Source organism: Amycolatopsis umgeniensis (genome assembly GCF_014205155.1).
GTDB lineage: Bacteria > Actinomycetota > Actinomycetes > Mycobacteriales > Pseudonocardiaceae > Amycolatopsis > Amycolatopsis umgeniensis.
Genome location: NZ_JACHMX010000001.1, coordinates 3,258,077 through 3,368,640, shown reverse-complemented (window position 1 = coordinate 3,368,640; position 110,564 = coordinate 3,258,077). Strand labels below are relative to the sequence as shown.

The window sequence follows — 110,564 nt, the reverse complement described above, 5'->3', positions numbered from 1 at the left end:
GTGATTGGAGACGGATCTCGCGTGATCAGAAGGCGAACTCCGTGAAACGTCGCCGATCACGCGTGATCCGGCTCCAATCACGCGTGATCGCCGCTCGATCACGAGTGATCCGGCCATCCCGCTCCACTCGGGTCTGAACCTTCAGCCCCGACCAGGAACGGCGTCACCTGTCACAACACGAGCACGCCACGTAAGCCCGAAAAAGGGTCGCAGAATGGGATAAGACGGGGCCCATACGACGGTGCGAAGCTAGCAGGGCAGACGGATATCGGTCTGGGTTCCGCCGCGTGGCGTGGAAAAGCTCGAGCGCGGTTCACCCCATAGCTTTTGGGAGAAAGGACGCACAAATGAGCGTTACCACAACGCGGAAAGGCGGGCCGCCCGCAGCCGCGGAAAAGCCCGCCAAACAACGCTATCTCGCCGTCGACGGCTTGCGCGGGGTTTGCGCGCTGGCACTGCTCTTCACGCACGTCGCGATGATCGCGGGAGTGCTGGGCACCAAGGAACTCGGCGGCACGATCGCTTCGACCAGCGCGGTCGGCGGATTCTTCACCGGCGGTCTGCAGATCTTCGCGGGCGTTTTCTTCGTGCTCACGGGCATGTTCGTCTATCAGGGGTTCGCGAAGTCGATCATCAACGGCACCCCGCGCAAACGCGAAGGCACGGTCATCCGCCGTGTGCTGCGCCTGCTCCCCGCGTACTACGTGATGTACTTCGTGGTGCTGGTCGCGCTGAACCTCCAGCAGATCGACAACCTGTGGGACGTCCTCCGTCCGATGCTGCTCCTGCACATCTACGACTGGGACGGCTGGAGCAACGGCATGGAGATCACGTGGACCGTGCCGGACATGGCGCAGTTCTACCTCCTGCTTCCGCTGCTCGCCTGGGCGACCTTCAAGTTCGCCTCCCGCGGCCAGACCGCGCGGGCACGCGCGTACCGGATGATGCTGCCCGTGCCGGTGCTGTTCGCGGCCGGTATCGCCTGGCTGCTGTACTCGCAGATGAACGGCCTCGGCACCCGCGCGCTGTTCTGGTACCCGATGGGCCTGATGCCGGAGGTCGCGATCGGCATGGTCATCGCGATCTGGCTGGAGCTGCAGAAAGCGTCGCCGAAGGAGGCGCCCAAGCTGCTCGCCTTCGCCGGCCGCCACCGCGTTCTGTTCCTGGGCATCGCGCTGACCTGCCTGCTGATCAACTGTGCCCGTCCCGGCAGTGAAATCGGCATGGACGATTACTACAGTCTCACCGCGCTCGGGATCTTCTACGGACTCTTGGCGATTCTCTCGGCGACATTGCTGCTGGCGATGGTCGCGCCCGGACCCGAATCGCGCCTGATCCGCGCGGTGTTCACCAACCGGGTGATCCTGTTCATCGGCAAGATCTCCTACGGGGTCTACCTGTGGCAGTTCGCGGTGATGCACTTCTACCTGCAGAAGCCGAACGCCTATTTCAACGGGGAACCGATGCCGTTGATGTTGATCCGCGCCGGCACCGGGTTCTGGGAACTGCAACTGGTCACCCTGGTCGGCACGATCATCCTTTCGACGATCTCGTACTACCTGCTCGAAAGGCCGCTGATGAACTGGGGTGAGCGGCTCATCAAGCGCCGCGCCGCCCGTAAGGCGGCCACGCTGCCGCGGCCGCGTGAGGAATCGGTCCCGGTGTAGTCCTTCGCCATCGGACCCTCCGGCCTGGCGTCCGCCGCCCGCGGACGCCAGGCCGTTTCCGTAGTCGTACCCGGAGGTACACCGTGTCCTTTTCCTCTCCTCTGAACGGGTTCCGCGTCCTGAGCGCCGGATCCGGCTCGGCCGTCGAGACGGCTCTCGACAGGCTGCGGATGCTGGACGCCGACGTCGGTGCCGCGCGCCCCGGCGTCTTGAGCCTGAGCGGGCCGGGTGTCTCGGTCGAGGCCGGCCTGCTCGGACCGTTCCCGGAGAACCTCCTGCAGGCCGACTTCGGGATCATGGCACTGCACGGCCGGTCCGAAGCGCAGCCGCGGCCGCTGGGTGTCGACTACGTTTCGGTGCTCACGGGAATGGCCGCCGTCCAAGGTGTGCTGGCCGCGACTTTGGCTCAGCTGCGTGGAAACCCGGTGTCGCGGATCGAGATGAGCGCGGACCGTGTCGCGATGATGGCGGTCGCGCAGTACATCGCCGCCGCCACCGCGGACGAGGATCCCGAGGGTCCTGACGGTATTCCGTCGACAGCACGGCCGCCGTTCGTTTCGGCCGACGGGGTCGCCTTCGAGGTCGAGGCCTTCAGCAGCGAGGCCTGGCAGGGATTCTGGGCTTCGCTGGGAGCGCCGGAACGCGCGGTCGGACAAGGATGGCGGCCGTTCCTGCTCCGCTACGAACGCGCGTCGGTGTCGCTTCCGCGCGAACTGCACGAGGCTGCCGAGTCTCGCTCGTTCGAGGAGATCCGCTCGATCGCCGAGTCGACGTCGATGCACATCTGTCCGGTTAGGACAGTGGAAGAGCGGCGCGCCGATCCCGACGCGGGTTCGCCACCGTGGTCGTTCCGGGCAGGCCGGGCAGCGCCGCCCGGACCCGGCGCCGACGCAGGACTGCCGCTCGCCGGGATCCGCATCGTCGAGTCGACCCGCCGGGTGCAGGGCCCGATGGCCACCCGGCTGCTGTCATTGCTCGGCGCGACCGTCACCCGGATCGAGCCGCCGGGCGGTGATCCCTTGCGGGGCATGCCGCCGATGGCGGGTGACTGCTCGGCGAAGTTCCGCGTGCTCAACGACGGCAAGCGCATCGCCGAGATCGACTTCAAACAGCCGTCCGGGCGCGCCGAGGTGCTGGACCTGGTCCGTGACGCCGATGTCTTCCTGCACAACTGGGCGCCGGGCAAGGACGTCGAGCTCGGCCTGGACGCGGCCACGATGCACGCGGTGAACCCCGGGCTGGTGTACGCGACCGCGTCCGGCTGGGGCGACGCGCTGGGGGAGAACCCGCCCGCGGGCACGGACTACATGGTCCAGGCGTATTCCGGGCTCGCGGACGCACTGACCCCGGCAGGCGCTCCGCCGCGGCCGACGTTGATGATCATGGTGGACATCGCGGGCGGATTCGTTTCGGCGGAAGGGATCCTGGCCGCACTGGTGGCACGGCAGCGCTTCGGCCGGGGCGGCGAGGTCACAACGTCGCTGCTCGGCGCGGCGGACGCGCTGCTGCGCGAGCCGTCGCCCGTCGCCGTCGACGGTGTCTTCACGGCGGCCGACGGCCTGCTCGCGATCGTGACCGAGTACGTCGCCGCGCTGTGCTCGCTCCTGGACATTCCCGTTCCTTCGCAAGAAGAACTGCCGGACGCGATCACCAAGGCGCTGGGCACGCGGCCGGTGGCGGACTGGGAACGCAGGCTGGGTCCGGTCGCGATGCCCGTCCGGCGCGATCTGCGCACGCTCGTCTCGCGCCGTCCCTCGCGGTTCGAGCAGAACGGATGCGCGATCGCTACTTCACCATGGACTTTTTCGTAGTCCGTGGCAGCGCAGGAGATGTTCGCCCCGTGAAAGCACTGCGATCATGGGTGGAAGCAGATGGTCCGGTCGGCGGAGGAGCTTCGTGATGGGTGGGAACACGCTGGGCGTGCTGGGCTCTGACGTCAAGGTGGGATTGTCCGACGGGACGAAGATCGCCTACGCCAACCTGGACTACGCGGCGAGCGCGCCGTGCCTGCGCGAGGTGGCCGACGTGGTGGGGGAGCTGCTCCCGTACTACGCGAGCGTGCATCGGGGCGCGGGCGCGCTTTCCCAGCTGTGCACGGAAAAGTACGAGCGGGCCCGCGAGTCCGTCACCACGTTCCTCGGCTGCCGCCCGGACGACGAAGTGGTGTTCACCCGCAACACCACCGACGCTCTGAACCTGCTCGCGCATGTCGTGCCGCAGGACACCGTCGCCATCACGTTCGAAGGCGAACACCACGCGAACCTCTTGCCCTGGAACGAAGTCGTCCGGCTTCCGGCACCTTCGTCGCCGCAGGAGGCGGTTTCGGCCGTCGCGGAGACGCTCACCGGGCTGGGCACCTGGCGTCCGGCGCTGCTGGCCGTCACCGGGGCGTCCAATGTGACCGGTGAGGTCTGGCCGCTGGCCGAACTCGCCGCCACCGCCCGCCGCTTCGGCGCCCGCATCGCGGTGGACGCCGCCCAGCTCGCACCACACCGGCGGATCGACATCGCCGCCCTCGGCCTCGACTACGTGGCTTTCTCCGGCCACAAGCTGTACGCCCCGTTCGGAACCGGCGTGCTCGCGGGTAGGCCCGACTGGCTGGACGGCGCGCGGCCGTACCTCGCGGGTGGCGGGGCCACCGCGCACGTCGGCGACGCACCCGGCCAGGTCGACTGGGCGACGGGTGCCGCGCGCCACGAGGCGGGCTCCCCGAACGTCATCGGCGCGGTGGCCCTCGCCGCCGCGTGCGACGCCCTCGCGACGGCGGACCTGGACACCATCCAGTCCGAAGAGGTCACTTTGATGACCCGGTTGCACGACGGCTTGGCGGAAATCCCTGCCGTCCGTGTGCTGGGTGCGGGTGGACGCTGGCCGGACAGGCTGGGCATCGTGTCCTTCACAGTCGATGGTGTCGAGACGCGCACCGTGTCCACGAGACTGGCCGCGGAGTTCGGCATCGGCGTCCGCGACGGCCTGTTCTGTGCCCACCCGTTCACCCGGCGGTTGCTCGAGCAGGCGGGCACGACAGCGCCGACGGCGGTGCGCGCGAGTATCGGGATCGGCACGACCGAGGACCACGTCGACCGCCTGATCGCCGGGATCCGGACCATCTCCGGCTCCTGAACGCGTTGGTGCCCCGGCTATCGCCGCTCGGTGAGCCGCTGATCGGCGACACAGCGCGGGTAGTGCCCGTCGTCCGTGGCTTCCGCCGAGCCTGGCCGGTGGACAAATGGAATTTTCTCCGGATGACCAAGTGGTCATCACTTCCGGCGATGAGGACACGGAACCGGTCTACGTCACCTATCCGCATTGGCTGGCCGCCACGGAATCTTCAGTCGAAGCCCACCGTCTCGACGACTTTCGCGAGACCTGAGTTCAAAGGCGAATTCGAGTGACTTGAACCTCCCAAACAGGACAAGTAGCCTCAAATCGAGGGGGAGGGGTTAAATGACGGGGTTCGAAGCTGATCCGAAAGCCCTGCGTGGCGCGGCTGACCAGGCGAAGCGTGCCGCAGGAATCGTGCGCGAACTGGATCTGGAACGGGTGGTGGCGCTTTCCAGTGCCCTGACCGGCTCAGAGTCCGCGAAGACCGCCGCCACGCTCGGTCCACATTGGGAGAGCTCGATCGGCGTATGGGCTGGGAGCATGGATTCCTACGCGGCATCGCTGACCACCGCCGCGTCCGCGTACCGGGCTCAAGATGGCGTGGGCGAGCAGGGATTCGACGGCGCGGGTGGCCGCTGATGGTCACCTGGGCCGATGTCAGCCAATGGAAAGCCGACGGGATAGGGCAGATCGGTGACCACCTGGCCGCGCAGAACCGGCAGGTGCTCGGCCTGCAGGACGAGATCGACGGTGCCAAGCCGGCCGGGTGGGCAGGGGAAGCGGCGGAGGCGGCGGCCGAGAACCTTCGTGCCCGATGCCAGGAACTCGAGGACCTCGCCGCACGGTTGTCCGCAGCCGTGAAGATCATCGATGACACGGAGCAGGCTGTGCGCGATCTGGTGCGCAGTCTCGAAACGACGGAGGACTTCGCCGCCAAGAACGGCTTCCGGATAGACAATGGGAAGGTCATCGAGACGGAGAACTCCACAGGGTTTCTCTCCAGCGTGCTCTTGCAGGTCGAAGTGGAAGCCATCTTGGCCCGTGCCGGCGAGATCGACACCGAACTGAACTCCGTGCTCAAGCGAATCCTGGCCGGCGAGATCGGGGACGCCGGTGCGACGACGCTGGCGGCGGCCGCCGCGGCGGGCGAAGACCGCATCGCCGACGAACAGCGGCACCGCGACCTCCTGGCCAAATACCAGGTCAAAACAGACGGCACGACAGTGTGGCCGAGCGGCTTGACCGGCTGGATCGCGGAACAGGCGGGTTTCAAGAAGGAGAAGATCACCGAGGCCGAGGCGAAGTTGCTCGACGATCTGCAGATGCGCAAGGGATTGCTCGGACTCAAAGAGTTCGCCGACATCCGACAGGACGCCTTGCATGTCGCCGAGGGCAAGTTCGAGGGCAAGGGCGGGACCGACGGGCACGCCGACGCTTTCCGCCATGCCTACTGGAACGCGATGATGACGCAGCGGTACGGAGAAGAATGGGCCCGCGACTTCGCGACCGCGCACGAGCGGAACCCGACCAGCCACCATGTCCCGGTGGCCATGGACCTGCACAACAACGAAGTCGGTCGCTCGATCGCCAAAGCCAACCCGGACGCCAGCCCCGAACAGTTGGCGAACCTGGTCGAACAAGCGGTCAAGGACGGCAAAATGGTGGTCATCGACAAGAACGACACACTGGTATCGTCCAGCGAATCGACTCCTGGCGAGACCCGCGAAACCAAGAACCATCCTTGGCCCACGGACAATCCGGGGCGCGACGACGACCACGACCCCGGTCAACCCTCGGCGACTCCGGACCAATACTGACCATGCGCTTGATAGTGACTCTGCTCGCCCTTCTCGCTCTCGTGGCGGGCTGCGGAACGAGCACCCCAGGAGTGACAGTGGAATTCGACGACGGCCTCGAGAAAGCGATCAGCGACCTCGCCAGGTCAGGCGGCTCGCGGCCCCTCAAGGAACTGGCGTCCGGCGATTGGACGTCAGTGCAGGTCTTCACCGGACCCGCCTCCGGTGCGCGAATCGAGCGAGAACTCGGCAGGCCCGTCACGGTCGAGGGCGATGGCACGCACGGCGGCGACTACGTCCAGGACGGCAACCTGCTGGTGTTCGACCGCGACGGTGCCACCACGCGGATGGTCAGCCTCGGCACTCTCGCCGCCCTGGGCGACGGGAAGTACCGCGCGGACGTCGTACTGAAGGCGCAGGGTGGGGCCATCGTGATGACCGACCCGGACGGCCGCCCCGCGGGTCGTTGATCACGGTTCTGAGCCATCAATGCCCCGCGCGCTGCGGCACACCGTAGATCGTCCGGTGCCAACGCCTTCGTGCTCTAGGAACTCATGCCGAGACGGTGCTTTTGGCAAGCGCGTAGGAATGGTCCTGGCAGGCTTCGCAGAGGCCGGGCCAGGCCCCTCCACCGCGGCGGCGGTCTCACCGTCGTAGCGAGCTCGGATGAAGATGAGCCTTGAACGCATCGTTACTGGGTGCTCAAGCCGATCTCCTTGCGTCGACCGGCATCGGCCGCGACGAGCCTGCGGGATTCGCCTTCGTTGAGATGTGCCCCCGGCAGGATTCGAACCTGCGACACCCGCTTTAGGAGAGCGGTGCTCTATCCCCTGAGCTACGAGGGCATGTACTGCCGGGCACAGCCTACCGGGTGACCGGCCCCGGCAGGGCACGAGGGCACCGTCACCTCGTGAGGGCCCCCGGATCCCCGGAATGCCCCGAACGGCGGTTGCGCTCAAACGAGCGCCGAACGCTGCTCCGATCGGCGGGCCCAAGCTCGCCAGTGGCCGCCCAGTGACACTCGACCTGCGGATCCGTCCCCGAGCACGCACACTCACACCCAGGAAAACAGGGCTGAATCGAAAGCTAGATCGACACAGATGACCCGCACGGGTCACTCGTACGTGTCTGGTTTCGAAACCCTGAACAACAGTAGGTAATCTTCGTTAACGGGACGCGAGACGCCGCTCCCCCGGCTGCCGGAGGGCTTCGTTGATCAAGCTCATGTTCGCCGACGACGAGGAACTGGTCCGTTCGGGCCTGCGTGCCATGATGTCCGGCGCTGCCGACATCGAGATCGTGGGCGAGGCGAGCGACGGGAGATCAGCGGTCGAGGTCGCCCGGCGGTACCACCCCGACGTCGCCTTGCTCGACATCAAGATGAGGGCGCCTGACGACGGCATTCGCGCGCTCAGGGCCATCCTCGCGCTGCCGGATCCGCCGACCGTGGCCATGTTGACCACGTTCGACATCGACGACTACGTCAGTCTCGCGCTCAGGCTCGGGGCCAACGGCTTCCTCCTCAAGGACATCGACCCGGCGGCGCTGCTGCGGGCGGTCCGCGACCTGGCCCGCGGCGGCGCGGTGCTGGACCCGGGGGTCGCGGCGCGCATGGTCCAGTCGCATCGGGACGAGCAGCGGGCCGCGCAGCCGGCGCGCAAACTGCTCGCGTCGTTGTCCGAACGGGAGCGTGAGGTCGTCGGGTTGATCGGCCAGGGGCTGTCCAACGCGGAGATCGGCGGGCGCCTCCATCTGTCCGAGGCCACCGTCAAGGGCTACGTCTCGGCCGTCCTGTCCAAGATCGGCGCGGCGAACCGGGTGCAGGCCGCGCTGCTGGCCTACCGCGGTGGCCTGCTCGACCAGTAATGATCCTCACCGCGCTCGAGTTCCTCGGCTTGATCGCGTTCGCCGCTTCGGGGGCGCTCGCGGCGGTGCGGTCCAGGTTGGACGTCTTCGGGGTGGTCGTCGTCGGGCTCACCACCGCGCTCGGCGGCGGGATCATCCGCGACGTCCTCCTGGGGATCACGCCGCCCACGACCCTGCGGACCTGGCCGTACCTCGCGGTCTGCGGGGCGACGGCGCTGGTCGTGTTCGTCTTCCATCCGCAGATCGCGAAGCTGCGGCGCGGCGTGCTCCTCGCCGACGCGCTCGGGCTCGGGGTGTTCGCGACGGCCGGGACCACCATCGCGTTGAACGCGGGCGCCACTCCCTACGCGGCGTGCCTGATCGGGATGACGACGGGTATCGGCGGCGGTGCGGTGCGTGATCTCCTGCTCCGGGAAATCCCGCTCGTGCTGCGGAAGGAGATCTACGCGGTCGCGGCGCTCGCGGGGGCCGTGCTCGTCGTGATCGGTCACGCTCTGCGACTGCCGCCGGGGCCGGTGACGGTCGTAGCAGCAACCGTCGTCGTGGGGGTTCGGATGCTCGCTTTGTGGCGCAGATGGAACGCACCTGTTGCGAAAGGGCCCGAGACCGGCTGAAACGCCTTGTGGACTGCTGAATTCTCTTTGTTTGTTCTGTGTGTGTTCTTAGGCGAGTCTCAGCACTCTGCGTAAGACTGTCGCCATGCGCATCCTCGTAGTGGACGACGACAGGGCCGTCCGTGAATCACTCAGGCGATCCCTTGAGTTCAACGGGTACCAGGTGGAAATGGCCGGGGACGGCGCGCAGGCCCTGGAAGCGATCATCGCCAACAGACCCGACGCGATGGTCCTCGACGTGATGATGCCGCGGCTCGACGGCCTGGAGGTCGCCCGCCGCCTGCGGAGTACCGGTGACGACCTGCCGATCCTCGTGCTCACCGCGCGGGACACCGTGTCCGATCGAGTGTCCGGTCTCGACGCCGGCGCCGACGATTACCTCCCGAAGCCCTTCGCGCTCGAGGAGCTTCTCGCTCGCCTTCGCGCGCTTCTGCGCCGGGCGATCCCGGATCCGCAGGCGGGGCAGAACGCCGAGATCCTGTCGTTCGCCGACCTCACTTTGGACCCGGGGACGCGCGAAGTGCGCCGGGCGGGGCGGGAGATCAGTCTCACGAGGACCGAATTCGCGCTCCTGGAGCTGTTCCTCTCCTACCCGAAGCACGTCCTGACCCGCAGCCGGATCCTGGAGGAAGTATGGGGATACGACTTCCCGACGTCGGGCAACGCGCTGGAGGTCTACGTCGGTTATTTGCGCCGAAAGACCGAGGCTGGGAGCGAACCGAGGCTGATCCATACGGTGCGGGGAGTGGGGTACGTGCTGAGGGAAACCCCGCCGTGACCGAGCCGGTCCAGGTCGTGGACGTGTCCGAAAAGGATCCGCGCGGCGACCGCTGGGGCACGCGGCGCTTCTCGCTCCGCGGCCGGGTGACGCTGCTCGCGGCCGTTTCGGTGGCGGGCGCGGTGGCGCTGGTGTCGCTCGGCGCGTATCTCGTCGTGAAGGAGAACCTCTACCAGCAGGTGGACGACAACCTGCGCGCCCGCGCGCAGGCCGCGGTCGACTCGCCGCAGGTACAGACCGAGCTGCAGCAGGTGCCCGGCGCCTTCCTGGCCAGCGCGGACCTGCAGATCGGCCAGCTGACGGTCGGGGAGAAGATCCGGCTGACCTATCCGCAGTCCGGAAGCCGCCCGCCGTACGGCGAGGACGAGATCGCGGTCGCCACCGGCGACAAGGCGTTCTCGCTCCGCACCGACCCGAAGACCGACAGCCGGGTCGTCGCCCTCCCGCAGGGGCCGGGGCAGGCGATGGTGCTCGCGCAGTCGCTCGGCCCGACCAAACGCACGCTGAACGAGCTTTCGGTGGTCCTGTTCCTGATCGGCGGCGCCGGGATCCTGGTCGCCGCGGCCGCGGGAACGGCCGTCGCGAGAGCGGGCCTGCGGCCTGTCGACAGATTGACGTCGGCGGCGGAACGCGTCGCCACCACGGGTGACTTGCGGCCGATCCCGGTCAGCGGCGACGACGAACTCGCCCGCCTCACGCAGAGTTTCAACACGATGCTCGGCACGGTCGCCGAATCGCAGGAACGGCAGCGACAGCTCGTCGCCGACGCCGGGCACGAGCTCCGGACGCCGCTGACGTCGCTCCGCACGAACCTGGAGCTGCTCCTGTCCGCGAGCAGGCCGGGCGCGCGCACGCTGTCCGACGAGGACCGCAGCGACATCGAGGCCGACATCCGCGGCCAGCTCGACGAGTTGACCCAGCTGATCGGCGACCTCGTCGAACTCGCGCGCCAGGACGAGCCGCGGATCGAGCACGAACGCGTCGAGATGGTCGACGTCGTCGAGCGCGCGCTCGACAGGGCACGCCGTCGCGCGGGCGAGATCGAGTTCGATGTCTCGCTCCAGCCGTGGGTGCTGACCGGTGACACCAGCGCGCTGGAACGCGCGGTGCTGAACCTCCTCGACAACGCGGTGAAGTTCTCGCCGGAGGGGTCGACGGTCGGGGTCCGGCTGTACCCGGTCGGCGACGGCACCGCGGTGCTCGAAGTCGCGGACGCCGGGCCGGGGATCGCCGACGAGGACCTGCCGAAGGTGTTCGACCGCTTCTACCGCTCTTCCGAGGCGCGGACGCTGCCCGGCTCCGGGCTCGGCCTTGCCATCGTCCAGCACGCGGCGCAGCGGCACGGTGGCGACGTCTACGCGGGACGAGCTCCCGAAGGTGGCGCGCTGATGACCCTGCGGCTCCCGGGAGCCCCTGCCTGATGGGCGATCACGACAAGGGCCTCGAACTGCTCCGGCTTCTCGGCGGTGTCGAGAACCCCGCCGTGCTGGAGCTGTTCGTGGAGTGGCGCCGGAACCGGCCGACGTCCTCCGTGAAGCGCGTGACGCGGGGGAGTTCAGGGCCGCCGTCGAGGCGATCCTGCATCTCGCCGTCTACGTCGGTTTCCCCGCCGCGCTCAACGCGCTCGGCGTCGCCCGTACTCTGACGGGTGATGAGCACCGAGAACGAGCCTGAGACGCCGCCCCGCCGTCTGCTGTGGACATTGCTGGTGGCCGCGGTGCTGCTGGCGGCCGACCAGCTGACCAAATGGTGGGCCGTCGACACCCTCACCGACCGCGCGCCGATCCCGGTGATCGGCGACTTCATCCGTTTCCGGCTGCTCTACAACCCGGGCGCGGCGTTTTCGCTGGGCTCCGGCTCCACCTGGATCTTCGCGATCCTGGCGGCGGTCGCGGTGGTCGCGTTGCTGTGGATCTCGCGCAAGGTCCGTTCGGCGGGCTGGGCGATCTCGCTCGGGCTGCTGCTCGGCGGCGCGACGACGCATCTGGGAGACCGCCTGTTCCGCGAGCCCGGTTTCGCACGCGGCCACGTCGTCGACTTCATCGACTACAACGGCTGGTTCGTCGGGAACGTCGCCGACATCGCGTTGTTCTTCGGCGCGGTCTCCCTTTTCGTGCTCAGTTTCCGCGGCGTCCCGATCGAGGGCGTCAAACAGACCGCGGCGGAGTGACGAGACAGAACTCGTTCCCCTCGGGATCGGCGAGGACGACGACTCCGTCCTCGGGTTGGGCGATCACCTTCGCGCCCAGCCCGACGAGCCGTTCGACGTCGTCGTCCGCCAGGTCCAGATGCACCCGGTTCTTGACGGCCTTCGTTTCCGGGACCTGATTGAAGAACAGTCGCGGACCCCACTCGGTTTCGACGAGCACCGAAGGATCGTCTTCGGGGCCGGAGAAGCCCAGAGAACGAAGGCGCTCGAGCTCTTCTTCGTCATAGGGTGCGACTTCGTAGCCGTCGAGCGCCGCCGCCCAGAAGCGGGCGAGCGAAGCCGGATGGTGGCAGTCGAAGACGACGTCGCGAAGCCTGGCCATCGCCCCATGCTGGCAGGCGGTTCGGCTCGTCGCGCCTTGTTTGATCGTGTAGGATTTTGTGTAGTTGATCCAGGGAGGCTTCGTGCTCGCGCGGCAACGACAGGCGGTCATCCTCGAGGAGGCGCGCCGGACCGGGGCGGTTCGGGTCAGCGACCTCGTCACGAGGCTCGGCGTCTCCGATATGACGGTGCGCCGCGACCTCGACGTGCTCGCCGGCCGGGGCCTGGTCGAGAAGGTCTACGGCGGTGCCACCTCCATCGTCGGCAAGAGCACCGACGAGCCCGGTTTCGAGGCCAAATCCGTGCGCCAGCGCGCGCAGAAGGAGGCCATCGCCGCCGTCGCGGCCGGGCTGGTCCGGCCGGGCACCGCGATCGGCATCTCCGCGGGCACCACCACCTGGACACTGGCGAGGGCCCTCGACGAGATCCCCGGCTTGACGATCGTCACGAACTCCATCCAGGTCGCCGACGTGCTGCGCGGCGCGAACCAGCCGGATCGCACGGTGGTCCTCACCGGCGGCGTGCGCACCCCGTCGGACGCGCTGGTCGGGCCGGTCGCCGTGCAGAGCCTGCGTTCGCTGCATCTGGACGTCGTCTTCCTCGGCGTGCACGGGATGGCCGACGGTCCCGGGTTCACCACGCCGAACCTCACCGAATCCGAGACCGATCGCGCGCTGGTCGAGGCGGGCCGCAAGCTGGTCGTCCTGGCCGACCACACCAAATGGGGTGTCGTCGGCATCTCCACCATCGCCGGGCTCGAAGAGGCCGATGTCGTCCTCTCGGACGACGGTTTGACCGACAACGCAAGGGAAACGCTCACCGAGCAGGCGGGTGAGCTGATGATCGCCGAGACGGCGGAGACGGCTGAGGCTGAAGAAGCGTGAAGCGCACGGTAAGGCACCTGGCCGACGGCCGGGAGATCATCTATTTCGACTCACCCGGCGCGCCGGACCGCACCGCCGAGGACACCCGGGACCTGCCTCAGGTCGCCGCGGCGTCGGAGATCCGTCGCGACCCGCTGACCGGGGAATGGGTGGCGATGGCCGCGCACCGGCAGACGCGGACGTACAAACCGCCCGCCGACCTGTGCCCGCTGTGCCCCACCAAACCCGGGAAGCCCAGTGAGATCCCGGAGCCGGGCTACGACGTCGCCGTCTTCGAGAACCGCTTCCCTTCGTTCGCCCGCAACGTCCTCGGCGACAAGTCCACAGTGGACGGGGCTGGGCTGGTGCCGGTCGCGCCCGGCGTCGGCCGGTGTGAGGTCGTCTGTTTCACCAGCGACCACGACGGTTCTTTCGCGGGGCTGACGGCGAAGCAGGTCCGCGCCGTCGTCGACGCCTGGGCCGACCGCACCGCCGAACTGTCCGCGATGGACGGTGTCGAGCAGGTCTTCCCGTTCGAGAACCGCGGTGAAGAGATCGGCGTGACGCTGCATCACCCGCACGGCCAGATCTACGGCTACCCGTTCGTCACGCCGAAGACCGAACGGATGCTGGAGGTCGCCCGCGCCCACGAGGCCGAGCACGGCCGTCCGGTGATGGGCGACGTCCTGGCCGCCGAGCGGGAATCCGGGGCGAGGGTCGTGGTCGCGGGCGAGCACTGGACGGCTTTCGTGCCGCCCGCCGCGCGCTGGCCGGTACAGGTCCAGATCGTGCCGCATCGCCAGGTGCCCGACATCCCCGCGTTGTCGGACGCCGAGCGCGACGAGTTCGCCGATGTCTACCTAGAGGTCCTTCGCCGTTGCGACGGCCTCTACGAGCGGCCCCTGCCCTACATCGCGGCCTGGAACCAGGCGCCGGCCAAACGGGATCGCGAGCTCGGCTGGCTGTACCTGGAGGTTTTCTCGGTCCTGCGGTCCAAGGACAAGCTGAAGTACCTGGCGGGGTCCGAGTCCGGGATGGCCGTGTGGATCAACGACGCCACGCCCGAGCAGATCGCGGAAAGGCTGCGAGCCACCCGCTGACGGGGCCATACTCATGTGCGATGCACAGCTTTGGCTCAGGAACTTCTCAGGACCATCCCGCAAGGTGAAGACATGACCGAGAACGACCCCAGCGGCCAGAACGCCGAGCAGGCGCGGCCGGCCGGCGCTCAGCCGGACGCGGAGCAGGGCGCGAGCTGGGCCGCACAGCCTGCCCAGCAGCAGTCTGACGCGACCGGCCTCGGCGGCCATGCCACTCCGCAGAGCGGAGCGCAGCAGGCCTACACCCCGGAACAGCAGTACAACCCGTGGTCGCCGCAGGCGCAGACGCAGTCCCAGCAGACCCCGTCCCAGCAAGTGCCCGCCCAGGAGCACCAGACGCAGGGCCAGTACACCCAGGGGCACCAGATCCCCGGGCAGCAGGCGCCGTACGGGCAGCACACCCAGCCGGGCCCGTCGGTTTACGCGGTCCCGCAGCAGCGCCAGGCCGCGAAGTCCACGTCGGGCAAGCTGCTCGCCGGTGTCGCGGCGATCGCGCTGGTGGTCGGCGGTGTCGCGGGCGGCACGGTCGGCTTCCTGACGGCGGATTCCTCCGGCGGGGCCTCCGTGAACGCGCTCGACGCGCCGAAGCCCGCCCAGCAGACGGGCAACCTGCCCGCCGGTTCGGTCGAGTCGGTGGCGCAGAAGCTGTCGCCGAGCGTGGTCGAGTTGCAGGTGTCCGGGCGGTCGGGAGCGGGCGAAGGCTCCGGTTTCGTGCTCAGCACCGACGGCTACGTCCTGACCAACAACCACGTCGTCGAGGTCGCCGCCGGTGGCGGGCAGATCCAGGCGGTGTTCCAGGACGGCAAGAAGGGTACGGCGACCGTCGTCGGCCGCGACCCCACGACGGATATCGCCGTGGTGAAGGTCAGCGGCGTCAGCGGCCTGACCCCGGTGGAGCTCGGCCGGTCCGACGACCTGCGGGTCGGGCAGCCGGTGGTCGCCATCGGTTCGCCGTTCGAGCTGGCGGGCACGGTCACCTCGGGCATCGTCAGCGCGCTGAACCGGCCGGTGAGCGCCGGCGGCAACGGCGACCAGACCACCGTCATGTCGGCGGTGCAGACCGACGCGGCGATCAACCCCGGCAACTCCGGCGGCCCGCTCGCGAACATGGCGGGCCAGGTCATCGGCATCAACTCGGCGATCTACAGCCCGAAGTCCGCGCAGGGACAGGGCGGCGAGAGCGGCGGCAACGTCGGCATCGGCTTCGCGATCCCGATCGACCAGGCACGCCGCACGGCCGACGACATCATCAACACCGGCCAGGCGACGCAGACCTTCATCGGCGCACGCGTGCAGACGGCGCCGACTGGCGGCGCGCAGCTCGGTGAGATCTCGCCGGGCAGCCCCGCGGAGAAGGCGGGCCTCAAATCCGGTGACGTCGTGACCAAGCTGGACGACAGGGCGATCCCCAACGCGGACGCGCTCGTCGCCGCGATCCGCACCCGGGCGCCGAACGACAAGGTCAAGTTCACCCTCACCGGTGACAAGGTGGTCGAGGTGACCCTCGGCGGCCAGCCCGTCACGCCCAACTAGACGCTCGGCCGCAGTGCGCGGCCGAGACCAAACCCCGGCTCGAACCCCCAGCGGGCCGGACCTGAGGCCACGCGCGACCGGCTGCCAATCCCGGTCGCGCGTGGCCCTTTTATCGCGGGTAAGGCAAACGTGTCGTGGTCGCGATCGGGTAGCGCTGAAGGCTCACGCCGCCGCGTGCGATGTGGCTCCGCCGGTACGACAGTGTTGTGAAAGTCGCGTTCGCAACCTTCAACGTTGTCAACGCGACTTTCGCAACACCTGCCCTGGACCGTCACCGAGGGACGGCATGAGGACGCCACAATTGCTTCTCTTGAGGGGTGAGTCAAAGGTGGCGTGTTCGTGAGCGGGGGCCGGTGAGGGGATGAAGGCGCCTTTCGTCACGTCCGATGCCGAGCGGCGATGTCGCGAAAGCCACTTTCGGGACATCAGACGCCCCGAAAGTGGCTTTCGCGACACCCGAAGACGGCACGCGGGTGGCGCGCGGCCCAGCTACCGCGCTTTCCGGGGGAGCAGCGCGGCCACGAGGACGCCCAGCCACACGACGGCGACGGTGACGAGCAGCCCGGTGACGGTGTCGGCATCGTGCAATCCCGGGTTCCGTGCGCCGCCGAAAGGCCGCCACAGCAACGGAACCGCGAGCAGCGTCAGCACCCCGGTGAGGACGGCTCCCGTCCTGACCGGCGTTTTCCAGCGGTCCGGGAGGAACCTGCTCAGCGCGAGCCCCACCCCGCCGACCGCCGGCGCGATCAGCAGATCGTGCGCCAGCGGGCCGCCGAGGAGCCAGCCGAGAGTGCCGAAGACGTCCGGGCGCAGCGGGAACGCGTACTCGGCGAACAGCACCGCGCCCCACGCGAGCGCGCCGAGACCAGGCAGGAACAGCAGCAGCCGCAACGTCTTCACAGCGCCTCCAACCGGGTGACCCATTTCGTCTGCAGGACGCCGGGCCGGTTCGGGGCGATGATCCGGCACGGGAAACCGTGGTCGGCGTCGAGGATTTCGCCGTTGAGTTCCAGCGCCAGCAGGGTGAGCCCGTCGGCGGTGTGTTCGCCGGGCAACTCGCTGATCCCGTAGATCCCGCCCTTCTCCAGCGAGAACACGCGAACCGGCGTGCCCGGCGCGCTTCCGGCGTCCCGCAACAACTCCGGCAACGAAACGCCACTCCAGCGCGCGGACTGGCTCCAGCCTTCGACGCACGCGATCGGCAGTTCGGCCGATGTCCGTGGGAGCGCGCGGAGTTCTTCGAGCGAATAGGTTCTCGTGCCTTTCGGGGTCACCACCGAAAGCCGCCAGCCCGGATCGTTCGCCGCGTCCAGGACACCGGCCGCCGCGGCCGTCCGGTTCACCGGCAAGCCCTGCGGTCCCTTGTCGCTGCGCCACGACAAGCCGGAAACGTTACGCAGCAACGGAACCGTCGCACCCGCCGTCGCGACGACGGCGACTCCGGCGGCCAGCCAGGTCGTGCGGAGGAAGGCTCGTCGCGAGGGTTCGGGCGCCCGCGTGAGCGAACGGCGCACGATCGGGAGTTTCACCGCGATGTGCACCAGGATCGAGCCGATCGCCACCCACGCGACCGCGTAGTGCAGCTGCGGGAAGTAGAAGTTCCACGGATAGTTCTGCGCGACGTTGAACAGTCCGGTGACGAGTTCGAAGAAGGCGGCCGCGGACAGCACCAGGATCGACAGCCGTTCGAGCGCGTGCGGTAGGGAGCGGATCACCGGCCGTTCGAACAGTTTCGGGTAGACGCTCCAGAGTTTGGCCAGCAGCAAGGGAATCGACGCGATCCCGGAGACGACGTGCGTACCTTGCGTCACCCGGTACAGCCAGACCGGACGGCTCGGCCAGCCGAACCACGACGGTGGATGCTGGATGAGATGGCTGATCAGGCCGGTGACGAAGCACAGGGTGAACGTGACGGCGAGCGCGAGCCCGATCCGGGACGTCACCCGTTCCGACGGCGAGTTCATGCTTTCTCCAAGCAGGCGAACCAGCGGTGGCCGCGGCGGGTGGCCCAGCTGACCCGGAACGCGGTGCGGGCGGCGAGTCCGGCGATCGCCTCGGCGCCGACCCACGCCCAGGTGAACCAGCCGACGCCGTCAGGCCCCAGGCGGACCTGGTCCTGACGGACGCCGCGGCCTGGCGGGTCGAGTTCGACGAGTACCGTTCCGCCGTCCGCGACCAGTTCCGCCATCCGGGCCAGCAAGCGCAGGGGGTCGCCGCCGATACCGATGTTCCCGTCGGCCAGCAGGACATGCCGCCAGCGTCCCTCGCCGGGAACGGGATCGAAGACGTCCCGGCGCAGCGCGACGGCGCCCCGGGCGTGGGTGAGGCGTACGGCGGTGGCCGAGATGTCCACGCCGAGCGACGCGACGCCGCGTTCGGACAACGCGGCGGTGAGCCTGCCGGGGCCGCAGCCGACGTCGAGGGTCGGGCCGTCGCAAGCGTCGAGGAGGACCTCGTCGCCGTCGCAGGGAATGGCCGTCCAGCGGTCCACCGGCAGGTCGACGCGTTCGCCGGTCGCCAGTTCCAGCCAGCAGCGGTGGCCGAGCAGGCCGCGGTCGAAAGCGGTCACCGGACTTCAGCGACCGCTCGGGCGAACCGGCTCACCGGCCTGAGAGCCGCGACGAGACGTGCGTCCACGATCGTGTCCACATCGGACAGTGTGGTCAGGATGTCGGGGCTCAGGCCGATGTCGGCCAGTGCCCGCAAGGTCTGGAGGCCGGTGTCGTCGCGAGACATCGGGACACCCGCGAGAGCCTTGGCGTGCAGAGGATCCCTGAGGCCCAGCGCCCACCAGCCGCCGTCCTCCGCGAGTCCGAGTGCGGAATCCTCGGTTTCCAGGGATTGCGCGGCTTCGGCCAAGAGCGCGGGGGTGACCTGCGGGGTGTCCATCCCGATTTGCAGCACCGGTTCCCCGGGACGGCGGGCGTCGGCGTGGGCGTTGACGAGACGGAGGTCGAAACCGTCGCCGCGCTGGGGGATCGTTTCCGTTTTTCGGAGTACGGCGGCTATTTCCTCGCGGCGGCTGGCTTTGCCGAAGTCACCCGTGAGGGCGACGACCACGCGGGCTTCCGGTGTCCGCAGCGCGGCATCGAGGGTGTCGAGCAGTGAGGCGGCCGCGATCTCGGCGGCCTGCTCCGGCGTCGCGGGCGGGCAGAGCCGCGTCTTCGCGAAACCGGGCACGGGCGCCTTGGCGACGATCAGCAGACAGAAGGTCATCGGCTCAGCACCCGCCCGAAATCCCGTGCGGCACGGAGGGTTCCGCGCAGCGACCCGGAGACCTTCGACTTCGTGCCCTTGGCGCGTTCGCCGTAGGAGACGTCGAACTCGGCGACCCGCCAACCCGCGCGCTGGGCCTTGAGCAGCAGTTCGAGCGGGTAGCCGAAGGCGCGATCGGTGACGTCGAGATCCAGGAGCGCCTGGCGCCGGACGGCTCGCAGCGGTGCGATGTCGCGGACCGGCAATCCCTTGCGCCGCAACAGGGACGAGATCAGCGCGTTGCCCGCTTTCGCGTGCCACGGCCAGACGCCGGGCCCGTTCGGCACCCGCCGTCCGACCGCCAGTTCGGCGCCGGCGAGGCCGTCGACCAGCGTCGGCAGTTCGGCGAGGTCCAGGGAACCGTCGGCGTCGGCGAAACAGACGACGTCCGCGGTGGCCGCCTCCAGACCGGTGTGGACCGCGGCGCCGTAGCCGCGCCGGGGTTCGTGGACGACTTTCGCCCCGAGCCCGGCCGCGATTTCGGCGGAACCGTCGCTCGAGCCGTTGTCGACCACGATCGCCCGGTAGCGTGCGGGCAGGGCCGCCAGTACCCCCGGGAGGGCACCGGCCTCGTCGAGACAGGGAAGCACGACGTCAACCTGGTCATCGTTCACCCGTCGCACGTTAGGTCCGTAATGGACGGACGAGAACCCTTGCGGTGCTTACCGAATCCTGACGTCTGTGAAGTTCTTACCGAGTTCTGACGAACCCTGTTCCGGCGGCGCGGCCGCGCGGGAACGCGGTTATGGTGCCGGTGATGCCCACTGTCACCGTCCCCGCTCGTACCGGCCGCCGCGCCGATCTGATCGCCGTCGCGCTGGCGATGCTCGTCGTCGCCGCGGCCATCGCTGTCGGCCTCTACTACAACCGCCCCGGTTCCGGCGTGGTGATCTACGCCTTCGCGCCGCCGCTGTTCGGGTTGTGGCTGCCGCACGTCGGGCCGGGTTCGGTCGCCGCCGTCGTGATCGCGATCCTCGTCGTCACCAAAGGTCCCTCGCTCGCCGCCCGGCTGAGCTGGCGCCCGCTGCTCGCGCTCGGCTACGTGACCGCGCTGGCGTGGACGTTCTCGCTGGCGATGATCGACGGCTGGACACGCGGCTTCACCGGCAGGCTCACCACGGAACACGAGTACCTGCACGAGGTCCCGGGGATCACCGACATCCCGAAGATGCTGAGCGAGTTCTCCTCGCGCATCCTGGACTACCAGCCGGACTCGTGGACGACGCACGTCTCCGGGCATCCGCCGGGCGCGACGCTGGTCTTCGTCTGGCTCGACAGGCTCGGCCTGCACGGTGGTGCCTGGGCCTCGACGCTCGTCGTGCTGGTCGGCTGCCTGGTCGTCGTCGCCGTCCCGGTGACGCTCTCCGCGCTGGGCAGGCAGGACGCGGCGAGGACGGTCCTGCCGTTCGCCGCCCTGACCCCGGGCGCGATCTGGATCGGCGTCTCCGCGGACGGGCTGTTCGCCGGGGTGACCGCGACCGGGATCGCGCTGCTGGCGCTCGCCACACGGCGGCGGATCCTCGCGCTCCCCGCCGGCCTGCTGCTCGGGTTCGGGCTCTTTCTCTCGTACGGTCTCGTGCTGCTGGGCGTGATCGTCCTCGCCGTCGTCGTGCTGACGCGCGACTGGCGGATCCCGCTCCTCGCCCTGGCAGGCGTGGCCGCGGTCGTGGTGGCGTTCGCGCTGACCGGGTTCTGGTGGCTCGACGGCTATCACCTGGTGGTCGAGCGCTACTACCAGGGGATCGCGACGCTGCGCCCGTACTCCTATTGGGTGTGGGCGGATATCGCGGCGGTGCTGATCGCGCTCGGCCCGGCCGTGATCGCCGGGACGCGGCGTGCCGGGGCGGCGTTCCTGAGCGAGCCCAAACGGTCGTTCCGCGAACCGGTCGTCCTGATCGTGCTGGCCGCGGCGCTGACGATCGCGTTCGCCGATCTGTCCGGCCTGTCGAAGGCGGAGGTCGAACGCATCTGGCTACCGTTCGAGGTGTGGCTGCTGCCCGCGGTGGCGCTGCTGCCGTCACTCCGGCGGCGGTGGTGGCTCGCCGCGTCGGCGGCCACGGCGCTGGTGGTGAACCATCTGGTGCTGACGAGCTGGTGAGGTGGGCTTCATGACAGAGCAGGGCCGGGTGCTCGTGGTCGACGACGACGAGACCGTCCGGGACGTCGTCCGGCGGTACCTCGAGGTCGCGGGCTTCGACGTCGACGTCGCCGGGGACGGCACCGAAGGGCTGCGGATGTTCTCCGAGACCGGCCCGGACCTCGTGGTGCTCGACGTCATGATGCCCGGGCTCAACGGGCTCGAGGTGTGCCGGCGGCTGCGGCAGGTGAGCCAGGTGCCGGTGGTGATGCTGACCGCGCTCGGCGAGGAGGAGAACCGGATCGCCGGACTCCAGCTCGGCGCCGACGACTACGTCACGAAACCCTTCAGCCCCAAGGAACTCGCGTTGCGCGTGGCGTCGGTCCTGCGCCGGGCCCGGATGCCGAGGCCGGAACCGGCGGTCCGTCAGGTCACCGACGGCGATCTCTCACTGCAGATGACCGCGCGGCAGGCGACCCTCGGTGGCGCCGAACTTCCCTTGACCAGCAGGGAATTCGATCTGCTCGCGTACTTCCTCGCCCATCCCGGTGTGGCGTTTTCGCGTGCTGATCTGCTGGAGAAGGTCTGGGGCTGGGACTTCGGCGACCAGTCCACCGTGACCGTCCACGTGAGACGGTTGCGGGAGAAGATCGAGAAGGATCCGGCGAAACCCGTCCGCGTCGCGACCGTCTGGGGCGTCGGCTACCGGTACGACCCGGTGCGGCCGTGATCGGCTCCGGGGAGTCGCTCGGCGAGATGCTGGCGCACGCCTGGCACATCCTGCCGTTCGCGCTGATGTTCGCGGTGCCGGTGGTGCTGCTCGGTGGCCTGGCGTTGTACCTGCTCAGACGCGGTTCGCTGGCCAGCACGATGACGATCCTCGTGCTGATCCCGGTGTTCGCGACGCTGATCGCGGTGCTCGGGATCAGCGGGTTCATGTTCACCCCCGCGCTGACCACGATGACGCTGGTCTGCCTGCTGGTCGCGCTGGTGACCGTGCCCGCGGCGCTCGTGCTCGGCCGCGTGATCGCGCGCCGCAGCGTCTGGGAGCGGGAGGCGCGGGAACGGGAGCGCGCGGCCGAGGCGTCGCGGCGTGAACTGGTCGCGTGGATCAGCCACGACCTGCGGAGCCCGCTGGCCGGGATCCAGGCGATGGCCGAGGCCGTCGCGGACGGCGTCGTCGCCGAACCGATCGAGGTCACCGGCTACGCGCGGCGGATCAGCGGCGAGACGACGCGGCTGTCCGGCATGGTCGGCGATCTGTTCGAGCTGTCGCGGATCACCGCGGGCGCGCTGCGACTGACCATGGCCTCCGTGCCGTTGCGGGACGTCGTGAGTGACGCCGTCGCCGCGCAGGTGCCGCTCGCCGAGCAGAAGCGCGTGCGGATGGTCGAGAACGCCGACGTCTGGCCGGTCGTTTCCGGCAGCGATCCGGAGCTGGCGCGGATCGTGCGGAATCTGGTGTCCAACGCCGTGCGGCACACGCCGCCGGACGGGACGGTCGCGGTCCAGATCGGCATCGAAGGCGGCGAGGCGCTGCTGGCGGTCTCCGACGGCTGCGGTGGGATCCCCGACGACGAGATCGGCCGGGTCTTCGACGTCGCGTTCCGGGGGACGACGGCCCGGACGCCCGAGCGTGGCGGGCTGGCGAGCGGCGGCGGGCTCGGGCTGGCGATCGCGAAAGGGCTCGTCGAAGCGCATCGCGGCCGGATCGGCGTCCGCAATCACGGTCCGGGATGCCGGTTCGAGGTCCGGCTGCCGTTGGCCATGCCCTGACCGTGTCAGCGGCGTGTCAACACGGTGTCAGCGCGGACCGCGATCGTTGCCGCCATGACGAACTCAGCGAGCACGGCCAAGAAGATATTCCGGCGGGCGGGGATCACCGCGATGGCGACCGCGCTGCTGGCCGGGATCATGCCGGGAGTGGCCGCCGCCGACTCCGGGCGGGACCGCCCGGACCTGCGGGCGATGGTCCAGGAGATCGCCGGCTCCGGTTTCGCCGGCGCGCAGCTGCGGGTGCACGACGCACGGGGCGGCTGGACCGGTAGCGCCGGGGTGCGGGAGCTGGGCTCGTCCGCCAAGCCGCCGACGAACGGGCGCTTCCGGATCGGCAGCAACACCAAGACCTTCGTGTCCACCGTCGTGTTGCAGCTGGTCGGGGAGGGCAAGGTGGGTCTGGACTCGCCGGTGGCGGGCTACCTGCCCGCGTTCGGCCTCGACGGGCGGATCACCGTGCGGATGCTGTTGCAGCACACCAGCGGAATCGCCGACTACACCGCCTCGATCCCCTTGGCGGGTCAGGAATTCCTGGACAACCGGTTCCACACCTACCGGCCGGAGGAGCTGGTGCGGTTCGGTCTCGCCCTGCCGCCGCTGTTCGCGCCGGGAACGGACTGGACCTACACGAACATCAACTACGTGCTGGCCGGGTTGCTGATCGAGAAGGTCACCGGACGTTCCTACGGTGACGAGCTCCAGCGGCGGATCCTGAAGCCGCTCAAACTGCGCGACACCGAGGTGCCGGGCGCACGACCGGGCATCTCCGGACCGCACGCCCACGGTTACTACCGCTACGAGGTGGCCGGACAGTGGAAGACGGTCGACATCACCCGTCAGAACCCGTCCTGGGCGTCCAGCGCCGGTGACCTGATCTCGACCACCAAGGATCTCCACACGTTCTTCGCCGCGCTGCTGGGCGGAAAGCTCCTGCCCGCCCCGCTGCTCGCCGAGATGCGCAAGCCGCACCCCAAGGGCGGCTACGGCCTCGGGATGTACGTCCAGGAAACGAGCTGCGGCACCGTCCTCAAGGGCATGGGCGGTTTCCACGGCTACGGGACGCTGATGGCGAGCACTCCCGACGGCAGCAGGACCTACGAACTGTCCATGACCTACGGCGACTCCGCCGCGGACCTGGGGCAGGCGTACTTCAAGGCCGACCAGACGCTCACCGACCAGGTGCTCTGCGGCAAGTAGGCCGTGGGCTCAAAGCCGCAGGAAACCCATGTCCGGGAAGTGGGCCGGCGCGATGATCGCGCCGGTCTCTTCCGCTTCGGCGAGGAAACGCTGCCGGGTGCGGAGCGCTAGTTCCGGATCGACGTCGCCGAGGAAGCTCACTCGCGTGTCCGTCAGCTGCGCGGGCGTGTGCAGGACGTCTCCGAGCAGGAGCAGGCGCTCGTCGTCCGCGGTGATGTCGAGGACGTAGTGGCCCGGCGTGTGCCCGGGGGCGTGCCGCGCCACGATCCCGGGCGCGATCTCGACCTCGTCGCCGCTGATCGCCTCGGTCAGGCCCGCGCCGCGGGCGGTCTCCATGCCGACGCGGCTCCATTCGCCCGTCCCGGTGGGCTCGATCAGGGCCTCCCAGTCGAGCTGCCCGAAGACGACCTGAGCGCAGGGGAAGGTCAGATCGCCTTCGGGGGCGATCCAGCCGATGTGGTCGTTGTGGAGGTGGGTGAGGAAGACGGTGTCGATCTCGCCGATCGGGCAGCCTGCCTTGTCCAGCGCCGCCGCGAGGTCGCCGCCGGTGCCCATCGGCGGGGTGGGGTCGCCCTTCGCGGGCGTCATCCCCTTGGGGAAGGCGAACTCGCGCGGGCCGAGACCGGTGTCGACGAGGATCGTGCGGCCGTTGCCGCGGATCAGGTACGCGCCGGTGGGGACGTGCACGGTGCCGTCCTCGTCGAAGACGTCCGGGTGGGCGTCCGGGTCGAGACCGGGGAAGAACGCGAGCGGCAGCCTGATCAGGCCGTCCCCGAGCGCCTCGATCTCGATGTCTCCGACGGTGATGCCCACCAAAACCCCCCAAAAGTCGATTCCGTTGCCGGGAACGACAACCGGCAGGGGGCGCGGTCTGTTCCCGGTTTCAGGAACCGACCGGTTCCCGCAGTTCAGCGGTGGCGAAACCGGCGATGCCCTCGGCGAAACCGGTTCGCGCGGTGAAGCCGAGCAGCCGCCGGGCGCGGGCGGGGTCGGCGACGACGTGCCGGACGTCGGCGGGCCTCGCACCGCCGATGGTCTTCGGAGCCGGGCCGTCGCAGGCCTTCGCGAGCTCCTCGGCGAGCTCGCCGACGGAGTGCGGCTGTCCGGAACAGATGTTCAGCGGCGTCAGGTCGCCTTCGGGGCCGTCGGTTTCCAGTGCCAGGACGTTCGCCCTCGCGACGTCGTGGACGTGCACGAAGTCGCGCTGCTGCTTGCCGTCCTCCAGCACCGTCGGCGCCTCGCCGCGCAGAAGCGAGGACCGGAACAGCGACGCCACACCGGCGTACGGCGTGTTCTGCGGCATCCGAGGCCCGTAGACGTTGTGGTAGCGCATGGCCCAGACCGTTCCGCCGGTCTGCCGGGCCCACGCCGCCGCCAGATGCTCTTGCGCGAGCTTGGTGGCCGCGTAGGAGCTCCGAGGCCGCAGCGGCGCGTCCTCGGGGACCAGCCGCCAGTCGAGTTCGGCGCCGCAGTCCGCGCACGCGGGCTCGAAGCATCCGGCGTCCACATCGGACTGTTTGCGCGAGGACGGCGGGACGATCCCGTGGATAGGACATTCGTAGCGGCCTTCGCCGTAGACGACCATCGACGAGGCGAGCACCAGCTTCCGGACTTTCGCGCGGTGCATCGCGGCGAGCAGCACGGCCGTCCCGTAGTCGTTGTTCAGCGCGTACGACGGCGCGTCGGACGGATCGACGCCGTGCCCGACGACGGCCGCCTGATGACAGACCGCGTCGACACCGTCCAGCAACTCGGCGACCAGCTCCGCGTCGGTGACGTCACCGCGCAGGAACCGGTGGCGGCCGGTGTACCCGGGAGGTCGCGGTGAGCCGTGCGCGGTGCGCAGGAGGTTGTCGAGGACGACGACCTCATGACCCTGATCGGACAGCAGATCGGCGATGTGGGAGCCGATGAACCCGGCCCCGCCGGTTATCAGTGTTCGCACCTTCCCGACGCTAGGGGCGATCTTCTCCGACGGCCCCGGATCCGCGGCTCACGTCAGGGAATCGTCACAACTGGGCCGTGCGACACCACAGGAGCGAAGATCAGCCGAAACCGGATACGGTGTGCCTATGGAACGGAGCGCACAACGGCTGGGCCGCGCACTGGTGGTCATCGTGGACGACCGTGTCGCCCACGGCGAACACGAGGACAACACGGGACCGCTGGTCACGGAGCTGCTCGAAGAGGCGGGGTTCATCGTCGACGGTGTCGTGGTGGTCGAGGCCGAGACGGCCGCGATCCGCAACGCGCTCAACACCGCGGTGATCGGCGGTGCCGACCTGGTGATCACCGTCGGCGGCACCGGGGTCTCCCCGCGCGACCGCACGCCCGACGCGACGGCCGGAGTGCTCGACCGCCCGATCCCGGGCATCGGCGAGGCACTGCGCGCGTCCGGTCTGGCCGCCGGCGCGGTGGACGCGGGTATCTCCCGCGGGCTCGTCGGCGTCTCCGGCAGCACGCTGGTGGTCAACCTCGCGGGTTCGCGCGCGGCGGTCCGCGACGGCATGGCGACGCTCTCGTCGCTGGTGCCGTACGTGATCGACGAGCTTTCCGGGCTCGAAGAGTCCTAACTCTTGGCGGCGGGTCCGGGCTCTGTCCCGGGCTCGCCCTTTTTGTCCTGGTGCAGCACCCCTTCCACCTTCTCGGTGACCTGGCCGATCTTGTCCTCGAACCGGCCGCCGGTGACCTTGTTCGCCCCGGCCGACGCCGCCGTGACGCCCTTGGCCGCGACGTCGCCCGCCTTCTCGGCCAGCGGCCCGGCCTTCTCGCGGACTTCGCCCGCGACCTCTTCCGCTTTGTGGATGGCCTGCGCGGCCAGTCCCTTCGCTTTGTCGACAATGCTCATGCGCTTGATGGTCCCACCGGCAGGCGGACCTCGCGACCGGTGCGAAAATGGACGTCATGCCAGGTGAAGACGAGGACAAGCGCCCAGCCGCGGCCGCCAAACGCCGGGTCGACGAGATCTTCGGCGACGTCCTCCCGGACACGACCTCCGACGAGCGAGAGCCGGGGCAGCGCACCCCGGACTCCGACTCGTGGTACCTGGAGAACCGGCCGCCTCACCACGACCGGTGATCCGGATCAGCCCTGGCGGTTCTGCTGCGCGCGCAGCAGGTCGCGGATTTCGGTGAGCAACTCGACGTCGGTCGGCTCCGCCGGGCCCGCCTCTTCGCCGCGCTTACGCCGCTCCTGGACGTGCTTGACCGGCAGCACGATCACGAAGTAGACGACACCGGCGACCAGCACGAAGTTGATCGCCGCGTTGATCACGCCGCCGAAGTCGAGGAACGTGGCGTCGTTCGCGCTGAGGATGTTGAACCCCAGCCCCTTGGCCGCGTCAGAACCGCCGATGGTGTTGATCAGCGGCTTGATCAGGCCGGTCGTGAACGCCGTGACGATCGATGTGAACGCGGCACCGATGACCACCGCGACAGCGAGGTCGACGACGTTCCCGCGCATCAGGAAGTCCTTGAAACCCTTGAGCAAGACGCTCTCCTCTTCACCTGGGACGGTTCGCCGACCGTCCCTTTTTCCGTACCGGGGGGACGCAGGCGCCCGCCGCCACCGGGGCAGGCGCGAGCTAGCGGAGGGTAACCGTTATGGACCGTTCCAGCGAGGTGGCCGCCACCCGTGTCGCGATCTCGGAGGGCAGGGAGAGCAGCACCAAAGGTCCCTTGCTCCCGGCGCCGGAGGCTCGCGGATCACCGGTGCCCTGCGTGCCGACGGCCGCCACGACGGCCATGCTGGCCAGCACAGACGCCTCTCGCCCGGCCTCGGCGGCCGCGACCACGTCGACCCGCCGGCCCGGCCTGAGCAGCTCCGCGACACCCGCGTCCGCGAGCCTCACCGGGACAGTTGAACTCTCTGGATCACCCGTTCCGGGGATGGCCGTGTCCACCAGGCGGACGTCGGTCAGCGGCTCACCCGCCCGCGCCGCCCCGACGAGCATCCGCCCCTCGACCGCCGAGGGCAGGCCCGTGGCACCGTCGGGGCGGACGTCGTCCGGGAGGTCGGCGAGCTCGAGATCCCCGGCGCGCAGCAGCGTTCCGGCAGGGAGATCACGGGCGGAGACCACGGTCGCGGTGCCGGGCGCGCCTCGGGCGGACGCGGGTAAGAAGAGCGTGACCAGGCCGCCGAGCAGCAGGGACAGGGCGAGCCAGCGGCGGAGCAACCGCGCCGGCCTGCCGTGGAGTCTTCGCAGGACAGGTAGATCGTGGAACACGGGATTCCCCCTCGTCGATCGGTGATGATCTCGACGCTAGGGGCCGGCGCGGTGCCCGGGAAGAACGAAAACCCCCGGCTGTGGACAACCGGGGGCCTGTGGACAACTCGGGACGTCAGGAAGCGGCGGCGGCCGTTTTCGTCGTACCCGTGGAGGAGGATGTCGAGCTCGACTCGCTCTTGGTCTCGGACTTCGACTCGGTCTTGGTCTCCGACTTGGACTCGGTCTTGGCCGAGGTCGAGGTCGAGGTCGTGTTGGCCTTCGAGTCGCGCGAATCGTTGCGGTAGAACCCGCTGCCCTTGAAGACCACTCCGACAGAGCTGAAGACCTTGCGAAGCGGGCCCGAGCACTGCGGGCACACGGTCAAGCTCGCGTCGGAGAACGACTGCACGGCCTCGAAAGCGTGGTCGCATTCCTTGCAGGCGTATTGGTAGGTGGGCACTGCAGCTCCTTCGTGCATTGGCACTCAGCCGACAAGAGTGCTAACACAACACGGTACCGGGGCATTCTGACGCAGGTCAAACAAGGTTTCCCAAGGTCACACGACGGCCTGGTCACACCACTTGTACCGCGTATGCACCGCGCCGGGTCCGGAGCGATCCGGCTCTCCGGGATCCAGTCCCCCTAGATGTTGCCAATCAAGGGGGGCTAGATTATTCTGCGTGGCGAAGGCGATGAAGTACCGAGATGTGCGGCGGGCACTTCTCGACGCGGACTGTGCTCACAAATCGACTCGCGGGAGTCATGAGAAGTGGGCTTGCCCTTGTGGGGGACATCAAGCGATCGTGCCCAAACCACAAGAACGTCTCGCCCGGAGTCGTGGACGACGTCATCAAGAAGCTCACGTGTCTACGGAAGGGGTGGCTGCAATGACCGACACCTACGTCGTCTTGGCCAAGCGCTGGAAGCGCGGGTGGGAACTGCATGTCGAGGGCGTCGGTGTCACGCAGGCGAACACGTTGTCCAAGGCGGAGGCCGTCGCTCGCGAGTACATCGCGTTCGCCCTCGACCTCGAAGACGAAAACTCGTTCGAGGTGGACGTCGTACCCCAGCTCGATGCCAAGCTGGCAGAGCAAGTCAGGTCGGCTCGCGCCGACGTGCGGGACGCGGAGCGTAGACAACGCGAGGCCGCGGCGAAGCAGCGTGAAGTAGCGAAGAAACTTGGAACATCCGGTTTGTCCGGACGGGAGATCGCCGCGGTACTGGGTTTGACGCCCCAGCGTGTGAGTCAGCTGATCGGCGGCTCCGCCAGAAAGTAGGGCCCGGTCGCGCTGATGCCGGTCGGATGGGCGGACTCGAAGCGGAACGGAGGCCACCGTGCCGGAGCGAACCGAAGACCCGTTCGACGGCAGAACCCCGACCAGCCACGAGCGCATGACGGGTCAGTCCTGGGACGCCTCCTACCACGAGGGACCCGCCCCGTGGGACTTCGGCGGACCCCAGCCCGCCATCGTCCGGGCGGCGCCCCGGTTCACCGGCAAGGTGCTCGACGCGGGCTGCGGGTCCGGCGAGAACGCGCTTCACCTAGCGTCACGGGGACTCCAGGTGCTGGGCGTCGACGTCGCCGAGACGGCGCTCCGAACCGCACGCCGGAAGGCGACGGAACGTGGGCTCGATGCCGAGTTCGCGACCGCGGACGCGCTTCACCTGGAGCGGCTCCAGCGCAGGTTCGACACGGTGCTCGACTGCGGCCTCTTCCACGCCTTCGACGCCGACGAGCGCCTGGCCTACGTCAAGAGCCTCGAAGCGGTCACCAAGGGGACGCTGTACATCCTGTGTTTCAGCGAAGGCGAGAACGCCGGGCCCCATCCCGTAAAACGTGAGGCGCTGACAAAGCCCTTCGGTGAAGGATGGCGCGTGAAGACCATCGAGAAGGAGCGCGTCCGGACCAGGTTCCACGACGAGGACGGCGCTCCTGCCTGGTTCGCGACGATCGAAAGAGAGCCGCCGGATGAGTGAGCTGCGAGATCTCCTGTCCGAGGTCGCCGCCCGCGTGGCCGACTACCGCGAAAGTGTGGCCGACGCTCCGGTCTTCCCGGACGACACGTCGGGCGTCCGGGGAAAGCTCGGCGAGCTTCCCGAAAAGCCCACCCCGCCCGCCGACGTGATCCGGCGGCTCGCCGACGCCGTCGAGCCCGCGCTGGTGGCGACCACCGGGCCGAGGTACTTCGGATTCGTGACCGGTGGCGCGCTCGAAGCCGCGACGGCCGCCGACATGCTGACCACCGGTTGGGATCAGGGTGCGTTCAACCAGGTCACCTCGCCGGCCGCCGCGATCGTCGAGGAGGTGGCGGGTGAGTGGCTCAAGGACGTCCTCGGTCTGCCGTCCGGCGCCTCTTTCGGATTCGTGACCGGTGGACAGGGCGCCAACACGGTCTGCCTGGCCGCCGCTCGTCATCACGTACTGGCACGGACCGGATGGGACGTCGAGCGGCGCGGACTGCACGGGGCGCCGCCGCTCACGGTGGTGGCCGGCGAGGAACGCCACGCGACGATCGACCGCTCCCTGCGCCTCCTCGGCCTGGGGACCGACGCCGTCAGGCCGGTGCGCACGGACAGCCAAGGCGCCATCGACATCGCCGACCTCGAGCGGGTCCTCGACGGTCCCGCAATCGTTTGCCTCCAGGCCGGAAACGTGAACACCGGCGCCTTCGACGACTTCGCCGCCGCGACGGCGATCGCCCACGAGCGCGGCGCGTGGGTCCATGTCGACGGCGCGTTCGGGCTCTGGGCGGCCGCCACTCCCACCCTCGAGCACCTGACCGCCGGGGTGGAGACTGTCGACTCCTGGGCGGTCGACGGGCACAAGTGGCTCAATGTCCCTTACGACAGCGGTTACGCCTTCTGCGCCCATCCCGAGTCCCACGCCGCCGCGATGTCGCTCACGGCCGCGTACCTGACCGGCCAGGGCGATGGCGGCGTGAGAGCGCCGAGCGACTTCGTACCGGAGTCGTCCCGCCGGGCGCGCGGGTTCGCCACGTGGGCGGCACTCAGCGAACTGGGTCGCTCGGGGGTCGCCGACCTGGTCGAGCGTTGTTGTGCGCTGGCGCGCAGGTTCGCCGGGCAACTCGCGAAGATCGAGGGTGTCACGGTCGTCAATGACGTCGTGCTGAACCAGGTTCTCGTCGGCTTCGGCGAAGACACGGACAAGATGGTCGAGGCCGTCCAGCGCTCCGGCGAGTGCTGGATGGGCGCGACCACCTGGCGCGGCCGACGTCTGATGCGCATCTCCGTATCCGGCTGGAGTACGACCGAAGCCGACGTCGACCGCGCCGTCGCCGCGATTCAGGCGGCTCGGGAAACCACGACAAGGAAGAACTGAAAAGTATGCCTGACAAGACACCGCAGGAAATCGACGTGACCTTCACGGCCGAGGTCATTCCCGACTCCAACAGCGGCTGGCCGTGTGTGAACATGCCGGACTCCGCGGAGTTCTTCGGCACCGGCAAGGCCGTCAAGGTCAGCGGCACCGTGGACGGCCACGACTACGAGGTGAGCATGCTGCCGATCGGCGGCGGCGTCCACATGATGCCGCTGCGCAAACCGTTCCGGAAGGTGATCCGGAAGGAGATCGGAGACCAGGTCACCGTGCATCTGACCAAGCGGATCTCCTAGCCGGGAATCGCCGACCGATCAGGAATCGAGAAGCGCCGCATACCGGCCTCACCTAGCGTGATCGCCATGGACATCAGCATTCACGGAAGCTTCCTCCCGCAGACCGACCCCGAAGCCGCATTGGCGTTCTACCGCGACATCCTCGGCTTCGAGGTGCGCAACGACGTCGGCTACGACGGCATGCGCTGGCTCACCGTCGGCCCGCCGGGGCAGCCCGTCTCGATCGTGCTGCACCCGCCTGCCGTCGACCCCGGTATCACCGATGACGAACGCCGCGTCATCGGCGAGATGATGGCCAAGGGCACGTACGCGGGCATCCTGTTGTCCTCCGACGATCTCGACGGCCTCTTCAAGCACCTCGCGGAAGCGGGCGCCGAGGTCATCCAGGAGCCGACAGACCAGCCGTACGGCCTGCGCGACGGCGCCGTCCGCGACCCCTCCGGGAACCTGATCCGTATCCAGCAGCGCGTCTGACGTCACCGGGTGCGGGCGCGGACATGGATCCGCTCACCCTGTTTGCCGAAGAGGCTAAGCACCTCTACCCGCCCGCGGCCGGTGGCGCCGAACCAATGCGGCGTCCGGCAGTCGAACTCGGCCGCCTCGCCGGGCTCCAGGACGACGTCTTGATCGCCGAGCACGAGCCGGAGCCTGCCCCGCAGCACGTAGAGCCATTCGCGCCCGGTGTGCGTCCGCGGCCGGGGCTCGTCGTCGCCTGCCGGGATCGTCATCTTGTAGGCGCGGGGCTCCCCTTGGTGCCGGGTGAGCGGGATGAGGACCCGGCCGTCCTGGGGCACTTCGAGCACCCTCGGTGAGTCGACGATCTCGTCGACGCGCAGGCCCAGCGCGGCGATGACCGGCAGGAGCAGCTCGAGGCTCGGCTTGCGCTGACCGGATTCGAGGCGGGACAGGGTGCTGGTGGAGATGCCGGTGGCGCGGCTCAATTCCACCAGCGTCGTGCCCTTCTTCTCCCGTGCGCGGCGCAGCCGGGGCGCGATCAGCTCGATCGCCGCGGTGACCGCTGGTTGGCTCTCCATGCCACGAGCACAGCAGCTCGTCCCGATTCCGGCAAAGTTCTTTGCCGAAACAGCCAGACGCTGCCGATGCTGGCGCCATGATCGAAACCAGACGGCTCCCCACCGGGGTCTACCTCCTCGCTTTCAGCCTGTTCGCGATGGGGAGCGCCGAGTTCCTGATGGCCGGGGTCCTGCCCTCGGCCGCCGCCGACCTCGGTGTCTCCCTGTCGTCCGCGGGAGCGCTCATCACCGCGTTCGCTCTCGGCGTCGTCCTGGGCGGCCCGCCGTTCGCCGTGCTCAGCTTGAAGTGGCCACGGCGTACGGCGCTGATGACCACGCAACTCGTCTTCGCCGCGTCGATCGCGGCGGGCCTGCTCGCCGACGACTACCTCGTCCTGCTGGTCACCAGGTTCGTCGCCGGTCTCGCCTACGCGGGCTTCTTCGCGGTCGCCGCCGTGACCGCGATCAGCCTGGTGACCCCCGACCGCAACGCCCGCGCCTCGGGCGTCGTCGTCGCGGGGCTCAGCGTCGCCATGGTGGCCGGGGGACCGGCGGGCACCCTGCTCAGCAACCTCACCGACTGGACCGGTGGCTTCTGGGGCGTCGTGGCGCTCACCGTCCTGGGCACAGTCGCCTGCGCCGTGGGCCTTCCCGCCACCGCGTCCGCCGTCCCGAACCTTTCGGGCGAACTGCGCGCGATGCGCTCCTGGCGCCTGTGGGGCGTCTACGCCGTCACGATCCTGAGCACCGCCTCGTACATGGTCTCCTTCAACTACCTGGCGGCGATGCTGGAGGACGTCCTTCCCGCGGTCTGGATCCCCGCCGTCCTGGCGCTGTTCGGCATCGGCGCCTTCGCGGGATTGTCGGTCGGCGGCCGGATCTCCGACAAGCGGCCGCGCCACGCGCTTCTCGGCGGTGTCCTCGGCATCGCGGTCTTCTCGGCGCTACTAGCCGTCTTCGCCACGTCGGTCTGGGTTGTCGTGCCCGTGGTGTTCCTGCTGGGAGTCGCCGCCTTCGTGCTCAACCCGGCGCTCTACGGGCGGGTGTTCGCCCTCGCCGGTTCCGCTCCGACGCTCGCCGGCGCCACCACGGTCTCGGCCTTCCAGCTGGGCATCAGCCTCACCCCGGCCTTCGCTGCCGGTGCGCTGAACCTCGGCGCCTCGCTGACCACCATCCCTTGGATCGGCGCGGTCCTGGCGCTGGTCACGGTGCCACTTGTGCTCATTTGCTAGCATGCGAGCATGGCTCAGGTCGAGAAACGGCAATTCAACGTCTACCTGCCGCCCGACCTCATCAAGCGGGTGAAGCACGCGTCCGTCGACGCCGACGAGTCGCTCTCGTCGTTCGTCGAACGGGTGCTGGAGGACTACCTGCGGACCAGTGAGGAACGCGAACGATGAAGGTCATGCCGATCCGCTACACCTCGGACGTCGAGGCCATGACGCGGTTCTACGAGGCACTCGGCCTGCGGGTCGGGCCGGTGTCGCGGCCCGGTGGCTGGGTCGAACTGCCCGCCGACGGCGGAACGCTGGCCATCCATCAGTCGTCCGGCGAGGACGCGGGCCGCTGCGAGCTGGCTTTCGAAGCCGTCGAACCGCTGGAAGACGTCGCGGAACGTCTGCGGGCGGCCGGATTCGAGCCGGGGCCGCCGATGGACGAAGGCTTCGGGTACTCGATGCGTGTCCAGGATCCCGACGGCGTGTGGGTGCAGCTCAACCTGTACGAGCGAGATCTCTACACGTGACAGGGGTCCGGCTGGCGGTCGGCATCGTCGCGCTCGAGTTCGCGGCCGCCGTGACCGGCTTCGTCGCCTCCACCCTGCTGCCCGTCGTCGCCGCTGATCTCGACGCGAAGGACAGTCTCGGACTCCTGATCGCCGGCTCGACGCTGGGCCTGTTCGTCGCGCTTCCCTTGGCGAGCCGGGTCCTCGCCCGCCTGGGCCCGCGAGGCACACTGGCCGCCGGGATGACCGCCTATCTCGGCGGCCTTCTCCTGGCCGCGGTGTCCAGGTCGGCGTGGATGTTCGCCCTCGGCCAGTTCACCGCCGGGCTCGCGAGTGGTCTCCTGGCGGTTTTCGGGATCAGCTCGGCGATCCGGCATCTCGACGACAGCCTGCGGATCCGCGTCGTCGCCGCGTCCTCGGCGATGTGGATCGTTCCCGCGCTGGTCGGCCCCGCCGCGACCCTCGGCCTCGAACATCTCGTGGGCTGGCGCTGGACACTGCTGCTGCCGGTGCCGTTCGTCCTTTTCGGACGGTTGCTGGTCGTGCGCGCCACCCGCGGCGACCCGTCCCCCGATGACCCGCCGCGCCCGCTTCTGAAGACACTGTCGATTCCGCTCGGGGCGACGTGTGTCGTGTTCAGTATGGGTTTCTGGCCGCTCGCGCTCGCCGGAGCGGCGATCACCGTCGTCGGGATGATCGCGATCCTGCCCGCGGGCACCGCACGCCTGCGCCCCGGAACCCCCGCCGCGCTGGGCGCGATGGTGTTGTTCGCGATCGGCTACTTCGGTGCGGACAGCCTGATCACCGTGCTTCTGACGACCGGATTCGGGGTGAGCCTCGGGCAGGCCGCGATCGTCCTGAGCGCCGCGCCGCTGGGCTGGGCGGTGACCAGCCTGGTGGCCACCAGGTTCACCTCGGCGCTCTTTCCCTTCGTGGGCTTGAGTCTCACCGCTCTCGGCACCGCCGTCCTCGCTCTCGGCGGGTCGTTCACCCTGGCTCTCGTCGCCTGGACCGTCGCCGGAATCGGCGTCGGACTCGCTTATCCCGGCCTGTACATCAGAGCCACGACCGCGGATTCAAGCGGCTTCACCGCCGCCGAACTGGCGACCGCCGTCATCACCGCCGAATGCGTCGGGCAGCTGCTGGGCCGCGCCGTCGGCGGCGCCTTGAGCACGTCTGTCACCGGCTTGTTCGCTTCGTATTCGTTGTTCGCTATGGCTCTGGCCGCTGCCGCGATCGCCGCGAGAAGATCCAGGTGAACATCCTTGCCGGACCGCGAAATGGTGCGCCACTCGCTAGGGTTGGTCGAGCACGTCCATGAGAAGCGTGACGAAATGCTTCATGTCGGCTTTGAGGCAAGCGGCTTATGTGTGCTTGCCGCGACAGCCTTCCGCCCACTTTCCGCCGTCGCCGTAACCGATGAACGTGTGAGCGATCCCGGCCGCGACGAGATTGCCGTGTGTGACGCGATTGGTCTCGCGCGCGACGTTCTCGATCGCGGCTTGGACGGGGTTGTCCAGCAGGTTGCCGCCGTCACCGGTGTACATCGCCACCCCCATGCCACGCAGCGACTCCACGTGTTGCGCGGGACTCGCCTCGTTCCACGCCGTGTCCAACGGCCACACGGGCGGCCCGAAGATCGCCTCCACCGGAACCGTCGGAGTGCCACTGCCCGGCAGTTGTGTACTGCCTGCCACCGCAATCCTCTGCAACTGGTTCGCCAAGTCGAGCCCGCCGGAAAAACTGCCGACGTAGCCGAACAAGTCCGGCCTGGTCTCGGCGTAGTGGAACGCGCCGAAGCCGCCCATCGAATGCCCGGAGATCACCCTGCCTTCCCGCGTCGCGATGGTGCGCAGATTCGCGTCGATGAACGGGATCGCCTGGTCCAGATGGAAGTTTTGCCAGTTCTGCGGGCCGAGCCCGGCGGGCGGGGCGACCCAGTTCGTGTACCAGCCGCGGCCGGATCCGTTGACCGCGACGGAGATCAGCGGGACGCCGCCCGCCGTGGACTCTTCGAACATCTGCTGGTTCAGGCTCGTGTCCGGGAGATCAAGGTGGCCATGCAGGTGGTACTGCACCGGATAGCGGGTGTCACCGGAAGACGGGTAACCCTCCGGCAGCGTCACCATGATCACGTGCTCGCCGGAGACCTGCTCTTCGAGCGTCGAGTATCGCGGGACTTCGGCGGTTCGCACGACCAGTTCGAACGTGCGTCCACCATCGTCCACCCAGGACGACTGCTTGACGACGGTCAGCCCTTGGCCGTCGGTGAAAACCGGCGGTGCGGCCGAGTTCGCCGCCGAGGCGGAGCCGGTCCACGCCAGCACGCCGACCAGGACGAGTGCGGACGCCAGAACCCGCGTCATTTCCCCTCACACAGGGCGGCGTTGGCGACGTCGAGGATGCCCGGTTCGGTCGGGAGGATGTTCGTGTTGGTCACGACCGACGCGAACCGGCCGTCGTCGGTGGCCATGGTGAGCGACGTGTGCCCAGTCGGCAGTAGGCCGTCGTGCCCCCAGGCCATGCCGCCGCAGGACAGCTGGAGGTTGAACTGGCCGAGCCCGTAACCGGTGGGCGAGCCCGGTGTCCAAGGCACGACGGTGCGCATCTCGGCGAGTGCCTTCGGCGAGACGACCTCGCCCGCAACGAGCGCGCGGTTGAACTTCGCGAGATCCGCCAGCGTGGATTCCATCGCGGCCGATGAACTCCAGAACGACAGTTCCTTCGAAGTCGTCGCCTCCCACCAGAAGAAGCCGTCGCCGACCCGGAAACCCACGTAGCCGGGCAGATACGGGTTCGTGAGCGTGCGCTTTCCCGGCGCGGGAACGAGGTTTCGGTGAGCCCGAGCGGTTTGACGATCCGCTCGGTGATCGCGTCGCCGACGTACCGGCCCGTGAGTTTCTCGATCAGCAGGCCGAGGACGAGGTAGCCGATATTGGAGTAGTGGTACGCCGTTCCGGGCGGACAGCGGTTTGTCGTCCATCGCGGCGTGCACGAGCGCGGCCAGGTCGTAGGTGCCGTCGGGCTTGGTCTTCGCGCCGGCGGGGTCGTGGGCGAATCCCGCGGTGTGGTTGAGCAACTGGCGCACGGTGATGACGTTGCCGTCGAAGTTCCGGTGACGACGCAGGGCAGATACCTCTCGATCGGAGCGTCGAGATCGACGGCACTCTCGTCGAACAGCCGGAGCACCATGACCGCGGTGAACGTCTGGGTCTGGCTGGCGAGGCGGAAGTGGTCGGCCGCCGTGATGGGCCGCTGCGCGGAGGTGCTCGCCGAGCCGCACCTGCTGGTCGCCGGCGATAGTGACTACTCGCCGCTCGTACAGCGGCTGCGTGAGTTCTGCAAGTACGTTGTGGTCGTCGGAACAGAGGCATCGGCCAGTCCACGATTAGTGTCGGTGTGTTCGGAGTACAAATGCTGGGGCACGCTGGTAGCCGCGGTCGAGCGTAGCGCCCAGCCAGCAGGCAGAGCGAGCTTCGATATCCAGGACGGTGAGCGGTTACAGGTACAGGCCTCAACCACAGGGATGGCAATGCTGCGCCCAGGGGTATGGCTCAAGCACAAGATGCTACACCTCGATCCGTTGTTCGATGGGCGGAAGTACGGCGGGCGAAGCTTCAAGGAGTTCCTTGGCAGGCGCATGCATGCGGTAACAGTGCAGGCCGGCGGAGGGCCTGGCAACTTGCGCGTTCGACTGATCATGCCGGAGCACCCGGACACGAAAACCCAGCGGCTGGTCCCGCGGCAGATGTTCTCCATGGGGACGTACGACTTCGATGACCTCGTCGACAAGGACGCTGTCACCTGCATGCGCATCCGCGGCCCGCTCGCCTAGGCGATTCACAATCTATCCGACGGAGCTCAGGTACATCTCATGGCTGAACGCGCCCCGGCTGGAAAGCCCGAGAGAAGCAGCTGGCCTACACCGACCTGGAAATTGAATTATACACATCTTAACAAAGTCATTTACCTACAAGAGCACGCTTATGCGCTTCCAGTATGCTTGATTGCTAAACTGTTTCTTGGAATATTGCGCGCCAGCCATTCCGGCGGCGAGTCGAACAGACTCCAAGCTGCCGAAAGTCACGATACCTCGCACGGCGGCATCGTAGGTCGCCCGCGGATCATTTACAATGCGACGTTCCAACGGCACCGCGACACCCGCGCGCGCGTCAACCACATCGTCCGAAATGCCCACGATATCTGTCGTAACAACAGGGACACCGCAGGCCATCGCCTCTGCCAAGCTTAGATTGAAAGAGTCGTGGCGGCTAAGGTTGAGTTCCACATCCACGATCTGTAATAGCTCCCACATTTGCCTAACGACACCGAGGCGCCGAATACTCATGCCGTCACAAGACGACTCGACGTCACGTACTGGACCCGCAAGCAGTAGCGACGAAGGTCTTTCAAGTAGCTGCGAAGCAGCACGACGTGCCACCATGACTACGTCTTGGGGCGCCTTCACTGGCCGCATGTTACTGTGACATGAAATAATAAATTCCTTCTCAGGAAAGCCTAACCGTCTACGTGCGGCAGCACGATCGATGGTAGAGAGCGCATAGTACTCGTCCTCTACGGAGGGTTTTACTACGTCAATAGACCTTTCAACCTTGTAAATATCGGCTATTTCAGCAGCGAACTGGTCCGAATATGTCACGATCCGATCGACCATTGGATCGTTCAGTAAACTGATCGTGACATCTTCGAATTGGCGCCCAACTTCCCAGATATCAGAACCCGCCGGATTCAGCCATAACTCTATCTCGATACCGGCAGACGTGAGGATACTTTTGGCCATCTGAGCCGCGATCCCGTACGGAAACAAGTAGTGAGCCCACACCACGACACGTTGCGCGGTCTCCGCCGCCGCCTTTGCATTCTTTACCACTTCATCGGCCAGCTCGATAGGGAAAAGTACCATCGAATGACCAATCGCCGCGCCTTCGCCGATGGCGCCAGAAGTCACCGGAATGGAACGCCATCTAAATTGGATCGGCAACTCCTTTTTGTGGCGCAAGGAGAATGGGGTTTTAGGGCCGATGAACATGCACGGAATCCCGTGGCGCGCAATCGACAGCAATCCGTTGCACATTATGCGACCAGCGCCAGCAAAACCGCCTGGGCCAAGCGCTATAACTTGCGTAGTCAAAATCTCCTCCATACCCGATCTGCCTATGCCGGTTAAGGCAGCTAACGCAACCATGCCGTGACACGCAGAGTGTATGCACCCTCAAGGCGAGCGTGATTAGTATCAATAGGTGATGTGAACATGTTGATCACGCATCGCAAAGATCGTCCGGACAGGCCTATATTCGTCACCTACTGTCGACCCGCCATCTGTGGGATGCTAAGGGTATGATGACGTCCGATGACGCCTGGAAGCTCCTCCAGCACGTGTATGACTGGATCAAGGTGGCAGACACCAAGGCTGGGGCCCTGCTCGGCGCTAGCGGTGTACTCGGGGGGATCATCGTCCACATCCTCCCGAAGGCGTCTAACTGGGCACTGTCGCCTTGGCAGACTGGCCTAAGTGCTGTCAGCCTTGCGCTAACAGGAACCTCTATGGTTATCTCCATACGAGTGTTTGCACCGCGACTGCGAACGCAAAGCTCTGGCTCACCCCTCTACTTCGCTCATATCGCTACCGAAAACACGAATGGTACGGAGTTCAAGCTAAAGTTCGATCGGCTAACTAGCGACACGGACGAAATGAGCGAAGCCCTCTGTGATCAAATTTGGGAATCCAGTCGCATTGCTCGAAGAAAGCTGCGCCTTGTAGCAAGCGCGACTTGGCTATTTACATCTGCTCTTTTAACTGCTTCAATAGTCGGAATCTTGAAGGGCTTCTAACATCATAACTTTATTGCTCGAGCGACAAGTAGCTGTGGGAGAACCCCGTCACCTATCTCATTCAGGCACGTTACAGCCAGACCAGCTGCGGTGATTGCACCAACATATGCCGCTAGTGGGCGATGAAAACTTTCGAACCTCATCTCTTGTGGCCCGTTCGACATATGCTCTTCATACGTACGTTCTTTCAAGTACTCTTGCACTTGGCGGCGCGGACGTTCGCGTTCCCAGGACCCCCCAATTGCGGTAAAAGACGGGTGACGAATACTTAGACAAAGAGACCCGCCCGCTTCTAAGACGCGGCCTACCTCCGACAAAGCTGTCGGCAAGTCAACAATATCTTGTAGTGACATACACGCTACCACCAGGCTGAAGCAGCTATCCGCAAACGGGAGGCTTGTTGCATCACCAAGAAGAACTCTGGTAGGTACCTCGTGAAAACGTGCGGCCGTTGCGAGTGTGGACGAACTCTCAACTCCCACAACGTCATAACTGCTCCAAGTCAACTCGCGCGCCGATCGGCCCTCACCGCAGCCAAGATCAAGAACGCGTCCGGCGACATGGCTGGGCAAGATAGCTTCCAGTGCTGGCCAAGTTTGACTCGTAAATCCACTGCGTCTTTCAGCGCGAACCCAATCTATCCAACTATGTGCTCGGTCTTCCCAAGGCTGACCTCCATGCATATTATCGACTATAAGAGATATTGACCAACTGGTCAATACGATTAGTCTATATGTACTATCTCGCCCGGTTATCCCTTGTCTCAACGCCGTGCGCAGCGTATATTTCTTCGTATGACCAGAGTCGATGACTTGCTGGACACCGTCCTTGCTATCGCAAGAGAAGACGATTTCAGCGAAATCGACGCTATCTCAATAGGTGGCTCACTGGGTCGCGGAGAGGCCGATAAGTACTCGGACATTGACCTCTTCGTGCTTGTAGCAGTATCAGATCTACATAGCTACGCAACTAATCGACTTGCTATCTTCATTGCGCGCCTCGGTGCGTACGCGATTAGGCGAGGGCCGGTGTGCGTAGCAAACTTTGGCTATTCGTGTACCGTCGTATTCTTTGATCTCACAGTGTGTCAACTAAATTTCAACAATTACCTTACCGTATCGCCGTCACCAGCCTGGTCCACTTCCCACCGTGTACTGTTAGATCGAAGTGGCTATCTAACCGAGTTGATTCGCAAATCGACAGACATTCAATGTGACCCTTTGGACGATTACGTCGAAGCATATAGATACTTCTGGATAAGGATGCTTTTTGCTGCGCGCAGCCTGCGACGCGAGGAACTTTGGCGCGCTCTCAGATATGTTGCTGAAATGCGTGTCCCCATGTTGACCATCTTAAGGATGCAACAAGGATGCTTCATGCCTGGGCTGACGCGCTCACCTCTAACACGTTTAGAGCATGAAGTTGGCCGGCGAAGCGCTGAAGATCTTAACTTTATGGCGCCGGCATACGGTAGCGACTCCATACTCGCTTGCCTGCGCGCCGCCAGCGAATGGTTCGATCGATCGACGCAAATGCTCACGTACCATTCCCGACTCGACATCACGGACACCGTGATCGCTACGAGCATCCGCACTGCAATTGACTCGTTGGGAGATTGACCAGGACTATGGTCATGTTGCTGCGCGCGGAAGACAGTCAACGGATCTGTACGGCTGTTAGGCAAAGTCTTCGGGAGATGTGGCCGTCGTCTTATGCAGATTGTAACGTTCAGGTTGAACCCGTCGAAATTGCCAGCGTTCGCTCTCTCGTGCACTGTGCTCGCCGCTATCGACTCGATGCGGCCCAGAAGCTTCTTATGCAGTTCTTCAAGCAGGGACTTGCCCCATATATTTCTGCTAGATCAGCAACGTCTCCACTAGTTAAAATTCTCGTCCCGCCTGTCGTGGAGCGTCAGGACAGCTACTTCAACTTAGTCGACGGCGTCCATCGCATGGTGGCGGCTCAACGTCTCGGGCTAACGAATGCTCTTGGTCTGGTAGTCACTTCCGAAACGATTCCGGCGCCTGCCGGGGATCTCTGTTCATTGTCGGAAATGTCAGTAAGTATCGCGCCTCGTACGCCTGATCAGATGTTCCGCAACCTTGATCTGGCCAGATTCAGGCCCGTTGGTTACGGACGTGCGCTCGAGATTGCCGTCCGACGCTTTCTTAGTGCCGAATCTGACAAATAGAATATGCAAGTTATGGAGTTGAATGAATGATACTATCCAGTAGCGTCGCAGTCTCCGCGGGAGAACACGTTTGGAGCTTCACTGCAATCTTCTTTAGCGGTTCCTCCCTCTCATCGATACCGTCGTAATTTGCGAAAACGTCCGTTTCTTCCCGTATCGGTCGGCCTTGAAGAACAATCGTTGCTGCTGGCGACGAACCCAATCGCTGAACTCTATGGAGTTCATGGCACTCCATCGCGATCGATGTTCCTCGCTCGACGGCTGCTTTGAAACTTCGCGCCAGAACAGCAGGCCCAACGGAAATCATGCTGTACGAGTCGGCGCTACCGGGACTGGCGTAGCGGAATCTCCAATGCGTTGGGTCGGGACCACTCTCTGACGAAACTGTATAGTGCTCCCAGCCAAGTCTTCCACACACGGAGGTGCTCCAGAACGGCCATCGATGGTTGTGAACGTTCTCGACCGATGCTGCGTCGATCGATGTATCCCAGATATGCAAGACCAGTCTATACCCATTTAACGAGTCATCTTCCCACTCGTCACCATTTACAGCCAGCAGTTTTAAAAACCCGTTATCATGTATCCTAGCTCGCTGCAGACGCTTACCAGGGCCTTGCTGAATCATGTTCTGCCCCATCAAGGAGGCAAGTTGCTGCAAGTAGTCAGCTGATAGGCGAGAAGCTGCCGCGCTGGTCTGCATAAGTGCACATGCAATTTCCCTCTCCAGGTGGCGCAGATTTGAAATATCAACTCTCATCAGAATTCAACTCTCCCACCAGTGCCGTTGCTGTCGACTCCTTCGACTCCAACCGGTAATGGCCTAGCAGTGTGAAGCTTGAGTCCTCTAATTCCGAGCAGCACTCCAGTGATTGTTCGAGATCCTGGCTTATAGCGACGCAATTGCCCTTCTGAGGCAAGGGTTCGACCGTTTCGAGACCATCTTTCGGTCGCTTCATCGCTGCGCCGAGTCCTTGTTCCAGCCTTACGACTTCGATGATAGCTGCTCCGTCGAAGGCCGCCGAAAAGCTGCCAGCCCCTCCGACTCTGCCGTATGAGTAATCACCCAGATGCAAGGCAATCCGAGACCCAACTTGAAACTTTGGGTCTCTTATGGCTGCGTTGAGGCTAGCTACATCGTCGACCACAAGACGCCATTCGGACAACACTTCGACTACTGCGTGCTGAAGATCTTGTGTTACGCGTTTAGGTAGCGCGGCCACAAAACCGTCCCCAGCCAATTGAACCTGTGTTGCTCCCAATCGAGTCAGCATGCGTTCGAATGACTCCGAGACTGCCCGTCGGAAGCTGTCTTGGATCGCTGTTGGGTCTTCGCGAAATGAGCGCATATTTTCATGCACATACCTCAAGGCGGCTCCGTAGCCGCTCAGGTCTGCTGCCAGTAGTAAACCGGTCTCCCGGCGGAAGAATACTTGATCATCAATGTCGATACTTGTCGTCGCTATCGAACGACGGCGCCCCTGATCGCTCAGAATATAGTCGATATCACTCATTAGAGGTTTACCGAGATACCATCTCTCCGTTCGGTGATGTGCAGGACTATGCTTAACTTTTGTTGCTACCTCATAGTTCGAAAGTGGCAGATAGGCATATCCGTAGCGCACGTCCGGATCGGCGAGGTTGCGAACTGAGACTGAGGCCAGGCTGGTCAAGCCGAAACGAACGACCTTATACGCCTTGACTAGTTCAGGTGTACGTGGGGAGTTCTTTAGCTCAAAGAACTCCCCACGATAGTCGAAGATGGTATCCTGCAATCCCATTTGATACGCTAGCTGAGATACAGCTTCTTTCAGTACTGGCATACCAATCGTCCCAGCTAGCGAACGCAGCGAGCCAGCCGTGGTCGGGGCGGAGTAAGATATTGGAACTGGGAATGCAACAAATGGGATTGCCCAATATCCCTCATCATGACCATTCGGGTTGCTGGCGCCGTTCAGTGGGTAGCTGGGGTATGTAAGCAGTAGATAGTCGGTACCGCGATTCCGTACGCACATCTCGAGCGACGCTATAACCCAGACTTGAGCCGGCGCGACCGGAAGACGCATGAAGTCGTCGTCACAGTCGATGATCTCGTACGTCATGGCGATAACCCGATTCTTAGATGTTCATTAGGTGTCGCAGTGCGTCTGGGTCGCCTTCTGCGACCTTCTTTCCATTAATCGCGTCTTTCTCGATATCTATCGAAAGCAAGGTGTCCGGCTGCACCCACACATAGTCAACTGTTGAGGGTTCGGTTGATGACGTTCGCGCGTAGTAGCTGAAACGATAAGCAGTATAGCTTTCCGAAGTTCGCGAGTACTTCAGAGTATAATGTTCGTAAAACGGATCGCCACTCCAGTCGCCTACCACGTCCGGCATAATATTGTTCAAGTTGGTATCTAGTGCCTGACGATACTCGTCGCGATAGACTTCCATTAACTCATCAAGCGCAGCGCCTAGTGTGCCCAAAGTGACACCGGGTTCTAAATCAAGAAACTTTCGCTTGCTCACACTCTTCGAGTCGTCCTCGATCTGCTTTTTGTCGAGAATGAGCGACGCGTATGGGAACATCCAGGTATCCCACGTTCCTTCGGGATGCGGGTCGACGAGCAGGACCCGTGAGGAATCATTGGAAGTAACGATTGCCGTAGCCGTTAACGCGACTCGGTTCGGCATGAGTTCAGCCGGGAGGCGGATATCTCCCGCCTGTCGATCGGTACTGTTCCAATTGTATTCCTTCATCAACCGCACCCTTTCAAGTTATTTACTTCAATCGTAGCATGTCTGTGACGCAGGTCTCTTTGGAGGGCTGCGCAGACGAAATGTAACTCTGTGTGTTCATCGGTCGGCACTAACGCAGGTTAGTTGGACTGCGGGGCCAGAGGAATAATTCTCATGTTTTGTCCAGTGTTGCCACTTATGGACTGGGAGCTGCTCACTCGTCGCCAAATACGCACACGAACGCCATCTCCGCCTGCAGGAAGATCTTTTCATCAAAACCGACTTCTATCGTCCGCGTCGCAACTGAATCCGCAGATCTCTCAACGCGCGACGGGTCTGGAGGATCGAGGTGCAGGAGGTGTCTGTGGCGTTGCGCTAGTACCCGCCAGGTAACCGCGAGCGTGATCTCACCGTCAGTTGAGGCGGTCTTGTCAAGTCCAAAGCTGCGCTCCGTGGCGTCTGGTGGGTCGGATCTTTTACTCCTTACCGTTGACTGACAGCTGCGCGAGCTCGAAGGCTTCCTTGGCCTCCGCCCCAACGGGGCCATGTGGCTCGAAGCGCCAGGCTGAGGTGGTGACTGGGTCGCGCCGGAGATCGGGGTACTCCGCTATGTAGGCAACGCAGGCGAAGCGCATAGTCGCGCTGGCCAGCCTGACGAGATACTTCCAGCGACTCGTGGCGGCGAAGATGGAGCCTTTGCGTGCGGCGGGAACCACCTGCCGGGGCGCAAGGAGACGGGAACGTCGTCGCCACGCCAGCGCTAGATTGAGCGGATGACCTGTTCGCGCAGGTCAGTGTAGGTGTCACGGGCAGCTTTGGATTACTCGGGCGTAACACGATGGCGTGGGCTGCGATCCTGTCGCGCGTGCTGTCTGAGGCAATGTTCTTCAGTCTGTCCGGGCTGAAGGCGAAGCTGTCAAGGACGGCATCGCGGATGGCTGACGCTTCCTGTCGGATGGCGCTGCGAAAGTGTGAGTTGGCAAGGTCTTCGGCTTCCTTGCGGTCGTATTGCTCGAAGATGACGGCGATGACACCGGAGCTGAGCAACGTCCTACCGAGTTCGCTGGTCGGCCACCCGACGAGCCGGTTCAAGGTTGGGGTCATGGCCACAGTGTGCGAGAGGAAGAGAAGCCTGCTTTCAGTCACTGCGGTAGCGAGCCCCCGCGAGGCGAAGCTTGGTCTGCAGGGCTGGTCGAGCAAGTGGTTCATTCATCTTCTAATGCAGCAGGGTTTGTGCTCGTGTTGAATAGCAATGAGAGCCCTGGGCGGTTACGGCGCCCAAGGTTCTCGCTGTCCGAGACGGGAGGCAGAATAGCCGCCGGCGTCACCGCCGCCACCACTCTGAGCAATGCTCATGTCCACAACCCCTCCTGAGGCCGCTGGGTAGAGGGCTGATTCCCTCGACCGGACGCGACGGTATCCTATTTTGGGATATTGACGAGGCTGCGGTTGGCTTGCCGTGTGGAAAGGTCAATCTACTCTGCGGAGTACCAGTGGTTGTGCACGCTCCTTCGGGAACTGCGCCTCGAATCTGGCTTGACGCAGGTACAGGTCGCCGAACGACTCGACGAACCACAGTCGTTTGTGAGTAAGTGCGGGGCCGGCGAGCGGCGACTGGATATGATCGAGCTTCACCATCTCGCCGCGGCCCTCGGGACAGCGTGCAGGCGGTCGTCGAACGGCTGTGGCCAATCTCCTGAAGGAGATAGCCGTGCTTCATCCGGTGTTAGTACGACGGGTGCGTTTATCTCACGCCGTTGCGGGTAGGTAGCTACTGCCAATAGCTCTCCTTAGTGAGCTGAAACCCTTATGGAAATTGAGAATCGCTCGATGCAAGACTAGAGGGAACTTGCGACTTCCAGAAATCAGACGTATCAGAACGCTCGTACGTCCCGGCGCACTGGAACATGGAAGGTCGAGGATCGTTATGGAGGCACGGCAGAGCCGGGAGTCGCGCTCGCAGCACCCCAACGTAATTCTCTTTATCGTTTCGTTCATCGTCTTGACGATGGCGGGGTGACCAATCTTTTCTTCAAGGAAATCAGCGAGCGGGCGGTCAGCGTTGCTAGCCTTGCACTCGGGATCGTCGCAGTAACAGTCGGACTTCTGATCCGCCCTGGCAGAGAGCTCCTACGCGACTCGAAGCAGGCTGTGTTGAAGGCGGCCAGACGGCCGCAAGCGCCTTCTGTTCCTAAAGCGCAGTAGCAAGAGGTCGGCACGGTGGACGAGGAGCTGCGGGCATCGGGCATGACGGGTCGCCGCCTGCCCTCGACACCCTGGAGAAGCGTCCGACCAGGCGGCGGCAGGACGCGCCGAACCTGCCCGACGCAAGGTTTGCTCGGCGACGATAGGAAGGAGTAGGCGGGGTGCTTCCGGCCGTCGATGTTCGTTACGCTCACTTGCGACACCTACAGCCCGGCCCCCGTGTGGTCGGACGGCTCGCCGGTGAACCCGTCGACGTACGACTACCGGCGGGCCGCTCGGGGCGCGGTGCACTTCTCGGCGCTGGTGGACAGGTGGTGGCAGAACCTGCGGCGCGTGGTTGGCTGGGACGTGCAGTACTTCGCCACCGTGGAACCCCAACCGGAGGCTCCGCACCTGCCACCGCCCTCCAAGCTCCATCTCGCACGAGGGCATCCGGATGGTCACTGAGGCCACCTATCGCCAAGTATGGTGGTCGAACCATGACGAGATCGTCTACATGGACCGGGGAACCGCTGTGGACATGGGTTCTCGGACGTTTGTTGGACCCGGGCACCTGGCAACCGCTGCTGTTGTTCGATGAAGCCCGCGACGCGGTGGGGGAATCGGCGCGTGCGGTCACGTTCGGCCGTCAGGTGCGCTTGAAGGAGGTTTAGGCGGCACAGAGGAATCCGTGCGTCACATCGACTACCTGACTAAGTCCACGGGTGAGGTGGTCGACGCGGACACCTTGGCACAGCGGGATCACCACGACCGTCTTCACGCTGAACTGCCGGTGACGCCCTGCTCGACTCGGTGCGCGTTGTGGGTGCTATGGCATCAATCCTAAGGGAGCCAACGGAAAGACTGTCTCCGAGCGCTGCAACGGACGTACTCACCGCCGTACGACGCCCAAGCTTCCTGGGCGGCGGGTGCTGGTGTCCCGGAAGTGGTCTGGCACGACCATGCCGATCACAAGTCGGACCGGAACGGCTTCGTCTTGTACGCGCGGGCCGCGGATCACATGGAGGGCCGAGTGCGACTGGGCACTGCTCGCCGCTGAGGGGCCACCGGGCGAACGTCCCGAAAACTTCGGCAACTTGGCAAGCGGTGTGAGGGGAATCAATGCCGAAGCGGCAGAGGTGGTCCAAGTGATGCGGCTCGAAAGTTCCTGGAATCGGCCAAGACGAGAACGACCCGCTTACACGGCGCATGCCCTCGTCCTGATCATCGGCATGCGTGAGGCCGAAGTACTAGGCCTGCCGGACGGGGGCGCTTAACTTCGAGACGCCGGAGCTGGATAGCTCCTGGCAGTCGCAAAGGTTTCAGAAGAAGCTCCCGCATCGCCAGACGAAGACATCGATGTCTGACGACACCATGTCTTTGATCGACATCGTCACAGCCGCGTGGAAGCTGCGGCTGGAACGTCGGGGAAGGGACAAAGAGAGGCTAGACAGCGGGCTTGTATTCACGACCGCGCACGGCACGCCGATGACGGTCGCCGCTCCTGCGGTTCGCTGCTGGCGGATCTCGATGTGCATCCGGGGGTCACGATGGAGATCTACGCCGAGATCTCCTCGGACCAGACATGCGCGCGCTCAAGAAACTCGCCGACAGCCTGCGATGAAGCGCTGCTGTACGAATAGCGAAAGGCCCTTCCCGATTCCCTGGGAAGGGCCTTTGACCTGCTGTGGAGCTGAGGGGAATCGAACCCCTGACCTTCTCGATGCGAACGAGACGCGCTACCAACTGCGCTACAGCCCCTGGTGAAACTTGCCCCTCATTCAGGGCTCCATGAGCTTATCAGTGGCTCACGGAGCCCCGAACGCGGGGGTCACTCTCCGGCGGCCCGGCGGAACGGCCTGGTCCCGGGCTCGTCGAGCTCGTGGAAGGCCGGGTCCTCGTCGTCGAGGTCGACGACGACGGCTTGGCGCCGGAGGCGGGACATCGGGGACGGCTTGCGCTCCACGACTTCCGGGCGTTCGGCGGCGACGACCTCGACGTCCACGTGGGACTCGTGAGGTTCGTCGTCGGCGATCGTCCGGCGCGGGGCACGGGTGTTGTTGAAGCGGGCGAGGCGGCGTTGCCGGATCTCGTTCTCGATGCGGACCTGGCGGCGCAGGTACGCGAGGTAACCGATGAGAACCGCGTCGACGACACCGTTGGCCCACCAGACCGTCGGGGTCAGGAAACCGGCGACGGCCGCCGTGGTCACCACCAGCACCAGGAGCGCGATGACGATCCGCTGCCGGAACGCGTACTTGGCGCGCGCGGCGATGTCCGCCGCTTCGGGGTCGAAGCCGCCGCGGCCCGGCCGGTAGCCGGCGCCTTGACGTTCTCTTTCGGTGCGGGACCCGCGCGAGGGCTGGGGAAGCGGTTCGGCTTCCTCTTGCTCGTCTTCGAGGTCGGCGTCGAGTTCCGCCTCGAGCTCGGCCAGGTCGTCTTCTACCGACGGTTCCGTGTTCTCCGCCATGGCGAACTCCTCCGGTCCCTCTTGGCGTGTGCTCCCGCTCCGCACGACTCGCGCCGCCAAGGCCGAGTCCGTCGTCCGCGCGACCTGCTGGCGCTTGCGAGCGACCATGGGCACGAGAACGACGAGCCATGCCGCTGCGAGCGCGACGATGATCACCGAACTGGGCATCTCCCGTCACCTCCCCCGATCCACTGCTGTAGTCACGCTAGCCACAACAGTCACACACGCCGCGCAGACTCGCCGGTTTCGATCACGGAAAATGCATCACCAAATTAGGTGAATCTCACAGTTTGTGGTAACGCGGTCACCGGAACGGCCCCGTGATGGGGTCAAACGCGCTCCGCGAGGCCCTTCGCGACGAGCCGGGAGACCAGTCCGTCGCCGGTCTCTTCCTTGGTGACGGCGTAGCAGAAATGGTCCCGCCAGCCGCCCGCGACATCGAGGTAGCGCTCGAAAAGGCCCTCTTGCCGGTACCCCGCCTTGGCGAGAACCCGCAGGCTGGGGGTGTTTTCGGGGCGGACGGTCGCTTCGAGGCGGTGCAGTCCGCCGAAGTTGAAGACGTGGTCGGTGACGAGGGCGACGGCGCCGGTCGCGACGCCGCCGCGGACGATGTCCGATGACACCCAGTAACCGATCCACGCGGAGCGGAGCGAGGCGCGGATGACGTTACCCACAGTGATCTGTCCGGCGAAGTGTCCGTCCACCGTGATGGTGAACGGGAGGCACTGTCCGCGCCGGGCGAGGCCACGCAGGGCCAGCCACTGCGACGGCCAAGACCAGAAGGCGTTGCGATCCGGCCACGGCCCGACGCCGGTCGGTTCCCACATCTCGAGGTGCTCGCGGTCCCGCAGCCGGACGCGGCTCCACTCGCCGGCGTCCCGCAGCCGGACCGGCCGGACGTCGAGGATCCCGGCGGGCACCCGGAGCGGCCCCAGCTTCGCGGGCCAGCCCGGATGCCTGCTCTCGATCGGATACGCGACGCCGGAAATCGGTGCGCCCATTACGCCCGCTGGGCCAGGAAGGTCACCTTGACCTGCTCGCCAGCGGCGACCTCGGTGAGGTCTTCGTCGATGTTGATCAGGCAGTTCGCCTCGGCCAGTGACGCGAGCAGATGCGCGCCCGAGGTGCCGAGCGGCTGCACCAGGTACTCGCCGTTGCCCTCGTCGCGCAGCAGTTGCCCGCGCAGGAAGCCTTTGCGTCCCTTGGTCGAGGTGATCGGGGAGAGCAACCGCGCGCCGACGATCCGGCGGTGCGGGTTGCGGGTGCCGCGCGCGGCGCGGATCAGCGGGCGGACCAGGACCTCGAACACGACCAGCGCGCTCATCGGGTTGCCGGGGATCAGGAACGTCGGCACCGAATCGGGGCCGAGCCTGCCGAAGCCCTGCACCGAACCGGGGTGCATCCCGACGCGGGTCATGTCGATGTGGCCGAGGTCGGACAGCGCCGCGTGCACCTCGTCACCCGCGCTTCCGCCGGCGCCGCCCGCGACGACGACGATCTCCGACATCAGCAGCCGGCCTTCGACGATTTCGCGCAGCCGTTTCGGATCGCCGGGGACGATTCCGACGCGGCTGACCTCGGCGCCCGCGTCCCGGGCGGCGGCGGACAGCGCGTAGGAGTTGACGTCGTAGACCTGTCCGACCGACGGGGTGCGGTCGATGTCGACCAGTTCGTCGCCGACGGACACGATCGAAACCCGCGGCCGCGGATAGACCAGTACCTTCGCCCTGCCGACCGCGGCGAGCAGGCCGACCTGGGCCGAGCCGATGGTGTCGCCCTTGCGTACGGCGACGTCGCCGATCTGCACGTCCTCGCCGGTCCGGCGCACATAACCGGCGGACGGCACGGACTTGTGCACGGTGACCTTGGCCTGGTGTCCGTCGGTGTACGCGGTCGGGACGACGGCGTCGGCGAGCGTGGGCAGCGGCGCGCCGGTGTCGACGCGCACGGCCTGGCCCGGCTGGAGCCGCCGCGGCTGGCGTGAACCGGCGGCGATCTCGCCGACCACCGGCAGTTGCACGGGTTCTTGGCCCGCTGTGCGGACATCGACGCTTCGTACCGCGTAGCCGTCGACGGCGGCCTGGTCGAAACCGGGCAACGCGTGTTCGGCGACGACTTCTTCGGCGCACAGGAGGCCTTGGGCCTCGGAGATGGCGACCCGGACCGGGCGCGGGCGTACCGCGGCGTCCAGGGTCAGCGCGATCTGATCCTCGACGGAACGGAACTGTCCCGCGTCTTCGGTCTCGGCCGCTTCGGCGATGGGCTCCGTCATGACTGGGGGATCTCGATCCGTTCGTTCGACCAGGCACGCGATGAAGGCCCGTCGGTGAACTGAAGTTCACCACCGTTACCAGGAGTGATGCGGTCCGAAGCCGTGGAAATCGCCCGATCGGGCAAGCTCCTCATGGTCCGTGCCGCCGGGGTGGTCGCTGCGCCTGTCATAGGCGTGAAGCCTAACCTGACCACGTGGTCAAGCCCGGCAATGAACACCTGAGCAAGGCGGAGTGGCGTTCCCGGATAACCGTCGAACGGCGTTCACTGGTGTCGGAAGAGCGGGCCAGGGAGGCGTCGGCGCTGGCTGTCGCGGCCGCGCGGCTGCCGGGTGAGGTCGTATGCGCTTACGTCCCCTTCGGCACTGAGCCGGGCTCGCCACTGCTCCTTGATCAACTTCTCGACCAGGGCAAACGTGTGCTGCTGCCGATCGTCCCCCCGGAACCGGGGCCGCTGGAGTGGGCCGCCTACGAAGGTCCGTCCAGTCTCGGGCCGGGCCTGCTGCGCGGGCTGCTCGAACCGACGGGCCGCCGGCTCGGTCCCGACACGCTGAGGGAGGCCGATCTGGTGCTGATCCCCGCGCTCGCCGTCGACGACGAAGGCGTCCGCCTCGGCAGGGGCGCCGGGTACTACGACAGGTCGCTCTCCTTCGCCGCGCCGGGCGCCGGGCTGGTCGCCGTCGTCCGCGACGCCGAACTCGTGCGCGCCCTGCCCGCGGAACCGCACGACGTTCGGATGACCGGAGTGCTGACCCCGGACCAGGGTGCTGCCCCTCGGCCAGTAATACACTGACGCCCCGACGCTGTGGTTCAGAAAGGGCACAATGAGCTCTGACGCGCACCCGTCCGATCGTTTCGCCGAAACGCTGTCGAAAATGCGTTCCGCGGGGGCCCATGCCATGGAACTGGCGGCCCTGCGAAGGCGTCTCGAGCAGCTGTCCGAACCCGGCGCGGGTGAATTGCCGGGAAACGAACTCGAACCTCTCGATGACATCAGCAAGCTCGTGGACCTGCCCGAGCCGGACGTCGAAGAAGCACGCCGCGTCCTGGACCGCACGGCCGTGCTCAAGCTCAACGGCGGCCTCGGCACGAGCATGGGGCTCACCGGGCCGAAATCGCTGCTGGAAATCAAACCGGGCAAGACGTTCCTCGACGTCATCGCGATGCAGGTGCTCTCGACCCGCGAGAAGTACAACGCGCGCCTTCCGCTGATCCTGATGAATTCGGCGGGCACTCGCGAGCCTTCGCTGGAGTTGCTGAAGCGGTATCCCGACCTCGCCGACGAGGTCATCCCCGCCGACTTCCTGCAGGGCCGCGAACCGAAGATCACGGCCGACGGGCGGCCCGCCGAATGGCCCGCGAACCCGGAACTCGAGTGGTGCCCGCCGGGGCACGGCGACATCTACATCGCGCTCGCCGTGAGCGGGATGCTCGATCTGCTGCTGGCGCAAGGCATCCGCTGGTGTTTCGTGTCCAACGCCGACAATCTCGGCGCGCTCCCGGACGCCCGGATCGCCGCGTGGCTCGCGAACGAAAACATCCCGTTCGCGATGGAGACCGTGCTCGGCACCGCGGCCGACCGCAAGGGCGGGCATCTCGCGTGGCGCGCCGGCCGGATCGTCCTGCGTGAATCCGCGCAGGTGCCCGACGGCGACGACTCGTTCGGCGACGTCGGCAAGTGGCGCTTCTTCAACACCAACAACATCTGGTTCGACCTCGAACGCCTGAAATCCCTGCAGGACGCCGACCCGGCCGCTCCGTTGCTGCCGCTGATCGTGAACCGGAAGACCGTCGATCCGGCCGACGCGGCCAGCACACCGGTGATCCAGCTCGAAACGGCGATGGGCGCGGCGATCGGCTCGGTCGAGGGCGCGCGGGCCATCGAGATCCCGCGGAGCAGGTTCGCGCCGGTCAAGACCACGGACGACCTGCTCGTGGTCCGCTCCGACGCGTACGTGCTCGACGACGGCGGGGAGATGATCCCCGAGTTCACCACCACCCCGCCGGTCGTCTCGCTGAGCAAGGAGTTCTACAAGCTCCTGCCCGACTTCGACACGCGGATCCCTTCCGCGCCCTCGCTCAAGGAGTGCACGAGCCTCGAAGTGGACGGTGACGTCACCTTCGGGAAGAACGTCGTCATCCGGGGAGACGTGAAGATCTCCGGGCCGAAAGCCGTTCCTGACGGCGAAATCCTCTAGACGCGCTGGGCGATGAACACGTACTCGCGTCCTGGACGGTCGGGGGCGTCCCGCACGTCCAGGACGCGAAAACCGTGCTCCGCCAGCAGGGATTCCAGGTCTTCGCGTTCGCGGAACCACAGTTTCGAGTCCGAAGTGACGACCTCGCCGTCGGGGAACCGGTAGCTGTACCGGAACGAGACGAACGGGAGGTCCACCTCGGTGACCTCGCGCCATTGCTCGACCTCGCCGACGCCCGGGACGTCGATGATCTCGTGCGCGGTGTCGGCGGCCCAGTCCTCCCACACCCGGCGACCGGGGCGCCGGATCTCGAACACCAGGTGACCGCCCGGCGCGAGCGCGGTGCGGACGCCTTCGAGAGTCCGGCTCCATTCGTCTTCGGTCAGGAAGACCTGGGCCACGTTCCCGGTCATCACCGCGAGATCGGCGCCCGCTGCACCCGCGGCCTTCGCGTCACCGTGGATCCAGGTGATCTTCCCTTCCGGGTCCTTGGCCTTCGCGATCTCCAGTGACGCCTCGGCCGGATCGACCCCCACGACCTCGATCCCGCGTCCGGCGAGGAGAACGGCCAGGCAGCCGGTGCCGCAGCCGACGTCGAGCACTCTCTTCGCCCCGAGTTCGCCGATGATGGCGAGGTAGTGGTCCAGATCGTCGCGAGCGCCGTCGAAGGCGTCGTAGATCGGTGCGAGCCGGGCGTGGGCGAAGAGCGCGTCAGGCATGCGGCGACGATAGTTCCGGGACACGTTCGGGAGCCACGGATTTACGGCCGGGGCGCCAGGCCCGCTCTCCCAGCATCGCCAGGAACGCGGGCAGCAGCACCCCGCGGACCAGCGTGGCGTCGATCAGCACGGCGAAAGCCATCCCGACACCCATCATCTTGTATTCGATCGCGCTCAGCGTGATGAAGACGCTGAACACGCCGACCATGATCACCGCCGCTCCGCTGACCACCCCCGCGCTGGTGCCGGTGCCGCGGACGATCGCGGCGACGGCGCCGCCCGCCCGGTGTTCACGGATCCGGCTGAGGATGAAGATGTGGTAGTCCATGCTCAGCCCGAGCAGCAGGACGAACATGAACATCGGCAGCCAGCCGACCACCCCGCCGTACGGGGTGAATCCCAGCAGGGACGCGAGATGGCCGTCCTGGAAGATCCAGGTGAGCACGCCGTAGGCCGCGCCGATCGACAACAGGTTGAGCAGGATCGACACGAGTGCCACCGCGACGGACCGGAAAGCCAGCAGCAGCAAGACGAACGCCGCGAGCAGGACGAAGGCGAAGACCAGCGGCATCCGCTCGATGACCCGGTCCGCGAAGTCGCGGGCGTTCGCCGTGCGGCCCGAGACCGCGTACTCGACACCGTCCACCTTGCCCACGGTTTCGGGTAGCACCTCGGTGCGCAGTTTCGCCAGCGCCGCGTCGGCCTGGGGGTCGCGGCCGGCGCCGGACAACGGAACCCGGACGACCACCGCCTCGTCGACGGTCGCGACGGCGAGGGGTTTGTTCAGCACGCCCTGGGTTTCACCGATCCGCCGTTCGAGATCCGTGATCGCCGACCGCAGCGCCGGACTGTCGACCGGGCCACCGTTCTCGGCGGTCAGCACCACCGTCGCGGGGTAGACCACGCCGGGGAACGCTTCCTGGGTGCGGACGGCGGCGTCGATCGTCGCCATCGAGCGCGGCAGGCTCTCCGCCGGCGTCGGATCCTGCAGGCGCATACCGAGCGCGGGCAGGGTGAGCAGGAGCAGCAGCGCTGTCGCGAGCCCGCCCCACAGCGCGGGCCGCCGGGTGACAAGGCGGGCGGTCGCGGACCAGAACCGTGAGTTCTCCGCGGTGGTGCGCCGCTTGCCCAGCCAAGGGATCCGGCCGCGATCGACCTTGTCTCCCAGCAGCGAGAGCAGCGCGGGCAGCACCGTGACGGCGCCGAGTACGGCCAGGCCGACCACGAACGCCGTGCTGATGGCGAGGCCGGTGAAGTTGTCGAGGCCGGTGAACACCAGCCCGCTCACGCACAGGACGACCGTGACGCCGGAGACGACCACGACATGCCCGGACGTCCTCGCCGAGATCCGGATCGCGTCATCGACGGAGTGGCCGCGCGCACGTTCTTCTCGTTGCCGCCTCAGGAAGAACAACGAATAGTCGACGCCCACCGCCATCCCGATGAGCAGGGTGATCACGGTCGTCGCGCTGTTGATCGGGGTGAAGTCGTCGACGACGGAGAGGAAGCCGAACGTCGCCGCGACACTCGTGCCCGCCAGCAGCAACGGGACCGACGCCGCGACCAGCGCCCCGAAGACGATCAGCAGGATCACCAGCGTCATCGGCAGGGAAAGGAATTCCGAACGTTTGACGTCCTCCCGGATGCCCTTGTCGACCACGGTCGACAAGCTGAGGTCTCCGGACAGGCCCAGCCGGACCGACGGATGCCGGGCGGCGACCACGTCCACCTGCGCGGCCGCGGTCTCGAAGTTCGGACGGATGTCCTTCTCACCGCCCGCGATCGAGAAACCGACGAGGCCGGACGCGCCGTCGGCCGAGATCCGCTCGGCGCCGTCGGCGGCCAGTGGCGAGCGGACGCCGGTGACGGAGCCGGATCCGGTGAGCGTGGTGACCAGGTCTTCGGTCGCCCGCCGGAGTTCTTCGTTCGCGGCGAACGGGGGAGAACCGGGATCCTTCGCCTCGACGAGGACGTTCTCGCGTAAAGGGTCGAAGGTGTTCTGAGCGTTCAAGGCGGTCTGTGCGCGGCCGGATTCGCCGGGATCGGTGCTCCGGCGGCTTTCGCCGTCCAGCAGCATGCCCGACAACAGGGCGATGAGGACGAGGGCGACCCAGCCGACGAGGGTGAGCGCGCGATGCCGCACGGACCAGGCGGCGATCTTTTCGGGCAGCATGAACTACAGTCCTTTGCGTGAAGGAGTGAGATGCCTCGGGCGAGGTTTTTGCTTCTTCTTTCCTGGGCCGTCGAGTTGCCGCTCGGCGGCCCAGGGTCTTTCAGCGGCCTGTCAGTCGACCTCCTTGAGGGTCCGCTCGACCGATCCCACGCTCTTCTGGAGATCGGCGAGACGTCCGTCGAGTTCGGTGAGTTTGCGTTCGGTTTCTTCCTGCGCCTGGACGGCTTTTTCGGCGAGCCTGCGGTATTCCTGTTCGCGCGCGAGCGCGCCTCGGGCCCGGATGGTCGCGCCGAACTGCCAGACGACCACCGTGATCACCACGGTGAGGAACACGAAGATGCCGATCACCCCGGCGACTTCCTGCCATTGATGCCAGTTCACGGTCGTTCCCCCTCGTCACCCGGTGCCGGTGTGCTCAGCGTCGGCACCGCCGCGGCGATGGCGTCCGGGCTCAGCTCGACCAGGAACGGTGTCACCTCGTAGAACTTCATCGCTTTCCCGTCCTCCGACAGCTCCAGGGTGGCCGACACGAGCCCGGCCGCCTCCAGTTTGCGCAGGTGGAGCTGCAACAGCGCCCGGCTGATGTCGAGCTCTCGCGCCAGCTGGCTCACGTACGCGCGCTCCGCGCGGAGCGCCGCGACGATCCGCAGCCGGTGCGGATTCGACAGCGCCCCCAGCAGCCGCAGCAGCTCGTCGCCGGATGATCCGGTGGCGTTCATACCGAGCTCCCGCACATGCCAAAGAAATCTAGCAGGTGCTGGCTTCGTCTACCAGGTGTTCGAGCCAGACGTTCGGCTCCACGTAGACGCCGACGTCCTGCGCCGAGGAGGCGAGCACCGGCGCGATCCCGCCCGGCACGGTCGTGAGACCGTCGCGGAGATCGACACCGGTCCACGCCTTCCACTGGGCGAACGTGCCCGTGACCGTCATCGCGAACGGCGCCACCTTCACGAACCGGGCGCCGAGCCGTTCGTGCGTGCGCAGCCACGGGTCCTCGGGCAGGCCGTCCTGGCGACGGCGGGCCACATAGTCCTCAAAGGACAGTTCGGGTTCGTTCTCCTTCCCGGCCGGTCGAACCGGCACGACGAGCTTGTGCATTCCTGTTTCCGAAGCGCGCTTTTTCAGTGCTTGCAACGCTTTTGTGGCCAGACCGCCGCCACGGCGGCCTGGCGCGACCATCACTTCGAGGGCGATCAGAGTGGTTGTCTCACGGGCGCTCATCAGGTCTTCCGCAGCCCAGATCAGGGCGGCGTCCCAGCCGTGGTCCGGCAGTTCCGGACGTTCGGCCGTCGGGAAACCGACCGGGACGGCGGCCGCCCTCGCCACGGGGACGTCGTCTTCCAGCAGCACGAGGAAGTACTCCGGCCAGCGGGCGGCCAGATGGGACGACTTCGCCAGCAGACCAGCCATGTCGTGCTGGAGGAATTCGCCGCCGACGGCGCCGAGGCCGAGCGCCGGCTCGCGCAGGTCGGGCCGGGTGGCCAGGTCTTCGATCACGATCATGTCCTCAGTAGACCCGAGGGCATGTGGTCTCACGAGGTAGTTTTCCGGCATGGAAGCGGAGTTCGAGTCAGGGAACGGGTCTGTCGCCTGTCCCTGCTGCGGCTGTCTCACGGTGGGCGAGCGCGGCGCTTTCGAGGTCTGCCCGGTCTGTTTCTGGGAGGACGACGGGCAGGACGATCACGACGCCGACGTCGTCCGAGGCGGGCCCAACGGGGCCTTGTCGCTCACGATGGCTCGGCGGAACTTCGCTCTTCACGGTGCCTGCGAGGAGGCGTTTGTGTACAACGTGCGGCCTCCGGAGCCGGACGAGATCCCCGCGGACGGAAGTGCTCGGCCGCTGCCCGAAGGCGCGAAGGTGCAGCGGGTGAAGCGGATGCGGTCCTGACTAGCGTACCGGCAGCGCGCGGCGCCGTCCGGTGATTCCGGTGGTGTTGAGGTTGGCGCGCTCGCCGGCGGAGTGACCGTCGAGGTAGCCGCTGCCGGACAGCCGCCTCGGCGGCGCCGAGCGAAGATCACCGTACTGCTCGTCGTAGGCCTGTTTGACCATCGCCGTCCTGTCCTGGATCACCAGTTCGGCGGAGCGGTGGCCCGCGGCGGTGGTGTGGGTGCGGGCGGCGGTGTCTTCACTGTTGCGGAGCCGTTCGTAGACCGCGCCGGAGAACCCGTGCAGCCAGGTGCGCCGGTACGCGGCCAGCGATTCGCCGGCGAACACCCGGTTCTCCGGACGGACCCTGGTCAGTTGCGTGGTCGCCTGCAGCAGCAGGCTCGTGTACAGCAGTTCGGTGCGTTCCAGATCGGACCGGAAACCGAATACGGTCACCGCGGTGACCGACTGGCCGAGCCGGTGCAGCAGGGCCCGGCAGCGCAGCGGATGCGCGATGTTCGTGAGCAATCCCGCCTTGTCCCGGCTGTACGGGTTGTCGAGCGGGATCATGATCTGGGTGATCTCGTCGGCCGTCGCCCCGGAGGCGGCGAGCAGGGCTTGATCGATGCCGTACCGGGCGATCAGTTCGGCGGCCTTGGTGTTGTACGACTCGGCTTCGGCCTCGGTGACCGCCGGGTCCTCCGCCTTGGCGAGAAGTTTCCGGACGCGTGCGAGCAGCGTGTCATGGTCGGGCATGACCCTCCTTCCTGATTGGGTTGGAGCGGATCAATCTAGGAGAGAGGTCCGACAATATTCGGACAGGATCTTCGGATCCCGGCAAGGGGGTGCTATGGCTGTCGAGGTGGCGGTGGTCGGTTCCGGTCCGAACGGGCTCGCGGCGGCCGTCCTGCTGGCCAGGGCGGGCCTTTCGGTCGAGGTCCACGAGACCGCCGACGAGATCGGCGGGGGAACGCGCACGGCTCCGCTGTTCGACGAAGACGTCGTCCACGACATCTGCGCCACGGGGCATCCGCTGGCCGCGGCGTCCCCGTTCTTCCGCTGGTTCGACCTCGCCGCGCACGGTGTGGACCTCCTGCGGCCGGAGATCGCGTACGCACACCCGCTCGACGGTAACCGGGCCGGACTCGCCTATGAAGATCTCGACCGGACCTGTGATGCCCTTGGTACGGACGGCCCCCGGTGGCGCCGCTTGATGGGACCGCTGGCCGGGCACAGCCGCGAACTGGCCGATCTCCTGCTCGGCGACCTTCGCACGCCGCCCCGAGACCCGCGGATCGCCGCTCTGCTCCCCGCCCGGATCGCGACACTCGCGTCCGGACTGGACAGCCGCCTGTTCAGCGGCGAAGAAGCGCCCGCGCTGCTTTCCGGTGTCTCCGCGCACGTGATGAGCCGTCAGCCCTCGCTCGCCGCGGCGGGCGCGACACTCCTGCTCAGCCACCTCGCGCACTCGACGGGCTGGCCGATCGCCCGCGGCGGGAGCCGGACCATCACCGAGGCTCTCGCCGCCGAAATCCGCGCGCACGGCGGACTGATCCACACCGGCAGCCGGATCACCGATCTGCGGCAGCTGGCGAAGTCGCGCACGGTGATCCTCGACCTCTCCCCGCGCGGATTCCTCGACATCGCCCGCGATCTGATGCCGCCGCGATACCGGAAGGCGCTGGAGTCCTACCGATACGGACCCGGCGCGGCGAAGGTCGATTTCCTGGTGTCCGAACCGGTTCCGTGGGCGGTGCCGGAGGTCGGCAAGGCGGGCACCGTCCATCTCGGTGGTACCCGCGAGGCGGTGTACGCCGCCGAAAACGCCATCGTGCGCGGGGAAGATCCGGAAGACCGCTTCGTGCTCGTTTCGGATCCGATGGCGATCGACCCGTCCCGCGGCCTGCCGGGCAAACGGCCGGTGTGGGCGTATTGCCATGTGCCGCACGGCGATCCTCGGGACGTCACCGAACTCGTCCGTCGGCGGATCGAAAGGTTCGCGCCCGGGTTCTCCGACACGATCCTGGCGAGCCGCTGCCTCACCGCGCCGGAACTCGAGGCGTACAACGCGAACTATCCCGGCGGTGACGTCGCCGCCGGCGCGGTGAACCTGCGCCAGGTGCTCGGACGGCCCGTCATGCGGTGGAATCCGCACCGCACCCCGCTCGGCGGTGTCTTCCTGTGCTCGGCCGCGACGGCGCCGGGGCCGGGTGTACACGGGATGGGTGGTTGGCACGCCGCGAAATCCGTACTGGGAAAGGACTTCGACAGCGTGATTCATGATCCGCGCGGCCGCACGAGGCCTGTTTCGTAGGCGACCACCACGGCTTGGGCGCGGCTCGAAATCCCGAGTTTCGTCATGAGGCGGTTGAGATGCGTCTTCACCGTCGCCTCGCTGACCAGCAGGCTCCGGCCGATGTCGGCGTTCGGCATTCCGGTGCCGACGAAACGCAAGACCTCGAGTTCGCGTTCGGTCAGCCCGGTGAGGAGCGTCGGCGCCGACGGCTGTTCCGGTGGGGCCCGGGTGAAGGCCTCGACCAGCCGCCGGGTGATGGTCGGGCCGAACAGCATGTCGCCGCGCGCGACGGCGTGGATCCCGGCGATCAGCGTCTCCGGCGGGCTGTCCTTGAGCAGGAAACCCGCCGCGCCCGCGCGCAACGCGGTGTAGACGTACTCGTCGAGGTCGAAGACCGTCAGCATGAGTACGCTCGGCTTCTCCGGCCCGGCGTGCGCGAGGATCCGCTCTGTCGCCTTGACACCGTCGAGTTCGGGCAGCCGGATGTCCATCAGGATCACGTCCGGACGCAGTTTGAGGGCCTTCTCGACGGCTTCGAGCCCGTCTCGCGCTTCGCCCGCGACGTGCACGTCGGGAACCGCGCTGAGCAGGGCGACGAAGCCCGCACGGACGAGATCCTGGTCGTCGACCACCAGCACACTGGTCACCGGGCTCGCTCCTGCGGCAGATAGGGAAGGGTCAGTTCGATCGAGAAACCGCCGGAGCCGGCCGGTCCCATTTCTATCGAACCACCGTACATTCTCGCCCGTTCACGCATTCCGATGAGGCCTTGTCCCGCCGGATTGGGCGGTGGCGTCTCCTCGGAAGCGGAATTGCGGACGGACAGCACGAGTGCTTCCTCGCCGTATTCGAGGACGAGTTCCGTCCGCGCCTTATCCGCGTGTTTCAGTACATTAGTGAGCGCTTCCTGAGCGATACGATAGGTGCACAGTTGCTGTCCCGGAGGAAGTCGTCGTGGTTCGCCGATCGTGCTCGTCTTCACCGTGAGCCCGGCCTCGCGCACACGGGCGACCAGCGCGGGAAGGTCGGCGAGACCGGGCTGAGGTCGGTACTCATGGGGTTCGTGCTGTGGCGGGCGCAGCACCCCGAGCAGACGCCGCAGCTCGTCGAGTGCTTCCGTCGTGGTCCCCGTGATGGTGTCCAGCGCGGTCCTCGCGGTGTCGGGGGAGGACTCGAAGACGTAGCGGGCGAGGTTCGCCTGCACCGAGATCACCGAAATGTGGTGGGACACGACGTCGTGCAGCTCGTGGGCGATGCGGATGCGTTCCTCGACGACGGCCTGTTCCGCCTCGTGCCGGATCTCCCGTTCCGCGCGGACGGCGCGTTCCACCATCCTGTCCGCGCGGAGGTAGCCGAGCCGTCCGACGATGATCGTGCCCGCGCACTGGGCGATCAGGCGCGTCGTGTCGGCCACGAAGGACGGCACCTCGCCGAGCACGAGTCCCAGCTCGAAAAGGGCGACCCACGCGATGGTCGGCGGCACGGCTTTGGAGGGCGGATAGCGCGCCCACACCGTGTACGCCGCGATGAAGGCCGAGGGTTCGCCCAACGTGGCCCGGTAACCCAAAGCGGTGTAGACGGTCATGATCGAAACCGACGCGAGCAGGACCGCGATCGGATGACGGCGGCGCATGATCAGCGGGAGGGCGATGAAGACCGCGAGAACGACCGCGCCGGTCTCGACAGGGTCGCCGAACGAACCGCCGCGAGGCGCCGCGCCCAGCGCGAGGAGGGCGGCCGCGGCCGCGGTGATCAAGCAGTCGAGGAGCAGCGGCCGTGCGCGGAGGAGCTGAAAGGGCTGAGCGAGGGACGGCACTTCCGAAAGCTACCGTCGGAGTGTTGAGGCGCCCAATTCCTGCAACCATGGCGGTATTCGCCCGTGGAGATACCGCCAAGGTTTACCTCGGCCTCCGACTCGCGGGGATTCCGCTCGGTGATCTGTCCGGTTACCGTCGGAGCAGGATGGACATTTCCATTCCCCCGACTCGGCGAAGAGGATGACCCGCTCCGGGTGAGAGGGCCTTCGGGAGGGGATATCCGGAACGGGCCGCCTCTTCGCCGAGCTTCAGCCGAGGTACGCGTCGAGGGTGACGGCCAGCGCCCTTTCCGGTGACGGCGCGAAGCTGGCGCCCGCCAGCCCGCCCCAAAGCCACAACTGGGCGAGACCGTGCAGCGACGCCCACAGCGAGGACGCGAGCAGTCGCGGGTCGGTCGTGGGATGCCAGTCGCCGTTCTGGACTTCGGCGACCAGCGAGGCGAAGAAGTCGAACACCGCGCTGCTCACGCGCGTGAGTTCGGGGTCGCCCGGGTCGATGAGGTCGCGGCGGAACATCAGCTCGAACATCGCCGGATTGGCCAGCGCGAAATCGAGGTAGCCGTGGCAGGCCGCGATGAGCCGCTCGCGCGGTGTCCCGTCCGGCAGGCCGTCGCCGCGGTCGAGCAGTTCCGCGTAGCCACGGGTGGCGACGGCCGAGAGCAGGGCCGCGCGCCCGGAGAAATGCCGCAGCGGGGCGCCGTGCGAGACACCGGCGGCCTTGGCGATCCCGCGCAGCGTCACCGCCCCGACGCCTTCTTCGGCCAGCAGGTTCGCCGCGGTGTCGATCAGGCGGGTTCGGGCGCCCATGACCGGGTCTCCTCGAGGACGGGCAGGAGATCCGGGCGCTTCGGCAGGAAGCCGTCGCCGGGCTGGCGGCCGATGAGCCGGTTGCGGAAACGGCTGACCGCGACAGGGAGGACCTCCCGCGTCAGCCAGTTCAGATCCGCCCGAAGGCCCGGGCGTCCGGCCGAACCGGGGAGCGGCTCGAGCCAGGCCGGGTCGTGGGTGACGCCGAGCTTGCCGAGTACGTGCCCGGCGAGGCGCCGGTGGCCCTGCTCGGAAAGGTGCAGCCGATCCGGGCCGAAGTAGCGGGAATCGTGCGCGGCGTGGTCCGGCCAGAGGTCGACGAGCGTCGCGCCGTAGCTGACGGACGCCTCGCGCACGGCGTCGTTCAACGCGGTGAGGCGAGGGCGTATGCGATGGCCCATCGGCATGCGGTGCGAAATGTCGCTGAGGGTGAAGGTGACGACGTTCGGCGCGATCTCGGTGCAGGCGCGGATGGCCGTGTCGACGCGGCGGGCGACCGTGCGCGCGTCCCAGCCGCGGCTCATCACGTCGTTGCCGCCGCCGAACAGCGCGATCAGATCCGGCTGGAGCCTGCTCGCCGCCGCTGTCTGCTCGGCGTGGATCTGGTCGAGCCTGCGCCCGCGGACCGCGAGGTTGGCGTAGCGGAAACCGGGCTCTTCCTCGGCGAGGCGTGCCGCGACGAAATCGGCCCAACCGCGGTAGAAGCCACCCGAGGGATGCGGATCGGCCAGCCCTTCGGCGCAGCTGTCGCCGAGCGCGACGAAACGTTGGTAGCCCATCCAGATCTCCGTAACCGCGAGTTCACCTTGTAGACACTGTCTATCAAACTCGGGTAGACGCTGTCTACTCAGTGGTCGAGGCGTGCCCGATGGGCCAGGGCGACGGCGCGACGCGGATCACCGTCCGGGAGCACCCGGCACAGCGCGTCGACGACTTCCAGGTCGTCGGCGCCGCAGGAGGTCTCCCAGTACGTCCAGAGCGCCGTCGCGTCCCCGCTGCCGAGGACGACACGCCGGATCGAAGCGGTGACCGACTCCCGCTCCTCGCGGACGGCGGGCGACTCCGACTCGCTCAACAGCGGCCCGCGGAAGGCGCCCGCCGCACCGGCGACGTCGCCCCGTCTGAGCGCCGTGCGGACCCGCAAGAAGTCGGCGTCGACTTCGGCCGAGAGCCGGTACGGCCGGGTCTGCACGATGTCCGATCCGAGTTGTGTCCGCAGCCGGTGGATCTCCGCGCGTACGGTCACCGGGTTGCCGCTCTCGCCGTAGAGCAGCAGGGCCAGCCGTTCCGCGGACAGTCCGCCAGGGTGCAGCGCGAGCAAGGTGAGGATCTCCGCGTGCCGCAAGGTGAACGGCACCTCGCGACCGTCCACTGTGGTCGATGGCGGACCGTCGGTGAGGAACTCCAGCGCGAGCCGAGGACGTCGGGATGGCGCCCGGTTCCGCAGTCGCAGCAGGTAACCCTCGCTCAGCGGCTCCACCGTCCCGAGCCGTCCGTCGGGAAGGGTGACCGCGCCGCCGCCGGGCCGGATGTCCACAGTGGAGGGAAGGTCGCCGCAGGATTCCGCGGCCAGCACGCGTCCCTTCGCCGACAGCAGGGCGCCTGGCGCGCCGCGTAACGCTTCCAGGTGAGTCATGTTCGCGACCCGCAGCCGCTCGTCGCGCATCGCGAGCCGTGCTCGCAGCTGTCCTTCGGCGAGCTGTGCGGCCGCCGTGACCAGCGCGAGCATCGCGGGATGGACCGTACGGAGAGGACCGCTGACGTCGATCGACCCGAGCAGCGCGCCGGTCTCCGGATCGCGCACGGGCGCCGCCGCGCAGGTCCAGCCGTGATAGGTCCGCACCAGATGCTCGGCCGAGTAGATCTGCACCGGCTCCCCGGTGGCGAGCGTGGTGCCCATCGCGTTCGTCCCGATGACGTCCTCGCTCCAGCGCGTGCCCTCGGCGAGCATCACGCCGTCCGCGCGCCGCAAGACCGCCGCCGCGCCCTCGCGCCACAGGATGTGCCCGGCCGCGTCGGTCACGATCATCATGTGCTCGGCGTCGTCGGCGATGCTCACCAGCGTCTGCCGCAGGATCGGCAGCACCGGCGCCAGCGGATGTTCGTCCCGCAGCCCTGTCAGCTCGCCGGAGTCGTAGACCAGTGGGGCGACGCCGGTGTCCGGGTCGACGTGCGCGGCGAGCGAGCGATTCCACGAGGCCGACACGATCGACCTGGGGGAACGCGGCCCCGGAACACCGGAGAGGACGGCGTCGTGGACGTCCTTCAGCAGCCGCGCGTACGCCTGAGGGTCACGCGGCGACGCTTCACCTCCGGGCAGCTCCGCCACGTTTCCGAGGATAGGTGACCGGGCTCACTTCGTTGCAACGTGCGTGCAACCTCACCCGGCCTACGTTCGCCGCCGAACGCCACCCCTAGCGATGAGGCAGGAAAGATGGCCAAGTACGCGGCACCGAACACCGAAGGCAGCGTCGTCAGCTACGAGTCCCGCTACGACCACTACATCGGCGGCGAGTACGTGGCGCCCGCGAGCGGTCAGTACTTCGAGAACCCGACCCCGGTGACCGGGCAGGTGTTCACCGAGATCGCCCGCGGCACCGCCGCCGACATCGACCGCGCGCTCGACGCGGCCGAAGGCGCGGCCGCGGCGTGGGGCCGGACTTCGGTGGACGAGCGGTCGAACGTGCTGCTCCGGATCGCCGACCGGATGGAACAGAACCTCGAGGCGATCGCCGTCGCCGAATCGTGGGAGAACGGCAAGCCGGTCCGCGAGACGCTCGCCGCCGACATCCCCCTCGCGATCGACCATTTCCGCTACTTCGCCGGCGCCCTGCGCGCCCAGGAGGGCGGCATCTCGCAGATCGACGACAACACCGTCGCGTACCACTTCCACGAGCCGCTCGGTGTGGTCGGCCAGATCATCCCGTGGAACTTCCCGCTGCTGATGGCGGTCTGGAAGCTCGCGCCCGCGCTCGCCGCGGGCAACGCGATCGTGCTCAAACCGGCCGAGCAGACCCCGGCGTCGATCCATCTGCTGATGTCGCTCATCGGCGACCTGATCCCGCCGGGTGTGCTGAACATCGTCAACGGATTCGGTGTCGAGGCGGGCAAACCGCTCGCGTCGAGCAACCGCGTGCGGAAGGTCGCGTTCACCGGCGAGACCACCACCGGACGGCTGATCCTGCAGTACGCCAGCGAGAACATCATCCCGGTCACCGTCGAACTCGGCGGCAAGAGCCCGAACATCTTCTTCGACGACGTCGCCGCGGCCAACGACGCCTTCTACGACAAGGCGCAGGAAGGCTTCGCGCTCTTCGCGCTGAACCAAGGCGAGGTCTGCACCTGCCCGTCGCGCGCGCTGATCCAGTCCGGGATCTACGACCGGTTCCTCGGCGACGCCGTCGAGCGGGTCAAGAAGATCAAACAGGGTCACCCGCTCGACACCGAAACGCAGATAGGCGCGCAGGCCTCCAACGACCAGCTGGAGAAGATCCTTTCCTACATCGACATCGGGGTGAAGGAAGGCGCGAAGATCCTGACCGGCGGCGAACGCAGCGACCTCGGCGGCGAACTTTCCGGCGGGTACTACGTGCAGCCGACGGTGTTCGAAGGCGACAACAAGATGCGGATCTTCCAGGAGGAGATCTTCGGACCGGTCGTTTCGGTGGCGAGGTTCGACGACTACGCGGACGCGCTGAAGATCGCCAACGACACCCTGTACGGCCTCGGCGCCGGTGTCTGGTCTCGTGACGGCAACACCGCCTATCGCGCGGGCCGCGACATCCAGGCGGGCCGGGTGTGGGTCAACAACTATCACGCGTACCCGGCGCACGCGGCCTTCGGCGGCTACAAGGCGTCCGGCATCGGGCGCGAGAACCACAAGATGATGCTGGACCACTACCAGCAGACCAAGAACATGCTGGTGTCCTATTCGGACAGTGCGCTCGGATTCTTCTGATGGCCGAGCGGGTCGGTTTGACACCGGCCGCCGCGGATCTGCTGCGGCGGCTGGTGTCGCTCCACGGGCCGGTGATGTTCCACCAGTCCGGCGGATGCTGCGACGGAAGCGCGCCGATGTGCTACCCGGCGGGCGAATTCCGCACCGGGATGTCCGACGTCCACCTCGGCGATCTGGTCGTCGAGGGGATCGAGGACGTCCCGGTGTGGATGTCGGGGCCGCAGTTCGAGTACTGGAAGCACACGCATCTGACCATCGACGTCGTGCCCGGCAGAGGAAGCGGCTTCTCCTTGGAGGCGCCCGAAGGCGTGCGCTTCCTGGTCCGCTCCCGGCTGTTCAGCGACGAGGAATCGGCGGAATTGAACGGCCCAGCAACGCGATGAGCCGTTCGCCGGGGCCGGCGCCCGGCGGTGCCTCGACGGCGTTGTCGAAGGCGCCGCCGGGCCCGCGCACCGGCATCACGTCGGGGTAGCTGCTCGCCACGCGCATCGCGACCGTCGCGAGTTCGTCGTCCCAGCGGTGTTCGCGGCCGAGGGCGGCGTCGAGGTCCCAGCCGTGGACGAGGTTGTCGACGAACAGCACGGCCAAGGCGTTCTTCCCGGGAAGCGGGCCGAAGGTCCCGAAGTCGAAGGTCTTTTCCAGAGCCTGGGTGTCGAAAGCCTCGAGGAACTCGGCGGAGCTCTCTTCGTAGGACCTGGCGAGTTCGCCGTCCGACGTCGGCCGGGTCTTCCTGGGGCTGCCGGACGCCTGCGCGGCGCGGTGCTCGTTGTTGTCGATCAGGTGTTTCACGACGTCACGGATGGTCCACTCGGCGCAGGGGGTCGAGCGGCCCCAGTCGTCCGTGCCGATCCCGGCGATCGTTTCGCCCGCCGCCCGATGTGCCCGTGTCGTCAACGCGAGGAAGTCCATTCCGGCAACATATACGAACGGTCGTGCTAGTTTCTAGGATGTGAGCACACTCGAAGTGAACGAGGTCTTCGTCGGGCGGCCCTCGGTGCTGGGGGCGAAGCGCGATGTCCCGGTGTACAGCGCCATCGCGAAGTCACGTGTCGACACGTCTTCGCTGAAGCTGGACGAGATCAATCTCGCCGGTGACGATCAGGCGGATCGCACTGTCCACGGCGGTGTCGACAAAGCCGTTTACGTCTATCCGGCCGCGCACTACGCGGCCTGGTCGGAGCAAGGCTTCGCGGTGGTCGCCGGCGATTTCGGGGAGAACGCCTCGGTGGCGGGTGCCGACGAACACGATGTCCGCGTCGGGGACGTCTGGAGCTGGGGAGACGCCCTGGTCCAGGTGTCGCAGCCGCGTACGCCGTGTTTCAAGCTCGCGATGAAGACCGGGCGCAAGGACGTCATCCCCGCGATGATCGATTCCGGCCGCAGCGGCTGGTACCTGCGAGTACTCCGGACCGGCGAGGTCCCCACCTCCGGGCACATGACGCTCGAAGAACGCGATCCGGTGAATCCGACGATCGCCGAGGTGTACGTCGCGTCGTTCACCAACGTCGCCCAGCTGGACGAAGATCGCCGTGCCCGGTACTGGGCGCTGCTGGACCGGGTGCTGGCGGCGCCGTCGCTCTCCCGGCAGTACCGTGACGGCCTGGAAACGGCGAAACGGCGGTGGGAGGAACGGAATGCCGGTTGACGGCCGGGTGGCCCGAGGCGACGCGACGAGGCGGATCGTGCTGCGGCGCGCTGTCGACATCGCCTCCGTCGAAGGGCTCGAAGGGCTGTCCCTCGGCAGGCTCGCGACCGAACTGGAACTGAGCAAATCCGGGGTGTTCGCGCTGTTCGGTTCCAAGGAGGAACTCCAGCTCGCGGCCGTCGAGACGGCGAGCGCGATCTTCGCGGAGAACGTGATCGGGCCGACTCTGGAGGTCGAGCGGGGGATCGGCAGGCTGCGCGCGCTGTGCGCGAACTGGCTGGACTACTCGGAACGCCGGGTGTTCCCCGGCGGCTGTTTCTTCTTCAACACCGGCGCCGAATTCGACGCGCGGACCGGCCGGGTCCACGACGCGGTGGCGAACGCGAGCCGGGGATTCGCCGAGTTCATCCGGGCGACCGTCGTGGAGGCGAGGAAGGCCGGGCACCTCCGTGAGTCCGTCGACGTGACCCGGCTGGCCTTCGAACTGCACGCCCTCGGCCGGGCCGCGAACGCCGATTCGGTGATGTTCGGCGGCACGGAGCCCTACGCGCTGGCCCGTGCCGCCATCACCGAACGTCTCGACTACTGCCAGTCGACCTGAGTGGACCGGTAGAAGTCGATGCCCTGCTGAACCCAGCGCGGGCTCTGCTTCGCCAGCCGGAGCCGGTAGGCGTCCCAGGTCCGGGAATCCTTCGGCGACCAGCCGATCTCGGCGTAACCCGGCAACCTCGGGAACGCCATGAACTCGATGTGCTCACTCGTCACGAGCGTTTCCGACCACAACGGCGCCTCGACGCCGATGACGTTGGCCTCCGTCACGCCCTGCAGGTACGTGGCCGGATCCCAGTCGTAACCGGTCTTGACCTCGATCAGTCCCGCCCAGCTCAGCCCGAGTGGCGTCTGCGGGTGGTACTTCATGTCCATGTAGGCCTTGTTGGCGGGCGACATCAGGATCTTGTTGCCCCGGGCCGCCGCCGCGGCGACGTTCGCGTCGGTGCCCGTCGTGCCCCAGAACTGCGGGACGGCCGAAACCGGCGGGTTCGTCTTGGCGATGTCGTGCCAGCCGGTGATCTGCTTGCCGTACTTGGCGACGATCGGCTGCACCTTCTTGGCGAAGGTCTGGTAGTCCTCCGGAGTGGTCGCGTGCGCCTCGTCGCCCCCGATGTTGAGGTACTTGCCGGGGGTGATCGCGGACAGTTCGCGGAGGACGTCGTCGACGAAGGTGTAGGTGATGTCCTTGTTGATGCACAGCGAGCTGTAGCCGACCTCGATGTCCGTGCGTGCCGGTATGGGCTTGCCGTCGCAGTTCAGCTCGGCGTACGAGTGCTGGGCCGCGTTGGTGTGTCCCGGCATGTCGATCTCGGGAACGATGGTGATGTGCCGCGAAGCCGCGTAGCGCACGAGGTCCTTGTACTGATCTTGGGTGTAGTACCCGCCGGGACCGCCGCCGACGGCGGTCAGCCCGCCGACGGTCGCCAGCTTCGGCCAGCTCTTGATCTCGATCCGCCAGCCCTGGTCGTCGCTCAGGTGCAGGTGGAGCGTGTTGATCTTGTACTGCGCGATCTGGTCGATGTAGAGCTTGACCTGCGACGGCGTGAAGAAGTGCCGGGCGACGTCGAGCATCGCGCTGCGGTAGCCGAAGCGCGGGTAGTCGAGCACGGTGCCGCCCGAGACCACCCACGAACGCTTCTGGACGGTGGTCGCCTCGATCGCCGACGGGAGCAGCTGGCGCAGTGTCTGCACGCCGGAGAACAGGCCCTTGTCGGTGTTCGCCTTCAAGGTCACGCCGGACGACGACACCTTGAGCCGGTAGCCCTCGGTGCCGACGCGGCCGCTCGCGTGGCCGGTTTCGAGTGAGATGGCGGGGCCGCCGCCGCGGTGCCCGCTGACGACGGGCAGCCGGTAGCCGGTGGCGGGCCGGAGCAGCCCTGCCAGGTATTCGGCGACCTGCTTGCCGTCGCGGTCGGTGCGGATGACGGTCGCGGGGCTGAGCCGGAAGTTTTCGCGAGGGTCGGGCTTCGCGTCGACCGGCGCGGGGATGACGTCGGTGACGGTCCGCTCGGCCTTCGCGTGCTGTGCCGCGCTCGCCGTCGCGGGCAGGCCGAGAGTCACGAGACTCAGGACCGCCACGCCGAGCACGGTTGTGGACAGGCGTCTACTCATGGAGCACCTCCGGTCGGGGAACTGGAGACTCTCTTCCTTTAGAGGTATAGACCAATAGGGCAAACACGACAACACCCGATCGGACTAGGACGGCGTACCGATCATCGGTCACTCGCCGCGCAGAACCGCTTTCAAGGCATCGAGAACGCTCGCGTCTTCGATCGTCGAAGGCACTTGCTCGTCGCGGCCGTCGGCGATGCCGCGCATCGTCTTGCGGAGGATCTTCCCGGATCGCGTCTTCGGCAGGGCGTCCACAATGGACACATCGCGGAACGCCGCCACCGGGCCGATGTCGCGTCGCACCAGCGCGACCAACTCGGCCTTGAGCGTCTCGGCGTCGGTTTCGACTCCCGACTTCAGCACCACGAATCCGCGTGGGAGCTGCCCCTTGAGCTGGTCCCGGACGCCGATCACCGCGCATTCGGCGACGGCGGGATGGGAGGCCAGCACGGCCTCCATCGAACCGGTCGAAAGCCGGTGCCCCGCGACGTTGATGACGTCGTCGGTGCGGCCCATGACGAACAGGTAGCCGTCTTCATCGACGTACCCGGAGTCTCCCGTCAGGTAGTGGCCTTCGTACCGCGAAAGGTACGCCTCGCGATACCGCTCGTCGTCCTGCCACAGGGTGGGCAACGAGCCCGGCGGGAGCGGCAGCTTGATGGCGATGGCGCCTTCCCGCTCGGCCGGGAGCGGCTCGCCAGCCTGATCCAGGATCCGCACGTCCCAGCCCGGAACCGGTTTCGTCGCGGAACCGGGTTTGACCGGCATCGGTTCCAGTCCGCGCGGATTCGCCGCGATCGGCCAGCCGGTCTCGGTCTGCCACCAGTGGTCGATCACCGGAACGCCGAGCTTCTCGTGCGCCCAGTGATACGTCTCCGGATCGAGCCGTTCGCCTGCCATGAACAGCGTCTCGAAGCTGCTGAGCTGGTATTTCTTCGTTTCGTTCGCGTCCGGATCGACCTTCTTGATCGCCCGCAGCGCCGTCGGCGCGGTGAACAGCGCTTTCACCCCGTGGTCGGCGATGACCCGCCAGAACGCGCCCGCGTCAGGGGTCCCGATGGGTTTGCCCTCGTACATGAGCGTTGTCGCCCCGATGAGGAGCGGCGCGTAAACGATGTAGGAATGGCCGACGACCCAGCCGACGTCGGACGCCGTCCACCACACGTCACCGGGGTGGATGTCGTAGATCGCGTCCATCGACCAGGCCAGCGCGACCGCGTGCCCGCCGGTGTCGCGCACGACGCCCTTCGGCTTCCCAGTGGTGCCGGAGGTGTACAGGATGTACAGCGGATCGGTCGCCGCGACCGGCACCGGATCGGCGGGGGAGGCCTTCGCGACCAATTCGGCCCAGTCGGCGTCGCGCTCACCCAATTCGGCGCGGGCGCGCTCCCGCTGCAACACCACGACCTTGTCCGGCTGATGGGCGGTGCCCGCGAGAGCCTCGTCGATGATCGGCTTGTACTCGACGACTCGCGCCGGCTCGATCCCGCACGACGCGGCCACGATCACCTTCGGTTTCGCGTCCTCGATCCGCGCCGCCAGTTCCTTGGGCGCGAACCCGCCGAACACCACCGAATGCACCGCGCCGAGCCGGGCGCACGCGAGCATCGCGATCGCGGCCTCGGGGACCATCGGCATGTACACGATGACGCGGTCGCCCTTCCCGACACCGAGAGAGGCGAGCGCGCCGGCGAACCGGGCGACGTCGTCCAGCAGTTCCGCGTAGGTGAACCGGCGTACCGAATCGGTGACCGGGGAATCCCAGATCAGCGCGGTCTGATCACCGCGGCCGTCCCGCACGTGCCGGTCGAGCGCGTTGAACGCCGTGTTCAGTTCCCCGTCCGGGAACCAGCGGTAGAAGGGCGCCTTCGGCGCGTCGAGGGCCTGCGTCGGCGGACGGATCCAGTCGATCGCCTGTGCGGCTTCGAGCCAGAAACCCTCCGGGTGTTCGAGGCTTCGCTGGTACGACTCGGCGTACATCGAATGCTCCTTCGCGCTCGGATACCGGACCCATCATGGACTTCCGGCCGCGCTAATGCCTGGTGGTAACGGCGTGGAGACGCCCGCGACAACCCGGCAACCCTGTAAGGGCGTGGAGCGTCCTAAGCTGAACTAGGGAAAAACGGCCGTAAACGGCCTTAACTAGCGAGGGGAGCAGGGTCCATGGGACTAGCGAGCGCGCTGCTTTCGTTCGCGCATAGCCTGTTCGGGCCGGGGATCTGGCCGGGGGACTGGGTGTGGGCGACGAGCACCGCGGGAGCGCTGGTCGCGCTGCTGCCCGCACTGGGAGCGATGATCGTCGCGATCATCCGCAAAGGCACCGGCAATCGCTACGACGTGGTGACCCTGTCCGTCTTCGGCGGGATCGGCGTCGTCGCGGTCTTCCTGCTGCCGTGGGTGCTGGCCACCGGACTTTCGCAGGTCTACCAGGAGGCCGCCTCGACGAAGGCAGGCGGTGAATCCGGCTTCAGCGGCAGCGACCTGTCGACCTTCAACGCCGACTACAGCCCGCTGATCGGCAAGCAGAGCGCGTACCTCGGCAGCGGTCAGAACGTCTACGAGGTGCTGTTCTACCCGAACGGCATGCAGCTCTCGTACATCGTCTACCTGATCCTGCTGGTCGGGTTGCCCGCGTTGTCGCTGCTGTTCGTGATGCTGCAGGCACGGACAGCGTTCCGTCGCGGACCGAAGTGGCCCTCGCGGTTCTTCTGGATCCCGTTCGTGCTGATGGTGCTGGCGAGCATCGGCATGGGCGCGAACACCGCCGTGCACTTCTGGCTCGGTTTCCTGCCGTTCAGCGTGCTGGGCCTGATCCCGGTCGCGCTGGTCGGCCCGCCGCCGTGGTCGGTGATCAACCGGCCGGACCCGCAGCCCCGGCAGAAGATCGAGCCGTACCGCCCGGAGCCGCCCGCCCCGAAGCCGCAGCAGCAGTTGCCGCCCCCGCCGCCCAAGCAGTACCCGGCGACGGCGCTCGCGCAGGCTCCCGAACCGCCCGCGTTGGCCGCGGCGCCAGGCCCTGTCCCGGCGCCCCCGGGTTCCCGTAACTCCGGCGGCAGCCGCTACAAGCGCGTCCGGCGGCTGGGTCACGGTGGCTTCGGCACGGTTTGGGAAGCGGTCGACACGCAGCTCAACCGGACGGTCGCGCTGAAGATCGCGCACGCCCCGGATCGCGACACCGAGGAGCGGATGCAGCGTGAGGCCAGGGCGCTGGCCGTGGTGAACCACCCCAACTGCGTCAAGGTGTACGACCTCGTCGAGGAACCGGACGGGCTCGCGCTGGTCATGGAGTACCTCGAAGGCAAGTCGCTGGCCGAAATCGTCGATTCGCAGGGCCCGCTCGACGACATCGCCGCCGGACGGCTCTGGTCGACCATGGCCGGCGCGCTCGCGGCGGCGCACGAAAAGGGTGTGCTGCACCGCGACCTCAAGCCGTCGAACATCATCCTCGACCGCAACGGGCTCGCCCACCTCATCGACTTCGGCATCGCCCGCAGTCAGGGTGACTCGAAGATGACCGCGACCGGGATGATGATCGGCACGCCGGACTTCGTCGCTCCCGAGCAGGCGATGGGCTCCCCGGCGAGTCCGGCTTCGGACGCATGGCAGCTCGCCGCGACGGTCAGCTACGCGTTGTCGGGACAGCCGCCGCGCGGCACCCGGGAGACCCCGATGGCCGCGTTGATGGCCGCCGCCCGCGCCGAACCGGTCTCGGCGCTGCCGAACCGCAGCGCCCACGCCCGGATCCTCATCGCCTCACTCGACCAGGAGCCCCGCCGACGCCCGACGCTCACCGCCGTACGGCGCGACGTCGAAGGCTGGCTCGCCCGTGCCGGCAAGTCGCCGGACGGTCCGGTGACCCAGATCGTGCAGCGCCGCCCTCCGCAGCAGCCCCAGCAACCTCAGCCCCACCAGCAACCGCAGCCCCAGCGCCACCCACGCTGACCTGCGCTGACCTGCGAAAAGAGAGCAAGGGACCTTTGCTAGCGTTAGTTAGTGTGCTAACGAACGCTAGCAAAGGTCCCTTGCTCTCCCTCAGTCGACGATGACCCAGGCCCCGTCACGCCACGCCATGGTGAACGTCTTGGGGTCGGCCGCCATCATCGCGGCCTGAGGCGCGATCGCACCCGGCGGCACGACGACCTTGTCCGGCCCCTTGCTCTGCACCTTCGCCCTATCGACGCGGGTGGCCTTCAGCTTCTTGAGGTCGTCCTCCGAGAACATCCCGAACTGCATCGGGGTGAGGGTTCGGCATTCCTTCATCCCGCCGTCGAAGGCGGGCGCCGTGATCCGGCAGACGGTTTCGAGGTCCTTGGCGCCCAGCGCGTGGTGATAGTCCTCCATCGTGCTCGCGGCCCCGTCCGGGGTGTGCGCCGCCGCGCCGCCGGTGGCGGGTTTGGTGACCGGTGAAGCGGTCACCGAAGGTCGCGAAGCGGTCGCAGTCGGCGCGCTCGAGCTGCTGCTCGTCGGCGCTGTCGAGGTGCTCGGAACTGTCGAAGGCTGTGGCGACGCGGTACCCGGCGTCTGCTCTTCGCAGCCCGCTATCAAGAACAACGCCGCGGCCGCGCAAGCCGCTCCGAGCGGTCGGATGGTCATGATGCCCCCTGTCGAGCTGCTGTTGACCAGCGCAGAGTAACAATCAACATCCAAGTGTCACACTTGAATCGAGAAATTCAGTGTTCGCCGGTGATCAGCGCCAGCATCGACACCGACAGGATCAGCTGAGCGGACACACAGGTACGCGGCATCGCTTCCCTCTTCTTGCCGATGAAGTCGACCTGCACGACCTGGCCGTTGCCCAGCTGGACACTCAGGGCGCAGGCCTCTTCGGTTTGTTCGAACCTGGCTTTCAGCGTGCCGAATTGGCCGTTCCGCACCTCCGCGCCCGCTTTCGGCGGCACGGCTTCGAGACCGCCAGTGCCGGTCGTGTACATCCCGACTGCCTTCGCGTACGGAACTTCGTGAGTGCAGGTCGGCCCCAGTGGGCCTTCGCCCTTCTGCGCGCCTTCGCGGCCCGCGTTGACCCCGGCGTAGTTCGCGTGGGTGAACTTGACGACTTCGCAGACGTCCATGTTCTTCAGCGCTTCGGCCGACGGCTCCTGAACAGTGCTCGGCGCCGGTTTGCCACCTGCGAGCGGAACGAACTTCTTCAGCAGGACTTCGGCGACCTTCTTCGCCAGTTCGCAGTGCTCGGCACGAGTGCCCGCTTCGTCGCTGGTGACGTCATAGGCGTCGACGGCGATCGAGGCGTAGGCACGGACATCCATGTTCACCGAGCAGAAAGTCGCCGGTTCCGGATCGAAGGCGTAGGTCCGGCCCTTGATCCCGGCGATCTCCACGGGCTCCATCACCGGCGAATCCTGCGTGATCCAGCCGTACGGGTGGTAGGCGTGTACTTGCGCGCCCTTGTTGCCCGGGAACACGAACTGGCAGCCGCTGAGCGAGCTCTTGGTGCTCACGAGACCGAGCGGCTGGAGGTCCGGTTTGACCGACTCCAGCCAGCCGCAGCCTTCTTCGCTCTGCTCCACGGGCAGGGCCAGCGGCTGGTCGAGCACCTGGTCACTGAACCCCGACCCGTCGGCGGGCGGCTTGTATCGCGGGTACTTCGCCTCGCTCGCGCCCGGAGCAGCGCCTTCACGGAAGGCCTTCCCGTCGACGGCGCTGGAGCACCCGGTGAGCAGAAGAGCAATGGTCACGAAATACGGCCAACGAGACATGATGACCCCCAGTAGTCCTCAATTCGGACGGGAGTCTAAGCCGCTTTCCGTAGCTTCGCCGGGTCTTCGGTCACTTCCAGGACGGAAGCCACAACTCGGCGTTCCAATGCTCGTTGGTGATCGCGTTGCCGTTGAGGATCGGCCATAGCCACGCGAAGTTGGCCACGACGAGCCCCACGTAGAGGGCGACGACGAGCATGCCGGTGCCCCGCCGTTCGAACCCTCGTTTCGCGCTGCCGAGGATCTGCCCGAGGATCAACGTCAACCCGAGTGCCAGGAATGGCGCCAGCGGTGTCGCGTAGAAGTAGTACATCTGACGGTCGAGGTTGGTGAACCAGGGCAGGAACCCGGCGAAGTAGCCGACGAGCACGGCGGCGTAGCGCCAGTCCGCGCGGAAGAACGAACGCCACAGGCTCCAGCCGAGCATCGGCAGGGCAAGCCACCACATCGCCGGCGTCCCGATCAGCATCGTCGCCCGCACGCAGGTCGACTCGCCGCAACCGGTCGCGTCGGTTCCGCCCGCGTACGCGTAGAGCATCGGCCGCAGCCCCATCGGCCAGGTCCACGGCTTCGATTCCCACGGATGCGGTTTGTCCTTGGGTGTCACGAGGTTCGCGTGGAAATCGAGGACGTTCATCGAGTAGTTGCCCAGCGACCGCAACGCGGGTGGCATCCAGGACCAGAAGCCGGGATCGAGGTCCTTGATCGCGACCAGATTGCGATCGGTCGCGGTCTCGCTCGCGAACCAGGCCCAGTAGCAGGCCAGGTACACCAGGATCGGGATGACGACGATCGCCCACAGCGCGGGCAGCACGTCGCGGCGCAGCGTGCCGACCCAAGGCCGCTGCACCCCGGCGGCGCGGCGCGCGGCCACGTCGAAGAACACGGTGAGCAGGCCGAATGCGGCGATGTAGTACAGCGCGGACCACTTGACGCCGAAGGTCAGCCCGATCATCAGGCCACCGGCGAACCGCCACCACCGGAAACCGAGCTTCGGGCCGAACCGGGATTCTTCGATCCAGCCTTCGCGGACGGCCACGGCCAGCCGCCGCCGCACCTGGTCGCGGTCGCACAGCACGCAGGCGAAAGCGGCGAGGACGAACACCGCGATGAAGATGTCGAGCATGCCCATCCGCGACTGCAGGTGCAGCACGCCGTCGCTGATCACCAGGATCCCGGCGACGGCGCCGAGCAGCGTCGAACGGGTGAGCCGCCGGGCGACGCGGATGGTGAGGAGCACGATCAGCGTGCCGGCCAGCGCGGGCATGATCCGCCAGCCCCAGGCGTTGTAGCCGAACAGCCACTCGCCGATCGCGATCAGGTGCTTCGCCAGGGGCGGGTGCACGATCAGTTCGTAGCCGTAGTTGTCTTCGTAACCGCCGTTGCGCAGCATCTGCCACGCCTGCGGGACGTAGTGCTTCTCGTCGAAGACAGGGGTGCCCTTGTCCGTGGGTGTTCCCAGATTCTGGATCCGGACGATGCCGCCGATGAGCGTCAGCACGAGCGTGACGATCCAGCCGCGCAGGCGATCGGTCGGCATGCCACGGCCGAGGAGGGTGGCCTCGCGGTCGCTCGGTGGCCGGAGCGCGTCGACCGGATCCGGCCGCACGCTCTCGTCGTCACGGGTCAGCAGTGCGGTCACGGGGCATGATCCTACGGGCGGAAGAGTGAACTCGGTGTCCGGATCTGCGAACCGGTTAACCTTCGGGAATGACCGAAGGACGCCTCGTGCTGGCAGCCACCCCACTCGGAGACGTCCGTGACGCTTCGCCGCGCCTGTCCGAAGCCCTCGCGACGGCCGACGTGATCGCCGCCGAAGACACCCGGCGCCTGCGTTCCCTCACCGCCACCCTCGACGTTTCGCCGGTCGGACGGGTGGTCAGCTTCTACGAGGACGTCGAGACCGCCCGCCTGCCGAAACTGCTCGAATCGCTCCAGTCGGGCGAGACGGTGGTGCTGGTGACCGACGCCGGGATGCCGAGCGTCTCGGACCCCGGATTCCGCCTGGTGGCCGCCTGCGTCGAGGCTGACGTGCCGGTGACCTGCCTCCCCGGGCCGTCCGCGGTGACCACGGCGCTCGCGCTGTCCGGCTTGCCCTGTGACCGTTTCTGTTTCGAAGGGTTCGCCCCGCGCAAGCCCGGTGAACGCGCGAAATGGCTCGGTTCGCTGAAGGACGAGCCCCGCACGGCCGTGTTCTTCGAGTCTCCGCACCGCCTCGCGAGCACGCTCGCCGACGCCGCCGAGGTCCTGGGCCCCGACCGTCGCGCCGCCGTCTGCCGCGAACTGACCAAAACGTATGAAGAGGTCAAACGCGGTGATTTGCGCGATTTGGCCGCTTGGGCAAACGACGGGGTCAAGGGCGAGATCACCGTCGTTCTCGCCGGTGCCCCTCCGCGTTCGGTGAACGTGACAGACCTGGTTGCGGAAGTCTCGTCGCGGGTCGCCGCGGGCGAACGCCTCAAATCCGCCGCCGCCGAAGTCGCCGAGGCCACGGGAGTGTCCAAGAAAGAGCTCTACGACGCTGTCCTCGCGTCGCGTAAGTAAGGACTCAGGACAGCAAGGCCCTCGCGGCCGCATACGCCTTCGCCGCGTCGGGCTCGGCGCCGGTGATGACGTCCGTGTAGATGAAGGACTCGCCGATCCGCACCAGCAGGTAGGCCAGGTCCTCGACCGGCAGTGGCGGGGTGAGCCGCCCGGCCTCGACCTCTTCGTCCAGGAACTCGCGCATCTTCGAGATCGCCCGACTCTGGACCACGCTGGCCTTCGTGGTCAGAATCCGCAGCGCTCGCTCCGGTTCGGCGCGCAAGAACTCCCTGAACGGTTTCGAGTCGTTCACGGTCCGGACGAAGGTGCCGACGAGCTCCGCGATCCCCTCCGAGCCGCGTCCGAGCTTGCCGGAAGCCCGCGCTTCGAAGACCTCCACGGTCATCGACCACAGGATCTCGCCGAGCAGCTGATCCCGGCCGCCGACCCAACGGTGCAACGTGGCCCGGCTGATCCCCAGCTCGCCCGCGAGATCACCCATGTCCACCCGGCGCCCGTCGAGGAACCAGGCGCGCGCGATCGTGAACGCGCGCAGGGCGTCCGGGCGCGGCGAGGTCAGCTGGCGTTCGAGTGCGGTTTCGATGAGTGAAACATATCACGCAGTGTCTCATGGATGAGACATATGTAAGAATGTCTCATCTCGACGAGGAGGATGCGGATGCGCGCAGTACAGGTGACCGAATTCGGCGGACCCGAGGTGCTCAACCTCGTCGACCTGCCCGATCCCGTCCCCGGCCCAGGTCAGCTGCTCATCGAGGTCGACCGTATCGGCGTCAATTACGCCGATACGCATCAAGCCGAGAACTCCTACCTCGCGCCGAGCAAGCTCCCGCTCGTGCCCGGCGGCGAGGTCGTCGGCCGCACCGCGGACGGCAGGCGTGTGGTCTCGCTGCTCAACGGCGGTGGCGGCTACGCCGAGCGCGCCGTGGCGGACGAGGTCACCAGTTTCGGCGTGCCCGACGGCATCGACGACCTGACCGCGCTCTCCTTCATCGTCCAGGGCACCACCGCCTCGCTCCTGCTGCGCAAGAACGCCCACCTCGAGCCCGGCGAATCGGTCGTCGTGCACGCGGCGGCAGGCGGGGTCGGCTCCATCGCCGTCCAACTCGCGAAGGCCTGGGGAGCGAGCCGGGTCATCGCGACCGCCAGCAGCGACGAGAAGAGGAGTCTCGCCCTCGAACTCGGTGCCGACGTCGCCATCGATTCGCGCGCCGAAAACATGACCGATGCGCTTCGCGAGGCGAACGGTGGTAAGCGCGTCGACATCGTCCTCGACATGACCGGCGGCACCGTCACGGACCAGAGCATCGCGGCCCTCGCGCCGTTCGGCCGCCTCGCGTTCTACGGCATGGCCAGCCGCGAGCAGCCGAAGCCGATCGAAGCCCGCAACCTTCTCGGCCACAGCACCACCGTGTCCGGGATGTGGCTGCCGCACGCCTTCAAGCTCCCCGGGAACGTCTTCGGCCGCACGCTCGACGAGCTCTTCTCGATGGCGCTCGCCGGTCAGGTCCGCGCTGTCGCCGGCGGGGAGTACGCGCTTTCCGACGCGCGCGCAGCCCACGAGGCCCTGCGCTCGCGCGGTACGGCGGGCAAGCTCCTTCTGGACCCCGCCAAGTAACTCAATCGAGCAGACGCTCCAGCGGGGCGGACTTGTGCAGGCATTCCTGCCATTCCGCTTCGCTGTCGGAGTCGGCGGTGATCCCGCCGCCGACTCCCAGCGCGATCGTGCCGTCGTGGATTTCGAAAGTCCTGATCGCGACGTTCAGTTCCAGCCCGGCGATCGGCGACGCGAGCCCGATCGCACCCGTGTAGACACCGCGTGCCGTGGGCTCCAGTTCCGCGATCAGGTCGAGGGCGCGGATCTTCGGCGCGCCCGTCACCGAACCCGGTGGGAACGTGGCGGCGAGCAGAGCCGCGTCGTCGACCCCGTCGGCGAGTAGTCCCTCCACAGTGGACTCGAGATGCCAGACCCCGGGCGCGGGCCGGACCTCGAGCAGTTCGGGGACGCGCACACTGCCGGTGGCGCACACCCGGCCGAGGTCGTTGCGGACGAGATCGGTGATCATCACGTTCTCGGCGACGTCCTTGGTGGATTCCCGCAGCCGCCGCGCGAGGTGCTCGTCGGAGGCGTCCCGCCGCGGCATGGTGCCCTTGATCGGCGTCGACCGGACACGCTGCCCTTGCCTGGCAAGGAAAAGCTCAGGCGAGAACGACACGACCGAACCCCAGTCTCCGGCAAGGAACGCCGACCGGCGAGCCCCCAAGCGACGCGTACCTTCGGAAAACAGCGCGATCGGGTCGCCGTCGAACTTCCCGTTGAAGCGAGCGCAGATGTTCGCTTGGAACAACTCGCCGGCTTCGATCGCGTGCACGCACGCCTTCACCGCGTCGTAGTGCTCCGACGGAAGCGGCCGGGACAGCGGGCCGGAACTCCAAGTCGTCGCTTCGGGGAGCTCGGCGAGCAAGGATTCCACCGCGGACACTTCGCCGACCGGATCCGGGTCGTCGTCGGGAACCAGCGCCTCGAACCACCACGCGCCGTCCGCGTCCAGCCGCAGCACCCTGTCGACCCAGCCCCAGACAGCCGGCGGGAGACCACCGGAACGGCCGGAAGGATCGGTCAGGTCGTAACTCAGGTAACCGAACCACCCGCCCCCGACAGCGCCGGGCACCGCCTCACGAACGACCGGCATCCGAGCGGGAATCGCGAACGCCTCGGAAACGTCCCGGACAGGAGTCAGCGAAGCACTCAGCGCGATGACAGCGCGCGAAGAGAACCAGTCCCCGCAAAGTGCCGCCGGGGGCGCAAGCCCCAGGGCCTCGGCGCGTACCCCGAGAGCCGCCAGTGCCCACTCGGGCCCGACGTCCGTCCGCAGCCTCCGGCACATCAACCGCACGCGACATTGTCTCCGCCCGGGCGGTCGGAAACGCAACCCGCGTCGGCCGGAAAGTGAGATCCGCGACCACGTGGTGACATCATGCACACCCGTCGTCACGGAGTGAGCACTACAGAAGGACGTCCGAGAGCGCGAAGGGATAGACCACGGCGTCTTGGGCGATCGGTCCGTCCACACCGGGCAGTCCGGTGCCGAAACCGTGCTGGTGCAATCCCAGCCGCGAGTGGAACCACCCCGGACGCCCCGGGATCTCGTTGTGCCGGACCAGCCACAGCACCACTTCGCTGTCCGCCCACTTGTCCGGGTGCAGACGGTCCGTCCAGCAATCGAGCCCCGCGTACACCAGAACGCGCTCGATGCGCGCGGCGTGCCTGACGTGTTTGATCCACGCCTTGATGAACCTGTCGTCGACGCTGGGCGCTTCCACCTCAAGCGCCGGCGCGAGCGAGCCGGGCGCGAAGGCGCCGAGCGCGCTCGCGGTCCGCACGAAATGGTCGGCCTGGTCGTGGACCGCGCCGGGGCGCGCATAGTGCCGTGCGCCGGTGTGGATACCGGCGTGCTGCGCGCCGGCCAGATTGCGTTCCGCGGCGACGTCACGCCAGTTGGTGTTCTCGCTGACGGTGACCGAGGCGAACCGGATGTCGGCGCCACGCACCGCCGCCCAGTCCGTCACGGTCTCCCGATGGGACAGGGTGACGCCGTGCTCACCTTCCGGATCGATCAAAGTCACCTGTCCTCGAATTTTGCCCCAGTACGCCGGAAAGGTCACCTTACGTCCGCGGAGCGGCCGCAAGGTGACCTTTCGGTACAGCGTGTCTCAGGCGTTTTCGCGTTGGAACGTACGCGAGCCCCACCAGATGGCCAGAACGGCCATGACCAGCACCACGACGCTCCCGGTGAACAGCGCGTCCATCGAGAAGTCACCGCGGAAACTGTTCCGCTCGACATCCACCACATGCCGGAACGGATTGATGCGGGAAATCGTGTACAGCCACTCCGGCGCCGACCCCGCGGTGATCGGGATCAGGATTCCGGACAGCAGCAGCAACGGCATGAGAACCGCGTTGAGCAAAGCAGGGAAGGCGTCTTCGCTCTTGAGGGTCAGCGCCAGCGCGTAGGAGCACGACGCCAACGTGATCGACAGAAGGAAAACGATCACCAGGCTGAGCACGACGCCGCCGAACGGTGCGTTCAAGTCGAAGACCAGATACGCCAACGCGATGATGATCAACGCCTGGACGACCGTCTGCAGCGCGTTGGCGAGCACCTTGCCCAGCAACAACGCCACCCGGCTCACCGGCGTGACCCGCATCCGCTCGACCACGCCGGAGCGGTATTCCGCGAGGAGGCCAAACCCGACGAAGGAACTGCCGAACAGCGCGAGCTGCGCGATGATCGCCGGGGTGAAGATCATCCATCCGTCCACATCGGACAGCCCTTGCGCGTTGAGCGCCTTCACCAGGAGCGGCCCGAAGAAGAATAAATAGAGGAGCGGCTGCATGATGCCGATTGCAAGCCACGTCGGGTTGCGCAACGCCGCCAGCATGTCCCGGCGGAAGATCAACCAGGTGTCATGCAACATGCGTGGCCTCCTTTTCCGGAGCGTCCTCGACCGACGCACCCTCTTCGGCGTCACGCAGGCTTCGGCCCGTCAGGGTCAGGAAGACGTCGTCGAGTGTCGGCCGGTGCACCTGCATGGACGTCATCGTGATGCCACGCGCGTCCAGTGCCCGCAGCAGTTCGGGCATCGCGGTGTCCCCGCGTGGTACCCGGAAACGCACTGTGCCGTCGGTGACGGTCATCTCGTGTGCTCCTTCGAGACGGCCCGCGACCTCCGCGGCCTCCGCCGCCGACTCCGCCGCCGACTCCGCCGCCGACTCCGGCGTGACCTCGATGACGACACTGTCGCCGGAAACCCTCGCCTTCAGCGAATCCGGCGTGCCCTCGGCGACGATCTTCCCGTCGTCGATGACGATCAGCCGGTCTGAGAGCGCGTCGGCCTCGTCGAGGTAGTGCGTGGTCAAGAAGACAGTGACTCCCTGCTCGTCGCGCAGCCTGCGGATGTGCTCCCACAGGTTCGCGCGGCTCTGCGGGTCGAGCCCGGTCGACGGCTCGTCGAGGAACACGAGACCGGGCGAGTGGATCAGCCCGAGCGCGATGTCGAGACGGCGGCGCTGCCCGCCCGACAGCGTCGCGGTCTGCCGCTGGTCCAGTCCGGCGAGGTCCAGCTGCTCGGCGAGGGTGGCTCCGCGCGCGAGCGCGTCCGCCTTGCTCATCCGGTACAGCCGCCCCTGGAACTCGACCTCCTCGACGACCTTGCTCGCCGGTGCCGTGCCGCCGCCCTGAGCGACGTACCCGATTCGCCGGCGCACCCCCAGTGGGTCGGCGAGCAGGTCACAGCCGCCGACAGTGGCTTCGCCGGCGGTGGGCTTGAGGAGCGTCGTCAGCATGCGCAGGGTCGTGGTCTTCCCCGCGCCGTTCGGCCCGAGGAAGCCGACCAGCTCCCCGGCCGACACGTCGAGATCGACGCCCTTGACCGCGTGGACCTCGCCCCCATTGCGGCCCTTGCGGCGGAAACGCCGCTCAAGGCCGCGTGCCTTGATCATGTCTACCCCTTCCGGTCTCCGGCTAGTCAAATTTGACTAGCTGGATGGACGCACTGTGCCCTAGTAGTCGTTTCATAGTCAAATTTGATTACTTGGGCGGCGCGCCGAACACGGCTTCTTGGTCGCCTTCGCCCGCCATCACGTACTCGCCCGCTTCAAGACGGCCGATCAGGTCCCGCATCCAGGTCACGTTCGCGTCCGCGTGCACGCTCCACAGGCGGTACAGCTCGCTGACGTGCGGCGGTTTCCCCAGGTCGACGGCGTGTTCACGGGCGTAGTGGGTCGACTGCGCGTGCGCTTCCATGTTCGCCAGCTGCTGTTTCAGCAGAGCCAGCACTTGTGCACGCGGCAGAGTCGGCATGAACGTGACCGCCGCGGACAGCGTGTACCCGGTCGCGTCGTCGCTCGACAACGCCCTGCCGAGCTGTACGAGGAACTCGGTCTCCCCGTCTTCGGTCAGCTCGTACGCGACGCGGTCGGGTCCGCCGCCCGCTTCGATGTCGGCGACCTGTTCCAGGAGCCCTTCGGCGGTCATCTTCTTCAACGCGTGATAGATCGACCCCGGCTGGACGTTGCCCCACTTGTCGGCCGCCCACGAGAGGAGCTCGCGCCGGACCTGGTAGCCGTGTGCCCTCCCGTACATGCGCACGACACCCAGCACCAGCAGACGCGTGGCGGACACCGAGGCCTCCGATCCTCTCCCGGACAACAATGCCTTAGACGACGTCCGTAGGCTAAACAAGCATGAGCACCCCAGTGTTGACTGCGGTGGCCTGGCCCTACGCCAACGGCCCCCGCCACATCGGCCACGTGTCCGGATTCGGCGTCCCGTCCGACGTCTTCTCCCGCTACCAGCGAATGGCCGGCAACCGGGTGCTCATGGTGTCCGGCACCGACGAACACGGCACCCCGATCACCGTCCAGGCGGACAACGAAGGCCTGACCTCCCAACAGACGGCGGACAAGTACACCCGTCAGATCGGCCAGGACCTGCAGGGACTCGGTCTCACCTACGACCTGTTCACCCGCACCACCACGGGCAACCACGCCGACGTCACGCAGCAGATCTTTCTCGCGCTGCACCGCAACGGCTACGTCGTTCCCAAGACCACGCGAGGCGCGATCAGCCCTTCGACCGGTCGCACCCTGCCCGACCGCTACATCGAGGGCACCTGCCCGATCTGTGGCTACGACGGTGCGCGCGGCGACCAGTGCGACAACTGCGGCAATCAGCTCGACGCCGCGGAGCTGATCAACCCGAAGTCCCGGATCAACGGTGAAACACCGAAGTTCGTCGAGACCGAGCACTACTTCCTCGACCTGTCCGCCTTCGTCGAGACCCTGGGCAAATGGCTGTCCAGCAAGAACGACTGGCGCCCGAACGTCCTCAACTTCACCAAGAACCTGATCGACGACATGCGTCCGCGGCCGATCACCCGCGATCTCGACTGGGGTGTGAAGATCCCGCTCGACGGCTGGCGCGACCAGCCGATGAAGCGCTTCTACGTCTGGTTCGACGCGGTCATCGGCTACTTCTCCGCGAGCGTCGAGTGGGCGCGCCGATCCGGGAACCCGGACGCCTGGCAGGAGTGGTGGAGCAACCCGGAAGCCCGCTCCTATTACTTCATGGGCAAGGACAACATCACCTTCCACGCCCAGATCTGGCCGGCGCTGCTGTTCGGCCACAACGGTGAGGGTGACCGAGGCGGCGTGCCCGGCAAGTACGGCAAGCTGCACCTGCCCGACGAGATCGTTTCCAGCGAGTTCCTCACGATGAGCGGCTCGAAGTTCTCGACCTCGCGCGGCACGGTCATCTACGTGCACGACTTCCTGCGTGAATTCGGCCCGGACACCCTCCGGTACTTCATCTCGGTCGCGGGCCCCGAGACCCAGGACACCGACTTCACCTGGGACGAATTCGTCCGCCGGACCAACTTCGAGCTGGCCAACGAGTGGGGCAACCTCGTCAACCGGTCCATCTCCATGGCCCACAAGAACGTCGGCGCCATTCCGCGTCCGGACGCCCCCACGGCCGCCGACGAGGAGCTCAAGGAGCTCTCCCGAAAGGCGTTCGACACCGCCGGCGCCCACCTCCAGCGGTCCCGGTTCAAGGCGGCGGCCAGCGAGGCCATGCGCGTCGTCACCGCCGCGAACCGCTACCTGTCGGACCAGGAGCCCTGGAAACTCAAGGACGACCCCGCTCGCCGCGACAGCGTCCTGCACACCGCCTTGCAGGTCGTCTCGGACGCCAACACGCTGCTGACCCCCTTCCTGCCCCACTCGGCTCAGAAGGTGCACGAGGCGCTCGGCGGCTCCGGTGTCTGGGCGGCCCAGCCGGAACTCCAGGAAGTCGAAGATCTCGACATCCCCGGCCGCATCAACCCCATCATCACCGGGGACTACAAGACCGAACAGGCACGCTGGAAGTCCGTGCCGATCGAGGTCGGCAAGCCGCTGGAGAAGCCGACACCGCTGTTCGCCAAGCTGGACCCGGAACTGGGCGAGACAGGTCCCGAATGGGCGCCGATCTCGAAATGATCAGCTGACATGGGTGCGGAGAAGAAGGAACTGCCGCCGATTCCGGACAGGTTGCCGGTTTCGGTGGTGGACGCGCATACCCACCTCGACGCGTGCGGCGCGGTCACCGCGGCTGATGTGACAGCCATGATCGATCGCGCCGAACGCGCCGGTGTCTCGCGGGTGATCACCGTCGCGGACGATCTCGCCGCCGCTCGCTGGGCCGCGCAAGCGTCCACTTGGGACTCACGGGTTTGGGCCGCCGTCGCGATCCATCCCACGCGTACCAAGGATTTCGGCGAGGCCGAGAAATCCGAAGTGGAGAGTCTCGCCAAGGAGTCCAGAGTGGTCGCGGTCGGGGAGACCGGCCTCGACTACTACTGGGACTACTCGCCCCACGATGCCCAGCAGGACGCCTTCCGGTGGCACATCGATCTCGCCAAGCGGATCAACAAGCCGCTGATGATCCATGATCGAGACGCGCACGACGACGTCCTCAGGATCCTCGAGGAGGAGGGGGCGCCCGAGCAGGTCGTCTTCCACTGTTTCTCCGGGGACGAGCACATCGCGCGACGGTGCATCGACGCGGGTTATGTCCTTTCCTTCGCGGGAACGGTCAGCTTCCGGAACGCGCGCGGGCTGCATGAGGCGGCGCGCATCGTTCCTGCGGGCCAGTACCTCGTCGAAACGGACGCGCCGTTCTTGACCCCGCATCCGTTCCGTGGGCGACCGAACGAGCCCTACTGCGCCGCCTACACCGTTCGCCACCTCGCCTCGTTCAGGGGCGAGGCGGTGCACGAGGTGGCCGAATCGGTCCGAGTGACCGCTGAGCGGGTCTTCCGTTTGCCGACAGTCACCCCCAGTTGAACGGATTGCGACATTAGTGATCAGCAATGGTCCACTCTGATGAGTGACCAACGTCACGACACTCCGGGGGGTGTTTGCGCAACCCGTCGAGGTTCGTTACTGTCCCGTGATCGTGCCGGTCGGTACCCGCTCATGCGGTTTCCGGCTGTTACGCCCACAGTCACGTCAGTGCACGTCGGGGAAGCGGAACCGGGAGCGGTACGGCCTGGAACCGTGACGATGGCGCTGACTGCGGGTGTCGGACTTCTAGAGGTGTGCCGAAGTGCGCATCGAGACGAAGGACGTTGTGGAGCGGTTGTCGAGCTCCTCGACGTCTTGGGAAAGGGAACGACCCAGTGACTGGTAGCAGTAGGCAGGATGGCTCGCGCCTCGGCGCAGAGACGAACACCTTCGCTTCCGCCGGTTCGGTTGCCGTGCTCGACCGCGACACTCAGTACGGCGAGCTGGACTACTCCGACGATCCGCGCATCACGCACCAGGACGTCCTGGCAGCGCTCGGCCCCGACGCCGAGACCTTGATGGCCGAGATCGACGTCGACGTCGACGAGCTGATCCGCCTCATCTCCGCCGAGACCACCATGCTCCCGCCGATCGTCATTCCGGACGAGATGGCCGAGGACCGCACCGCGGGCGCGCCGATGAAGGCCGCGACCAAGGACGAGGTCATCTCCAGCGCGACCCGCGTTTGGAAGAAGCGGTTCCTCAAGGGAACCGTCATGGCGGTGCTGCTCACCCTCGGTGGTGGCGGCGCGGCCGCGATGGCGATGAACAAGAGCGTCACGCTCGACGTCGACGGCAAGCAGCAGACCGTTCACAGCTTCGGCGACACGGTCGGCGAGGTCCTCGAAGACGCCGGCCTTTCCGTCGGCGCACACGACTCGCTTTCGCCCTCGCCTCAGGCCGAGGTCGGCGACGGCGGCGTCATCAAGCTGGAGCGCGGCCGCAAGCTGAACCTGATCGTCGACGGCGCACCGCAGCAGGAGTCCTGGGTCCGGGCGACCAACCTGAGCGAAGCCCTGAACCAGCTCGGCCGTTCCGATCTCGCGAAGTCCGGTACCTGGACCTCGCTCCCCCAGAACGGCGAACTCCCGCTCGAGGGCGCCACCGTCGAGGTCAAGACCCTCAAGAACGTCATGGTCTATGACGGTGAGAACGAACCTCGCAAGGTTCAGACCAACTCGGTCACCACCAAGGAGTTCCTTGGTGAGATGCGAATGACCCTTGGTCCGGAGGACGAGGCCGTCGGCGGTCTCGACGTCAAGCTGACCGACGGTGCCGAGGTCCACATCAGCCGGACCGGCGTCACCATGGTCAAGCAGAACGAGGAAATCGCTCCGCCTGAGCAGAAGGTCGACGACCCGGAGCTCGAAAAGGGCAAGACCAAGGTCGAAGACCCGGGGACCCCGGGCCAGAAGACCGTGACCTACAAGGTCACCAAGCGCAACGGCAAAGAGGTCGGCCGCGAGAAGGTCTCGGAAGAGGTCATCACCGAGGCCAAGCCCAAGATCGTCAAGGTCGGCACGAAGAAGCCCGCTGACCCGGTCATCGGCGACGCCGGCGCCTGGGATCGCATCGCGCAGTGCGAGTCGACCGGCAACTGGGCCGCCAACACCGGCAACGGCTACTACGGTGGCCTGCAGTTCAACAAGAGCACCTGGGACGCCTACGGTGGCTCGCAGTACGCCTCGTACCCGCACCAGGCCAGCAAGGCCCAGCAGATCGCCGTCGCCGAGAAGGTCCGCGACGACCGCGGTGGCTACGGCGCCTGGCCGCACTGCGGTAAGAAGGCCTGACAGCCAGAACGTTCTCTTTCCCCTGAGGGTCATCGTGTGGGTTTCGCCCCGCATGGTGGCCCTCAGGCCGTTTTGGGCTCCGGTGGCGGCGCGGTGCGCTCGTCGGGGAGTTGAACAACCGTCCGGTCGTCCACCTCAAGTGGGGTTTTCACACCGGTTCTCGGTCTCGACAGCCGTGCCCACCAGCGGGGAGGCCTTATGTGGGCCACGTCCCGAGAACTTTCAGGTTTCTCGACAGGCTTCGTGGGCTTCGGCCGCTCGTCGACCTGCTCAGAGTTCCGCCGCGGCAAAGGAATCTCCGGGCCGCCTTCCGCGAGATCGACTATCTCCGCGAAAGCGTCACCGCGTCTCTCCGCCGGGGTGCGGTCGTCGGGTTCTGGGTTCGGGGCCGGATGCGACAGAGGCACGAGAAGTGCGTTCAGGCGGGCGCCGGTCTCGGGATCGAGGTCGCCGCGCATGTCCCACCGGCCGGTGCGTTTCTGCCGCAACCAGAATTCGCTTCGAGGAGTTTTCGGGGCGGGGTCCTTGGAGCCGTTTCCCTCCGGATCGAGATGGGCGAGCAGGTCGGTTCCGGCGATCGTGACGTCGCGTGGTCTCGCGACGCCCGCAAGATCGACCAGGACCTTCTCGGCATCGAACCGGGCGCTCGCGGTGACGTGCTCTGGCAGCCTCCGCATGACCTTGACGATCCTGTCGATGCCACCCTCGGCCAGTGCGCCGGTGGCGGCCGCGGCTCCGGTCAAAGGCGCGACGGGCGGAGTCGAGGTCCCGTCGCGCGTCCGTCTCGAGTTGAGGGCTAGAGCTCGCCCTGTCACCTTCTGCGCCTCGGCTCGGGGGACCCGGGCCACATGTTCGTAGAAGACGGCGAGCGAGTTGTACCCATAGAGCTCTCGGACACCGCGTGACTCGATTTCGGCCAGGATCTGGCCGACTTCGGCGAAGAGGCGGCGCCCTTCGCGTAGCCGTGTCTGCAACTCGTCGAGAAGCAGCTCGGGGTCACCTTCCGGCAGATTGAGCGGGAAGGTCTTGGAAGTGTTTGTGCTGGTCATCCCTCGATTGTCGGGCCAGAGTCGAACGAATGCACGGTATCGATCGGGTGGATGATGATCACCCTCCGAGGGCGTGAAACTGCACCGATCACTCTTGAGTGGGATGCGTGTCGGTTCGGAAACTCCGTAAGGATGATGCGGGCGGGTCGGGCGCTCGGAGCCGCCCGCCGGGGCTGGCTACGATCGTCGGGTGACTGAACTGCTCGGGCCTGCGGAGATCAGGGCGCTGGCGGCCGAGCTGGACGTACGGCCGACCAAGAAGCTCGGCCAGAACTTCGTGCACGACCCCAACACGGTGCGCCGGATCGTCGACATCTCCGGGGTCGGCGAAGGTGATGTCGTGCTGGAAGTCGGGCCGGGGCTCGGCTCTCTGACGCTCGGACTGCTCGCGACCGGTGCCGAGGTCGTCGCGGTCGAGATCGACCCCGTGCTGGCCGGCCGCTTGCCGGAAACCGTGGCCGAACGAGGCGGGGCGGAAAGGCTTTCGGTCGTCGGAGCGGACGCTCTGCGGATCACGGCGGACGACCTGCCGCAACGTCCGACGGCGCTCGTCGCGAACCTCCCGTACAACGTCGCCGTTCCCGTCGTGCTCCACCTGCTCGCCGAACTGCCGTCGCTGACCAGCGGTCTCGTAATGGTCCAGACCGAGGTCGCGGACCGGATGGCGGCCGGCCCGGGAAGCCGGACCTACGGCGTGCCCAGCGTCAAGCTCGCGTGGTACGGCAAGGCGCGCAAGGTCGCCGCCGTGCCCCGCGCGGTGTTCTGGCCGGTTCCGAATGTGGACTCCGCGCTGGTCGCTTTCGAACGGGGCGACGACGTGGTGTCGTCGGTGAGCCGGGAGCGGTTGTTCGCGGTGGTCGATGCCGCCTTCTCGCAGCGGCGGAAGACTTTGCGCGCGGCATTGGCCTCCTGGGCCGGCTCCGCCGAACGCGCGGGGGAGTTGCTTGAGAAGGCGGGAATCGACCCCAAGACTCGCGGAGAGCAGTTGGACGTTCATCAGTTCGCCCGGATCGCCGCGGCGACCGACTGATCATCGGGCGGCCATGACCGTCTCGCAGGGTGGCATGGCGCCGCGTCAGGGAACGGTTTTCCACCTGTCGCAGGTGTGACCGGGGCCGCCCGGAAGCGAGTTGGTCAAGGTCAGCACGGACGCATAAATCCTCTTCTCGATCTGTACCGGCCTCGCCCCGTCTTAGCAGGCAGCGGCCCTGTTTCGGCGAGAGACCAGCTGCAGTCTTCTCATAATATGGACCGCAGTTCCTGTATGATGGACGCGACCAGACGTGTGATCTGCGCCTACGTGCTTGCTTTCATCCAGTGGGATCGGTTTTACTCAGTGAGCCATCCCGAGCGACTGAGAGACCTGGCTCGCCGAAGTCGCAGCAACCACCCTCCACAGGGCAGGTGCTACCGCCAGGACCGATGGAGGCTGTGCCTAATGAACAGGGTCACCCACCCGCTCCTGCTGACCAGGCGACGTGTAGTCGACGAAGGTCGCCGCACGGTAAGTGCGTGTCGACGCTCAACCGTTACTGCCTGAGTCTTTTCCCTTACCTCTGAAACCCGTCCGCTCTGGACGGGCACTCGGTGACGGTTGGCGCGCTCGAAAGAAGCAGCGCCCCATTTGCATGGAGCCCTTCGTGATCACTGTCGAAAACTTGTCCAAGTCCTTTCCCCTCAACGGAAATCCCGTCGTCGCCCTGCGCGATGTCAGCGTGGACATCCAAGCCGGCTCCCTGTTCGGAGTCGTCGGTCCGGCCGGCTCCGGCAAGTCGACCCTCGCTCGTTGCATCGGGCTTCAGGAGCGTCCTGACCGGGGCGTCGTCCGCCTAGACGGCCTCAACACCGGGACCCTGGACGGACGCCGTCTGCGGGAAATCCGCCGGCAGGTCGGTGTCGTGAGCACCAAGCCGGAGTTGCTCGCCGAGCGCACCATCGCCGGCAATATCGCGTCTCCTCTCGAACAACTCGGCCTCGACGGGCCGCAGCGTCGCAACCGGGTCGGCAACCTGCTCGATCTGGTCGGGCTCACGCCTCGAGCCGGGCAGCGGCCGGGTGAGCTGTCCGAGGGGCAGCTGCGCCGGGTCGCCATCGCCAAGGCGCTGGCCGCTGGACCGTCCGTGCTGCTGGCCGACGACCCGACAGCGGGTGTGCAGCCCGAGGAGTCCGGCGCGGTCCTGACCGTGCTCGACCGTGCGCGTGCCGAACTCGGGGTCACCGTGCTGCTCACCACTCCTGACGCCGGCGTGGTCCGCCGTGTCTGCGACGACGTCGCGTTCCTGGAGGCCGGGGCGATCATCGAACGCGGAACCGTGCTCGACCTGGTCTCGGACCCGAACAGCCGGACCGCGCAGGCGCTGCTGCCCTCGATCGAGACCGGACGGGCACAGGCCTCGAAGTACGATCGCGCGGTGGACGTCGTGCTCGTCGGGTTCGCGTCGGTCGGTGCGCTACTTCCTGAAGCGGCCGGTCGTTTCGACGTCGAGCTCGCCACCATCGGAGGCGGCCTGACCCGGATCGGCGACACGCCCGTCGGCCGATTCCGTCTCGGCGTGCGCGGTGAGCGCGCGGATGCCGCACTCGCCTGGATCGCCGAACGTGGCGGCCACGTGACCCACCCGGTCCGTGGACCGCAGGGCGTCGCTGCTTGATTCCTCCACGAACGGGCCGCTCCGGACGAATTCGTCCAGGGCGGCCCGTTTGCGTCTGACTCGTCCTGTTCTCTTTCTCCTGGTGGCAGCACAAGTGGAGCGGGCACGTAGGCTTGAGGCGTGCTCGCCGTCGTACCGCCCCCAGTCACCGTCAGGGTTCCCGCCAAGGTCAACCTGCACCTGGCGGTCGGTGACGTACGCCCGGACGGCTACCACGAGTTGGTGACCGTGTTCCAGGCGCTTTCACTGACCGACGAGGTGACCGTCGCGGTCACCGAGGACCCCGGCGTCGAGGTCTATGGCGAGGGTGAAGGTTCCGTACCCACAGGGGCCAACAACCTCGCCTGGAAGGCGGCGCAGGCCCTGGCGGCCCACGTCGGCAAGGCGGACGGCGAATCGAAAGTCCGGGTCGTGCTTCGCAAAGGCATCCCGGTAGCGGGCGGGATGGCAGGAGGCAGTGCTGACGCGGCCGCGACCCTGGTGGGGCTCGCGTCGCTGTGGAAGCTCGAGATCTCTCGAGACGAACTGGCGGGTATCGCCGCCAAGCTCGGCAGTGATGTTCCGTTCGCGCTTTACGGCGGGACCGCGTTGGGCACCGGCCGGGGCGAGCAGCTGGTCCCGGTCTTGTCGAGGCATACGTTTCACTGGGTCCTGGCGTTCGACCAGCGTGGTCTTTCGACCCCGCGGGTGTTCGGTGAACTGGACAGGCTGCGGGAAGAGGGCAGCCCGCCGCGGATCGGTTCGCACACCCCGGTGGTCGAGGCACTGGCGTCCGGTGACCCGCGCCAGCTGGCGTTGCTACTCGGCAATGACCTGCAGGCCGCCGCGGTTTCGTTGCGTCCCGGACTGCGCCGGACATTGCGGGCGGGGGTCAACGCGGGTGCGCTCGCCGGCACCGTTTCCGGGTCCGGGCCGACCTGCGCTTTTCTGTGCGCGGATGCCCAGTCGGCCGTCGAGGTCGCCGCGGAGCTGTCCGGTGCGGGTGTCTGTCGCACGGTGCGTGTCGCGCACGGGCCGGTTCCCGGAGCCAGGCTGGTGGGCGGGGACGACGCGCCGCGACCGGCGCCGCCCCGGGTGCACGCGTGAGGGTGTCCGAAATGGACATCGACTAATTCGTTGTGGTGCAAGCTTTTTGGAAAGGATCGGCTGAGGCATGGCCAACTTGGTCAACCTGGAGTCGGTGAGCAAGTCCTTCGGGGTGCGCCCGCTGCTCGACGGTGTTTCGCTCGGTGTCGCGGAGGGGCAGCGCATCGGCGTCGTCGGTCTCAACGGGGGCGGGAAGACGACGCTGCTGGAAGTCCTCGCGGGGATCAGCGAGCCGGACACGGGGCGGGTGAGTCAAGTCCGCGGACTGCGGATGGCCGTGGTCACTCAGCGGACCGAACTCCCCGTCGGCAGTACGGTCGGCGACGTCGTGCTGGAGCGCTACGGCGCGGAGCACGAGTGGGCCGCTGACGCGCGAGTCAGGTCCATTATGGACGGACTGGGGATCACCGCCCTCGGTGTCGAAAAGCCGACGGCGAATCTGTCCGGTGGCGAGCGCCGCCGCGTTGCGTTGGCAGCGGCTCTCACGGGCGAACTGGATCTCGTGGTCCTCGACGAGCCGACCAACCATCTTGACGTCGAAGGTGTGCGCTGGCTCGCGGATCACCTGCTCAACCGCAGGATCGCGGTCGTGGTCGTCACCCACGACCGGTGGTTCCTCGACACTGTCGCGAGTGTGACCTGGGAGGTCACCAACGGTCGCGTCGAGCAGTACGAAGGTGGATACGCGGACTGGATCTTCGCGCGCGCTGAGCGGGCGAGGCTGGCGGCGACAGCCGAGGAAAAGCGCCAGAACCTGGCGCGTAAGGAACTCGCGTGGCTGCGGCGCGGTCCGCAGGCCAGGACCTCGAAGCCGCGTTACCGCGTCGAGGCGGCGGAGGCGCTGATCTCCGACGTGCCGGAGCCGCGCGATTCGGTCGAACTGCAGGCGTTCGCCCGTCGACGGCTGGGGAAGACCGTCCTCGAGGTCGAGGACGCCACCTTGACCGTCGGCGACCGCACCCTGCTCGATCACGTCACTTGGCGGATCGGGCCCGGTGACCGGATCGGACTGGTCGGGGTCAACGGGTCGGGCAAGACGACGCTGCTCAAGCTGCTCGGCGGGGACAAGGATCCCGAGACGGGTCGCCGCATCCAGGGGAAGACGGTCAGCCTCGCCCACCTCCGGCAGGAGCTCGACGACCTGCCTGGTGATCTGCGCGTCCTGCAGGCGATCGAAGAGATCTCAGGCAGGGTCGTGTTCGGCAAGCAGGAACTTTCCGCTTCGCAGCTGGCCGAGAAGCTGGGGTTCCCCGCGTCGAGGCAGTGGACCCCGGTCGAAGACCTTTCCGGTGGTGAACGGCGTCGCCTGCAGCTGTGCCGGCTTCTGATGGCTGAGCCCAACGTGCTGCTGCTCGACGAACCGACGAACGATCTTGACATCGACACTTTGCAGCAGCTGGAAGACCTGCTCGATTCCTGGCCGGGCAGTCTCGTCGTCGTTTCGCACGACCGGTACTTGGTGGAACGCGTTTGCGACACGATCGTCGCCCTGTTCGGGGACGGGCAGGTGACCCATCTGCCGGGCGGGATCGAGGAGTACCTGGATCGGCGTACCAAGAGCCTGGAGAAGGCCGGAGGCGACAGGAAGTCGGGTAACGGGCCGGCTTCCGCGCCCAAGAAGAGCGCCGCGGAACAGCGGGCGGCACAGAAGGAACTGTCCCGCCTCGAGCGCAAGCTCGACCAGCTGCACGCGAAGGAAGAGAAGCTCCATACGGCGCTGCTCGCCGCGGCGACCGATCCGACGAAGCTCATCGAGCTCAATACTGAACTGAAGGCCGTCGAAACGGAGAAGGAGGAGGTCGAGGCCCAATGGCTCGAGACCTCCGAAGCGATCGAGTGAGTTCACTCGACGGCGAGCGGGCGTTCCAGGGCGGACAGTACTGTGACGCGCATGAGTCGGTTCGTGGACACGCTCGTCGCCACCGCGGCGGGACGAGGTCAGCAGCGGGGAATGGTCACCGGGGAGCCCAAGGAGCCGGTTCGGCGTACCTGGGCCGAGATTCACGAGCAGGCCAAACGGGTCGCGGGAGGCCTGGTCACGGCCGGGCTCGAGCCGGGGAAGGCGGTGGCGGTGCTGGCCGCGGCGCCGTCGCTGATCGCGCCGACGGTGCAGGCGGTATGGCTCGCCGGCGGCAGCGTGACGATGCTGCATCAGCCCACCCAGCGCACCGACCTCGCCGAGTGGGCCGAGGACACCGTTCGCGTGCTGCGGATGATCGGATCCGGTCTGGTCCTGCTCGGTGAGCCGTTCGACCAGCTGGCGCCGGTGCTGACCGAGCACGGCATCGCCTTCCAGGTGATCACCGAGCTGCTCGAAGCCGAGCCGCTGGCCGAACCCGTGCCGACGGCCGAGTCCGACACCGCCCTCCTGCAACTCACCAGTGGATCGACGGCCGATCCGAAAGCCGTTCAGATCACCTACGGAAACCTGTACTCGAACGTCAAGGCGATGGTCGATCGCGCCGAGTTCGATTTCGACGTCGACGTGATGGTTTCGTGGCTGCCCACCTTCCACGACATGGGGATGGTCGGCTTCCTGACGGTCCCGATGACGTTCGGCGTCGAGCTGGTCAAGATCACGCCGCTCGAGTTCCTGTCCGGACCGTTGATCTGGCCGCAGCTGATCAGCAAGTACAACGGGACGACCACGGCCGCGCCGAACTTCGCGTACGCGATCGTGGGCAGGCGGATGGCTCGCGTCGACGAAGACGACGCGTACGATCTTTCGAAGCTTCGGATCGCGCTGAACGGCGCTGAGCCGATCGACGAAACCGCCGTGCAGACGTTCATCGAGGCTGGGGCGCGGTTCAAGATGCCCGCCGAATGCGTTTTCCCGGCGTACGGCATGGCGGAAGCGACTCTCGCGGTGTCGTTCGCGCCGCTGTTCACCGGGCTGACCTTGGACATCGTCGAAGCCGACGCGCTCGAAGCGGATAACCGTGCGGTGCCGGTGCCCGAGGACGACCCACGGCGCGGCACCGATGAAGTCCGCTCCTTCGCAATACTCGGGCCGCCGCTCGACGGTCTCGAGGCCGAGATCGTCGACGACGCGGGCACTGTGCTCGGAGAGCGTCAGGTCGGGGAGATCCGCCTGCGCGGCGAGGCCGTGACGCCGGGGTATCTGACCATGGAAGGTCCGCTCGCGACGCAGGACGAGAACGGCTGGCTGCTCACCGGCGACCTCGGTTACCTGGTGGACGGCATGATCGTGATCTGCGGCCGTCGCAAGGACGTCATCATCATGGGCGGCCGGAACCTGTACCCGACCGATATCGAACGGGCGGCGACGTCGGTCGAAGGGGTTCGGGCAGGGAACGCCGTAGCCGTGCGGATCGACGCGGGCAGCCGCCGGGAGCGGTTCGCCGTGGTCGTCGAATCGAAACTCGCCGGGGATCCGGACACCGAGAAGGCGCTGGCGAAGGAGGTCGCGGCCAAGGTACGCGGCGCTGTCGACATGCGGCCCTTCGCGGTTGTGGTGCTTCCGGCGGGAAGCCTGCCCAAGACGCCCTCGGGCAAGGTGAAGCGGGCCGCGACGGCCACTCAGTTCGCGGACAAGATCGCCAAGAACGCGACGACCAGCTGACACGAGAGGGCTGGGCCCGCGAACATCGCGGGCCCAGCCCTCTTGCAGCATCTCCCGTGGGTCAGCGGCGCCGCCAGGGCGGTTTACGGGTGTGGGTGTGTTCCAGCGCCGGAGCGATGTAGTAGCTGGCGGACTGGGAGAGCCCGGCCAGCGTGCCTTCGACATCCCGTAGGAAGGCATCGACCGCTGTCGGGTCGTAGCCTCGTTTCGAGAGCGGTGCTTTGGCGAACGCCACGTTGTGGACGTCCGAAACCGACAGGTCGTCGTCGCCGTCGAGCGTCGCCGCGACCCGCTCGAGGAAGGCGTCGACCGCGGGTTCGTAGTAGCCGCGAGCGCCGATCGGCGCCCGGTCGAACTGCCGGGTTCTGGCCTCGAACGCGGTGACGGGCACTAGCGCTCCCGCAGGAACTCGACGGGACCCCGGTCCGGAACGGCGCGTTCGGCGGTCGTCTGGTCCTCTTCACGCGCGCCGGGCACCGCGAGCACCTGCTGGCCGGTCCGGTGGGCGAGTTGCCCCTCGACCTTGTCGAGGAAATCGTCGACTTCGCGTTCGTCGTAGCCGCGCTTCCCGATCAGCGGACGCGAGAACATGACGTGGTGGACCTCGGCCGCCGTCAGGTCGTCCCGGTCCGAGATCGTGTCCGCGATCCGTTCCAGGAACGCGTCGACCTCGTGCTTGGCGTATCCGCGCCGCCCGATCGGGGCATTCGGGAAAGTGGCGCCGGTGATGTCTTCGGCCGTAAACGACATGAAACTCTCTCCGGTTTCGGTGGGGAATGCGATCTCCGCATTCCGTCCTAACGGGTTTGAGAGTTCCCCGGAAGAGCCCGCGCTATTCCACGACTCGATCAGGGGCGTGGTGAAACGCCTTCGAGTGACGGGTTGTAACGCGCTGCCATGTGAGCGGGTTCACCCAGCGTGGAAGGTGTTCTGAGCTGCGACGAGGCCGGTGCTGATAAGCGCTTCAACTGCGTCCGCGCAACGATCGATCTCGAAAGCGAGTTCTTTGCGTTCGACCGTCGAGAAGTCCTTCAGCACGAAATCCGCCGGATCTTGCCGTCCTGGAGGACGTCCGACGCCGAACCGGACGCGGTAGTAGTCCTTGGTGCCGAGAGATTTGGTGATCGAGCGGAGACCGTTGTGGCCGTTGTCACCGCCGCCCAGTTTCATCTTGAGGGCGCCGAAGTCCACGTCCAGCTCGTCGTGGACGACCACGACACCGGCCGGGGGGATCTTGTAGAACCGGGCCGCGCCCACGACAGGGCCGCCCGAGAGGTTCATGTACGAGCGCGGCTTGGCCAGGACCACTCGTTGCCCGGAGAGTCTGCCTTCGAGGATTTCGGCGCCGCTCTTGTGAGCCTTGAACTTGCCTCCGACGCGGCCGGCGAGTTCGTCGAGCACCATGAAGCCGACGTTATGCCTGTTGCCCGCGTACTGAGGGCCGGGATTGCCGAGGCCGGCGAGCAGGATCTGCTCGCCGGCCCCGGGAAGTACTGCTTCGGTCACACGAGTGACTTTATTCGGCGGCCTCGGCGGGAGTCTCCTCCGCCTCGCCAGCGGCCTCGTCACCCTCGAGCGCGGCCTCGGACGGCGCCTCGTTGACGGCGACGACCAGGGCCTCGGGGTCGGTGACCAGGTTGGCGCCCTTCGGCAGGGTGACCTGTGAAGCGAGGATCTGGGTGCCGGCGGCGACGCCCTCGACCGAGAGCTCGACCTGCTCGGGGATGTGCAGCGCCTCGACCTCGATGGTGAGGGAGTCGAGGTCGGTGGTGACCAGGGTGCCCGGGCCCGCGGTGCCGGTGACGACGACCGGGACGTCGACGGTGACCTTCTCGCCGCGGATGACGACCAGCAGGTCGACGTGCTCGATGTAGTTCTTCAGCGGGTGGACGACGATGGTCTTCGTCAGCGCCAGCTCGCTCTTGCCCTCGAGGTCGAGGGTGATAACGGCGTTGCTGCCGTTCTCACGCACGACGCGGGCGAACTCGAGGGCGGGCAGGGCGTAGTGGCGCGGGTCCGAGCCGTGCCCGTACAGCACCGCGGGGATCTTGCCGGCGCGACGCGTGCGACGCGCGGCACCCTTGCCGAATTCGGTGCGGGGCTCGACGGACAGACGTACCTCGGACACGGTGTAGCACTCCTTCAATTCACCAACATGTACAGCGAAAGCATGCTGAGGTGGGGATGGTTCGGGGCGGTTCTGGTGTTCGGCGGCGAATTCCACAGGCGTGCTCGACCGCGTGTGGCCACTCAAGCCGCCGCGTCGATCACGTCGGGCACCAGGTGCTCACGGAACCCGCCTCGCCGAGACCGGGAAAGTGTAGACCAAGCGGTCGTGCGGGGGTCCCGCCGGGTGGCTCGTTCAGGTGACAAGTCGGTGACAGCTGCTTCGGGAACCCGCGGATGCGGTGGTGCGCGACCCCTTTTCTAAGGTGTGATCTCCTCGCATACGAGACACAGGGGGCGGAATGTCGGCACGACGGTTGAGGATCGGTGCGATCGCCGCCTTGTGCTGCCTCGTGGCCGGTTGTGATGTCGCGATCGACGGGGCGGCGGGGATCTCGCCCGCCGAGCAGCAGCGGGTGGATCGGCGCAATGAGCAGCGAGGCGCCGTCGAAAGTGCGCTGAAGGCCCTGGAACAGGCTCCAGCGGTCGTCTACAAGTCGACAATCAAGGATGCTTCGGGCAAGCCGGCCGAACTGCAGTTCCGGATCACCCGCAACGGCAGTGCGCAAGGCGCGCTGCCGGTCGACGGCCAGACCATCCAGGTCGTCTCGGCCGACAAGCAGCTGTACCTCTCGGCGACGCCGGAGTACTGGAAGGCGCACGGGCTCGGCAACAGCGACCAGTACGGCACCAACTGGGTCCGCACCGACAGTTCCGATCTGCCGGTGAACGCCGTCGAGGTGCTCAACCCGCGCAAGGCCGCGTCGACACTCCGGACCGCGGTGTCCGCGATGAACCGGCTGACCGATCCGGTTCGGTCCAAGTTGCCCGACGGGACCGAGGTCTACGACGTCGGGAGCGGGCTCGGGACGCTAAGGGTGACCACCGCGGCGCCGCACCGCGTGATCAGTTTCGCGCCTTCCCTCATCGACGGGGCGGGCGGCAAGACGCTCGGTGCCGAGATGCGGGTCGAGCCGCTCACCGGGGACGCGCTCAAGAAGCTCCAGACCGATCTGGACGGCGCTGTCGGCGGGGTCGGGCAGCCGTTCGACGCGCTCATCCAGGTCAGCGTCAGCGTGGTCGACGACAAACTGGACTGCACGGACTTCGTCGGGACCTGCCGGGCGACCATCGACGTGGCCAACACCGTCATCGGCGGCGCGAGCGGAACGCCAGTGCACCTGACGCTGACCGTCGAATTCACCGCCCAGTCACTCGGCGCGCAGACCTGCACGGCGGACGCCAACGCGGCGCCGGACACGACGACGAGCATGTCCTGCGAGGTCAAGTTCAAGCTGCCGAATCGGAACGCCAGCTATCAGGTGCAGGCGAAGCCGACGCCCCGCGGCGAGGTCCGGGTTCCGGTCGACGTGAACGGCGTGCGCGAAAAGCTCAAGTCCGAGTTCGCCACGCTGGGTGGCTGACCTGCACACTCACCCACGGGTGTGTTACATACGTTGAAGTAGTCGATCACACGTTCTTAGCATCGGCGTTGTCGCCGATGAAAAGGGAGAACGTGATGGCGAAGTTGGTTGTGTTCGGTGGGACCGGGTACGCGGGCGGGAAGATCACCGCGGAAGCGCGCGGCCGCGGCCACGAGGTCGTGGCGGTGTCGAGGAACGCCGAAGGCGAGGGAGCCCGTGCGGGGTCGCTGTACGACGAGGCCTTCCTCGCTGACGTCGCCAAGGGTGCCGACGTCCTGGTGATCGCGGTTCACGGGCAGGGCGGTCTGCTCGATGCGGTGCCCTCGATCGCTCAGGTCGCGAAGGACAACGGCGCGCGGATCGGTGTGGTCGGCGGGGCCGGCAGCCTGCACGTGGCCGAGGGCGGCCCGCGGCTGATCGACACCCCCGAGTTCCCGGACGAGTACAAGGGCGAAGCGGGGGCGCACGCCGAGGTGCTGGAAGCGTTCCGGAAGCTCCCCGAGGACATCGACTGGTTCTACGTCAGCCCGGCCGCCGAGTTCGGCGCGTGGGCCGAGGGTGAGCGGACCGGTGACTTCAGGCTCGGCGGTGACGTGCTCCTGACGGACGAAAACGGTGGGTCGAAGATCAGCGGCGCCGACTACGCGATCGCGTTCGTCGACGAGATCGACAAGCCGGAGCGCCGCCGCCAGCGTTTCTGCGTCGCTTACTGACCGGACAGTTCCTTCACGACCGGAGCGAACGTTTCCAGCATCGGCTGGAACACCGTGATGTAGGAGAAGCCGTACCGTTCGCGGCGTTCCTCGAGCTGCCGGACGATCTCGTCGACGGTCCCGAACAGCAATTGCGGAGTTTCGAGCAGGGTCTCGACGTCGAGGCCGTCCTGGTCTTGAACCTCTTCGCGCCAGGACTCGGCGGCCGCGCGTCGGTCTTCCGTGACGACGACCTGCTGGACGAGCATGTTCAGTTCGGGATCCCGGCCGTTCGCGTGCGAGCGGAAGAAGGCGACGCGTTCGTCCATGCGCTCGGCGTCGTCGAGCTGGAAGGTGCCCGGCGGCTTCCCCGGTGCTTGACGAAGGCCCGCGAAGCCGGCGATGTCGGCTTCGCGGGCGGCGAGGGAGAGTACGCCGTCGCTGTTGCCCGCGATGAGCAGCGGAGGGGGCGTGATCCCTTCGTCATCGAAGTGTCCGCGCAGGTGGTCAAGGCTCTTGGCCAGATGCGCGATGCGCTCCTTGGCCGGGGTCCACGGCAGGCCGGCGTCGTCGAATTCCGATTTCATGTGCCCGGAGCCGAGGCCGAGGTCCAGCCGGTCGCCCGTCATCTTCGCCGTCGTGGCGACTTCGCGCGCGAAGAGCGCGAGGTTGTAGAAGGGCACGTTGGAGACGAGAGTGCCGACACGTGGTCGCTGGGTCACCGCGGCGGCCATGGTCAGGGCCGGAAAGGGCGCGTTCCGTCCTGGGCCGAGGTGGTCGGGCACGGAGATGACGTCGAATCCGAGGGCCTCGGCGCGGAGGCATTTCGCGACCCAGTCCGCGCGGTCCTCGGCACCCCACAGGTTCACACCGAACTTGAATTTGCCCATGAACGGAAACTTAGCCACGCCCGGCGGCCCGGCGCTCGGTGTTTCGCGAGGAGCCGAAAACGCAGCAAGGGACCTTTGCTCTCACGCACCGGTGAGAGCAAAGGTCCCTTGCTTCGCTGAGATCAGGCGTTGCCGTCGAAGAGGGACGTGACCGACCCGTCTTCGAAGACCTGCTGGATCGCCTGCGCCAGCAGCGGCGCGATGGACAGCACGGTCAGGCCCGGGAACCGCTTCTCCTCGGGGATCGGCAGCGTGTTGGTGACGATCACCTCGCGCGCCTTGCAGTTCGACAGCCGCTCGGTGGCGGGGTCGGACAGGATGCCGTGGGTCGAGGCGATGACGACGTCGGACGCGCCTTCATCGAGCAGGGCTTCAGTGGCCTTCACGATCGTGCCGCCGGTGTCGATCATGTCGTCGATCAGCACGCACAGCTGACCGCGGACCTTGCCGACGACGCGGTTGGCGACGGCCTGGTTCGGCTTGTCGGGGTCGCGGGTCTTGTGGATGAAGGCGATCGGCCGGTCACCCAGCTGGGCCGCCCACTTCTCCGCGAGCCGCACCCGGCCCGAGTCCGGGGAGACGACGGTGATGTTCTCGTCCTGGTAGGTCTTGTTGATGTGCGCGGCCAGCACGTTCTGCGCGAGCAGGTGGTCGACCGGGCCGTCGAAGAAGCCCTGGATCTGCGCGGTGTGCAGGTCGACCGTCATGATCCGGTCGGCGCCGGCGGTCTTGAACAGGTCCGCGATCAGGCGCGCGGAGATCGGCTCGCGGCCCTTGTGCTTCTTGTCCTGCCGCGCGTAGGGGTAGAACGGCATGATCACGGTGATCCGCTTGGCGCTCGCCCGCTTGAGGGCGTCCACCATGATCAGCTGCTCCATCACCCACTCGTTGATGGGCGCCGGGTGGCTCTGGATCACGAACGCGTCGGTCCCGCGCACCGATTCGTTGAACCGGACGAAGATCTCGCCGTTGGCGAAGTTGTGCGCGGTCTGCGGGACGACCGTCACGTTGAGGTGTTTGGCCACCTCTTCGGCGAGCTCCGGGTGTGCGCGCCCGGAGAAGAGCATCAGGTTCTTCTTCGGTGTGCCGGACTTCGAACTCATGCTGGCGACTCCCCGTCGTTTCCCTTATTTGAATCGGACACGGCGGTGGTGTCCTGCTTCGCGGCGGAAGCTGCTTCCGCCGCGGGTGTGCCCGGCCTGCGCCGGGTCACCCAGTCTTCGATGTTGCGCTGCGGCCCGGTGGACACGGCGAGCGCGCCCGGGGGCACGTCTTGCCTGATCACGGTGCCCGCCCCACTGTAGGCGCCATCGCCGATGGTCACCGGGGCGACGAACGTGTTGTCCGCGCCGAGCCGTACATGGGAGCCGATCGTGGTGTGGTGCTTGTTCACGCCGTCGTAATTGACGAAAACGCTGGAACACCCGATGTTGCTGTTCTCGCCGATGGTCGCGTCGCCGACGTAGGTAAGGTGCGGAACCTTCGTCCCGGCGCCGATGTCCGCGTTCTTCGTCTCGACGAAAGCGCCGAGTTTGCCCTTGATCCCCAGCTTGGTGCCGGGACGCAGGTAGGTGAACGGGCCGACCTTCACGCCGTCGCCCAATTCCGAATCGGAACCGTGCGTCCGCACCACCGACGCGTCCGCGCCGACGGAGACGTTCTCCAGGGTGCTGTCCGGGCCGATCCGCGCGCCCTCGCCGACCGAAGTCGAACCCTTCAACTGCACACCGGGCTCGATGACGACGTCGCGCGACAAGGTCACGCCCGCGTCGATCCAGGTGTTCGACGGGTCGACGACGGTGACGCCCGCCCGCTGCCAGCCGCGGACGATCCGGCGGTTCAGCTCAGCGCCGAGGACGGAGAGCTGCACGCGGTCGTTGACGCCTTCGGTCACCCACGGGTCGTCGATCACCAGCGCGCCGACGCCCTTGCCGTCGCCGCGGGCGATGCCGAGGACGTCGGTGAGGTAGAGCTCGCCTTGCGCGTTGTCGGTCGAAAGCTTCGAAAGCCCGTCGACGAGGACCGAAGCGTCGAACGCGTAGACGCCGGAGTTGATTTCGGCGATTTCGTGCTGCTCGGGGGTGGCGTCCTTCTGCTCGACGATCGAGGTGACGACGCCGTTCCCGTCGCGGATGATCCGGCCGTACCCGGTCGGGTTCTCGACGACCGCGGTGAGCACGGTGACCGCGTTTCCGGTGGACGTGTGCTCGGCGACCAGGGAAGCGAGCGTTTCGGTGTCGAGCAGCGGGACGTCGCCGTAGCTGACGACGACGGTGCCCGTCAGCCCGCCCGGCAGCGCCGAGAGCGCGCACGAGACGGCGTGCCCGGTGCCCTTCTGCTCCTCCTGGACCGCCGTGACGACCTCGCGGCCGAGCGCCTCGCCGACCTTCGCCAGCTGAGCGCCGACCGAGTCACGACCGTGGCCGATGACCACGACCAGGTGTTCCGGGCTCAGTCCCGCGGCGGCCCGCACGGCGTGCTCGACCAGAGAGCGGCCGGCGATCGGGTGCAGCACCTTCGGGGTGGACGAGCGCATACGGGTGCCCTCACCCGCGGCGAGGATCAACGTGCTCAGCGGGCCGGTCACGGCACTCCCAACATTTCACCAACGGTGGTTGTCGGGCATTGATCCTACGTGGGCTGCTCGGCGTCCCACGCGGGGTCGGTCGGAGCATCCTCACCGGGCCATCCGGTGACCGGATCGATGGCCATCGAGTTCACCGACGAAACCTGGTTCCCGCCGCCACGTTTCGCCTGGTACATGGCCGCGTCGGCGCGTGCCAGGACCTGTTCCGCGCGCTCCTGCGGGCGGAGCGAGACAAGGCCGACGGAGAGGGTGACACCGTGCGAAAGGTGGTGCGGCAGAGATGCGACGGCATTCACAGAACGACCCAGCGCCTGCTTCGCCGCGGACGCCGGAGCCCCAGGTAGAAGCACGATGAACTCGTCTCCGCCGTATCGCGCGACGACGTCGTCGCCGCGCAGGGCGTCGCGCAGCGTGCTCGCGATGACACGGAGCACGTTGTCACCCTCGGCGTGCGACTGCTTGTCGTTGACGTCCTTGAAACCGTCGAGGTCGACCAGCGCGACCGCGAGCGGCTGGGCGTCCGCGGACGACGCCAGCGAACGCAGCTTTTCGTCGAGCGCGCGCCGGTTCGGCAGTCCGGTGAGCGGGTCCTGCAGGGCCTGCTGGGTGATCGCGCCGTGTTCGGCGGACAGCCGTTCGTGCTCCCGGCGCGCGTTGAGCGTGGCGATCTGCGATTCCCGCAGCGACCACATCTCCGTTTCCAGGATGGTCGCGTAGTCGATCAACGACTGGCTCGCGCCGGACGCGTAATCCGGGGTGGTGTCGAGCCTGGCCAGCTCGCGGGCGAGGTTCAACCGCATCGACGGCAGCGAGCTTTCCTCGTTGTCCTCGCGAACCTCTTTGAGGATCTGCAGCGCGTCCTCGCGGCGGGCGGCGTTGTCCAGGCAGCGGGCCAGCGCGATGGCGATGATCTCGCGTTCGTGCGGGAACACCAGTTCCGGATGCAGCAGCGAGTCCAGCCGCTCGATGTGGGACGAATCGGGCGACGCCAGCGCGGCCGCCGCGGCGAGCACGCCGACCTGGTCGATCGCGGGCACCCCGGCCTTGCGCGGGAACAGCGACTCGGTGAACGGGCCTTCGGCGGCCTGCGCCATCGACGCCGCGGTGCGGAACTTGTCCGCCCCCTCGTCGTACCGCTCGATGCGTTCGAGCCGCAGGCCCCAGCCGAGCAGCATCTTGACCCGGTTGATCAGCTGGAGCGCGATCTCGTGCGGGCTCGCGCTGTCACGGATCGCTTGCGCGGCGCGGGCGATGGCCTCCTCGGCCGCCTCGTAGACGCCCAGCTGGTTCAGCACCAGCCAGCAGTCCACCAGCGTCGTGGACAGCATCCGATCCCAGTTGCGCCTGCCGACCTGGCGGTCCGGGACCGCGGAGTCGTCGAGGATGGCCAGCGCCCTGGCGATTTCGGTGAGGGCGGCGTCCTCTTGTTTGGCGATGACCAGGCGGCGGCCGCGCATGGCGTGCGCGTCGGCCCGCATCAGCGCGAGACCGTGCCGTCTGGTGTGCGCGAGCATCTCGTCGAGCCTGGGTTCGGCCTCGGCGGCGAGACCGCGGGTGACCAGCCTCGCCATCGCGGAATAGCGCAGCAATTGGGCGACCAACAGTGGTTCGCCTCGGCGCTGCGTCTCGTCGAGGAGTTCGTCGAGACTGGTGATGATGTCCAGCTGCTCGGCGAAGCTGACGCGCTGTATGGCCGCGCCGAGTTCGCGCGCGCGACCGTAGAGCCAGGCGTCGGACATCTCCGCAAGCGCCGGCCGCCTGCTACTGGTCGTCGCGTCCTCGGTCAGCCGCACACACCCCCACCGTTGAAAACGCCGCTGGTCATCTGTTCGTCTGCTCCGCCGCCAGGATTCGAACCTGAACTGTCAGAACCAAAATCTGAAGTGCTGCCGATTACACTACGGCGGATCGATCCTGGTCAGGATAGCCATGCCGGAGACGTCCACGTGCGCCCGGGGGTTGCCTCACGGTCGCGGGCACTCCACAGGGGACGAAACCTCCTGTACCGTAACTTACGGCATCGTAGGTAAGGTCACCCTTAGGGAAACCCTCAAGGGTCGCGCGTAGAAAAGAAGTGACTGCATGACGGCTACCCTCGACCGTTCCCAGAAGCCCGCGAAGGGCCCCAAGCCGGTAATCGAAGGTCAGCGATCGGGCGGCGTGCAGCTCTCGGTCTACCTCGGGGTCGTCTTCCCGCTCGCCGCGTTGCTCGTGGCCGTCCCGTTCGCCTGGGGCTGGGGACTGACCTGGGTCGACGTCGCTCTGTTCGTCGTCTTCTACGCGATCAGCGGCCTCGGTATCACCGTCTCCTATCACCGCTACTTCACGCACGGCTCGTTCAAGGCCAAGCCGTGGCTGCGCGTCGCGATGGCGATCGCCGGCAGCATGGCCGTCCAGGGCCCCGTGATCACCTGGGTCGCCGACCACCGCCGTCACCACGCGTTCTCCGACCGCGACGGCGACCCGCATTCGCCGTGGCTGTTCGGCACCACGCCGCTCGCCATCGCCAAGGGTTTCTGGCACGCGCACATGGGCTGGCTGTTCGAGCGCGACCAGACCAACGCGGAGCGTTTCGCGCCGGATCTGGTGAAGGACCCGGCCATCAAGAAGGTCGACGACCTGTTCTGGCTGTGGAGCCTGCTCACGCTGGTCATGCCCGCGGTGCTCGGCGGACTGATCACCTGGTCGTTCTGGGGCGCGGTGACCGCGTTCTTCTGGGCCGGTCTGGTGCGTGTCTGCGTGCTGCACCACGTGACCTGGTCGGTCAACTCGGTCTGCCACATGATCGGCGAGCGCCCGTTCGCCGCCCGCGACAAGTCGGCCAACTTCTGGCCGCTGGCGATCTTCTCGTTCGGCGAGTCTTGGCACAACCTGCACCACGCGGATCCGACCTCGGCCCGGCACGGCGTGCAGCGCGGCCAGATCGACATTTCCGCGCGTCTCATTTGGATCTTCGAGAAGTTCGGCTGGGCCCACGACGTGCGCTGGCCGACCCCGCAGCGCCTCGCGCGCATCGCCGCCGAAAGCAAATAGCGAGGTCACGTTAGTCTTCTTCAATGGCGGGGAGACGGCGAACCAAACGTGAAGCGGTCACCGGAGCACGTCCTGTCGCTCCGGTGGCCCGGGTGCGGATGACGGGGACCGAGCGCAGGCAGCAACTGCTCAACGTCGCCAGAGCCCTGTTCGCGGAGAAGGGTTTCGAGGGCACTTCCATCGAGGAGATCGCGCATCGCGCGAACGTCTCCAAGCCGGTGGTGTACGAGCACTTCGGCGGCAAGGAAGGCATCTACGCCGTCGTCGTCGACCGTGAAACGCAGCTGCTGCTCGACAGGATGGTCTCCACCCTCCACGGTGGACACCCGAGGGTGATGCTCGAACAGGCGGCGATCGCGCTGCTTTCCTACGTCGAAGACTCACACGACGGCTTCCGCATCCTC

At 66.9% G+C, this 110,564-nt stretch carries 114 protein-coding genes, 3 tRNA genes, 1 pseudogene and 1 riboswitch (1 of these 119 cut by a window edge); of the genes and pseudogenes, 60 read left to right on the top strand and 58 right to left on the bottom strand.

The window, feature by feature from the left end:
• Positions 1 to 347 precede the first annotated feature (347 nt).
• From HDA45_RS15465 to HDA45_RS15435, 7 genes are all read left to right on the top strand, one after another.
• Positions 348 to 1,667 carry an acyltransferase family protein gene (locus HDA45_RS15465; RefSeq protein ID WP_184895877.1) on the top strand — a complete coding sequence of 440 codons (1,320 nt, stop codon included), beginning with the start codon at positions 348 to 350 and terminating at the stop codon, positions 1,665 to 1,667.
• Positions 1,668 to 1,750: 83 nt separating this feature from the next.
• Positions 1,751 to 3,478, top strand: coding sequence for a CoA transferase (locus HDA45_RS15460; protein WP_184895875.1), 1,728 nt, complete (start codon positions 1,751 to 1,753; stop codon positions 3,476 to 3,478).
• A gap of 88 nt (positions 3,479 to 3,566) precedes the next feature.
• Positions 3,567 to 4,790 (top strand): aminotransferase class V-fold PLP-dependent enzyme, encoded by a 1,224-nt coding sequence (locus tag HDA45_RS15455; RefSeq protein WP_184895872.1) that lies wholly within the window; start codon positions 3,567 to 3,569, stop codon positions 4,788 to 4,790.
• Between the two features lie 106 nt (positions 4,791 to 4,896).
• Positions 4,897 to 5,040 carry a hypothetical protein gene (locus HDA45_RS15450; RefSeq protein ID WP_246480721.1) on the top strand — a complete coding sequence of 48 codons (144 nt, stop codon included), beginning with the start codon at positions 4,897 to 4,899 and terminating at the stop codon, positions 5,038 to 5,040.
• A 74-nt stretch (positions 5,041 to 5,114) separates the two neighbouring features.
• On the top strand, positions 5,115 to 5,411 hold the full coding sequence (locus HDA45_RS15445) for a hypothetical protein (protein WP_184895868.1): 297 nt from the start codon (positions 5,115 to 5,117) through the stop codon (positions 5,409 to 5,411).
• Positions 5,300 to 6,589: a wnt family protein gene (locus tag HDA45_RS15440; RefSeq protein WP_246480720.1), complete on the top strand. Its 1,290-nt coding sequence runs from the start codon at positions 5,300 to 5,302 to the stop codon at positions 6,587 to 6,589. The genes HDA45_RS15445 and HDA45_RS15440 overlap by 112 nt, the downstream gene beginning before the upstream one ends.
• Before the next feature lie 77 nt (positions 6,590 to 6,666).
• Positions 6,667 to 7,038, top strand: a complete 372-nt coding sequence (locus HDA45_RS15435; protein WP_184895867.1) for a hypothetical protein — start codon at positions 6,667 to 6,669, stop codon at positions 7,036 to 7,038.
• Positions 7,039 to 7,340: 302 nt separating this feature from the next.
• On the opposite strand, the gene HDA45_RS15430 is transcribed toward HDA45_RS15435, so the two are convergent.
• Positions 7,341 to 7,413: transfer RNA gene (locus HDA45_RS15430), tRNA-Arg, on the bottom strand.
• Between the two features lie 367 nt (positions 7,414 to 7,780).
• Here HDA45_RS15430 and HDA45_RS15425 point away from each other — a divergent pair.
• The 6 genes from HDA45_RS15425 to lspA all read left to right on the top strand — a co-directional run bounded on the left by HDA45_RS15425 (position 7,781) and on the right by lspA (position 11,996).
• Positions 7,781 to 8,434, top strand: coding sequence for a response regulator (locus HDA45_RS15425; RefSeq protein WP_005155565.1), 654 nt, complete (start codon positions 7,781 to 7,783; stop codon positions 8,432 to 8,434).
• A complete protein-coding gene (locus tag HDA45_RS15420; RefSeq protein WP_184895865.1) occupies positions 8,434 to 9,048 on the top strand; it encodes a trimeric intracellular cation channel family protein in 615 nt (204 codons plus the stop codon). The genes HDA45_RS15425 and HDA45_RS15420 overlap by 1 nt, the downstream gene beginning before the upstream one ends.
• 85 nt (positions 9,049 to 9,133) lie before the next feature.
• Positions 9,134 to 9,826, top strand: a complete 693-nt coding sequence (locus HDA45_RS15415) for a response regulator transcription factor (RefSeq protein ID WP_184895863.1) — start codon at positions 9,134 to 9,136, stop codon at positions 9,824 to 9,826.
• Positions 9,823 to 11,247 (top strand): ATP-binding protein, encoded by a 1,425-nt coding sequence (locus HDA45_RS15410; RefSeq protein WP_184895861.1) that lies wholly within the window; start codon positions 9,823 to 9,825, stop codon positions 11,245 to 11,247. Before HDA45_RS15415 ends, HDA45_RS15410 begins: the two co-directional genes overlap by 4 nt.
• 82 nt (positions 11,248 to 11,329) lie before the next feature.
• The gene (locus HDA45_RS15405) at positions 11,330 to 11,500 is read left to right on the top strand and encodes a hypothetical protein (protein WP_246480718.1); all 171 of its coding nucleotides are present in this window, start codon (positions 11,330 to 11,332) and stop codon (positions 11,498 to 11,500) included.
• Positions 11,478 to 11,996 carry a signal peptidase II gene (gene lspA, locus HDA45_RS15400; RefSeq protein WP_184895859.1) on the top strand — a complete coding sequence of 173 codons (519 nt, stop codon included), beginning with the start codon at positions 11,478 to 11,480 and terminating at the stop codon, positions 11,994 to 11,996. The genes HDA45_RS15405 and lspA overlap by 23 nt, the downstream gene beginning before the upstream one ends.
• Here lspA and HDA45_RS15395 read toward each other — a convergent pair.
• Positions 11,974 to 12,357 carry a VOC family protein gene (locus HDA45_RS15395; protein ID WP_184895857.1) on the bottom strand — a complete coding sequence of 128 codons (384 nt, stop codon included), beginning with the start codon at positions 12,355 to 12,357 and terminating at the stop codon, positions 11,974 to 11,976. The two genes, lspA and HDA45_RS15395, sit on opposite strands and share 23 nt — an antisense overlap.
• Positions 12,358 to 12,439: 82 nt before the next feature.
• Here HDA45_RS15395 and HDA45_RS15390 point away from each other — a divergent pair, with 82 nt between their 5' ends.
• The 3 genes from HDA45_RS15390 (at position 12,440) to HDA45_RS15380 (ending at position 15,852) form a co-directional block, all read left to right on the top strand.
• Positions 12,440 to 13,240 carry a DeoR family transcriptional regulator gene (locus HDA45_RS15390; protein ID WP_184905678.1) on the top strand — a complete coding sequence of 267 codons (801 nt, stop codon included), beginning with the start codon at positions 12,440 to 12,442 and terminating at the stop codon, positions 13,238 to 13,240.
• On the top strand, positions 13,237 to 14,319 hold the full coding sequence (gene galT, locus HDA45_RS15385) for a galactose-1-phosphate uridylyltransferase (protein WP_184895854.1): 1,083 nt from the start codon (positions 13,237 to 13,239) through the stop codon (positions 14,317 to 14,319). The genes HDA45_RS15390 and galT overlap by 4 nt, the downstream gene beginning before the upstream one ends.
• A gap of 72 nt (positions 14,320 to 14,391) precedes the next feature.
• The gene (locus tag HDA45_RS15380; protein ID WP_184895852.1) at positions 14,392 to 15,852 is read left to right on the top strand and encodes a S1C family serine protease; all 1,461 of its coding nucleotides are present in this window, start codon (positions 14,392 to 14,394) and stop codon (positions 15,850 to 15,852) included.
• Positions 15,853 to 16,341: 489 nt separating this feature from the next.
• Here HDA45_RS15380 and HDA45_RS15375 read toward each other — a convergent pair whose 3' ends face one another.
• Genes HDA45_RS15375 through HDA45_RS15355 form a run of 5 tightly spaced genes read right to left on the bottom strand, consistent with a single transcriptional unit; the run spans position 16,342 to position 19,721 of the window.
• Positions 16,342 to 16,752: a hypothetical protein gene (locus HDA45_RS15375; protein WP_184895851.1), complete on the bottom strand. Its 411-nt coding sequence runs from the start codon at positions 16,750 to 16,752 to the stop codon at positions 16,342 to 16,344.
• The gene (locus tag HDA45_RS15370) at positions 16,749 to 17,816 is read right to left on the bottom strand and encodes a molybdopterin-dependent oxidoreductase (RefSeq protein ID WP_184895849.1); all 1,068 of its coding nucleotides are present in this window, start codon (positions 17,814 to 17,816) and stop codon (positions 16,749 to 16,751) included. Before HDA45_RS15370 ends, HDA45_RS15375 begins: the two co-directional genes overlap by 4 nt.
• Positions 17,813 to 18,421 carry a methyltransferase domain-containing protein gene (locus HDA45_RS15365; protein WP_184895847.1) on the bottom strand — a complete coding sequence of 203 codons (609 nt, stop codon included), beginning with the start codon at positions 18,419 to 18,421 and terminating at the stop codon, positions 17,813 to 17,815. The genes HDA45_RS15370 and HDA45_RS15365 overlap by 4 nt, the downstream gene beginning before the upstream one ends.
• The gene (locus HDA45_RS15360) at positions 18,418 to 19,068 is read right to left on the bottom strand and encodes a TIGR04282 family arsenosugar biosynthesis glycosyltransferase (RefSeq protein ID WP_184895845.1); all 651 of its coding nucleotides are present in this window, start codon (positions 19,066 to 19,068) and stop codon (positions 18,418 to 18,420) included. The genes HDA45_RS15365 and HDA45_RS15360 overlap by 4 nt, the downstream gene beginning before the upstream one ends.
• Positions 19,065 to 19,721, bottom strand: coding sequence for a glycosyltransferase (locus HDA45_RS15355; RefSeq protein WP_184895842.1), 657 nt, complete (start codon positions 19,719 to 19,721; stop codon positions 19,065 to 19,067). The genes HDA45_RS15360 and HDA45_RS15355 overlap by 4 nt, the downstream gene beginning before the upstream one ends.
• Positions 19,722 to 19,852: 131 nt before the next feature.
• On the opposite strand from HDA45_RS15355, the gene HDA45_RS15350 reads away from it, so the two are divergent.
• The 4 genes from HDA45_RS15350 to HDA45_RS15335 are packed head-to-tail and all read left to right on the top strand — an operon-like array spanning position 19,853 to position 24,157.
• Complete coding sequence (locus HDA45_RS15350) at positions 19,853 to 21,205, top strand: hypothetical protein (RefSeq protein ID WP_184895840.1); 1,353 nt, start codon at positions 19,853 to 19,855, stop codon at positions 21,203 to 21,205.
• A 10-nt stretch (positions 21,206 to 21,215) separates the two neighbouring features.
• A complete protein-coding gene (locus HDA45_RS15345; protein WP_184895838.1) occupies positions 21,216 to 21,914 on the top strand; it encodes a response regulator transcription factor in 699 nt (232 codons plus the stop codon).
• Complete coding sequence (locus HDA45_RS15340) at positions 21,911 to 22,960, top strand: ATP-binding protein (protein WP_184895836.1); 1,050 nt, start codon at positions 21,911 to 21,913, stop codon at positions 22,958 to 22,960. The genes HDA45_RS15345 and HDA45_RS15340 overlap by 4 nt, the downstream gene beginning before the upstream one ends.
• A gap of 54 nt (positions 22,961 to 23,014) precedes the next feature.
• Positions 23,015 to 24,157, top strand: a complete 1,143-nt coding sequence (locus HDA45_RS15335; protein ID WP_184895834.1) for a serine hydrolase domain-containing protein — start codon at positions 23,015 to 23,017, stop codon at positions 24,155 to 24,157.
• Positions 24,158 to 24,166: 9 nt separating this feature from the next.
• Here HDA45_RS15335 and HDA45_RS15330 read toward each other — a convergent pair whose 3' ends face one another.
• On the bottom strand, positions 24,167 to 24,970 hold the full coding sequence (locus tag HDA45_RS15330) for an MBL fold metallo-hydrolase (RefSeq protein ID WP_184895832.1): 804 nt from the start codon (positions 24,968 to 24,970) through the stop codon (positions 24,167 to 24,169).
• A 70-nt stretch (positions 24,971 to 25,040) separates the two neighbouring features.
• Positions 25,041 to 26,102, bottom strand: coding sequence for an NAD-dependent epimerase/dehydratase family protein (locus HDA45_RS15325; protein WP_184895830.1), 1,062 nt, complete (start codon positions 26,100 to 26,102; stop codon positions 25,041 to 25,043).
• 127 nt (positions 26,103 to 26,229) lie between these two features.
• Between HDA45_RS15325 and HDA45_RS15320 the strand changes: the two genes are divergently transcribed.
• Positions 26,230 to 26,730 carry a MogA/MoaB family molybdenum cofactor biosynthesis protein gene (locus HDA45_RS15320; protein ID WP_184895827.1) on the top strand — a complete coding sequence of 167 codons (501 nt, stop codon included), beginning with the start codon at positions 26,230 to 26,232 and terminating at the stop codon, positions 26,728 to 26,730.
• Here HDA45_RS15320 and HDA45_RS15315 read toward each other — a convergent pair.
• Complete coding sequence (locus tag HDA45_RS15315) at positions 26,727 to 27,005, bottom strand: Rv0909 family putative TA system antitoxin (RefSeq protein WP_039795439.1); 279 nt, start codon at positions 27,003 to 27,005, stop codon at positions 26,727 to 26,729. The genes HDA45_RS15320 and HDA45_RS15315 overlap by 4 nt on opposite strands.
• A gap of 56 nt (positions 27,006 to 27,061) precedes the next feature.
• Here HDA45_RS15315 and HDA45_RS15310 point away from each other — a divergent pair, with 56 nt between their 5' ends.
• Positions 27,062 to 27,235 carry a hypothetical protein gene (locus HDA45_RS15310; RefSeq protein ID WP_184895825.1) on the top strand — a complete coding sequence of 58 codons (174 nt, stop codon included), beginning with the start codon at positions 27,062 to 27,064 and terminating at the stop codon, positions 27,233 to 27,235.
• A gap of 6 nt (positions 27,236 to 27,241) precedes the next feature.
• Here HDA45_RS15310 and mscL read toward each other — a convergent pair whose 3' ends face one another.
• From mscL to HDA45_RS15295, 3 genes are all read right to left on the bottom strand, one after another.
• Positions 27,242 to 27,646: a large-conductance mechanosensitive channel protein MscL gene (mscL, locus tag HDA45_RS15305; RefSeq protein WP_184895823.1), complete on the bottom strand. Its 405-nt coding sequence runs from the start codon at positions 27,644 to 27,646 to the stop codon at positions 27,242 to 27,244.
• Positions 27,647 to 27,740: 94 nt separating this feature from the next.
• Positions 27,741 to 28,382, bottom strand: coding sequence for an SAF domain-containing protein (locus tag HDA45_RS15300; RefSeq protein ID WP_184895821.1), 642 nt, complete (start codon positions 28,380 to 28,382; stop codon positions 27,741 to 27,743).
• 115 nt (positions 28,383 to 28,497) lie between these two features.
• Entirely contained in the window at positions 28,498 to 28,824 is a 327-nt protein-coding gene (locus tag HDA45_RS15295; protein WP_184895819.1) for an FmdB family zinc ribbon protein, read from the bottom strand.
• Positions 28,825 to 29,251: 427 nt separating this feature from the next.
• Between HDA45_RS15295 and HDA45_RS15290 the strand changes: the two genes are divergently transcribed.
• From HDA45_RS15290 to HDA45_RS15270, 5 genes are all read left to right on the top strand, one after another.
• Entirely contained in the window at positions 29,252 to 29,641 is a 390-nt protein-coding gene (locus tag HDA45_RS15290; protein WP_184895817.1) for a hypothetical protein, read from the top strand.
• A gap of 58 nt (positions 29,642 to 29,699) precedes the next feature.
• Entirely contained in the window at positions 29,700 to 30,341 is a 642-nt protein-coding gene (locus tag HDA45_RS15285; protein ID WP_343072073.1) for a class I SAM-dependent methyltransferase, read from the top strand.
• A complete protein-coding gene (locus HDA45_RS15280; RefSeq protein ID WP_184895815.1) occupies positions 30,334 to 31,704 on the top strand; it encodes a pyridoxal phosphate-dependent decarboxylase family protein in 1,371 nt (456 codons plus the stop codon). The genes HDA45_RS15285 and HDA45_RS15280 overlap by 8 nt, the downstream gene beginning before the upstream one ends.
• Positions 31,705 to 31,709: 5 nt before the next feature.
• Complete coding sequence (locus HDA45_RS15275) at positions 31,710 to 31,997, top strand: DUF1905 domain-containing protein (RefSeq protein ID WP_184895813.1); 288 nt, start codon at positions 31,710 to 31,712, stop codon at positions 31,995 to 31,997.
• A gap of 66 nt (positions 31,998 to 32,063) precedes the next feature.
• Entirely contained in the window at positions 32,064 to 32,471 is a 408-nt protein-coding gene (locus HDA45_RS15270; protein ID WP_184895811.1) for a VOC family protein, read from the top strand.
• A 2-nt stretch (positions 32,472 to 32,473) separates the two neighbouring features.
• Here the strand turns inward: HDA45_RS15270 and HDA45_RS15265 are convergent, their stop codons facing one another.
• A complete protein-coding gene (locus tag HDA45_RS15265; RefSeq protein ID WP_184895809.1) occupies positions 32,474 to 33,031 on the bottom strand; it encodes a helix-turn-helix domain-containing protein in 558 nt (185 codons plus the stop codon).
• A gap of 77 nt (positions 33,032 to 33,108) precedes the next feature.
• Between HDA45_RS15265 and HDA45_RS15260 the strand changes: the two genes are divergently transcribed.
• The 4 genes from HDA45_RS15260 to HDA45_RS15245 are packed head-to-tail and all read left to right on the top strand — an operon-like array spanning position 33,109 to position 35,992.
• A complete protein-coding gene (locus tag HDA45_RS15260) occupies positions 33,109 to 34,242 on the top strand; it encodes an MFS transporter (protein ID WP_184895807.1) in 1,134 nt (377 codons plus the stop codon).
• A 9-nt stretch (positions 34,243 to 34,251) separates the two neighbouring features.
• Complete coding sequence (locus HDA45_RS15255; protein ID WP_005163639.1) at positions 34,252 to 34,410, top strand: hypothetical protein; 159 nt, start codon at positions 34,252 to 34,254, stop codon at positions 34,408 to 34,410.
• Positions 34,407 to 34,754: a VOC family protein gene (locus HDA45_RS15250; protein WP_184895805.1), complete on the top strand. Its 348-nt coding sequence runs from the start codon at positions 34,407 to 34,409 to the stop codon at positions 34,752 to 34,754. Before HDA45_RS15255 ends, HDA45_RS15250 begins: the two co-directional genes overlap by 4 nt.
• Entirely contained in the window at positions 34,751 to 35,992 is a 1,242-nt protein-coding gene (locus HDA45_RS15245) for an MFS transporter (protein WP_184895802.1), read from the top strand. The genes HDA45_RS15250 and HDA45_RS15245 overlap by 4 nt, the downstream gene beginning before the upstream one ends.
• Before the next feature lie 105 nt (positions 35,993 to 36,097).
• On the opposite strand, the gene HDA45_RS15240 is transcribed toward HDA45_RS15245, so the two are convergent.
• Positions 36,098 to 37,099, bottom strand: coding sequence for an alpha/beta hydrolase (locus tag HDA45_RS15240; RefSeq protein ID WP_184895801.1), 1,002 nt, complete (start codon positions 37,097 to 37,099; stop codon positions 36,098 to 36,100).
• A pseudogene (locus tag HDA45_RS15235) lies at positions 37,096 to 37,982 on the bottom strand (serine hydrolase domain-containing protein). The gene HDA45_RS15240 and the pseudogene HDA45_RS15235 overlap by 4 nt, the downstream one beginning before the upstream one ends.
• On the opposite strand from HDA45_RS15235, the gene HDA45_RS15230 reads away from it, so the two are divergent.
• Positions 37,933 to 38,568 (top strand): NYN domain-containing protein, encoded by a 636-nt coding sequence (locus HDA45_RS15230; RefSeq protein ID WP_184895799.1) that lies wholly within the window; start codon positions 37,933 to 37,935, stop codon positions 38,566 to 38,568. The pseudogene HDA45_RS15235 and the gene HDA45_RS15230 overlap by 50 nt on opposite strands.
• A 135-nt stretch (positions 38,569 to 38,703) precedes the next feature.
• Here the strand turns inward: HDA45_RS15230 and HDA45_RS15225 are convergent, their stop codons facing one another.
• Positions 38,704 to 39,897, bottom strand: a complete 1,194-nt coding sequence (locus HDA45_RS15225) for a glycosyltransferase (protein ID WP_184895798.1) — start codon at positions 39,895 to 39,897, stop codon at positions 38,704 to 38,706.
• A 194-nt stretch (positions 39,898 to 40,091) separates the two neighbouring features.
• Between HDA45_RS15225 and HDA45_RS43250 the strand changes: the two genes are divergently transcribed.
• On the top strand, positions 40,092 to 40,586 hold the full coding sequence (locus tag HDA45_RS43250) for a Pycsar system effector family protein (protein ID WP_221471126.1): 495 nt from the start codon (positions 40,092 to 40,094) through the stop codon (positions 40,584 to 40,586).
• A 2-nt stretch (positions 40,587 to 40,588) separates the two neighbouring features.
• Here HDA45_RS43250 and HDA45_RS43245 read toward each other — a convergent pair whose 3' ends face one another.
• Positions 40,589 to 41,269 carry a class I SAM-dependent methyltransferase gene (locus tag HDA45_RS43245; RefSeq protein WP_378316481.1) on the bottom strand — a complete coding sequence of 227 codons (681 nt, stop codon included), beginning with the start codon at positions 41,267 to 41,269 and terminating at the stop codon, positions 40,589 to 40,591.
• A 111-nt stretch (positions 41,270 to 41,380) separates the two neighbouring features.
• Here HDA45_RS43245 and HDA45_RS43240 point away from each other — a divergent pair, with 111 nt between their 5' ends.
• Complete coding sequence (locus HDA45_RS43240) at positions 41,381 to 42,205, top strand: nucleotidyltransferase domain-containing protein (protein WP_184895796.1); 825 nt, start codon at positions 41,381 to 41,383, stop codon at positions 42,203 to 42,205.
• Between the two features lie 1,318 nt (positions 42,206 to 43,523).
• Here the strand turns inward: HDA45_RS43240 and HDA45_RS15210 are convergent.
• Complete coding sequence (locus HDA45_RS15210) at positions 43,524 to 44,876, bottom strand: hypothetical protein (RefSeq protein WP_184895795.1); 1,353 nt, start codon at positions 44,874 to 44,876, stop codon at positions 43,524 to 43,526.
• Between the two features lie 16 nt (positions 44,877 to 44,892).
• On the bottom strand, positions 44,893 to 45,516 hold the full coding sequence (locus tag HDA45_RS15205; RefSeq protein ID WP_184895794.1) for a hypothetical protein: 624 nt from the start codon (positions 45,514 to 45,516) through the stop codon (positions 44,893 to 44,895).
• 1,440 nt (positions 45,517 to 46,956) lie between these two features.
• Between HDA45_RS15205 and HDA45_RS15200 the strand changes: the two genes are divergently transcribed.
• Both HDA45_RS15200 and HDA45_RS15195 read left to right on the top strand, forming a co-directional pair.
• On the top strand, positions 46,957 to 47,262 hold the full coding sequence (locus HDA45_RS15200) for a helix-turn-helix domain-containing protein (RefSeq protein ID WP_184895793.1): 306 nt from the start codon (positions 46,957 to 46,959) through the stop codon (positions 47,260 to 47,262).
• A gap of 615 nt (positions 47,263 to 47,877) precedes the next feature.
• Positions 47,878 to 48,147 carry a replication initiator gene (locus HDA45_RS15195; protein WP_184895792.1) on the top strand — a complete coding sequence of 90 codons (270 nt, stop codon included), beginning with the start codon at positions 47,878 to 47,880 and terminating at the stop codon, positions 48,145 to 48,147.
• Positions 48,148 to 49,001: 854 nt separating this feature from the next.
• Here the strand turns inward: HDA45_RS15195 and HDA45_RS15190 are convergent.
• The 5 genes from HDA45_RS15190 to glp all read right to left on the bottom strand — a co-directional run bounded on the left by HDA45_RS15190 (position 49,002) and on the right by glp (position 52,421).
• Positions 49,002 to 49,217, bottom strand: a complete 216-nt coding sequence (locus HDA45_RS15190; RefSeq protein WP_184895791.1) for a hypothetical protein — start codon at positions 49,215 to 49,217, stop codon at positions 49,002 to 49,004.
• 150 nt (positions 49,218 to 49,367) lie between these two features.
• Positions 49,368 to 49,440, bottom strand: a tRNA-Ala gene (locus tag HDA45_RS15185).
• A gap of 70 nt (positions 49,441 to 49,510) precedes the next feature.
• Positions 49,511 to 50,317, bottom strand: coding sequence for a divisome protein SepX/GlpR (sepX, locus tag HDA45_RS15180; RefSeq protein WP_184895790.1), 807 nt, complete (start codon positions 50,315 to 50,317; stop codon positions 49,511 to 49,513).
• Positions 50,318 to 50,478: 161 nt separating this feature from the next.
• On the bottom strand, positions 50,479 to 51,150 hold the full coding sequence (locus HDA45_RS15175; RefSeq protein WP_184895789.1) for a GNAT family N-acetyltransferase: 672 nt from the start codon (positions 51,148 to 51,150) through the stop codon (positions 50,479 to 50,481).
• On the bottom strand, positions 51,150 to 52,421 hold the full coding sequence (gene glp, locus HDA45_RS15170; RefSeq protein WP_184895788.1) for a molybdotransferase-like divisome protein Glp: 1,272 nt from the start codon (positions 52,419 to 52,421) through the stop codon (positions 51,150 to 51,152). The genes HDA45_RS15175 and glp overlap by 1 nt, the downstream gene beginning before the upstream one ends.
• A gap of 218 nt (positions 52,422 to 52,639) precedes the next feature.
• On the opposite strand from glp, the gene HDA45_RS15165 reads away from it, so the two are divergent.
• On the top strand, positions 52,640 to 53,212 hold the full coding sequence (locus HDA45_RS15165; RefSeq protein ID WP_184905674.1) for a 5-formyltetrahydrofolate cyclo-ligase: 573 nt from the start codon (positions 52,640 to 52,642) through the stop codon (positions 53,210 to 53,212).
• Between the two features lie 82 nt (positions 53,213 to 53,294).
• Positions 53,295 to 54,617, top strand: a complete 1,323-nt coding sequence (locus tag HDA45_RS15160; protein WP_246480717.1) for a UTP--glucose-1-phosphate uridylyltransferase — start codon at positions 53,295 to 53,297, stop codon at positions 54,615 to 54,617.
• On the opposite strand, the gene HDA45_RS15155 is transcribed toward HDA45_RS15160, so the two are convergent.
• The 5 genes from HDA45_RS15155 to HDA45_RS15135 all read right to left on the bottom strand — a co-directional run bounded on the left by HDA45_RS15155 (position 54,614) and on the right by HDA45_RS15135 (position 59,012).
• Positions 54,614 to 55,336 carry a class I SAM-dependent methyltransferase gene (locus HDA45_RS15155; protein ID WP_184895786.1) on the bottom strand — a complete coding sequence of 241 codons (723 nt, stop codon included), beginning with the start codon at positions 55,334 to 55,336 and terminating at the stop codon, positions 54,614 to 54,616. The two genes, HDA45_RS15160 and HDA45_RS15155, sit on opposite strands and share 4 nt — an antisense overlap.
• A complete protein-coding gene (locus HDA45_RS15150; protein WP_184895785.1) occupies positions 55,329 to 57,509 on the bottom strand; it encodes an MMPL family transporter in 2,181 nt (726 codons plus the stop codon). Before HDA45_RS15150 ends, HDA45_RS15155 begins: the two co-directional genes overlap by 8 nt.
• Positions 57,510 to 57,620: 111 nt before the next feature.
• Positions 57,621 to 57,890, bottom strand: coding sequence for a hypothetical protein (locus HDA45_RS15145; protein WP_184895784.1), 270 nt, complete (start codon positions 57,888 to 57,890; stop codon positions 57,621 to 57,623).
• Entirely contained in the window at positions 57,887 to 58,228 is a 342-nt protein-coding gene (locus HDA45_RS15140) for an ArsR/SmtB family transcription factor (RefSeq protein WP_184895782.1), read from the bottom strand. The genes HDA45_RS15145 and HDA45_RS15140 overlap by 4 nt, the downstream gene beginning before the upstream one ends.
• A gap of 28 nt (positions 58,229 to 58,256) precedes the next feature.
• A complete protein-coding gene (locus HDA45_RS15135; protein ID WP_184895780.1) occupies positions 58,257 to 59,012 on the bottom strand; it encodes a GNAT family N-acetyltransferase in 756 nt (251 codons plus the stop codon).
• A 49-nt stretch (positions 59,013 to 59,061) separates the two neighbouring features.
• Between HDA45_RS15135 and HDA45_RS15130 the strand changes: the two genes are divergently transcribed.
• On the top strand, positions 59,062 to 59,397 hold the full coding sequence (locus tag HDA45_RS15130) for a CPCC family cysteine-rich protein (RefSeq protein WP_184895778.1): 336 nt from the start codon (positions 59,062 to 59,064) through the stop codon (positions 59,395 to 59,397).
• Here HDA45_RS15130 and HDA45_RS15125 read toward each other — a convergent pair whose 3' ends face one another.
• Positions 59,398 to 60,132: a DUF2786 domain-containing protein gene (locus HDA45_RS15125; RefSeq protein ID WP_125782440.1), complete on the bottom strand. Its 735-nt coding sequence runs from the start codon at positions 60,130 to 60,132 to the stop codon at positions 59,398 to 59,400.
• A 94-nt stretch (positions 60,133 to 60,226) separates the two neighbouring features.
• Here HDA45_RS15125 and HDA45_RS15120 point away from each other — a divergent pair, with 94 nt between their 5' ends.
• The gene (locus tag HDA45_RS15120) at positions 60,227 to 61,690 is read left to right on the top strand and encodes a phytoene desaturase family protein (RefSeq protein ID WP_184895776.1); all 1,464 of its coding nucleotides are present in this window, start codon (positions 60,227 to 60,229) and stop codon (positions 61,688 to 61,690) included.
• Here the strand turns inward: HDA45_RS15120 and HDA45_RS15115 are convergent.
• The 5 genes from HDA45_RS15115 to HDA45_RS15095 form a co-directional block, all read right to left on the bottom strand.
• Positions 61,654 to 62,319 carry a response regulator gene (locus HDA45_RS15115; protein WP_184895773.1) on the bottom strand — a complete coding sequence of 222 codons (666 nt, stop codon included), beginning with the start codon at positions 62,317 to 62,319 and terminating at the stop codon, positions 61,654 to 61,656. The genes HDA45_RS15120 and HDA45_RS15115 overlap by 37 nt on opposite strands.
• Positions 62,316 to 63,488 (bottom strand): histidine kinase, encoded by a 1,173-nt coding sequence (locus HDA45_RS15110; protein WP_184895771.1) that lies wholly within the window; start codon positions 63,486 to 63,488, stop codon positions 62,316 to 62,318. Before HDA45_RS15110 ends, HDA45_RS15115 begins: the two co-directional genes overlap by 4 nt.
• Before the next feature lie 249 nt (positions 63,489 to 63,737).
• Positions 63,738 to 64,295 carry a TetR/AcrR family transcriptional regulator gene (locus HDA45_RS15105; RefSeq protein WP_184895769.1) on the bottom strand — a complete coding sequence of 186 codons (558 nt, stop codon included), beginning with the start codon at positions 64,293 to 64,295 and terminating at the stop codon, positions 63,738 to 63,740.
• Positions 64,274 to 65,074: an SGNH/GDSL hydrolase family protein gene (locus HDA45_RS15100; protein ID WP_184895767.1), complete on the bottom strand. Its 801-nt coding sequence runs from the start codon at positions 65,072 to 65,074 to the stop codon at positions 64,274 to 64,276. Before HDA45_RS15100 ends, HDA45_RS15105 begins: the two co-directional genes overlap by 22 nt.
• A 68-nt stretch (positions 65,075 to 65,142) precedes the next feature.
• On the bottom strand, positions 65,143 to 66,624 hold the full coding sequence (locus tag HDA45_RS15095; RefSeq protein WP_184895765.1) for a GAF domain-containing protein: 1,482 nt from the start codon (positions 66,622 to 66,624) through the stop codon (positions 65,143 to 65,145).
• Positions 66,625 to 66,729: 105 nt separating this feature from the next.
• Between HDA45_RS15095 and adh the strand changes: the two genes are divergently transcribed.
• On the top strand, positions 66,730 to 68,253 hold the full coding sequence (gene adh / locus HDA45_RS15090; RefSeq protein WP_184895757.1) for an aldehyde dehydrogenase: 1,524 nt from the start codon (positions 66,730 to 66,732) through the stop codon (positions 68,251 to 68,253).
• The gene (locus HDA45_RS15085; RefSeq protein ID WP_184895755.1) at positions 68,253 to 68,636 is read left to right on the top strand and encodes a DUF779 domain-containing protein; all 384 of its coding nucleotides are present in this window, start codon (positions 68,253 to 68,255) and stop codon (positions 68,634 to 68,636) included. Before adh ends, HDA45_RS15085 begins: the two co-directional genes overlap by 1 nt.
• On the opposite strand, the gene HDA45_RS15080 is transcribed toward HDA45_RS15085, so the two are convergent.
• Positions 68,590 to 69,162 (bottom strand): TIGR03086 family metal-binding protein, encoded by a 573-nt coding sequence (locus HDA45_RS15080; RefSeq protein ID WP_184895753.1) that lies wholly within the window; start codon positions 69,160 to 69,162, stop codon positions 68,590 to 68,592. The genes HDA45_RS15085 and HDA45_RS15080 overlap by 47 nt on opposite strands.
• Positions 69,163 to 69,202: 40 nt before the next feature.
• Here HDA45_RS15080 and HDA45_RS15075 point away from each other — a divergent pair, with 40 nt between their 5' ends.
• Complete coding sequence (locus HDA45_RS15075) at positions 69,203 to 69,898, top strand: MOSC domain-containing protein (RefSeq protein ID WP_184895752.1); 696 nt, start codon at positions 69,203 to 69,205, stop codon at positions 69,896 to 69,898.
• Positions 69,888 to 70,499: a TetR/AcrR family transcriptional regulator gene (locus tag HDA45_RS15070; RefSeq protein WP_184895750.1), complete on the top strand. Its 612-nt coding sequence runs from the start codon at positions 69,888 to 69,890 to the stop codon at positions 70,497 to 70,499. The genes HDA45_RS15075 and HDA45_RS15070 overlap by 11 nt, the downstream gene beginning before the upstream one ends.
• Here HDA45_RS15070 and HDA45_RS15065 read toward each other — a convergent pair.
• Together HDA45_RS15065 and HDA45_RS15060 are read right to left on the bottom strand one after the other, a co-directional pair.
• Complete coding sequence (locus tag HDA45_RS15065; protein ID WP_184895748.1) at positions 70,481 to 72,061, bottom strand: beta-N-acetylhexosaminidase; 1,581 nt, start codon at positions 72,059 to 72,061, stop codon at positions 70,481 to 70,483. The two genes, HDA45_RS15070 and HDA45_RS15065, sit on opposite strands and share 19 nt — an antisense overlap.
• A gap of 108 nt (positions 72,062 to 72,169) precedes the next feature.
• Complete coding sequence (locus tag HDA45_RS15060) at positions 72,170 to 74,041, bottom strand: propionyl-CoA synthetase (RefSeq protein ID WP_184895745.1); 1,872 nt, start codon at positions 74,039 to 74,041, stop codon at positions 72,170 to 72,172.
• Positions 74,042 to 74,224: 183 nt separating this feature from the next.
• Here HDA45_RS15060 and HDA45_RS15055 point away from each other — a divergent pair, with 183 nt between their 5' ends.
• Complete coding sequence (locus tag HDA45_RS15055; RefSeq protein ID WP_184895743.1) at positions 74,225 to 76,003, top strand: serine/threonine-protein kinase; 1,779 nt, start codon at positions 74,225 to 74,227, stop codon at positions 76,001 to 76,003.
• Positions 76,004 to 76,093: 90 nt separating this feature from the next.
• Here HDA45_RS15055 and HDA45_RS15050 read toward each other — a convergent pair whose 3' ends face one another.
• Positions 76,094 to 76,477, bottom strand: a complete 384-nt coding sequence (locus HDA45_RS15050) for a hypothetical protein (protein ID WP_343072071.1) — start codon at positions 76,475 to 76,477, stop codon at positions 76,094 to 76,096.
• Between HDA45_RS15050 and HDA45_RS15045 the strand changes: the two genes are divergently transcribed.
• Entirely contained in the window at positions 76,458 to 76,694 is a 237-nt protein-coding gene (locus HDA45_RS15045) for a hypothetical protein (protein ID WP_343072070.1), read from the top strand. The two genes, HDA45_RS15050 and HDA45_RS15045, sit on opposite strands and share 20 nt — an antisense overlap.
• Positions 76,695 to 76,731: 37 nt before the next feature.
• Here the strand turns inward: HDA45_RS15045 and HDA45_RS15040 are convergent, their stop codons facing one another.
• Positions 76,732 to 77,754 carry a DUF3558 domain-containing protein gene (locus HDA45_RS15040; RefSeq protein WP_184895739.1) on the bottom strand — a complete coding sequence of 341 codons (1,023 nt, stop codon included), beginning with the start codon at positions 77,752 to 77,754 and terminating at the stop codon, positions 76,732 to 76,734.
• Between the two features lie 91 nt (positions 77,755 to 77,845).
• The gene (locus HDA45_RS15035; RefSeq protein WP_184895737.1) at positions 77,846 to 79,417 is read right to left on the bottom strand and encodes a phospholipid carrier-dependent glycosyltransferase; all 1,572 of its coding nucleotides are present in this window, start codon (positions 79,415 to 79,417) and stop codon (positions 77,846 to 77,848) included.
• A gap of 68 nt (positions 79,418 to 79,485) precedes the next feature.
• Between HDA45_RS15035 and rsmI the strand changes: the two genes are divergently transcribed.
• Positions 79,486 to 80,319: a 16S rRNA (cytidine(1402)-2'-O)-methyltransferase gene (rsmI, locus tag HDA45_RS15030; protein WP_184895727.1), complete on the top strand. Its 834-nt coding sequence runs from the start codon at positions 79,486 to 79,488 to the stop codon at positions 80,317 to 80,319.
• Between the two features lie 4 nt (positions 80,320 to 80,323).
• Here the strand turns inward: rsmI and HDA45_RS15025 are convergent, their stop codons facing one another.
• Positions 80,324 to 80,800, bottom strand: coding sequence for a QsdR family transcriptional regulator (locus HDA45_RS15025; RefSeq protein WP_246480716.1), 477 nt, complete (start codon positions 80,798 to 80,800; stop codon positions 80,324 to 80,326).
• Between the two features lie 177 nt (positions 80,801 to 80,977).
• Here HDA45_RS15025 and HDA45_RS15020 point away from each other — a divergent pair, with 177 nt between their 5' ends.
• On the top strand, positions 80,978 to 81,937 hold the full coding sequence (locus HDA45_RS15020; RefSeq protein ID WP_184895725.1) for a quinone oxidoreductase family protein: 960 nt from the start codon (positions 80,978 to 80,980) through the stop codon (positions 81,935 to 81,937).
• 1 nt (position 81,938) lies between these two features.
• Here HDA45_RS15020 and HDA45_RS15015 read toward each other — a convergent pair whose 3' ends face one another.
• From HDA45_RS15015 to HDA45_RS14995, 5 genes are all read right to left on the bottom strand, one after another.
• Positions 81,939 to 83,216 (bottom strand): aminodeoxychorismate synthase component I, encoded by a 1,278-nt coding sequence (locus tag HDA45_RS15015; RefSeq protein ID WP_184895722.1) that lies wholly within the window; start codon positions 83,214 to 83,216, stop codon positions 81,939 to 81,941.
• A gap of 109 nt (positions 83,217 to 83,325) precedes the next feature.
• On the bottom strand, positions 83,326 to 83,940 hold the full coding sequence (locus tag HDA45_RS15010) for a glycoside hydrolase family 25 protein (RefSeq protein WP_184905668.1): 615 nt from the start codon (positions 83,938 to 83,940) through the stop codon (positions 83,326 to 83,328).
• A 93-nt stretch (positions 83,941 to 84,033) separates the two neighbouring features.
• Positions 84,034 to 84,798 carry an ABC transporter permease gene (locus tag HDA45_RS15005; protein ID WP_184895720.1) on the bottom strand — a complete coding sequence of 255 codons (765 nt, stop codon included), beginning with the start codon at positions 84,796 to 84,798 and terminating at the stop codon, positions 84,034 to 84,036.
• Complete coding sequence (locus HDA45_RS15000) at positions 84,788 to 85,822, bottom strand: ATP-binding cassette domain-containing protein (protein ID WP_184895718.1); 1,035 nt, start codon at positions 85,820 to 85,822, stop codon at positions 84,788 to 84,790. Before HDA45_RS15000 ends, HDA45_RS15005 begins: the two co-directional genes overlap by 11 nt.
• 88 nt (positions 85,823 to 85,910) lie before the next feature.
• Positions 85,911 to 86,504 (bottom strand): helix-turn-helix transcriptional regulator, encoded by a 594-nt coding sequence (locus HDA45_RS14995; RefSeq protein ID WP_184895711.1) that lies wholly within the window; start codon positions 86,502 to 86,504, stop codon positions 85,911 to 85,913.
• A gap of 62 nt (positions 86,505 to 86,566) precedes the next feature.
• Here HDA45_RS14995 and metG point away from each other — a divergent pair, with 62 nt between their 5' ends.
• From metG to HDA45_RS14980, 3 genes are all read left to right on the top strand, one after another.
• Positions 86,567 to 88,360, top strand: coding sequence for a methionine--tRNA ligase (metG, locus tag HDA45_RS14990; protein WP_184895709.1), 1,794 nt, complete (start codon positions 86,567 to 86,569; stop codon positions 88,358 to 88,360).
• 9 nt (positions 88,361 to 88,369) lie between these two features.
• Entirely contained in the window at positions 88,370 to 89,206 is an 837-nt protein-coding gene (locus HDA45_RS14985) for a TatD family hydrolase (RefSeq protein WP_184895707.1), read from the top strand.
• A gap of 413 nt (positions 89,207 to 89,619) precedes the next feature.
• On the top strand, positions 89,620 to 90,999 hold the full coding sequence (locus HDA45_RS14980) for a transglycosylase family protein (RefSeq protein ID WP_184905666.1): 1,380 nt from the start codon (positions 89,620 to 89,622) through the stop codon (positions 90,997 to 90,999).
• Positions 91,000 to 91,061: 62 nt separating this feature from the next.
• Here HDA45_RS14980 and HDA45_RS14975 read toward each other — a convergent pair whose 3' ends face one another.
• Entirely contained in the window at positions 91,062 to 92,048 is a 987-nt protein-coding gene (locus tag HDA45_RS14975; RefSeq protein ID WP_184895705.1) for a DUF222 domain-containing protein, read from the bottom strand.
• 190 nt (positions 92,049 to 92,238) lie between these two features.
• Here HDA45_RS14975 and rsmA point away from each other — a divergent pair, with 190 nt between their 5' ends.
• From rsmA to HDA45_RS14950, 5 genes are all read left to right on the top strand, one after another.
• On the top strand, positions 92,239 to 93,078 hold the full coding sequence (rsmA, locus tag HDA45_RS14970; protein ID WP_184895703.1) for a 16S rRNA (adenine(1518)-N(6)/adenine(1519)-N(6))-dimethyltransferase RsmA: 840 nt from the start codon (positions 92,239 to 92,241) through the stop codon (positions 93,076 to 93,078).
• A 308-nt stretch (positions 93,079 to 93,386) separates the two neighbouring features.
• A riboswitch (SAM riboswitch) is annotated at positions 93,387 to 93,477 on the top strand.
• A 211-nt stretch (positions 93,478 to 93,688) separates the two neighbouring features.
• Positions 93,689 to 94,699, top strand: a complete 1,011-nt coding sequence (locus tag HDA45_RS14965; RefSeq protein WP_184895702.1) for an ATP-binding cassette domain-containing protein — start codon at positions 93,689 to 93,691, stop codon at positions 94,697 to 94,699.
• A 120-nt stretch (positions 94,700 to 94,819) separates the two neighbouring features.
• The gene (locus HDA45_RS14960; protein WP_184895694.1) at positions 94,820 to 95,785 is read left to right on the top strand and encodes a 4-(cytidine 5'-diphospho)-2-C-methyl-D-erythritol kinase; all 966 of its coding nucleotides are present in this window, start codon (positions 94,820 to 94,822) and stop codon (positions 95,783 to 95,785) included.
• A 67-nt stretch (positions 95,786 to 95,852) separates the two neighbouring features.
• Positions 95,853 to 97,625 carry an ABC-F family ATP-binding cassette domain-containing protein gene (locus HDA45_RS14955; RefSeq protein WP_184895692.1) on the top strand — a complete coding sequence of 591 codons (1,773 nt, stop codon included), beginning with the start codon at positions 95,853 to 95,855 and terminating at the stop codon, positions 97,623 to 97,625.
• A 51-nt stretch (positions 97,626 to 97,676) separates the two neighbouring features.
• On the top strand, positions 97,677 to 99,368 hold the full coding sequence (locus tag HDA45_RS14950) for a fatty acyl-AMP ligase (RefSeq protein ID WP_184895690.1): 1,692 nt from the start codon (positions 97,677 to 97,679) through the stop codon (positions 99,366 to 99,368).
• Positions 99,369 to 99,429: 61 nt separating this feature from the next.
• On the opposite strand, the gene HDA45_RS14945 is transcribed toward HDA45_RS14950, so the two are convergent.
• The 4 genes from HDA45_RS14945 to HDA45_RS14930 form a co-directional block, all read right to left on the bottom strand.
• A complete protein-coding gene (locus HDA45_RS14945; RefSeq protein WP_184895687.1) occupies positions 99,430 to 99,759 on the bottom strand; it encodes a DivIVA domain-containing protein in 330 nt (109 codons plus the stop codon).
• Positions 99,759 to 100,118, bottom strand: coding sequence for a DivIVA domain-containing protein (locus HDA45_RS14940; protein WP_184895685.1), 360 nt, complete (start codon positions 100,116 to 100,118; stop codon positions 99,759 to 99,761). Before HDA45_RS14940 ends, HDA45_RS14945 begins: the two co-directional genes overlap by 1 nt.
• A 159-nt stretch (positions 100,119 to 100,277) precedes the next feature.
• Positions 100,278 to 100,874, bottom strand: coding sequence for an aminoacyl-tRNA hydrolase (gene pth, locus HDA45_RS14935; protein WP_184895683.1), 597 nt, complete (start codon positions 100,872 to 100,874; stop codon positions 100,278 to 100,280).
• Positions 100,875 to 100,884: 10 nt separating this feature from the next.
• Positions 100,885 to 101,496 carry a 50S ribosomal protein L25/general stress protein Ctc gene (locus HDA45_RS14930; protein WP_184895681.1) on the bottom strand — a complete coding sequence of 204 codons (612 nt, stop codon included), beginning with the start codon at positions 101,494 to 101,496 and terminating at the stop codon, positions 100,885 to 100,887.
• Between the two features lie 340 nt (positions 101,497 to 101,836).
• Here HDA45_RS14930 and HDA45_RS14925 point away from each other — a divergent pair, with 340 nt between their 5' ends.
• Positions 101,837 to 102,958, top strand: a complete 1,122-nt coding sequence (locus HDA45_RS14925) for a hypothetical protein (protein WP_184895679.1) — start codon at positions 101,837 to 101,839, stop codon at positions 102,956 to 102,958.
• A gap of 95 nt (positions 102,959 to 103,053) precedes the next feature.
• Positions 103,054 to 103,671: an NAD(P)-dependent oxidoreductase gene (locus HDA45_RS14920; RefSeq protein WP_184895677.1), complete on the top strand. Its 618-nt coding sequence runs from the start codon at positions 103,054 to 103,056 to the stop codon at positions 103,669 to 103,671.
• On the opposite strand, the gene HDA45_RS14915 is transcribed toward HDA45_RS14920, so the two are convergent.
• The 5 genes from HDA45_RS14915 to HDA45_RS14895 form a co-directional block, all read right to left on the bottom strand.
• A complete protein-coding gene (locus tag HDA45_RS14915) occupies positions 103,665 to 104,540 on the bottom strand; it encodes a TIGR03621 family F420-dependent LLM class oxidoreductase (RefSeq protein WP_184895675.1) in 876 nt (291 codons plus the stop codon). The genes HDA45_RS14920 and HDA45_RS14915 overlap by 7 nt on opposite strands.
• Before the next feature lie 122 nt (positions 104,541 to 104,662).
• Positions 104,663 to 105,643 carry a ribose-phosphate diphosphokinase gene (locus HDA45_RS14910; RefSeq protein WP_101610618.1) on the bottom strand — a complete coding sequence of 327 codons (981 nt, stop codon included), beginning with the start codon at positions 105,641 to 105,643 and terminating at the stop codon, positions 104,663 to 104,665.
• Positions 105,640 to 107,127 carry a bifunctional UDP-N-acetylglucosamine diphosphorylase/glucosamine-1-phosphate N-acetyltransferase GlmU gene (gene glmU, locus HDA45_RS14905; protein ID WP_184895673.1) on the bottom strand — a complete coding sequence of 496 codons (1,488 nt, stop codon included), beginning with the start codon at positions 107,125 to 107,127 and terminating at the stop codon, positions 105,640 to 105,642. The genes HDA45_RS14910 and glmU overlap by 4 nt, the downstream gene beginning before the upstream one ends.
• Before the next feature lie 44 nt (positions 107,128 to 107,171).
• Positions 107,172 to 108,920, bottom strand: a complete 1,749-nt coding sequence (locus HDA45_RS14900; protein WP_184895671.1) for a diguanylate cyclase domain-containing protein — start codon at positions 108,918 to 108,920, stop codon at positions 107,172 to 107,174.
• A 43-nt stretch (positions 108,921 to 108,963) separates the two neighbouring features.
• A tRNA-Gln gene (locus HDA45_RS14895) sits at positions 108,964 to 109,035 on the bottom strand.
• Between the two features lie 174 nt (positions 109,036 to 109,209).
• On the opposite strand from HDA45_RS14895, the gene HDA45_RS14890 reads away from it, so the two are divergent.
• Entirely contained in the window at positions 109,210 to 110,160 is a 951-nt protein-coding gene (locus HDA45_RS14890; protein ID WP_184895669.1) for an acyl-CoA desaturase, read from the top strand.
• 98 nt (positions 110,161 to 110,258) lie between these two features.
• On the top strand, positions 110,259 to 110,564 hold the 5' portion of the coding sequence (locus HDA45_RS14885; protein ID WP_184905664.1) for a TetR/AcrR family transcriptional regulator. It continues 288 nt past the right edge of the window; the window shows 306 of its 594 coding nt (coding positions 1-306); its start codon is at positions 110,259 to 110,261; its stop codon lies off the right edge, out of view.

What these genes read in the sequence shown, in the direction of transcription:
- HDA45_RS15225 (WP_184895798.1), bottom strand. Translation starts at nt 39,897, where the DNA reads ATGGAGGAGATTTTGACTACGCAAGTTATAGCGCTTGGCCCAGGCGGT.
- HDA45_RS15370 (WP_184895849.1), bottom strand. Translation starts at nt 17,816, where the DNA reads ATGAACTCGCCGTCGGAACGGGTGACGTCCCGGATCGGGCTCGCGCTC.
- HDA45_RS15130 (WP_184895778.1), top strand. Translation starts at nt 59,062, where the DNA reads ATGGAAGCGGAGTTCGAGTCAGGGAACGGGTCTGTCGCCTGTCCCTGC.
- metG (WP_184895709.1), top strand. Translation starts at nt 86,567, where the DNA reads ATGAGCACCCCAGTGTTGACTGCGGTGGCCTGGCCCTACGCCAACGGC.
- HDA45_RS14925 (WP_184895679.1), top strand. Translation starts at nt 101,837, where the DNA reads ATGTCGGCACGACGGTTGAGGATCGGTGCGATCGCCGCCTTGTGCTGC.
- HDA45_RS15140 (WP_184895782.1), bottom strand. Translation starts at nt 58,228, where the DNA reads ATGAACGCCACCGGATCATCCGGCGACGAGCTGCTGCGGCTGCTGGGG.
- HDA45_RS15175 (WP_184895789.1), bottom strand. Translation starts at nt 51,150, where the DNA reads ATGGGCGCACCGATTTCCGGCGTCGCGTATCCGATCGAGAGCAGGCAT.
- HDA45_RS15310 (WP_184895825.1), top strand. Translation starts at nt 27,062, where the DNA reads ATGCCAGGTGAAGACGAGGACAAGCGCCCAGCCGCGGCCGCCAAACGC.
- HDA45_RS15195 (WP_184895792.1), top strand. Translation starts at nt 47,878, where the DNA reads ATGTTCGTTACGCTCACTTGCGACACCTACAGCCCGGCCCCCGTGTGG.
- HDA45_RS15455 (WP_184895872.1), top strand. Translation starts at nt 3,567, where the DNA reads ATGGGTGGGAACACGCTGGGCGTGCTGGGCTCTGACGTCAAGGTGGGA.
- HDA45_RS15100 (WP_184895767.1), bottom strand. Translation starts at nt 65,074, where the DNA reads ATGGGCTACCAACGTTTCGTCGCGCTCGGCGACAGCTGCGCCGAAGGG.
- HDA45_RS15265 (WP_184895809.1), bottom strand. Translation starts at nt 33,031, where the DNA reads ATGGAGAGCCAACCAGCGGTCACCGCGGCGATCGAGCTGATCGCGCCC.
- HDA45_RS15000 (WP_184895718.1), bottom strand. Translation starts at nt 85,822, where the DNA reads ATGATCAAGGCACGCGGCCTTGAGCGGCGTTTCCGCCGCAAGGGCCGC.
- HDA45_RS14915 (WP_184895675.1), bottom strand. Translation starts at nt 104,540, where the DNA reads ATGGGCAAATTCAAGTTCGGTGTGAACCTGTGGGGTGCCGAGGACCGC.
- HDA45_RS15025 (WP_246480716.1), bottom strand. Translation starts at nt 80,800, where the DNA reads ATGGGTGATCTCGCGGGCGAGCTGGGGATCAGCCGGGCCACGTTGCAC.
- glp (WP_184895788.1), bottom strand. Translation starts at nt 52,421, where the DNA reads ATGACGGAGCCCATCGCCGAAGCGGCCGAGACCGAAGACGCGGGACAG.
- HDA45_RS15360 (WP_184895845.1), bottom strand. Translation starts at nt 19,068, where the DNA reads ATGACCTTCTGTCTGCTGATCGTCGCCAAGGCGCCCGTGCCCGGTTTC.
- HDA45_RS15065 (WP_184895748.1), bottom strand. Translation starts at nt 72,061, where the DNA reads ATGAGTAGACGCCTGTCCACAACCGTGCTCGGCGTGGCGGTCCTGAGT.
- HDA45_RS15290 (WP_184895817.1), top strand. Translation starts at nt 29,252, where the DNA reads ATGACCGACACCTACGTCGTCTTGGCCAAGCGCTGGAAGCGCGGGTGG.
- HDA45_RS14985 (WP_184895707.1), top strand. Translation starts at nt 88,370, where the DNA reads ATGGGTGCGGAGAAGAAGGAACTGCCGCCGATTCCGGACAGGTTGCCG.
- HDA45_RS15055 (WP_184895743.1), top strand. Translation starts at nt 74,225, where the DNA reads ATGGGACTAGCGAGCGCGCTGCTTTCGTTCGCGCATAGCCTGTTCGGG.
- HDA45_RS15005 (WP_184895720.1), bottom strand. Translation starts at nt 84,798, where the DNA reads ATGTTGCATGACACCTGGTTGATCTTCCGCCGGGACATGCTGGCGGCG.
- HDA45_RS15275 (WP_184895813.1), top strand. Translation starts at nt 31,710, where the DNA reads ATGCCTGACAAGACACCGCAGGAAATCGACGTGACCTTCACGGCCGAG.
- HDA45_RS15440 (WP_246480720.1), top strand. Translation starts at nt 5,300, where the DNA reads ATGGGCTGGGAGCATGGATTCCTACGCGGCATCGCTGACCACCGCCGC.
- HDA45_RS15415 (WP_184895863.1), top strand. Translation starts at nt 9,134, where the DNA reads ATGCGCATCCTCGTAGTGGACGACGACAGGGCCGTCCGTGAATCACTC.
- rsmI (WP_184895727.1), top strand. Translation starts at nt 79,486, where the DNA reads ATGACCGAAGGACGCCTCGTGCTGGCAGCCACCCCACTCGGAGACGTC.
- lspA (WP_184895859.1), top strand. Translation starts at nt 11,478, where the DNA reads ATGAGCACCGAGAACGAGCCTGAGACGCCGCCCCGCCGTCTGCTGTGG.
- HDA45_RS15105 (WP_184895769.1), bottom strand. Translation starts at nt 64,295, where the DNA reads ATGGGCGCCCGAACCCGCCTGATCGACACCGCGGCGAACCTGCTGGCC.
- HDA45_RS15350 (WP_184895840.1), top strand. Translation starts at nt 19,853, where the DNA reads ATGGTGCCGGTGATGCCCACTGTCACCGTCCCCGCTCGTACCGGCCGC.
- HDA45_RS14940 (WP_184895685.1), bottom strand. Translation starts at nt 100,118, where the DNA reads ATGTCGTTTACGGCCGAAGACATCACCGGCGCCACTTTCCCGAATGCC.
- HDA45_RS15450 (WP_246480721.1), top strand. Translation starts at nt 4,897, where the DNA reads ATGGAATTTTCTCCGGATGACCAAGTGGTCATCACTTCCGGCGATGAG.
- HDA45_RS15335 (WP_184895834.1), top strand. Translation starts at nt 23,015, where the DNA reads ATGACGAACTCAGCGAGCACGGCCAAGAAGATATTCCGGCGGGCGGGG.
- HDA45_RS15160 (WP_246480717.1), top strand. Translation starts at nt 53,295, where the DNA reads ATGCGTTCCGCGGGGGCCCATGCCATGGAACTGGCGGCCCTGCGAAGG.
- HDA45_RS15260 (WP_184895807.1), top strand. Translation starts at nt 33,109, where the DNA reads ATGATCGAAACCAGACGGCTCCCCACCGGGGTCTACCTCCTCGCTTTC.
- HDA45_RS15420 (WP_184895865.1), top strand. Translation starts at nt 8,434, where the DNA reads ATGATCCTCACCGCGCTCGAGTTCCTCGGCTTGATCGCGTTCGCCGCT.
- HDA45_RS14920 (WP_184895677.1), top strand. Translation starts at nt 103,054, where the DNA reads ATGGCGAAGTTGGTTGTGTTCGGTGGGACCGGGTACGCGGGCGGGAAG.
- HDA45_RS15060 (WP_184895745.1), bottom strand. Translation starts at nt 74,041, where the DNA reads ATGTACGCCGAGTCGTACCAGCGAAGCCTCGAACACCCGGAGGGTTTC.
- HDA45_RS15255 (WP_005163639.1), top strand. Translation starts at nt 34,252, where the DNA reads ATGGCTCAGGTCGAGAAACGGCAATTCAACGTCTACCTGCCGCCCGAC.
- adh (WP_184895757.1), top strand. Translation starts at nt 66,730, where the DNA reads ATGGCCAAGTACGCGGCACCGAACACCGAAGGCAGCGTCGTCAGCTAC.
- HDA45_RS15135 (WP_184895780.1), bottom strand. Translation starts at nt 59,012, where the DNA reads ATGATCGTGATCGAAGACCTGGCCACCCGGCCCGACCTGCGCGAGCCG.
- HDA45_RS43245 (WP_378316481.1), bottom strand. Translation starts at nt 41,269, where the DNA reads ATGCATGGAGGTCAGCCTTGGGAAGACCGAGCACATAGTTGGATAGAT.
- HDA45_RS15120 (WP_184895776.1), top strand. Translation starts at nt 60,227, where the DNA reads ATGGCTGTCGAGGTGGCGGTGGTCGGTTCCGGTCCGAACGGGCTCGCG.
- HDA45_RS14975 (WP_184895705.1), bottom strand. Translation starts at nt 92,048, where the DNA reads ATGACCAGCACAAACACTTCCAAGACCTTCCCGCTCAATCTGCCGGAA.
- HDA45_RS14950 (WP_184895690.1), top strand. Translation starts at nt 97,677, where the DNA reads ATGAGTCGGTTCGTGGACACGCTCGTCGCCACCGCGGCGGGACGAGGT.
- HDA45_RS43250 (WP_221471126.1), top strand. Translation starts at nt 40,092, where the DNA reads ATGATGACGTCCGATGACGCCTGGAAGCTCCTCCAGCACGTGTATGAC.
- HDA45_RS15210 (WP_184895795.1), bottom strand. Translation starts at nt 44,876, where the DNA reads ATGACGTACGAGATCATCGACTGTGACGACGACTTCATGCGTCTTCCG.
- HDA45_RS15445 (WP_184895868.1), top strand. Translation starts at nt 5,115, where the DNA reads ATGACGGGGTTCGAAGCTGATCCGAAAGCCCTGCGTGGCGCGGCTGAC.
- HDA45_RS15205 (WP_184895794.1), bottom strand. Translation starts at nt 45,516, where the DNA reads ATGAAGGAATACAATTGGAACAGTACCGATCGACAGGCGGGAGATATC.
- HDA45_RS15020 (WP_184895725.1), top strand. Translation starts at nt 80,978, where the DNA reads ATGCGCGCAGTACAGGTGACCGAATTCGGCGGACCCGAGGTGCTCAAC.
- HDA45_RS15240 (WP_184895801.1), bottom strand. Translation starts at nt 37,099, where the DNA reads ATGACGCGGGTTCTGGCGTCCGCACTCGTCCTGGTCGGCGTGCTGGCG.
- HDA45_RS15080 (WP_184895753.1), bottom strand. Translation starts at nt 69,162, where the DNA reads ATGGACTTCCTCGCGTTGACGACACGGGCACATCGGGCGGCGGGCGAA.
- HDA45_RS15315 (WP_039795439.1), bottom strand. Translation starts at nt 27,005, where the DNA reads ATGAGCATTGTCGACAAAGCGAAGGGACTGGCCGCGCAGGCCATCCAC.
- HDA45_RS15250 (WP_184895805.1), top strand. Translation starts at nt 34,407, where the DNA reads ATGAAGGTCATGCCGATCCGCTACACCTCGGACGTCGAGGCCATGACG.
- HDA45_RS43240 (WP_184895796.1), top strand. Translation starts at nt 41,381, where the DNA reads ATGACCAGAGTCGATGACTTGCTGGACACCGTCCTTGCTATCGCAAGA.
- HDA45_RS14890 (WP_184895669.1), top strand. Translation starts at nt 109,210, where the DNA reads ATGACGGCTACCCTCGACCGTTCCCAGAAGCCCGCGAAGGGCCCCAAG.
- HDA45_RS15125 (WP_125782440.1), bottom strand. Translation starts at nt 60,132, where the DNA reads ATGCCCGACCATGACACGCTGCTCGCACGCGTCCGGAAACTTCTCGCC.
- HDA45_RS15465 (WP_184895877.1), top strand. Translation starts at nt 348, where the DNA reads ATGAGCGTTACCACAACGCGGAAAGGCGGGCCGCCCGCAGCCGCGGAA.
- HDA45_RS15155 (WP_184895786.1), bottom strand. Translation starts at nt 55,336, where the DNA reads ATGCCTGACGCGCTCTTCGCCCACGCCCGGCTCGCACCGATCTACGAC.
- HDA45_RS15070 (WP_184895750.1), top strand. Translation starts at nt 69,888, where the DNA reads ATGCCGGTTGACGGCCGGGTGGCCCGAGGCGACGCGACGAGGCGGATC.
- HDA45_RS15395 (WP_184895857.1), bottom strand. Translation starts at nt 12,357, where the DNA reads ATGGCCAGGCTTCGCGACGTCGTCTTCGACTGCCACCATCCGGCTTCG.
- HDA45_RS15380 (WP_184895852.1), top strand. Translation starts at nt 14,392, where the DNA reads ATGACCGAGAACGACCCCAGCGGCCAGAACGCCGAGCAGGCGCGGCCG.
- HDA45_RS15345 (WP_184895838.1), top strand. Translation starts at nt 21,216, where the DNA reads ATGACAGAGCAGGGCCGGGTGCTCGTGGTCGACGACGACGAGACCGTC.
- HDA45_RS15270 (WP_184895811.1), top strand. Translation starts at nt 32,064, where the DNA reads ATGGACATCAGCATTCACGGAAGCTTCCTCCCGCAGACCGACCCCGAA.
- HDA45_RS14910 (WP_101610618.1), bottom strand. Translation starts at nt 105,643, where the DNA reads ATGAGTTCGAAGTCCGGCACACCGAAGAAGAACCTGATGCTCTTCTCC.
- HDA45_RS15085 (WP_184895755.1), top strand. Translation starts at nt 68,253, where the DNA reads ATGGCCGAGCGGGTCGGTTTGACACCGGCCGCCGCGGATCTGCTGCGG.
- HDA45_RS14955 (WP_184895692.1), top strand. Translation starts at nt 95,853, where the DNA reads ATGGCCAACTTGGTCAACCTGGAGTCGGTGAGCAAGTCCTTCGGGGTG.
- HDA45_RS15150 (WP_184895785.1), bottom strand. Translation starts at nt 57,509, where the DNA reads ATGCTGCCCGAAAAGATCGCCGCCTGGTCCGTGCGGCATCGCGCGCTC.
- HDA45_RS15280 (WP_184895815.1), top strand. Translation starts at nt 30,334, where the DNA reads ATGAGTGAGCTGCGAGATCTCCTGTCCGAGGTCGCCGCCCGCGTGGCC.
- sepX (WP_184895790.1), bottom strand. Translation starts at nt 50,317, where the DNA reads ATGCCCAGTTCGGTGATCATCGTCGCGCTCGCAGCGGCATGGCTCGTC.
- HDA45_RS15320 (WP_184895827.1), top strand. Translation starts at nt 26,230, where the DNA reads ATGGAACGGAGCGCACAACGGCTGGGCCGCGCACTGGTGGTCATCGTG.
- HDA45_RS15190 (WP_184895791.1), bottom strand. Translation starts at nt 49,217, where the DNA reads ATGCACATCGAGATCCGCCAGCAGCGAACCGCAGGAGCGGCGACCGTC.